The organism is Citrifermentans bremense (assembly GCF_014218275.1).
GTDB lineage: Bacteria > Desulfobacterota > Desulfuromonadia > Geobacterales > Geobacteraceae > Geomonas > Geomonas pelophila.
The window spans coordinates 2,801,953-2,915,276 of sequence record NZ_AP023213.1 but is presented as its reverse complement, the minus strand read 5'-3'; the positions used below and the strand labels follow the sequence as shown (position 1 = coordinate 2,915,276).

At 59.7% G+C, this 113,324-nt stretch carries 107 protein-coding genes and 1 tRNA gene (2 of these 108 only partly in view); 86 read left to right on the top strand and 22 right to left on the bottom strand.

Features of this window, described 5'->3' with window-relative positions; genetic code table 11:
• The 10 genes from GEOBRER4_RS12810 to GEOBRER4_RS12765 form a co-directional block, all read left to right on the top strand.
• Nucleotides 1–572 carry the 3' end of a nucleotide sugar dehydrogenase gene (locus tag GEOBRER4_RS12810; protein ID WP_185242628.1) on the top strand. Its footprint begins 715 nt before the window's first position, so only the last 572 of its 1,287 coding nucleotides appear in the window; its start codon lies beyond the left edge, outside the window; the stop codon is at nt 570–572.
• Nucleotides 573–662: 90 nt separating this feature from the next.
• Nucleotides 663–1,862 (top strand): GumC family protein, encoded by a 1,200-nt coding sequence (locus GEOBRER4_RS12805; RefSeq protein ID WP_185242627.1) that lies wholly within the window; start codon nt 663–665, stop codon nt 1,860–1,862.
• Nucleotides 1,863–1,902: 40 nt separating this feature from the next.
• The gene (locus GEOBRER4_RS12800; protein ID WP_185242626.1) at nt 1,903–3,366 is read left to right on the top strand and encodes a lipopolysaccharide biosynthesis protein; all 1,464 of its coding nucleotides are present in this window, start codon (nt 1,903–1,905) and stop codon (nt 3,364–3,366) included.
• A gap of 348 nt (nt 3,367–3,714) precedes the next feature.
• A complete protein-coding gene (locus GEOBRER4_RS12795; protein WP_185242625.1) occupies nt 3,715–4,863 on the top strand; it encodes a glycosyltransferase in 1,149 nt (382 codons plus the stop codon).
• A complete protein-coding gene (locus tag GEOBRER4_RS12790) occupies nt 4,856–6,160 on the top strand; it encodes an oligosaccharide repeat unit polymerase (RefSeq protein ID WP_185242624.1) in 1,305 nt (434 codons plus the stop codon). The genes GEOBRER4_RS12795 and GEOBRER4_RS12790 overlap by 8 nt, the downstream gene beginning before the upstream one ends.
• Nucleotide 6,161: 1 nt before the next feature.
• Complete coding sequence (locus GEOBRER4_RS12785) at nt 6,162–7,058, top strand: FkbM family methyltransferase (RefSeq protein WP_185242623.1); 897 nt, start codon at nt 6,162–6,164, stop codon at nt 7,056–7,058.
• 104 nt (nt 7,059–7,162) lie between these two features.
• The gene (locus GEOBRER4_RS12780) at nt 7,163–8,266 is read left to right on the top strand and encodes a glycosyltransferase (protein WP_185242622.1); all 1,104 of its coding nucleotides are present in this window, start codon (nt 7,163–7,165) and stop codon (nt 8,264–8,266) included.
• Nucleotides 8,267–8,292: 26 nt separating this feature from the next.
• Nucleotides 8,293–9,408 (top strand): glycosyltransferase family 4 protein, encoded by a 1,116-nt coding sequence (locus tag GEOBRER4_RS12775; protein ID WP_185242621.1) that lies wholly within the window; start codon nt 8,293–8,295, stop codon nt 9,406–9,408.
• 81 nt (nt 9,409–9,489) lie between these two features.
• Nucleotides 9,490–10,089 (top strand): sugar transferase, encoded by a 600-nt coding sequence (locus GEOBRER4_RS12770; protein ID WP_185242620.1) that lies wholly within the window; start codon nt 9,490–9,492, stop codon nt 10,087–10,089.
• A 34-nt stretch (nt 10,090–10,123) separates the two neighbouring features.
• A complete protein-coding gene (locus tag GEOBRER4_RS12765) occupies nt 10,124–11,299 on the top strand; it encodes a DegT/DnrJ/EryC1/StrS family aminotransferase (RefSeq protein WP_185242619.1) in 1,176 nt (391 codons plus the stop codon).
• A gap of 683 nt (nt 11,300–11,982) precedes the next feature.
• On the opposite strand, the gene GEOBRER4_RS12760 is transcribed toward GEOBRER4_RS12765, so the two are convergent.
• The gene (locus tag GEOBRER4_RS12760; RefSeq protein WP_185242618.1) at nt 11,983–12,660 is read right to left on the bottom strand and encodes a hypothetical protein; all 678 of its coding nucleotides are present in this window, start codon (nt 12,658–12,660) and stop codon (nt 11,983–11,985) included.
• Nucleotides 12,661–12,960: 300 nt separating this feature from the next.
• Between GEOBRER4_RS12760 and GEOBRER4_RS12755 the strand changes: the two genes are divergently transcribed.
• From GEOBRER4_RS12755 to GEOBRER4_RS12710, 10 genes are all read left to right on the top strand, one after another.
• On the top strand, nt 12,961–13,218 hold the full coding sequence (locus GEOBRER4_RS12755) for an AbrB/MazE/SpoVT family DNA-binding domain-containing protein (protein ID WP_085812255.1): 258 nt from the start codon (nt 12,961–12,963) through the stop codon (nt 13,216–13,218).
• Nucleotides 13,212–13,613 carry a type II toxin-antitoxin system PemK/MazF family toxin gene (locus tag GEOBRER4_RS12750; protein WP_185242617.1) on the top strand — a complete coding sequence of 134 codons (402 nt, stop codon included), beginning with the start codon at nt 13,212–13,214 and terminating at the stop codon, nt 13,611–13,613. The genes GEOBRER4_RS12755 and GEOBRER4_RS12750 overlap by 7 nt, the downstream gene beginning before the upstream one ends.
• Before the next feature lie 308 nt (nt 13,614–13,921).
• On the top strand, nt 13,922–15,865 hold the full coding sequence (locus GEOBRER4_RS12745) for a polysaccharide biosynthesis protein (RefSeq protein WP_185242616.1): 1,944 nt from the start codon (nt 13,922–13,924) through the stop codon (nt 15,863–15,865).
• Between the two features lie 189 nt (nt 15,866–16,054).
• Nucleotides 16,055–17,686, top strand: a complete 1,632-nt coding sequence (locus GEOBRER4_RS12740) for a capsule assembly Wzi family protein (protein WP_185242615.1) — start codon at nt 16,055–16,057, stop codon at nt 17,684–17,686.
• Between the two features lie 183 nt (nt 17,687–17,869).
• Nucleotides 17,870–18,121 carry a hypothetical protein gene (locus GEOBRER4_RS12735; protein ID WP_185242614.1) on the top strand — a complete coding sequence of 84 codons (252 nt, stop codon included), beginning with the start codon at nt 17,870–17,872 and terminating at the stop codon, nt 18,119–18,121.
• Between the two features lie 159 nt (nt 18,122–18,280).
• Nucleotides 18,281–19,156, top strand: a complete 876-nt coding sequence (locus tag GEOBRER4_RS12730) for an ExeA family protein (protein ID WP_185242613.1) — start codon at nt 18,281–18,283, stop codon at nt 19,154–19,156.
• Between the two features lie 24 nt (nt 19,157–19,180).
• On the top strand, nt 19,181–19,933 hold the full coding sequence (locus tag GEOBRER4_RS12725; RefSeq protein ID WP_185242612.1) for a hypothetical protein: 753 nt from the start codon (nt 19,181–19,183) through the stop codon (nt 19,931–19,933).
• 40 nt (nt 19,934–19,973) lie between these two features.
• Nucleotides 19,974–20,252: a YcgN family cysteine cluster protein gene (locus GEOBRER4_RS12720; protein ID WP_185242611.1), complete on the top strand. Its 279-nt coding sequence runs from the start codon at nt 19,974–19,976 to the stop codon at nt 20,250–20,252.
• 127 nt (nt 20,253–20,379) lie between these two features.
• Nucleotides 20,380–21,639 (top strand): DUF6178 family protein, encoded by a 1,260-nt coding sequence (locus tag GEOBRER4_RS12715; RefSeq protein ID WP_185242610.1) that lies wholly within the window; start codon nt 20,380–20,382, stop codon nt 21,637–21,639.
• A gap of 257 nt (nt 21,640–21,896) precedes the next feature.
• On the top strand, nt 21,897–23,117 hold the full coding sequence (locus GEOBRER4_RS12710; RefSeq protein ID WP_185242609.1) for a hybrid sensor histidine kinase/response regulator: 1,221 nt from the start codon (nt 21,897–21,899) through the stop codon (nt 23,115–23,117).
• Here the strand turns inward: GEOBRER4_RS12710 and mtaB are convergent.
• From mtaB to GEOBRER4_RS12690, 4 genes are all read right to left on the bottom strand, one after another.
• Nucleotides 23,114–24,403 (bottom strand): tRNA (N(6)-L-threonylcarbamoyladenosine(37)-C(2))-methylthiotransferase MtaB, encoded by a 1,290-nt coding sequence (gene mtaB / locus GEOBRER4_RS12705; protein ID WP_185242608.1) that lies wholly within the window; start codon nt 24,401–24,403, stop codon nt 23,114–23,116. The genes GEOBRER4_RS12710 and mtaB overlap by 4 nt on opposite strands.
• 171 nt (nt 24,404–24,574) lie before the next feature.
• On the bottom strand, nt 24,575–25,243 hold the full coding sequence (gene cysE / locus GEOBRER4_RS12700) for a serine O-acetyltransferase (protein WP_185242607.1): 669 nt from the start codon (nt 25,241–25,243) through the stop codon (nt 24,575–24,577).
• A 100-nt stretch (nt 25,244–25,343) separates the two neighbouring features.
• Nucleotides 25,344–26,267 carry a tRNA (adenosine(37)-N6)-dimethylallyltransferase MiaA gene (gene miaA, locus GEOBRER4_RS12695; protein ID WP_185242606.1) on the bottom strand — a complete coding sequence of 308 codons (924 nt, stop codon included), beginning with the start codon at nt 26,265–26,267 and terminating at the stop codon, nt 25,344–25,346.
• A complete protein-coding gene (locus GEOBRER4_RS12690; RefSeq protein ID WP_185242605.1) occupies nt 26,264–27,646 on the bottom strand; it encodes a S41 family peptidase in 1,383 nt (460 codons plus the stop codon). The genes miaA and GEOBRER4_RS12690 overlap by 4 nt, the downstream gene beginning before the upstream one ends.
• A 214-nt stretch (nt 27,647–27,860) precedes the next feature.
• Here GEOBRER4_RS12690 and GEOBRER4_RS12685 point away from each other — a divergent pair, with 214 nt between their 5' ends.
• From GEOBRER4_RS12685 to GEOBRER4_RS12665, 5 genes are all read left to right on the top strand, one after another.
• Nucleotides 27,861–28,451: a DUF502 domain-containing protein gene (locus tag GEOBRER4_RS12685; protein ID WP_185242604.1), complete on the top strand. Its 591-nt coding sequence runs from the start codon at nt 27,861–27,863 to the stop codon at nt 28,449–28,451.
• 11 nt (nt 28,452–28,462) lie between these two features.
• Nucleotides 28,463–29,428 carry a D-2-hydroxyacid dehydrogenase gene (locus tag GEOBRER4_RS12680; RefSeq protein ID WP_185242603.1) on the top strand — a complete coding sequence of 322 codons (966 nt, stop codon included), beginning with the start codon at nt 28,463–28,465 and terminating at the stop codon, nt 29,426–29,428.
• A 640-nt stretch (nt 29,429–30,068) separates the two neighbouring features.
• Nucleotides 30,069–31,718, top strand: a complete 1,650-nt coding sequence (locus tag GEOBRER4_RS12675; protein ID WP_185242602.1) for an AMP-binding protein — start codon at nt 30,069–30,071, stop codon at nt 31,716–31,718.
• A 122-nt stretch (nt 31,719–31,840) separates the two neighbouring features.
• The gene (locus GEOBRER4_RS12670; protein WP_185242601.1) at nt 31,841–33,031 is read left to right on the top strand and encodes a M24 family metallopeptidase; all 1,191 of its coding nucleotides are present in this window, start codon (nt 31,841–31,843) and stop codon (nt 33,029–33,031) included.
• A gap of 217 nt (nt 33,032–33,248) precedes the next feature.
• Nucleotides 33,249–34,574 (top strand): citrate (Si)-synthase, encoded by a 1,326-nt coding sequence (locus GEOBRER4_RS12665; RefSeq protein WP_085812273.1) that lies wholly within the window; start codon nt 33,249–33,251, stop codon nt 34,572–34,574.
• Nucleotides 34,575–34,754: 180 nt separating this feature from the next.
• Here the strand turns inward: GEOBRER4_RS12665 and amrA are convergent, their stop codons facing one another.
• Entirely contained in the window at nt 34,755–35,306 is a 552-nt protein-coding gene (gene amrA / locus GEOBRER4_RS12660) for an AmmeMemoRadiSam system protein A (protein ID WP_185242600.1), read from the bottom strand.
• A 460-nt stretch (nt 35,307–35,766) separates the two neighbouring features.
• On the opposite strand from amrA, the gene GEOBRER4_RS12655 reads away from it, so the two are divergent.
• The 15 genes from GEOBRER4_RS12655 (at nt 35,767) to coaBC (ending at nt 48,849) form a co-directional block, all read left to right on the top strand.
• A complete protein-coding gene (locus GEOBRER4_RS12655; RefSeq protein ID WP_012530088.1) occupies nt 35,767–35,970 on the top strand; it encodes a hypothetical protein in 204 nt (67 codons plus the stop codon).
• A 147-nt stretch (nt 35,971–36,117) separates the two neighbouring features.
• On the top strand, nt 36,118–36,531 hold the full coding sequence (gene ndk / locus GEOBRER4_RS12650; protein WP_085812276.1) for a nucleoside-diphosphate kinase: 414 nt from the start codon (nt 36,118–36,120) through the stop codon (nt 36,529–36,531).
• 66 nt (nt 36,532–36,597) lie between these two features.
• Nucleotides 36,598–37,653, top strand: coding sequence for a 23S rRNA (adenine(2503)-C(2))-methyltransferase RlmN (gene rlmN, locus GEOBRER4_RS12645; protein ID WP_185242599.1), 1,056 nt, complete (start codon nt 36,598–36,600; stop codon nt 37,651–37,653).
• Between the two features lie 34 nt (nt 37,654–37,687).
• Entirely contained in the window at nt 37,688–38,551 is an 864-nt protein-coding gene (mtnP, locus tag GEOBRER4_RS12640; protein WP_185242598.1) for an S-methyl-5'-thioadenosine phosphorylase, read from the top strand.
• 79 nt (nt 38,552–38,630) lie between these two features.
• Nucleotides 38,631–39,548, top strand: coding sequence for a PfkB family carbohydrate kinase (locus tag GEOBRER4_RS12635; RefSeq protein WP_085812279.1), 918 nt, complete (start codon nt 38,631–38,633; stop codon nt 39,546–39,548).
• A 103-nt stretch (nt 39,549–39,651) separates the two neighbouring features.
• Complete coding sequence (locus GEOBRER4_RS12630) at nt 39,652–40,404, top strand: tetratricopeptide repeat protein (protein WP_185242597.1); 753 nt, start codon at nt 39,652–39,654, stop codon at nt 40,402–40,404.
• A 1-nt stretch (nt 40,405) separates the two neighbouring features.
• Nucleotides 40,406–41,227 (top strand): helix-turn-helix domain-containing protein, encoded by an 822-nt coding sequence (locus GEOBRER4_RS12625; RefSeq protein ID WP_185242596.1) that lies wholly within the window; start codon nt 40,406–40,408, stop codon nt 41,225–41,227.
• Between the two features lie 264 nt (nt 41,228–41,491).
• Nucleotides 41,492–41,872 (top strand): response regulator, encoded by a 381-nt coding sequence (locus GEOBRER4_RS12620; protein WP_012530095.1) that lies wholly within the window; start codon nt 41,492–41,494, stop codon nt 41,870–41,872.
• 26 nt (nt 41,873–41,898) lie between these two features.
• Nucleotides 41,899–42,342: a universal stress protein gene (locus GEOBRER4_RS12615; RefSeq protein WP_085812282.1), complete on the top strand. Its 444-nt coding sequence runs from the start codon at nt 41,899–41,901 to the stop codon at nt 42,340–42,342.
• An 87-nt stretch (nt 42,343–42,429) separates the two neighbouring features.
• Nucleotides 42,430–43,620 carry a response regulator gene (locus GEOBRER4_RS12610; RefSeq protein ID WP_185242595.1) on the top strand — a complete coding sequence of 397 codons (1,191 nt, stop codon included), beginning with the start codon at nt 42,430–42,432 and terminating at the stop codon, nt 43,618–43,620.
• Nucleotides 43,621–43,693: 73 nt separating this feature from the next.
• Nucleotides 43,694–44,101 (top strand): response regulator, encoded by a 408-nt coding sequence (locus tag GEOBRER4_RS12605; protein WP_185242594.1) that lies wholly within the window; start codon nt 43,694–43,696, stop codon nt 44,099–44,101.
• A gap of 9 nt (nt 44,102–44,110) precedes the next feature.
• The gene (locus GEOBRER4_RS12600) at nt 44,111–45,694 is read left to right on the top strand and encodes an NAD(P)/FAD-dependent oxidoreductase (protein ID WP_185242593.1); all 1,584 of its coding nucleotides are present in this window, start codon (nt 44,111–44,113) and stop codon (nt 45,692–45,694) included.
• A 61-nt stretch (nt 45,695–45,755) separates the two neighbouring features.
• Nucleotides 45,756–46,916 (top strand): 3'-5' exoribonuclease YhaM family protein, encoded by a 1,161-nt coding sequence (locus GEOBRER4_RS12595; protein ID WP_185242592.1) that lies wholly within the window; start codon nt 45,756–45,758, stop codon nt 46,914–46,916.
• A gap of 67 nt (nt 46,917–46,983) precedes the next feature.
• Entirely contained in the window at nt 46,984–47,613 is a 630-nt protein-coding gene (locus GEOBRER4_RS12590; protein WP_185242591.1) for an MBL fold metallo-hydrolase, read from the top strand.
• 9 nt (nt 47,614–47,622) lie between these two features.
• Complete coding sequence (gene coaBC, locus GEOBRER4_RS12585; RefSeq protein WP_185242590.1) at nt 47,623–48,849, top strand: bifunctional phosphopantothenoylcysteine decarboxylase/phosphopantothenate--cysteine ligase CoaBC; 1,227 nt, start codon at nt 47,623–47,625, stop codon at nt 48,847–48,849.
• On the opposite strand, the gene GEOBRER4_RS12580 is transcribed toward coaBC, so the two are convergent.
• Nucleotides 48,838–49,758 (bottom strand): zinc dependent phospholipase C family protein, encoded by a 921-nt coding sequence (locus tag GEOBRER4_RS12580; RefSeq protein ID WP_085812289.1) that lies wholly within the window; start codon nt 49,756–49,758, stop codon nt 48,838–48,840. The two genes, coaBC and GEOBRER4_RS12580, sit on opposite strands and share 12 nt — an antisense overlap.
• Before the next feature lie 34 nt (nt 49,759–49,792).
• Between GEOBRER4_RS12580 and GEOBRER4_RS12575 the strand changes: the two genes are divergently transcribed.
• Complete coding sequence (locus GEOBRER4_RS12575) at nt 49,793–50,449, top strand: uracil-DNA glycosylase (protein ID WP_185242589.1); 657 nt, start codon at nt 49,793–49,795, stop codon at nt 50,447–50,449.
• Here the strand turns inward: GEOBRER4_RS12575 and GEOBRER4_RS12570 are convergent.
• Nucleotides 50,446–50,862 carry a hypothetical protein gene (locus GEOBRER4_RS12570; protein WP_185242588.1) on the bottom strand — a complete coding sequence of 139 codons (417 nt, stop codon included), beginning with the start codon at nt 50,860–50,862 and terminating at the stop codon, nt 50,446–50,448. The two genes, GEOBRER4_RS12575 and GEOBRER4_RS12570, sit on opposite strands and share 4 nt — an antisense overlap.
• Before the next feature lie 173 nt (nt 50,863–51,035).
• On the opposite strand from GEOBRER4_RS12570, the gene GEOBRER4_RS12565 reads away from it, so the two are divergent.
• On the top strand, nt 51,036–51,353 hold the full coding sequence (locus GEOBRER4_RS12565; RefSeq protein WP_085812292.1) for a BON domain-containing protein: 318 nt from the start codon (nt 51,036–51,038) through the stop codon (nt 51,351–51,353).
• Nucleotides 51,354–51,616: 263 nt separating this feature from the next.
• On the opposite strand, the gene GEOBRER4_RS12560 is transcribed toward GEOBRER4_RS12565, so the two are convergent.
• Both GEOBRER4_RS12560 and treZ read right to left on the bottom strand, forming a co-directional pair.
• The gene (locus tag GEOBRER4_RS12560; protein WP_185242587.1) at nt 51,617–53,656 is read right to left on the bottom strand and encodes an amylo-alpha-1,6-glucosidase; all 2,040 of its coding nucleotides are present in this window, start codon (nt 53,654–53,656) and stop codon (nt 51,617–51,619) included.
• On the bottom strand, nt 53,653–55,533 hold the full coding sequence (gene treZ / locus GEOBRER4_RS12555; RefSeq protein WP_185242586.1) for a malto-oligosyltrehalose trehalohydrolase: 1,881 nt from the start codon (nt 55,531–55,533) through the stop codon (nt 53,653–53,655). Before treZ ends, GEOBRER4_RS12560 begins: the two co-directional genes overlap by 4 nt.
• Nucleotides 55,534–55,888: 355 nt before the next feature.
• Between treZ and GEOBRER4_RS12550 the strand changes: the two genes are divergently transcribed.
• The 17 genes from GEOBRER4_RS12550 to GEOBRER4_RS12470 all read left to right on the top strand — a co-directional run bounded on the left by GEOBRER4_RS12550 (nt 55,889) and on the right by GEOBRER4_RS12470 (nt 73,587).
• A complete protein-coding gene (locus GEOBRER4_RS12550) occupies nt 55,889–57,010 on the top strand; it encodes an NAD-dependent epimerase/dehydratase family protein (protein WP_185242585.1) in 1,122 nt (373 codons plus the stop codon).
• Entirely contained in the window at nt 57,007–59,058 is a 2,052-nt protein-coding gene (locus tag GEOBRER4_RS12545) for an NAD-dependent epimerase/dehydratase family protein (protein WP_185242584.1), read from the top strand. Before GEOBRER4_RS12550 ends, GEOBRER4_RS12545 begins: the two co-directional genes overlap by 4 nt.
• Nucleotides 59,058–60,029, top strand: coding sequence for an MDR/zinc-dependent alcohol dehydrogenase-like family protein (locus tag GEOBRER4_RS12540; RefSeq protein ID WP_185242583.1), 972 nt, complete (start codon nt 59,058–59,060; stop codon nt 60,027–60,029). Before GEOBRER4_RS12545 ends, GEOBRER4_RS12540 begins: the two co-directional genes overlap by 1 nt.
• Nucleotides 60,030–60,042: 13 nt before the next feature.
• A complete protein-coding gene (locus GEOBRER4_RS12535; RefSeq protein ID WP_185242582.1) occupies nt 60,043–61,044 on the top strand; it encodes a Gfo/Idh/MocA family protein in 1,002 nt (333 codons plus the stop codon).
• 157 nt (nt 61,045–61,201) lie between these two features.
• Complete coding sequence (locus tag GEOBRER4_RS12530) at nt 61,202–62,329, top strand: glycosyltransferase family 4 protein (protein WP_185242581.1); 1,128 nt, start codon at nt 61,202–61,204, stop codon at nt 62,327–62,329.
• A gap of 59 nt (nt 62,330–62,388) precedes the next feature.
• Complete coding sequence (locus GEOBRER4_RS12525; protein ID WP_185242580.1) at nt 62,389–63,486, top strand: CgeB family protein; 1,098 nt, start codon at nt 62,389–62,391, stop codon at nt 63,484–63,486.
• A gap of 29 nt (nt 63,487–63,515) precedes the next feature.
• Nucleotides 63,516–64,625, top strand: a complete 1,110-nt coding sequence (locus GEOBRER4_RS12520; protein ID WP_185242579.1) for a CgeB family protein — start codon at nt 63,516–63,518, stop codon at nt 64,623–64,625.
• Complete coding sequence (locus tag GEOBRER4_RS12515; RefSeq protein ID WP_185242578.1) at nt 64,622–65,677, top strand: CgeB family protein; 1,056 nt, start codon at nt 64,622–64,624, stop codon at nt 65,675–65,677. The genes GEOBRER4_RS12520 and GEOBRER4_RS12515 overlap by 4 nt, the downstream gene beginning before the upstream one ends.
• 104 nt (nt 65,678–65,781) lie before the next feature.
• Complete coding sequence (locus GEOBRER4_RS12510; protein WP_226377782.1) at nt 65,782–66,555, top strand: TIGR04290 family methyltransferase; 774 nt, start codon at nt 65,782–65,784, stop codon at nt 66,553–66,555.
• Between the two features lie 242 nt (nt 66,556–66,797).
• Nucleotides 66,798–67,613, top strand: coding sequence for a TOBE domain-containing protein (locus tag GEOBRER4_RS12505; RefSeq protein WP_318842558.1), 816 nt, complete (start codon nt 66,798–66,800; stop codon nt 67,611–67,613).
• Nucleotides 67,614–67,990: 377 nt separating this feature from the next.
• Nucleotides 67,991–68,839 (top strand): substrate-binding domain-containing protein, encoded by an 849-nt coding sequence (locus GEOBRER4_RS12500; RefSeq protein WP_185242576.1) that lies wholly within the window; start codon nt 67,991–67,993, stop codon nt 68,837–68,839.
• Entirely contained in the window at nt 68,839–69,537 is a 699-nt protein-coding gene (locus tag GEOBRER4_RS12495) for an ABC transporter permease (RefSeq protein ID WP_085812308.1), read from the top strand. The genes GEOBRER4_RS12500 and GEOBRER4_RS12495 overlap by 1 nt, the downstream gene beginning before the upstream one ends.
• A 53-nt stretch (nt 69,538–69,590) precedes the next feature.
• A complete protein-coding gene (locus GEOBRER4_RS12490; RefSeq protein ID WP_226377781.1) occupies nt 69,591–70,634 on the top strand; it encodes an ABC transporter ATP-binding protein in 1,044 nt (347 codons plus the stop codon).
• Between the two features lie 310 nt (nt 70,635–70,944).
• Nucleotides 70,945–71,283, top strand: a complete 339-nt coding sequence (locus GEOBRER4_RS12485; RefSeq protein WP_085812310.1) for a zinc ribbon domain-containing protein YjdM — start codon at nt 70,945–70,947, stop codon at nt 71,281–71,283.
• A gap of 39 nt (nt 71,284–71,322) precedes the next feature.
• On the top strand, nt 71,323–72,597 hold the full coding sequence (locus GEOBRER4_RS12480; protein ID WP_185242574.1) for a B12-binding domain-containing radical SAM protein: 1,275 nt from the start codon (nt 71,323–71,325) through the stop codon (nt 72,595–72,597).
• Between the two features lie 90 nt (nt 72,598–72,687).
• A complete protein-coding gene (locus tag GEOBRER4_RS12475) occupies nt 72,688–73,254 on the top strand; it encodes a manganese efflux pump MntP (protein ID WP_185242573.1) in 567 nt (188 codons plus the stop codon).
• A 75-nt stretch (nt 73,255–73,329) separates the two neighbouring features.
• Complete coding sequence (locus GEOBRER4_RS12470; protein ID WP_226377780.1) at nt 73,330–73,587, top strand: EamA family transporter; 258 nt, start codon at nt 73,330–73,332, stop codon at nt 73,585–73,587.
• 3 nt (nt 73,588–73,590) lie between these two features.
• On the opposite strand, the gene GEOBRER4_RS12465 is transcribed toward GEOBRER4_RS12470, so the two are convergent.
• From GEOBRER4_RS12465 to GEOBRER4_RS12455, 3 genes are all read right to left on the bottom strand, one after another.
• Complete coding sequence (locus tag GEOBRER4_RS12465) at nt 73,591–73,860, bottom strand: DUF2917 domain-containing protein (protein WP_185242572.1); 270 nt, start codon at nt 73,858–73,860, stop codon at nt 73,591–73,593.
• 14 nt (nt 73,861–73,874) lie between these two features.
• Nucleotides 73,875–74,885: a GlxA family transcriptional regulator gene (locus tag GEOBRER4_RS12460; RefSeq protein ID WP_185242571.1), complete on the bottom strand. Its 1,011-nt coding sequence runs from the start codon at nt 74,883–74,885 to the stop codon at nt 73,875–73,877.
• 165 nt (nt 74,886–75,050) lie between these two features.
• Nucleotides 75,051–75,554: a ferritin-like domain-containing protein gene (locus GEOBRER4_RS12455; RefSeq protein ID WP_085812315.1), complete on the bottom strand. Its 504-nt coding sequence runs from the start codon at nt 75,552–75,554 to the stop codon at nt 75,051–75,053.
• A gap of 576 nt (nt 75,555–76,130) precedes the next feature.
• Here GEOBRER4_RS12455 and GEOBRER4_RS12450 point away from each other — a divergent pair.
• Nucleotides 76,131–77,750, top strand: coding sequence for an NADP-dependent glyceraldehyde-3-phosphate dehydrogenase (locus GEOBRER4_RS12450; protein WP_185242570.1), 1,620 nt, complete (start codon nt 76,131–76,133; stop codon nt 77,748–77,750).
• A gap of 11 nt (nt 77,751–77,761) precedes the next feature.
• On the opposite strand, the gene GEOBRER4_RS12445 is transcribed toward GEOBRER4_RS12450, so the two are convergent.
• Both GEOBRER4_RS12445 and GEOBRER4_RS12440 read right to left on the bottom strand, forming a co-directional pair.
• Complete coding sequence (locus GEOBRER4_RS12445; RefSeq protein WP_185242569.1) at nt 77,762–80,371, bottom strand: EAL domain-containing protein; 2,610 nt, start codon at nt 80,369–80,371, stop codon at nt 77,762–77,764.
• Nucleotides 80,372–80,540: 169 nt separating this feature from the next.
• The gene (locus GEOBRER4_RS12440; RefSeq protein ID WP_185242568.1) at nt 80,541–81,218 is read right to left on the bottom strand and encodes a response regulator; all 678 of its coding nucleotides are present in this window, start codon (nt 81,216–81,218) and stop codon (nt 80,541–80,543) included.
• A gap of 270 nt (nt 81,219–81,488) precedes the next feature.
• Here GEOBRER4_RS12440 and pstS point away from each other — a divergent pair, with 270 nt between their 5' ends.
• From pstS to GEOBRER4_RS12425, 3 genes are all read left to right on the top strand, one after another.
• Nucleotides 81,489–82,517 carry a phosphate ABC transporter substrate-binding protein PstS gene (gene pstS, locus GEOBRER4_RS12435; protein ID WP_185242567.1) on the top strand — a complete coding sequence of 343 codons (1,029 nt, stop codon included), beginning with the start codon at nt 81,489–81,491 and terminating at the stop codon, nt 82,515–82,517.
• Between the two features lie 198 nt (nt 82,518–82,715).
• On the top strand, nt 82,716–83,108 hold the full coding sequence (locus GEOBRER4_RS12430; RefSeq protein WP_185242566.1) for a RidA family protein: 393 nt from the start codon (nt 82,716–82,718) through the stop codon (nt 83,106–83,108).
• On the top strand, nt 83,105–83,407 hold the full coding sequence (locus GEOBRER4_RS12425) for a DUF167 domain-containing protein (protein ID WP_185242565.1): 303 nt from the start codon (nt 83,105–83,107) through the stop codon (nt 83,405–83,407). Before GEOBRER4_RS12430 ends, GEOBRER4_RS12425 begins: the two co-directional genes overlap by 4 nt.
• A 186-nt stretch (nt 83,408–83,593) precedes the next feature.
• On the opposite strand, the gene phoU is transcribed toward GEOBRER4_RS12425, so the two are convergent.
• From phoU to pstC, 4 genes are all read right to left on the bottom strand, one after another.
• Nucleotides 83,594–84,265: a phosphate signaling complex protein PhoU gene (gene phoU / locus GEOBRER4_RS12420; RefSeq protein ID WP_185242564.1), complete on the bottom strand. Its 672-nt coding sequence runs from the start codon at nt 84,263–84,265 to the stop codon at nt 83,594–83,596.
• 125 nt (nt 84,266–84,390) lie between these two features.
• Nucleotides 84,391–85,149, bottom strand: coding sequence for a phosphate ABC transporter ATP-binding protein PstB (gene pstB, locus GEOBRER4_RS12415; protein ID WP_185242563.1), 759 nt, complete (start codon nt 85,147–85,149; stop codon nt 84,391–84,393).
• Nucleotides 85,150–85,189: 40 nt separating this feature from the next.
• On the bottom strand, nt 85,190–86,032 hold the full coding sequence (gene pstA / locus GEOBRER4_RS12410) for a phosphate ABC transporter permease PstA (RefSeq protein ID WP_185242562.1): 843 nt from the start codon (nt 86,030–86,032) through the stop codon (nt 85,190–85,192).
• The gene (gene pstC, locus GEOBRER4_RS12405; protein WP_185242561.1) at nt 86,029–87,039 is read right to left on the bottom strand and encodes a phosphate ABC transporter permease subunit PstC; all 1,011 of its coding nucleotides are present in this window, start codon (nt 87,037–87,039) and stop codon (nt 86,029–86,031) included. Before pstC ends, pstA begins: the two co-directional genes overlap by 4 nt.
• A gap of 451 nt (nt 87,040–87,490) precedes the next feature.
• Here pstC and GEOBRER4_RS12400 point away from each other — a divergent pair, with 451 nt between their 5' ends.
• The 22 genes from GEOBRER4_RS12400 to GEOBRER4_RS12295 all read left to right on the top strand — a co-directional run bounded on the left by GEOBRER4_RS12400 (nt 87,491) and on the right by GEOBRER4_RS12295 (nt 109,202).
• Nucleotides 87,491–88,486, top strand: coding sequence for a sulfate ABC transporter substrate-binding protein (locus GEOBRER4_RS12400; RefSeq protein WP_185242560.1), 996 nt, complete (start codon nt 87,491–87,493; stop codon nt 88,484–88,486).
• A gap of 38 nt (nt 88,487–88,524) precedes the next feature.
• Nucleotides 88,525–88,680: a YezD family protein gene (locus GEOBRER4_RS12395; RefSeq protein ID WP_185242559.1), complete on the top strand. Its 156-nt coding sequence runs from the start codon at nt 88,525–88,527 to the stop codon at nt 88,678–88,680.
• Between the two features lie 114 nt (nt 88,681–88,794).
• Nucleotides 88,795–89,619 (top strand): nucleotide-binding protein, encoded by an 825-nt coding sequence (locus tag GEOBRER4_RS12390; RefSeq protein WP_185242558.1) that lies wholly within the window; start codon nt 88,795–88,797, stop codon nt 89,617–89,619.
• A gap of 30 nt (nt 89,620–89,649) precedes the next feature.
• The gene (gene nifH, locus GEOBRER4_RS12385; protein WP_185242557.1) at nt 89,650–90,528 is read left to right on the top strand and encodes a nitrogenase iron protein; all 879 of its coding nucleotides are present in this window, start codon (nt 89,650–89,652) and stop codon (nt 90,526–90,528) included.
• 27 nt (nt 90,529–90,555) lie between these two features.
• Nucleotides 90,556–91,404, top strand: a complete 849-nt coding sequence (locus GEOBRER4_RS12380; protein WP_185242556.1) for a radical SAM protein — start codon at nt 90,556–90,558, stop codon at nt 91,402–91,404.
• A complete protein-coding gene (locus GEOBRER4_RS12375) occupies nt 91,397–92,473 on the top strand; it encodes a uroporphyrinogen decarboxylase family protein (protein WP_185242555.1) in 1,077 nt (358 codons plus the stop codon). The genes GEOBRER4_RS12380 and GEOBRER4_RS12375 overlap by 8 nt, the downstream gene beginning before the upstream one ends.
• Nucleotides 92,474–92,594: 121 nt before the next feature.
• Nucleotides 92,595–93,425, top strand: coding sequence for a sulfate ABC transporter permease subunit CysT (gene cysT, locus GEOBRER4_RS12370; RefSeq protein ID WP_185242554.1), 831 nt, complete (start codon nt 92,595–92,597; stop codon nt 93,423–93,425).
• A gap of 25 nt (nt 93,426–93,450) precedes the next feature.
• The gene (gene cysW, locus GEOBRER4_RS12365; protein WP_185242553.1) at nt 93,451–94,332 is read left to right on the top strand and encodes a sulfate ABC transporter permease subunit CysW; all 882 of its coding nucleotides are present in this window, start codon (nt 93,451–93,453) and stop codon (nt 94,330–94,332) included.
• 4 nt (nt 94,333–94,336) lie between these two features.
• Entirely contained in the window at nt 94,337–95,404 is a 1,068-nt protein-coding gene (locus GEOBRER4_RS12360; protein WP_185242552.1) for a sulfate/molybdate ABC transporter ATP-binding protein, read from the top strand.
• 199 nt (nt 95,405–95,603) lie between these two features.
• Entirely contained in the window at nt 95,604–95,954 is a 351-nt protein-coding gene (locus GEOBRER4_RS12355; RefSeq protein WP_185242551.1) for a NifB/NifX family molybdenum-iron cluster-binding protein, read from the top strand.
• Between the two features lie 12 nt (nt 95,955–95,966).
• On the top strand, nt 95,967–96,896 hold the full coding sequence (cysK, locus tag GEOBRER4_RS12350; RefSeq protein ID WP_185242550.1) for a cysteine synthase A: 930 nt from the start codon (nt 95,967–95,969) through the stop codon (nt 96,894–96,896).
• A 32-nt stretch (nt 96,897–96,928) separates the two neighbouring features.
• On the top strand, nt 96,929–97,744 hold the full coding sequence (locus GEOBRER4_RS12345) for an ABC transporter ATP-binding protein (RefSeq protein ID WP_185242549.1): 816 nt from the start codon (nt 96,929–96,931) through the stop codon (nt 97,742–97,744).
• Nucleotides 97,745–97,746: 2 nt separating this feature from the next.
• Nucleotides 97,747–98,553 carry an ABC transporter substrate-binding protein gene (locus GEOBRER4_RS12340; RefSeq protein ID WP_185242548.1) on the top strand — a complete coding sequence of 269 codons (807 nt, stop codon included), beginning with the start codon at nt 97,747–97,749 and terminating at the stop codon, nt 98,551–98,553.
• The gene (locus GEOBRER4_RS12335) at nt 98,550–99,578 is read left to right on the top strand and encodes an ABC transporter substrate-binding protein (protein WP_185242547.1); all 1,029 of its coding nucleotides are present in this window, start codon (nt 98,550–98,552) and stop codon (nt 99,576–99,578) included. Before GEOBRER4_RS12340 ends, GEOBRER4_RS12335 begins: the two co-directional genes overlap by 4 nt.
• Nucleotides 99,579–99,617: 39 nt before the next feature.
• Complete coding sequence (locus GEOBRER4_RS12330; protein WP_185242546.1) at nt 99,618–100,667, top strand: ABC transporter substrate-binding protein; 1,050 nt, start codon at nt 99,618–99,620, stop codon at nt 100,665–100,667.
• A gap of 8 nt (nt 100,668–100,675) precedes the next feature.
• Nucleotides 100,676–101,632: an ABC transporter permease gene (locus tag GEOBRER4_RS12325; RefSeq protein WP_185242545.1), complete on the top strand. Its 957-nt coding sequence runs from the start codon at nt 100,676–100,678 to the stop codon at nt 101,630–101,632.
• A gap of 47 nt (nt 101,633–101,679) precedes the next feature.
• Nucleotides 101,680–103,212 carry a nitrogenase component 1 gene (locus tag GEOBRER4_RS12320; RefSeq protein WP_185242544.1) on the top strand — a complete coding sequence of 511 codons (1,533 nt, stop codon included), beginning with the start codon at nt 101,680–101,682 and terminating at the stop codon, nt 103,210–103,212.
• Nucleotides 103,205–104,548 carry a nitrogenase component 1 gene (locus tag GEOBRER4_RS12315; protein WP_185242543.1) on the top strand — a complete coding sequence of 448 codons (1,344 nt, stop codon included), beginning with the start codon at nt 103,205–103,207 and terminating at the stop codon, nt 104,546–104,548. The genes GEOBRER4_RS12320 and GEOBRER4_RS12315 overlap by 8 nt, the downstream gene beginning before the upstream one ends.
• A 126-nt stretch (nt 104,549–104,674) precedes the next feature.
• Nucleotides 104,675–105,340 carry a corrinoid protein gene (locus GEOBRER4_RS12310; protein WP_185242542.1) on the top strand — a complete coding sequence of 222 codons (666 nt, stop codon included), beginning with the start codon at nt 104,675–104,677 and terminating at the stop codon, nt 105,338–105,340.
• Entirely contained in the window at nt 105,340–106,374 is a 1,035-nt protein-coding gene (locus GEOBRER4_RS12305; RefSeq protein WP_185242541.1) for a uroporphyrinogen decarboxylase family protein, read from the top strand. Before GEOBRER4_RS12310 ends, GEOBRER4_RS12305 begins: the two co-directional genes overlap by 1 nt.
• Nucleotides 106,375–106,503: 129 nt before the next feature.
• Nucleotides 106,504–107,535 (top strand): uroporphyrinogen decarboxylase family protein, encoded by a 1,032-nt coding sequence (locus GEOBRER4_RS12300; protein WP_185242540.1) that lies wholly within the window; start codon nt 106,504–106,506, stop codon nt 107,533–107,535.
• Nucleotides 107,529–109,202, top strand: a complete 1,674-nt coding sequence (locus tag GEOBRER4_RS12295) for an ASKHA domain-containing protein (RefSeq protein ID WP_185242539.1) — start codon at nt 107,529–107,531, stop codon at nt 109,200–109,202. The genes GEOBRER4_RS12300 and GEOBRER4_RS12295 overlap by 7 nt, the downstream gene beginning before the upstream one ends.
• 85 nt (nt 109,203–109,287) lie before the next feature.
• On the opposite strand, the gene GEOBRER4_RS12290 is transcribed toward GEOBRER4_RS12295, so the two are convergent.
• Nucleotides 109,288–109,364 (bottom strand) — tRNA-Arg (locus tag GEOBRER4_RS12290).
• Nucleotides 109,365–109,430: 66 nt separating this feature from the next.
• Nucleotides 109,431–110,126: a DUF1573 domain-containing protein gene (locus GEOBRER4_RS12285; RefSeq protein WP_185242538.1), complete on the bottom strand. Its 696-nt coding sequence runs from the start codon at nt 110,124–110,126 to the stop codon at nt 109,431–109,433.
• 251 nt (nt 110,127–110,377) lie between these two features.
• On the opposite strand from GEOBRER4_RS12285, the gene GEOBRER4_RS12280 reads away from it, so the two are divergent.
• Nucleotides 110,378–112,408, top strand: coding sequence for a DUF3426 domain-containing protein (locus tag GEOBRER4_RS12280; protein ID WP_185242537.1), 2,031 nt, complete (start codon nt 110,378–110,380; stop codon nt 112,406–112,408).
• Between the two features lie 98 nt (nt 112,409–112,506).
• Here the strand turns inward: GEOBRER4_RS12280 and GEOBRER4_RS12275 are convergent, their stop codons facing one another.
• On the bottom strand, nt 112,507–113,324 hold the 3' portion of the coding sequence (locus GEOBRER4_RS12275) for an N-acetylmuramoyl-L-alanine amidase (RefSeq protein ID WP_185242536.1). Its footprint extends 424 nt past the window's final position; the window shows 818 of its 1,242 coding nt (coding positions 425–1,242); its start codon lies off the right edge, out of view — the gene reads right to left on this strand; it ends in the stop codon at nt 112,507–112,509.

The following is a 113,324-nucleotide window of genomic DNA, read 5'->3' as shown; positions in this document are numbered from 1 at the left end:
CTGCCGGTTCGAAGTGGAACTTCCTTAAGTTCAGCCCTGGTTTGGTCGGCGGGCACTGCATAGGGGTCGACCCCTATTACCTGACGCACAAGGCGGAGAAGATAGGCTACATTCCGCAGGTGATCCTGGCGGGGCGCCGCATCAACGACGGCATGGGAAGATTCATAGCTCAGAAAACGATAAAGGAAATGATTCTTGAAGGCCATTGTGTCCAGGATTCAACAATCACTATTCTAGGATTAACCTTCAAGGAAGAGTGCCCAGATCTCAGAAATTCAAAAGTAGTCGATATCATAAGAGAACTTAAAGATTACGACATAAATGTCCAAGTACATGACACACTTGCAGATCCGATAGCAGCTTATGAAGAGTACGGAATCGAACTTATACCGTTTAATGAGCTCAAAAAAGCCGAGGCGATAATTGTAGCAGTGGCTCACGAACAATATCGTGTCCTTACTATTCCCGAAATACGTGACCTATCAACTGGAAATCCTGTAGTGATAGATGTGAAAGGAGTATTTAACCGTCAATCTTTCGAACAATCTGGTATTAGGTTATGGAGACTTTGAAGCATTTAACTGAGTAATCCTGTAACCAGGATCGACGTGAAGAAATGAGCATTGTTGAGAACAGCGGGGCATTCTCAATGTGGAGTGGCAATGGAACTGTCAAATGAAAAAATAGAAAATTACAACGGCAATCAACCCGGATCATATTCTTTACATGACCTAGTTCAGTTTATTTTTATAATTCTTAAGTTTAAAAGGTTTATATTCCTTTTTTCTTTTTTTGTCGCATTTCTCGCAATAATCGCCACTCTTATAATGCCTGATGTTTACACGGCTAAAGCTCTTATTTTGCCCGCAGATGACGATAAGGGCATGATGGGGTCGATGCTTGCACAATTGGGCGGGTTTGCTGGGGTAGCTGGCGTGAATGGCCCGAGTAAGGCCGACCAGTATATAACTATGCTCAGTAGTGAGACTGTAAAAGACAACATAGTTGAAAAGTATAAATTGAAGCAGGTCTATGGTGTCAAGTTAAAAACAGATGCTTACAAGCTATTGGATAAAAACACCTCAATTTTTGTTGGTAAAAAAGATGGCATAATAACGATCGCCTTCGATGATGAAGATCCTAAACGTGCTTCAAGCGTTACAAACTCTTATGTTGAAGAACTTGACAAAATTACTGCTGGTCTTGGTATGAGCAGTGCTGCAAAAACTCGTTTTTTCCTGGAGGGGCAATTAGCCTTGGCGAAAGTTAAGCTTGCAAAGGCAGAAGAATTGATGAAAAACTTCCAGGCTAAAAACAAAACTTTTTCAGTACCCGATCAAGCGAAGGCCTCGATAGAAGGCATTGCAATTCTCAGGGCCCAATTAGCATCCCAAGAAATTCAATTGGGAGCATTACAACGTCAGTTTACTGATAGTAGTCAAGAGGTGAAGGGGGCGAAAGCTTCAATATCGAATATCAAAGCTCAAATTGCAATGCTTGAAGGCAAAGGTGGTACAAGTGCACTGCCTTCTGTAGGGTCTGTCCCCTTATTGGGTGAAGAGTATGCTAGGTTGTTTCGTGATTTGAAAATTCAAGAGACACTAGTTGAACTAATAACCAAGCAATATGAAATGGCGAAACTTAGTGAAGCAAAAGATGTATCTTCTTTTCAAGTTATACAAAGGGCTAGTGTTCCAGAAATCAAAAGTAGCCCAGAAAGAGCAAAAATAGTCCTTGTTTCAAGTTTAATAGCCTTTTTTACAAGTATTTTTATGGTCATGTTGATTAATTCATGGCAAAGGCTTGACTACACTTTGAAATGTGAGCTGATAAACGCATTTAAGCCTAATAGTCGTCCTTAAGTAGTGAACGATTGTTTTAGGATTTAAGGCTACCGAACATATGTCATCTATTACAGCTCAAGGGGCTAAAGGAATTGTTTGGACTTCATTCTCAGCTGTTGGAAGAGGAGGTGCCCAACTTCTTGTACTTAGCATTTTAAGCCGGTTGTTGACTCCAACGGATTTTGGTGTTGCATCAGCAGCTATGGTCATTGCAAATCTCTCTTTGATTTTTTCAGAGCTTGGAGTAAGTGCGGCTGTCGTGCAGCGCCAAAGCCTAGACACCGATTTTTTGGCAACAGCTCAATTTGTCGGACTTTTGCTGTCTGGTGCCCTCTATTTGGTCGTGGCTAATTTTTCAAGTACTTTTGCCGATTTGATGCGCATTCCGGCTCTTAGTGACGTCTTACCTATTCTTGGTATTGCTTTTTTGATACGTGGTCTTTCTCAGACTGCGGAAGGAATTCTTACCAGGAACATGAGATTCAAAGCGCTTTCTATAATCGAATTTATCAGTTACCTTGTAGGTTACGGCGTTGTAGGGACGGTAACCGCAGTGTCAGGATTCGGGTACTGGTCATTAGTATACTCGCATTTGTCGCAAAACATCATTCAAGCGGTATGTTTTATGGTTTTAGCTAAACCTCCCATTTCTATCACACCTAATTGGGGTGATGTCCGTGCTCTGTTTTTATTTGGTAATAGTATTTCGTTTGGGCAACTAGCGAGCCATATGGCTCTCAATGGAGATAACTTTGTTGTATCAAGGTGGCTTGGCGCCAGTTGCCTCGGTATTTACAGCAGGGCATATCAACTACTTGTAATGCCAGCCGCTTTGTTCGGACAAGTTGTAAGTAAAGTATTGTTTCCGTTGCTGTCGAGCATTCAAAACAATCCATCACGAGTAGGCTCCATTTATTCAAGAATCGTTGGTGTTGTTGCGCTTGCCGTGCTGCCTGTGCAGGTCTTTTTTTGGTGTTTAGCACCAGAAGTCGTTAATTTTCTGTTAGGTCCTAAATGGCACTCGGTAATTCAGCCGTTTAAAATCTTAGTGCTGGCATTATTTTTTCGCACTGCTTACAAAATAAGTGAGCCAGTCTTGAAATCCCTTGGCAAGGTGACAAGTCTCGCCATGGCACAGGTTTTTTATGCGGTAATCGTCGTTTTTGGTTGTCTTTTTTCATGGAGATACGGACTCAATGCAATTGCTCTTACAGTGAGTATTGCTGTTGCTGTTCATTTTTCTGTTTTGCAGTACCTTTGCTGGAAGTACACCAAGTACTCGCAACTCGTTTATTGGCGCGAATTGACACCAGGTGTTATGAACTCACTCATCGTTATTATCACCACTATCCCTTTATCTTCTCTACTTAGGAGTTTTGATAGTAACAGTTTTATAATATTGTTTCTGTGTTTTGGCTTGTGCTTGGTTAATTGTTCTATGATGATGAAATTAAACGCTTCTGTTTTCTCGGGTAATGCTGGGGGGCTAATTTATGACAAACTTAAAAATATGGTTGTTTAAGGCATAGGCATATTTTTAAACGGTTCACCATTGTCACAAAAATGACTCTGATGCTCAAAATCTACCGTAAAGTAATCAGCTTATAGAGTGAGATCAATTCAACGGCAATCTTTTAATTGATCAAGGTGTTCCCTGGCCCGCCGTTCACGTCTACTTAGCCTTCTTAATCACCTTACAGGGACAGATCACCACTCTAGAACAGGTTCCAGATAGATTAAGCAGAAAGAAGACATTAGGTGCTAAATTATTGTCTATGCCATTTTGATCAGTGCTGTCTGCACTTTATACGTCACCTTAACGTACTTTAGATATATAATATTTTTGAATTCTCAAGAGGAAGATTTTAATATGAAGTTGCTTGTCATCGGAGAAGTTTCTGTAGTTGACAATAGATCATGTAATAGCAGAAATGGATCTTTCGATGCTCGAATGCTTAAATATACTGAATTTTTTGATAGCCTTGTCTATTTTGGGCCCGGTCAAGAAAAAATTTTAGAACTAGATGATTCAAAGAAATTATCCTATTGTAGCACCGCTGGTTACAATAAGAGTATTATAGGCCGTTCAAAACTATTACATAGTAGCGAAGTCAAAGAAAATCTTCTGCACATCATTCATGAATTCTCTCCAGATTTGATCGAACTGAGAGTGCCAAGCATTTTTACCTTATATTGTTATCATGTAGTTAAAAATTTAAAGATCCCGCTGATGTGCTACGTAGCTGGAGAATGGTCATCTAGTTTTGCAGCCAATTATAAGTTTCCTTTCTCATCATGGCTCGGTAACAGGCTTGAGCGTACTCTAGAGCCGATTATCAAGCAGTGCATCACTGTAGTAACTGGACATGTGCTAAAAAATAAATATAGTGGATTGGCTGATTGTTATCCTTACTATTCTACTACGCACGATGAAGTTCATGTTCCTACTGCTGCCAGAAACAACACGCTTATATACTTAGGGCGTTTGGAAAAACTAAAAAGAGTAGACCTGGCCATTCACGTTCTAAAGCACATAAACGATCTGTGCCATATACCGTTTAGATTAAAGATCTACGGTAACGGTCCTGAAAAAAAGGGACTAGTGGAACTTTCTGCAAAACTAGGCGTCCGCGAGTACGTTGATTTTTCTTCATATGAAAGGGACCGTGCTAAGCTCAGAATAGAACTTCTATCTGCCAAATACTTATTGCTTCTATCCAAAAGCGAGGGTACCTCTAAAGTTTTGCCCGAAGCGATGGCTCATGGCGTTATACCGGTAGCTATTAGGGGGGTTGGCAGTAACGATTTTATTCTGAACGATAATAACGGCCTGCTGTGTGATTCTGATGCCCACTCAATCGCTGCATCAATAATGAGTGTTGAAAGCAATGCGAGTTGTTACAGCAATATGGTTTCTGCTTGTTATAAATATGCCAAAGCACATACTTTAGATAATGAGCAGATAAAAATGTGGGAATGGGTTTTTTGTAAGATGAAAGAGCTTGATATACATGAATGATAACACAGTCCTAGCTTTTGTAGTTGCACTTGGCGTTATCGTTAGTGCGATAATGATGTTATTTCAAGATACGGTTGTTTTACTGTTGGCCCCGTTGCTTTACATAATAGTATGCATTTGCATTGTAAAGCTGGACATCATGCACCCAGTAACTTGGTTTCTTCCATTTTTTTATCTGTACCATTTCAGTATTTTATTGTTGCAGTATTTTGGCGTAAAGGATTTTTTAAATTATAAAATCGTTGTAGAAATAACTTGGTACTCCATATTTTTGAATTCTTTGATTTTTATACTGTTCTGCCCGCGCGAGTACGTAAGGCATAAAATACAGGACGATGCTCTATGCCGTGTATATAATCTTCTTTACGTGGCATTTTTTTTATTCGTTGTTTATTTGAATTACAGTTTTTACGATATGGGGCTCGTGTCCAAGACAGACTCCTCTGAAACTAACATGAAAGGTGTCTACTCCTTCATGAATTGGATGCTTGTGTTCTATACACTGCTCCTGGGGTATAAGCTATCTAATAAGCACAAAATTAATACACTCATGATTAGTGCCGGATTGTTATCGCTGTTCACAGCACTGAATCTTGGTGAGCGAGATGTATTTTTTACTTTTTTACTTGTTACAATGTTAATTGTTGACTACTATCGGCCAATATCACGTTTCATGCTAGTTGCTATTGCAACAGCAAGTATGATTGCCATACCCATACTTGGAGCAATGAAAAATGTTTTTTATAAAGATAGTATCAATTTTTCCAATGCAAATTATTTGGTAGCCTTGGCCGATGGCGAGTTTAGATCCGCTGGTTTTAATCTCTCCTACATTATCGATAGCCAAAAAAGTTGGCATTTGCGATATGGAGGAACACTGATAGACGATCTAATGCGATCGCTAGTGCCGAGTTTTATCGCTAACTTCAAAAACCCTACAGGCTGGTATAACCAAACCTATTTCCCTGAGATAGTTGCTGCCGGTCGAGGTTATGGATTCTCGGTCCTAGCTGAGGGGTATATCAATGCAGGCGCAGTCGGAGCGATTTTGTGGTCCTTTCTTCTGGCTATGCTCATTGTCTTGTTATATAGGGGTAAATGTAGATCTTTTGCTGGCATGGTTATATATGTGATGTCGATACCTATTTGTATTTATGCAATTAGGGGCGATTTTTCGACCATACTTTCACCCTTATTTAAAAATATTTTGTGTCCCATTTTTATGTCTTATTGCTTATCCATATTTTTCGTGCGCGGCAAGCGTTCAAACAATTTTAGCATCAGAGGGAGGGTATGATATGTTGGTAGCTGAAAAATTGCCATTTCTTTATAGAGTATACAAGCCTATAGACATGTCTTTAATGTATATGGGAAATGTTCGGATTCTAGGAAAAAGTCCCCTGACTATTCTACGCAATTACATCAATAGGTTTTTGTTTAAGGTAGTTTTTGTTGAAAAAAAAGTCGTAATATCGGAACTATATGATAATAGTAAGATATTCGTAAAGCTTAATGACCAGGCCTCCGCCTCGCTGTTGTTCGAGGGGAGAAAAAATGACGCAGTTGCTGACCGTTTAGTCGCTTTGTCTGACAGCGCTCAATGCTTCATTGATGTAGGATCTAACTATGGTTACTTCACTGTGGTGATTGGCCGCCGACATCCTGAAATGTCGGTTATAGCTGTAGAACCGAACCCTCAACTTGTTCGTCTAATTCGAAAGTCAGTGTACATTAATTCTTTGTCAAAAGTACAAGTTGTCTCTGCCGCCTGCGGCGATTGCCATGGTGAAATTTTACTGAATGTCAATGAAAATTCGAGTGGAGTATCTTATGTTTCTACAATCAACAGCACCAATAAGAGTCAAGTCACTGTCGATACCCTTCCTGTTGATGATCTCTTCTTGAAAGCATATGATCCTACTGATGCGCGTCCTGTACTATTGAAGATAGATGTGGAAGGTTTTGAAGTGCCTGTTTTTAAAGGGGCCTCTAAGCTTTTGGCCTCCAAGCCTATTATAGTGTGTGAGTTGAACAAGCAGACATACAATGAAATCAACAACATTGTAAATGGCTTTGGTCTATCAATTTACAAAATAGATGGAACTCCTGTAGATCATAAATATTTAAATTCTCTAGGGAGGAAAAACGTAGACGTTTTAGTTTGTTCTCCGGAACTTTTAAAGTCCGTAACCTAATAAATATACAATCAGGTCCGATCGCAGAATAGTATTTAAACTACACACTTACAGTGTTGAGTTACCCGTTATTTTGTCAGTGGGTAATCTCGGAGCGGCCTTATTTGAGCTTTTTACTTATAATTAACAGTCTAGAATGTGGTGGTGCCGAAAGGGTATTGGCCAGTTTAGCTAACGAATTTTCCAGTCATCGTGATCAGAAGATTACTATAGTTTCACTTGACAGTGAGGAGTCTTTTTTTCCAGTATCACCTGACGTGCAGATTGTTAGTGTCACTGGTTCAAGATTTTTAAAAGGACCGTTAAAGTTACTAGCTATCCCATATCAATCTTTCTTTGTTAGTCGTATTATCAAAAAGACTAAGCCAGATTTTGTTCTCAGCTTCTTACACCGAGCGAATATCGTTAACTTCCTTGATGCACATTTTCTTTCACGTGGACGAGCCGTATTTGTTTCTGAGCGTAGTGTATTGAGCAAGTCTTATAGCGGTTTCAAGATGTTATTATTTAAAAAATTACTAAAGTGGGCTTATGGCCATGCTGACAAAATCATAGCCATTTCAAGGGTAGTGAAGGAGGAATTGCTAGCTTTAGGTGTCAACGACGATAAAATTGTCATTATACCTAATCCTGTTAATGTCACCACACATAAAGTCTACAGCCAGAATTTTCATGTCGGCCTTCCATTGAAAATAATTACTACGGGCCGCTTGGTTCCTAGTAAAAGATTTGAACAAATTCTATTTGCTATTGCCGCTATAAACAAAAGTTTTATGTGTACCCTTGATATAGCTGGTAATGGTCCAATGCACGATTACCTATCCGATCTTGCTGCAACTTTGCAAATTCAAGACAAAGTCAATTTCCTAGGGTACGTATCAAATGTTACAGAAATCTTACATCACTATGATCTCTTTGTATCTGCTTCGGAGTATGAGTCTTTTGGCAATTCATGCTTAGAGGCTTCCGCTGCAGGATTACCTGTTGTTGTGCCTTCAGGGACAGGAGGAATAGAGGATATTTATCACTTTTCTGGACAAGGCGCTGTATTTTATCCCGGAGGGGATGTTTCTGCACTTGTAAATGCTATTGTAGACATGTACGAAAACAATAGATTTCATGTTTATGGAGTCCAGGGACATGAGCATTCACGGAAGTTTGATATTAAACAGATAGCAGATAACTATATGCAAGCTGTTTCCGAATAACTTGATGATCTTAGGTGGACTTGCCCATGAGAATTCTTTTTGTTGTTAACGATTCCAGTTTTTTTATATCTCATCGGTTGCCAATTGCACAGGGGGCAAGCAAGGCAGGGTATGAGGTTCATGTCGCTGCCCCAGATAATATTAAACAAGATCTTATTCAGTCGGAGGGGTTTTGTTTTCATAAATTTTTTTTGAATAGAAAAGGTGTTTTTATTTTACAGGAATTTTTGTCCTTCCTAAGTATTGTTAAGCTTTTTCAAGATGTAAAACCGGACATAGTACATCTAATTACCATAAAGCCGATTGTTTACGGTGGTATAGCATCTTTTTTTCGCAAAATACCTTCTATGGTTTATGCTGTAACTGGTTTGGGTTATATTTTTTCATCAACCGATTTGAAAGCTAAGATCATACGCACTATAATGACGCCTCTTCTTCATGTTTGTTTCAAACACCCAAATATGAAAGTTATCTTTCAAAATCATGATGACATGGAGTTGATGGTTAATGTCGCTGGTCTCAAGAATACGGCTTTAATACGCGGTTCTGGCGTTGATATGGATTTATTTCAACCTAGACAGATCCCATCAGATATGCCTACCGTAGTTTTAGCTTCACGAATGTTGTTTGATAAAGGCGTAAAAGAATTTGTAGAAGCTGCTCATCTGCTTTTGCAAGCGGGTTTAAATGCAAAATTTATTCTAGTCGGCGATACTGATTTGGGAAATCCGAAAGCAGTTCCGCGGAAACAGTTATTGGAGTGGCAAAAAGAAAAAGGTGTCGAATGGTGGGGGTACTGCGACAATATGCCTGATGTACTCGCACAATGTAGCATTTTTTGTTTGCCCTCTTTTTACGGAGAGGGTGTCCCGAAGGCCTTGATTGAGGCTGCAGCCTCGGGCCTTCCCATCGTGACTACAAATTGGCCCGGTTGTAGAGACGTGGTTGAGGATGGCGTTAATGGAATATTGGTTCCTGTGCGTAATGTGGACGCCTTATCGCTTGCTTTGAGGAAGCTTATTGAAAATCCTCACCTACGGCGTCAGATGGGTAGTCGTGGAAGAGCGATCGCTGAAAGTCAATTTTCCGTTGAACGAGTAGTTAAAGAAACATTGTCTGTTTACGAGGGCCTCGTAAGCTGAAGCGGTGATAACAGTAGAAGTCATATCTGGTCCAGCTACTAAGAGGACGGATGCTGCACATTATTCTAAGGATCATAACCAATGACTCTTTTAGATAAATCACTTAAACGCAGTTTTGATATCTTTTTTTCAGCAATCGGATTGCTTTTTATGAGTCCTCTTATTTTTTTAGCTTTTATTGTAGCCTCTTTGGACACGAAATCATGCGGTTTTTTTTTGCAACCTAGGGTTGGGATGTGCGGGAAAACTTTTAAGGTTATAAAAATCAGAACCATGAAGCCGTGCTCAAGCTTAAACACTGTTGTCACTACTTCAAAGGATCCACGGATCACTTTTTGCGGTAGGTTTTTCAGAAAATCAAAAATAGACGAGTTGCCGCAACTGCTAAACATTTTTTTAGGACAGATGAGCTTTGTCGGGCCTCGACCGGATGTGCCGGGGTTCGCAGATTTACTAGAAAACGATGATCGGATTATCCTTTCTATTCGTCCCGGAATTACTGGACCAGCAACGTTGAAGTATCGTCATGAAGAAGACATCTTAGCAGCCCAATCTTGTCCCGAACAATATAATAATACAGTAATATTTCCGGACAAGGTTAGGATTAACAAAAAATACATAGAAGAATACAGCTTTTTTGCAGATTTACAGTACATATGGAAGACGATATTCGGTAGATAAAATACAATTTGACATTGTGTCCATAGGTTGAGTCATGATCACAACGAGTTTCGGCCCTTGGCCGAGTTTTTCATCTGATGAGGTCGATGCTGTCCGCGATGTGCTTCTATCCAACAAGGTCAACTACTGGACCGGAACGGAGGGGCGCCTCTTCGAGAAAGAATTCGCTGCCTATTGTTGCGCAAGGCATGCCATTGCCCTGGCGAACGGCACCGTGGCTTTGGAACTTGCGCTCTATGCCCTTGGCATAGGCCCCGGCGACCAAGTCATAACCACTAGCCGAACCTTTATCGCCTCGGCAAGCTGTGTCGTGATGAGGGGCGCTATTCCTGTGATAGCCGATGTGGATTCTCTCTCCCAGAACATCACTGCGGAAACAATCCGCGGCCTGATCACCCCCAGGACCAAGGCGATCATCGCGGTGCACCTCGCCGGTTGGCCCTGCGACATGGACGCGATCATGGATCTTGCGCGGGAGCATGGGCTCAAGGTCATTGAGGATTGCGCCCAATGCCACGGCGCCACCTACAAGGGGCGTCCGGTCGGCTCACTGGGAGACGTGGCGGCCTTCTCTTTTTGTCAGGATAAGATCATGACCACCGGTGGGGAAGGGGGGATGCTTACCACCAACGACGAAAGGATCTGGCGCAGGGCCTGGGAATTCAAGGACCATGGCAAGAGCTACGATGCGGTTTACAACAGGGAACATGCCCCTGGGTTCCGGTGGCTTCATGAATCTTTTGGCACGAATTGGCGGCTGACTGAGATGCAATCAGCAATAGGCAGAGTACAGTTGGTGAAGCTGCCGGATTGGACCCGCATCAGGCGGCGAAACGCCGCTATCTTGACGGAGGGGTTCACGAACATCCCTGGTCTCCGGGTCACCGTTCCTCCCGAGCACATCGGCCACGCCTACTACAAGTATTACGTCTTCGTACAGCAGGAAGAACTGCAGGACGGCTGGGACAGGGACCGCATCATGAATGCAGTTGTTTCGGTGGGTATTCCTTGCTTTAGTGGCAGTTGCAGTGAAATATACCTGGAGAAGGCCTTCGATGGGATGCGCCCGGAGCATCGGCTGCCGGTTGCCAAGACGCTGGGAGAGACGAGCCTGATGTTTCTGGTACATCCCACGCTGACGGAAAAGGACATGTCCGACACCGTAGCTGCGGTGCGCAGGGTCATGCGTCAAGCCGCGCGTATCAAGTGACTAATCGTACAGCGTAGTCAACGGCATCGCACACGGATTTAGCGGATAACGCGGATAACCGCAGGTTAATCTGGAGAGAAACAAAGTAGTTGATCTGACCTGACCCACGCCAATCCGCAAAGACGCAAAGAAAACCTCTAATCATTCACAGTGAAGGAAGTGGATACCAGATTCAGAAAAAGCTGCAACACTTGTTTCCAAAAGGAGCTCAGCTTCTCCATAAGTAGTGCCGGATCTTTCTAATGTTGGTCCAGATTAGAAAAAAGTTGCATCGCTTGGAGCAAAACCTGCACCATTTGTAAATAACAGGTCCGGGTTTCTCGAAACCAGTACTACTTTTAGCTAATCTGTCCCTGTCTCATTCTAATTTAGTTCTTTTCCCTTAAAGTCCGGTCCCGTTTTTTTGATACAAGGCCGACCTTTTTCTAATCCGGTTCTTTTTCATTCTAGTCGATGCTTGTTGTTGAGGCGAAGTTGGACCGGAATTTTCTAATCTGTTCCCGCCGTGGAAAACATCGTCACAGTTTTTGGGAAAACAGTTCGATTTTAAGGAAAGCCGGACAGAGATGATTTAAGTATTGCAGATTTCTGGCGGGCAGGGGGTAAGGCTAAAGCCGGGAAAGAAAAACGCGGCGCATCTATGGATGTCGCCGCGTTTGCCGTTTCATTGTAAGAGTCAAACTTTACAGAACGAGGATGTTCACAGCCTGGGACCACGGGCTGACGCCGCCTTCCTGGTGGTACCTGGCCTTGAAGTAGAGTCGCTTCTCCGATTGTTGTCCTTTGTACTCTATGCGCGATTTGGCATAGATCCCCTGGCTTTTCCAGGAGGATTCATCGGAAGGGTTGTCAGACATCTGCAGTTCCGTGGTCGCCTTGTTCTTCGCCCTGGTTATCACGACAGTAAATGCACCCGCTAAGGGTCCCGAAGCCGATTGCACGTACTTCAACGCGAGCCCCGGCGTCTCGGCCAACAAATCAGTGGAAGAGGCGGAGGTGGGCTTGCCGCTTTGCTTTTGCTTGAGGTTGAAACCGGTGTTGAGCAGGATGCTGGGGTCGTTGCGATGCAGTGAGAGCATGGTGATATGCTTGCCGTTCATGATTACGGCAAGTTTCGTCTCTTCCCAGGCGGCTACCTTCTCCGCCTTCTTTTCACGGTCGCCGTTGGCGGCTGCATCGCGAAGCTGCCCCAGTAGTGCCGCTTTCTCCCGAAGTTTCTCAGGGCTGGTGAAGTACTCAGGGTACTCCTTCAGGGCTGGGTGTGCCGCCGTTTTGTCGGCAATGATGTTTACAAAAACGATGAAGTCGTTGATGCTGTAGCCGTTTAGGTTTAGATCCAGCAGTTCGGGTAAGGTTGTCATCCGAGTGACCTCCTTTAGGTAGAAATTCGTAGCAGGCTGAATGTTAGCATAAGCTAATAGTATATACAGCGGCTGCAACAACTTTTTTCCTTTGACGCAGGCGGAGACCGGTATCACGGCCTCGCACGCGGATTTAACGGAAAAGACGGATAGCGGCGGATTAACCTGGGAGAGAAACGTAATCCGCGTGCGACCGATTTGCGCATTTGATTGAGCGCAGCGAACGGGCGCGACGGTTTCCTTGACTGATGCAAGGCAAGTGTTTAAACTGTTGTTTAAACATCCAACGAGGAGAACGCCATGAGGCAAGCGGAAGCGGTTCTCGATTTGAAGCAGTGGGGCAACAACCTGGGGGTGCGCCTGCCGATGCGTGTGGCGCGTGCAGCACATCTGCACCTGAACCAGAAGGTTCTGGTTGCGGTGGAGGATGGGCGCGTCGTCATCACTCCTGTAGAAGAACTGGAACCAACGCTTGAGCAGCGACTGTCGCTTTTCGATCCTGCCAAGCATGGCGGAGAAGCAATGGCAGTTGAGCCTGTCGGTGCGGAAAAATGGTGAAGCGGCCTGCGGAATCCAGCCCGAAGCGTCAGTGGGTCCCCGAACGGCAGGATGTAATCTGGATTAATTGCAGCCCTCACGCCGGCACGGAAATGAAAGATCTCCATCCGCTGTTGGTTCTATCCCCCGCTGCATTCAATGAGCGGACTTCCTTGGTCATAGGCCTTCCTATGACCACTGCCGAGTATAACGCGGACAACCCTTTTGCAGTGGCGGTCGGTGCTGCAAGTGGCAGGAAGTCCGGTAAAACCAGTTACGTCCTCTGTCACCAGCCGAAATCCTTCGATTGGCGCAGCCGCAGCGGCGCACCGCATCCGTTGAAGCGTTTGTCCGATGCTCTTTTTACCCAGTGCTGCGCCCGATTGAATCAGATCATCCAAATAAAAGGCTGCTGAATCAACGGCATCGCACACGGATTTAACGGAAAAGACGGATAACGGCGGATTAATCTGAGAAAACAAAATGGTGGACTGCAGTTATCGTTTTTTTATCCGCGTGATCCGCGTGCGACACGTTTATGCCTTTGCGCTTTGAGCGAGCGCAGCGAACGGAGTGAGGCGATCTTGGTTTGCCGTCTATTGCCCCCACTAACGAGATTAGCGTTTGCTTTTCGCAGAGTTGGTGCTATAGTCATCTGTCTGCTTTGGCTAATGTGCTGGAGTTTAGTTTGGCTTAACTTTTATTCCATGGGGATGGGGGGGGCATGTTTCGCGCTAGAAGGTTCCTGGTTTTTTTCCTCGACGTTTTTCTCATCGCAACAGCTATTTCCCTCGCTTTCCTGCTCCGAGGCGATTTCCAAATTCCCCCCCACCGGATGGACTCCTTTCTCCAGGGACTCATGGTCGTGATGGTGGTCAAGCCCGTGCTGTTCCTTGCCTCCGGCATGTACCGAAGCATCTGGCGCTACGCGTCGCTCCAGGACGCGTACGAGATCTTCAAGGTCGTCACTCTCTCTTCTATCCTATCTGCCTGCATTATCATCTTCAAAGACGGCCCTTTCGCCATGCCGCGCTCGATATATTTCCTGGACTGGTTCCTGCTCTTCTCGCTGGTCGCCGCAAGCCGGCTTCTATGGCGTGTGTACCGTGAAACGAATCTGACGCCCCGACTGAGCAAGGGGAAGAGGACGCTGATCGTAGGCGCCGGGGCGGCGGGGAACCTCTTGCTCCGCGAGATCCGTAAACACCCGGATGCAGCCTACAACGTCATAGGCTTCGTGGATGACGACCCGGAAAAGCGCGGGCTGCGCCTGTCGGGAGTGCAGGTGTTTGGGGGGACCGGCCATCTGCGCGGCCTGGTGCGAAAACATGCCATCGAGGAGGTCATCTTCGCCATCCCCTCCGGCAACAACGAGCTCATGCGCCGGGTTATCGCCAACTGCGAAAGGACCAAGGCCCGCTTCAAGACCCTTCCGGGGATCACCGCCATCGTCGACGGCAATGTCTCCATGAACCAGATCAAGGACGTGGAGATCGAGGATCTGCTGGGACGCGACCCGGTGCTCCTCGATCAGACCGCGTTACGCAACTACCTTACCGACAAGCGGGTCCTCGTGACCGGCGCGGCAGGTAGCATCGGCAGCGAGATCTGCCGCCAGGTGGCACGTTTCAAGCCCGCGAAGCTGGTGCTCTTCGACCACGCTGAGACCCCTCTTTTCTACATCGAGAAGGAGCTTGCCAAAGCCTTCCCGGACCTGCGCCTCATCCCTATGGTCGGGGACGTGAAGAACCAGGAGCGCGTGGAGGCGGTGTTCGACGAGTTCTCCCCCGACGTCGTTTTCCATGCCGCGGCCTACAAGCATGTCGCCATGATGGAGTACAACCCGGCCGAGGCCGTGCTGAACAACGTCCTCGGCTCCAAGATCGTGGCGGACGCGGCGCACAAGACCAAGGTGCGCAACTTCGTCATGGTCTCGACGGACAAGGCGGTAAACCCCACCAACGTCATGGGGGCTACGAAGCGCAGCGCGGAGATCTACGTGCAGGCCCTGGCGGCTAAGAGCCAGACCAAGTTCACCACGGTCCGCTTCGGCAACGTCCTGGGGAGTAACGGGAGCGTGATCCCCCTCTTCAAGGATCAGATCAGAAACGGTGGACCGGTGACCGTCACGCACAAGGATGTGGTGCGGTATTTCATGACCATACCTGAGGCGTCGCAGCTGGTGATGCAGGCCGGCTGCATCGGACGCGGCGGCGAGATCTTCGTTTTGGACATGGGAGAGCCGGTGCGGATCCTCTCGCTGGCCGAGGAGCTGATCAGGCTTTCCGGCTTCATCCCCTACAAGGACATCGACATCCAGTTCAACGGGCTGAAGCCTGGAGAAAAGCTGTTCGAGGAGCTTTTGATAGACGGGGAGGGGGTCAAGCCTACGAGTCACAAGAAGATACGGGTGATGGCTCCGGTGGAAACCGACCTGAGGAAGGTGAGCCGGGATCTGGAGGAGCTTTTCGGGTATGCCAGGAACCAGGACATCGGGGAACTGCTGAAATGTTTGCGGTGCATAGTGCCGGAGTTCGTGCCGCGTTACGACTTCGAGGTGGCGCCGCCTTTTGCTTTCCAAAGGGTCCGGCCCGACCTCTTCCCGCCGCAGAAGCTCACCCTGGTGAGGAACCTGCGGCTAAGCTCGAAAGAGGGCTCCGCAGCCTAAACAACCGAATCAACGGCGTAGCACACGGATTTAACGGATAAAGCGGATAACGGCAGATTAATCTCATTGCATAGTTTAATCAGACGTTACGGATTTTGTTTCCGCGTCATCCGCGTGCGATGGTTCTGACCTGCCGTTCAAGCCTCTATTTTTTTATCGCCTTTGCGGCTTTGCGTGAGATTGGATTTTATGAGATTTTTCCTGGCAGCACTCGTCGTCGGTATCACAAGCTTCGCTTCTTCCGCTTTTGCCCTTTCCTCTGCGAACATCCCCCTGGACAGCCCCATCTATCTGTACCTGGAAAAGCTCTCGGGTTATGGCCTTGTCTCTGGCGACGTCAAGGGGATCCGCCCCTTCTCCAAAGCCGAGGCGGTAAGGCTCACGAGGGAGGCGGAAGCGCGACTTGCCTCCGGCGACCACCCGCGCCTTGCGGTTGAAATGGTACAACGCTTGAATGAGCTCTTGCCGCGCGAGGCTGCTCTTTACGGCGACGAAGGAAAGGCGAATACTCTGGAGTACCAGCCCCTCGCCTCGGCACGCCTTCGCTACGTCCATCTGGATGGTAAGCCCAGGAGCTATTTCCGCGCGGTGCACGACGCCGGCAACGACGGCGTCTTCGGCATCGGCAGCGGCCTCAGGCCGGCGACACGTTATCCTCATCCGACCCAGCAGCGCGGCTCGGAGGGGACCCCGCTTTTCGAGAACAACGACGGCGTGGCCTACCACTCCGGCTCCAACCTCGATCTGCGCGGCAGCGGCGAGGCTTACTGGGGGGCGAAAGGGACCCTGCTCGTCGAGCCGATGCTCCTTTGGTCGGAAGAGACCGATGAGGCGACGCTGCGCCTGAACCGGGGCTATCTGAAGTTCGGCGGCAAGGGGCTGGAGCTTGAGGCCGGGAGGGACGAGAACTGGCTTGGACCGGGATACCGCGGCGCCATCACCTTTACCAACAACGCGCGCAACATGGATCTTGTGAAACTCTCGAGCCCTGAGCTTGTCTCCAGCAAGTACCTCTGGGACCTGAAATATACCCTGATCTTCTCCCAGCTGGACAAGACGGTGACCGACGGCAGGGAAAGGGAGCCGTACTTTTTGGCGGCGAAGCTGGCCATGAAGCCGACGCAGAATATCGAGTTCGGCATCAACCTGGGGCGCCAGGTGGGAGGCCCCGGGGTGAGAAACGGCCTCGGGGACAACGTGCGCGGCCTGATCGGCGGATTTAGCCAGGACAACTCCAACTCCGTGGCTGGGGCGGACCTCCGCTTCAGGCTCCCCTGGCTTAGAAACAGCGAGCTGTACGGCGAGTTCTCGGGGGAGGACGCCGCGGCGTTCTGGCCCATCGTCGAGAGCTACGTCGCCGGCTTCTTCATCCCTGCCCTGACCGAGAGCGGGCGGGACGACCTCCGCTTCGAATACTTCCGCGGCAACGAGATACTGTACGCCAACGGGACCTTCCCCGAGGGTTACCTGTACCACGGGCTCCCGATCGGGCACTCGCAGGGGGGGGCGGCCCAGGAGTGGTTCTTGCGCTACAGCCACTGGTTCTCGGTCAGGAACAACCTGGCTCTCGAAGGGATGCACGGCACGCGCGGAGACCATGGTCAGGTGACCGTCGATGCAACGGGTGCTTTCGATCCTGCCGGGGGCATGCAGGCTGTCGAGCGCAGGAATGCGCTGCGCGCCTTCTGGAGCTTTCCCGTGCAGGGGGAATGGAGCGCGCTTGTCATGTACGGGCACGAGTGGATCGACAACCTGGAACTGCGCCAGGGGGAGAGCCGCAAGAACCAGCTCGTACGCGCGGAGCTTTCCTACAAATACTGAGAAAACACGGCAAAGGCATAGCACGCGGATTACGCGGATTCAAAAAACGATAACTGCCGATCAAACTCTTCGTTCATTTTCGCAAGCAACCAAGGAGCGAAGGTAAGACGTCCGCGCCAGGCGCTCCTTGATTTCAGTAAGGCAGTGTGGCATAGTCCTTCAGGTGGTTTCTGGGGGCGATGCATGAAAAAAGAAAATCTTGAAGTCATTCTGGAACAGATGAACGGCAAGTTCGACTTGGTGCTGGAAGGGCATGCGGTGCTCCGCAATGAAATCCGGGAGTTGAGCCGCAAGACCGACGAGCGCTTTGATTTGGTTGATTTCAAGATCGATACTTTGAACAAGAAGATCGACGCCGTCGCCGCCGATCTATCAGCCCACAGGGCCGATACTGAAGCCCACCATCGCGTTTATCGGGTCATGGAGCGCGAGTAAGGATCCTCTTTCTCTTCTTATCGTTTCAATCTGCCAATATTCCCCTCCCAGCCCCCAGCCCCTAGTCCCTATCCCCCGGGTTTCCCCTTTATTTATCGAGAGATTCGCGCTATATTCACTGGCCTGAAAATCGAACCAGTCCAAAGGACGCGTGCCGCCATGTACTGCGAATTCTACGGCTTCCGGGAAAGCCCCTTCACTATCACCCCCAATCCCAGGTTCCTTTTCCTAAGCGACCACCACAGGGAGGCGCTTGCGCATCTCTTGTACGCGGTGGAAAGCCGGGTTGGGTTCGTGGAATTGACCGGCGAGGTCGGCACCGGCAAGACGACGGTGCTGCGGACCTTTTTGAACCGTCTGGACGGCAGGGGACACCGCACGGCGCTCATCTTCAACCCCTGCCTTTCCTCGCTGGAACTCCTCAAAAGCGTAAACCGCGAGTTCGGGCTTTCCTGCGACAGCGACAGCCGCGTCGACCTGCTGCAGGTATTGAACGAATTTCTCCTGGAGCAAAAGGCCGCCGGGCACAGCGTGGTGCTGGTCATGGATGAGGCTCAGAACCTCTCCCCGGAGGTGCTGGAACAGATCCGCCTCATCTCCAACCTGGAAACCGAGACGGACAAGCTGATCCAGATCGTCCTTTCCGGACAGCCCGAGCTGCTGGCGGTGCTGGCGCGCGAGGAACTGAGGCAGTTGAACCAGCGCATCACGGTACGCTACCACCTGCTCCCGATGGATTTCGACAGTACCCGCCGCTACATAGATCACCGCATGGAACTTGCCGGGTGCCACCGCGCCGCCGAGTTTTCCAACGCTGCCCTGAAAAGGATCTTCCGTTTCTCCGGCGGCGTCCCGAGGCTCGTGAACGTCGTCTGCGACCGGGCCCTTCTCATCGGCTTCACCCACGAAAGCCGCATCGTATCGGGCAGCATGGCGGCGCAGGCTGTTTCAGAGGTGGCCGGGCGCACTCCCTACGGCATAGCAGCCAGGGTTTTAACGCGCGTTTTCGGGCGTATGCCGGGCTGGTTCAACTAAGATCAGATCAACTGAGGGATCTCTATGAGTTCTATACTTAAGGCGCTGGAGAAGGTGGAGGACGCGCAAAACCAGAAGCGCAATACCGGCACCGCCGGATTGGGGAGAAAGCGCGAGCGCAGGCCGGCCTGGGTGATCCCGGCCTGGTCGCTGGGTGGCGCGGCAGTCGCCACGCTCATCACCTACACCATCATGGGGGGATTCGGGAAGTCGGCTCCCCTTCCCGCCCCGATCGTGGCAACGGCGCCGCAACCCGCTGCTAAACCGGTCGCCAAAGCTGCCGCCCCCGCCGCCAAAGCGGTTCCTTCACCGGCTTCTGCGGTCATCGCGGCGCCGGCGGCACCGGCGCCTGTAAAAGCGCCCGCAAAGCCGGCAGCGCTAAAGCCCGAACAAGCAAGGCATGAGGCACAGGCACCGGTGCGAAAACAGCAGGTTGCTGCCGCCCCTAAACAGTCTGCCAAACAGGCTGTCAGGGCGCCTATCTCTGTCAAGGTACCGGCGCCGCCGGTTCCAGTTCGTCCGGCTGCCGTGCCGGTTGCGCCGGTGGCGGGCCCGCCGCGCCAGGTGGCCGGGGACAAGTCCATCCAGGAGATCCGCGTGACCGGCATAGCCTGGCAAAACGACAGCCAGTCAAGCTTCGCCATGGTGAACGGCCGGCCGGTCCGTCAGGGTTTTGTGGTAGACGGCTACAAGGTGGAGCAGATACTTGAGAACAGCGTCAGGTTTTCCGGCGCGAAAGGGTCCGTCACCATCCCGCTGGGAGCATCCGAGCAGTAGGGCCCGCGGCTGGTCGCGTTAAGGGGAGGGGAGGAGAGCGATGTCAGGAGGCAAGCTTAGTAGGGAACAATGGGAGGGGCTTTGCGAGCAATGCGGCCTCTGCTGTTTTGAAAAGATCGAGGACGAGGATGGCAGGATCCTGTTCACCTCGACCCCCTGTCGCTACCTCGATATCGACACCAGGCGCTGCAAGATCTACCAGAAGCGTTTCAAGATCTTCCCGGAGTGCGTGGAGCTCACCCCCGAGCTGGTGAAAGATCTGAAATGGCTGCACAGAAGCTGCGGCTATAAGAAGGCGATGAAAAAGGGGATCATCTAGAAACCCCAGAGGCATCGCACGCGGATTTGACGGATGACGCGGATAACGGCAGATCAATCTGAACTTCGAACGTTGAACTTCAAACTTTGAACTTCGAACCGGGTTTTGAAAAAAAAGGAGTCGCATATTGGCAAGTGTTGAAAACAGAAAATTGGTTGCAGCAAGGCTTTCGCAGTCGGATTTCCAGGCGCTTCCGCTCGAGAAGAAGCGCGAGTACCTGAAGACGGTGCCGGCGCGGGAGAAGATGGACCTGATCATCGCCGACCCGAACGCCAAGAGGGTGGCCGCCACCCTTGAGCCCCAGGAATTTTTCTGGATGGTAAAGGAGGTGGGCGAGGCTGACGCGCTGGAACTTTTGCAGGCGGCTTCCGCGGAGCAGTGCGTCTTCATCCTCGACATGGAGACGTGGGACGGGTGGACTTTTTCCGAGGAGCAGGTGCACCACTGGCTGGAGAAGTTCATGGAAGGGGGAGAGCCGCGCGTTCACGAGCTGTTGCAGCAGCTGGACTTCGAACTGCTGCAGCTTTTCCTGAGCCGCGAGATCGAGGTCGGCGGGGGGGTCGGCGACCAGTCCAACGACCAGGAGCGCCTCTCCGAGTACGATCACACCTTCGACGGCGTCTTCATGATCAACTTCAAGAACCAAAAGCACAGCCAGCTGGTCGGTGACTTCCTCTCCATGCTGATCAAGCTGGACAACCCCCTTTACACCGCCCTGATGGAAGGGGCCAAGGGGGACGTCGACCTGGAGCTGGAGGAGCAGTGTCAGAGGTTCCGCACCGGAAGGCTCCAGGACCTGGGCTTCCCTCCGCTGGACGAGGCGCTCTCCGTCTATGCGCGGGTGAACCCGGACCAGTTCCAACTGGAAGGTGGTAAGGAATTGAGCCCGGCAGGTGAGGGGGGACAACTGGTGCCGGTTGGCGCCGACGAGGGGACCTTCTTTTCCCGCGCGCTCGCCCTGGCCGCCACGCCTACCCTGTTCCAGGAACTGAACTACCTGGTCAACAGCGCGCTAGTCGCGGAAGGAAAGGCGTTCCAAGAGCCCGAAGCGATGCTGGAGGTATTGCACAGGGTAAGCGGCTACCTGAACATTGCGCTGGAGAGGCTGGCGCCTGGAGACGAGCAGAAGGCCGCCGGGATACTGGCAAGCGAGCAGTTGAAGAGGCTTTTCCAACTGGGCTACAGCCTGGTGCTGCAGTTGAAGTTCAGGGCGCAGGAGCTAGAGACGGCAGACTACGCTACCGGAAAGCTCCTCGGGGGGCTCAAGGCCAAGCGCCCCCGGTTCTATCGCGGATTGGACCCGGACGGGGTCGACGGTTACCGCGAGTTCAGGGATCTTTCCGACCTTGAGCGCACAGCCGACATGCTGAACCAGCTGAAGCCGTAAACCCTCAAGCTTATTCCCCTGGCCCCTTTCCTTCGCATCCCGGAGGGAAGGGGGCCGCTTCCCCCGATGCATGCGCCCCCCTTTGGCGCCTCTTCAATTGCAAATCAATAACCCATTGGTATCATCTTTAACATTTGTTGATCGGCCGCGGCGCGGTATCTGCGCGGTTTTGTCACCTGCCGCTCCGGATGCCTCCAAAGCTTGCCTTGAGAGGACCGCTGACGGGTGGCCTGGACAGGGGGGTATCGGGGGTACGGATGAAGGTGCTAGTCGTCGACGATTCCCGCAACGATCGCAAGATCATCCGCTACAACTTCGAATGGCACGGCTGCCAGGTCGTGGAGGCCTCCAACGGCAAAAAAGGGCTGGAACTGGCTGCGGCGGAGAGGCCGGACCTGATCATCTCAGACTGCCTCATGCCTGTCATGGACGGGTTTCAATTCCTTCACGAGATCAAGGAGTTCCAGGATCTCAGGTCCATCCCCTTCATCTTCTATTCCGCCGTCTACACCGGGAGCCGCGAGGCGGAAATGGCGACTTCGCTCGGGGCCCGCGCCTTCCTGGTAAAGCCCATGCGTCCCGAGGAGCTTTGGGATGAGGTGGGAAGGCTCCTGGCGGCGGAGCCAGCCGAACCTGCCGAGGAGCAAAAGCCGTGGCGGGAGGAGGAATTCCTCAGGAACTACAGCCAGCTCGTGGCAGGGAAGCTTGAGGAGATGGTCCGTGAGCTTTCCGAAACCAACGAAAGCCTGCTCAGGCTGAACGGAGAACTTGAGCGCAGGGTGGTGGAACGTACTTCGCAACTGGAGGCCGCCAACCGGGAGCTCGACATGTTCAGCTACTCGATATCCCACGATTTGCGCGCCCCCTTGCGGCACTTGGAGGGGTTCAGCCAGGCGCTGATCGAGGAGTACGCCGCGAAGCTGAACCATACCGGGAAGGAGTACCTGGAGCGGCTCAGGAAGTCGGCCCTGCGTCTCACGGACATGATCGACGCGCTTTTGGAGCTGTCGCGTCACAGCAGGGGAAAGCTGGTCAAGGAGAGCATGGACCTGAGCTCACTGGCTGGAGAGGTTGCGGCACAGCTGGCACGGTCCCAGCCGGAGCGAAAGGTTTCCTTCGAGGTGGCGGAGGGGATGATGGTGCGCGGGGACGCGCGGTTATTGAAGGTGGTGCTGGAGCAGCTTATCGGCAACGCCTGGAAGTTCACCGAACCCCGCGGCGACGAGGCGCTGGTCGAGGTATTCGCCACCGAGCTCGACGGCCGTCCCGCCTGCGCGGTCAGGGACAACGGGGTCGGCTTCGAGATGGGTTATGCGGACAAGCTCTTCTCCCCCTTCCAGAGGCTGCACGCCCAGAACGAATTTCCGGGCCGGGGGATCGGCCTTGCCATAGCCAGGAGGATAATCACCCGTCACGGAGGGAAGATCGAGGCCAAGGCCGAACTGGGGAAGGGGGCTACCTTCACCTTCGCCGTCTAGCTTTCCTTGAACACCCGCCCCAAAAGCTCGCCCCCCTTGGCGCCGGTCACCCGTACCGTCACCTCGCGGTTCACCAGCCCCTGGCTTTCTTCGAGCAGCACCGTCAGGTAGTTCCTGGAAAGCCCCTTCTCCCCTTTTTGCACCAGCACCTTCAGCTCGCTACCGACAAACCCCGCGGCGTAGTCAGTTTTCTTTTGCTCCGACAGTGCCCTGAGCGCCTCGGCACGCTCCTTGATCACCCTGGGGTTTAGCTGCGGGGTCATGGTCGCAGCCGGGGTCCCCGGGCGCTGCGAGAAGGGGAAGACATGCAGGTAGGCAAGCGGCAGCGATTCGATGAAGCGGTAGGTCGCCTCGAACTCCTCCTCGCTCTCTCCGGGGAACCCGGCGATCACGTCGGAGCCGATGCAGACCTCAGGCAGCGCCGACACGAGCGACTGCACCACCTGCCGGAAGAGGGCGGTGTCGTAGCCGCGGTTCATGCGGGCGAGGACGCTGTCCGAGCCGCTTTGCAGCGGCAGGTGCAGGTGCGGGCAGACCATGGGGGAGCGGGCCATGAAGTCGATCATTGGCCGCGATACCTCGGTCGGCTCAACCGAGCCGATGCGCAAGCGCCGCACCAGCCCCTGTTCTTGCGCCTTTTCCATCAGCCCCAATAAGTCCGTCGGCGGGGCGAGGTCGAGGCCGTAGGCCCCCAGGTGGATGCCGGTCAGGACCACCTCCTGGAAACCCTGGGCGGCGAAGGCGGCCATGCCGTCGAGTGCTTCCTTGACGGCGACGCTCCTGCTGGCCCCCCTGGCGTAAGGGACGATGCAGTAGGCACAGCGTGCGTCGCAGCCGTTTTGAACCTGCAAAAAGGCTCGCGTGTGCTCGGCGAAGCTTTCCAGGGGGGCGGTCTCCCCGGTCTTTTCAAGCGAGATGTCGCTCACCACGGCCCGCGGTTCCCCGTCGAGCCCTTCGAGGAAGGAGACGATCCCCTTCTTCTCGCTGTTGCCGAGGATCAGGTTCACCCCGGCCAGCTTCAGCAGTTCCTCGCCGTTCATCTGCGCGTAGCAGCCGGTGACGACCACGCGCGCCTGCGGGTTCATTCGGGTGGCCCGCCTGATCAGCCGGCGCGATTCGGCATCGGTCTTCGCCGTCACGGTGCAGCTGTTGATGACGTAGATTTCCGCCTTCTCAGAGAAGGGGACCATGCTGTAGCCGTTTTGCTCCAGCGCCTGGGTCATGGCGGCCGATTCGAACTGGTTGATCTTGCAGCCGAGGGTGGTGATGGCGATTGTCTTACTCATAAATCCTTTGTCTCACGCAAAGACGCCAAGGCGCAAAGAAAAGATGGAAACAGAGACGGTTTCCATCCTCTTTATCGCCTTGGCCGTTGTTGACATGCTCTGCGTTATCTTTTGGTGTGTGCTGTTTGCGGCTTTGCGTCTTCAAGTGAGCGCAGCGAACGGTGAGTTGCTTTACCCCAGCTTCTTCTTGAGCTGCTCGTGCTCGGCGGCGAGCGCCGCGTATTTCCTTTCCAGCTCGCGGATCTGGTCGAAGAGGCAGGAGATGGCTTTGGCCTCCGGGTCGGGCATCTTGCCGTGTTCCAGGTCCAGGCGCTCCTGCGGCTTCTCGGTGGCCATCACCACGCGGCCGGGGATACCCACCACGGTGGAGTTCGGGGGGACTTCCTTCACCACCACCGAGTTCGACCCCACCTTGCTGTCTTTCCCGACGGTGAAGGGACCGAGGATCTTGGCGCCTGAGCCGATCACCACGTTGTCCATCAATGTCGGGTGCCTCTTCACCTTCTCCCAGCTGACCCCCCCCAGGGTGACGCCGTGGTACAGGGTGACGTTGTCCCCTATCTCGGCGGTCTCCCCGATCACCACCCCCATGCCGTGGTCGATGAAGAAACCTTTGCCTATCGTCGCGCCCGGGTGTATCTCGACGCCGGTCAGGAAGCGGCCGATGTGGGAGGTGAAGCGTCCCAGGAACCAGAGCTCGTGCTTCCAGAACCAGTGCGAGATCCTGTGGAACCAGATCGCGTGGAGCCCGGGGTAACAGAAGATCACCTCCAGCACGCTTCTTGCCGCCGGATCTCTGTCAAATACTGCCTGTATGTCCGATTTGATCCTTGAAAACATCGGTACCCCCCTGGGCTTCAGTACGGAGGAGAACAACTACAACTCCGTCCGCTTTTTGTCGTAGCATACCACACTGTTTACGTCAATAATTATGTGTCAGCTAGAGTCCCGCCCTCCTGATCAGCTCCAGTGCCTCTGCCAAAGGATCGCCGCCACCTTCGACCCAGTTGATGACGGTCCCCTTTGTCTGCATCTTCCTGAACCAGTTCTCCTGCTTCTTGGCAAAGTCGTGTATGGCGCTGTTGAGCTTATGGAACATGTCGTTTCTGGGGAGTTCGCCCTTCAGGTAGCGCGCGAGGTAGCGGTACTCGAGCCCGTAGAACTCGAGCTGTTCCCAGGTGACGCCAAGGGCGTGCAGCCTTGCCACCTCCTCGACCATCCCTTGCTCCAGCCGCTCTTGGAGCCTTTGCGTGATCCGCTTTCTCAACTCTCCTCGCTCCCACCTGATCCCCACGGTTAAGGGGGTGAGCACGGGCCAGTCGTCGCTTCCCCCGCCTTGGTGCTCGGCTATCTCTATCGCCCTTATCAGGCGGGCGCGTTCGGTGAGGTCGGTGCTGTTGTGGAGCCTTGGGTTGGAGCGGACCAGCCGCGCGGCGAGCTCTTCCATGGTGAGGGACGCCAGCTCCTCCCTTAATGCCGGGTCCTGCGGCACTTCGGGGAGGCGGTAGCCGCGCAGCACGCAGTCGAGGTACATGCCGCTCCCACCCACGAGGATGGGGAAGGCGCCGCGGCTTTTGACGTCGGTGAAGGCTGTGAGGAAGAGCCGCTGGAACCGGAAGAGGTTGAATTCCTCCCCCGCCTGGGCCACGTCGATCAAGTGGTAGGGGATTCCCTGGTACTCGTGCAGGTCCTTCCCGGTGCCAAGGTCCATGCCGCAATAGACCTGGCGCGAATCGGCGGAGATGATCTCGCCGTTCAGCACCCCTGCCAGCTGCACCCCGAGCCTGGTCTTGCCGGAGGCGGTGGCGCCCAGGATGACGAGCAGGTCCGGGGTCCGGCCCGCCAGGTCGAGATCGGCCGTCAACGCCGGCCGCTCGCTTTGATGAGGTTCACTCCCCTGAGGAGGTCTAGCGCCCGGGCCAGCTGGTTGTCCCCCTTCAAGAGATCCTGCTCCTTCACCTCCTTGCCGCTTTGCTTTTGCTGCGGAGCGGCAGGTATGCCGTGGTGCGGGTTGGCGGGGGGCTGCTTCGCCGGGCGCGCCGGTGCCTCGCCCATGTGCCCCTCAAGGTTCTCCTCGCGGATCTCCGGCTCCTTCCCGGCGCCCTTTTCCTTCTCTTTATCTTTGGAGGCAGGCTTCGCGAACTCCACCACGATGTCCGGCGTGATCCCCTTGGCCTGGATGGAGCGCCCGCTGGGGGTGTAGTAGCGTGCCGTGGTGAGTTTGAGGCCGTCCCCGTTCTCCAGGGTCATCACCGACTGCACGCTTCCCTTGCCGAAGCTCTGGGTTCCCATGATCACGGCCCTCTTGTGGTCCTGCAGCGCGCCGGCGACGATCTCCGAGGCGCTGGCACTGCCGCCGTTTATGAGCACGACCATGGGGTAGCCGGGTTCCTTGTCGCCGATGGTCGCGGTGAGGCTTCTCTCCATCGAGGGGTCGCGCCCCTTGGTGGTGACGATGACCCCCGAGGAGAGCCCTTCGCCGATGAAGCGGTTGGCGACGCGGTAGGCCTGGTCCACGAGCCCTCCCGGGTTGAAGCGCAGGTCCAGCACGAGACCGGAGAGCGGGCCTCCATTGTCGGCTGCAAGCGTCTTCAAGGCCCTCTCGAAGTCTTCGCCGGTACGCTCCTGGAACTCTGCGATCCGGATGTAGCCGTAGCCGGGCTCTAAAAGCCTCCCTTTCAGGCTCTTTGTCTTGATGACGGCGCGCACCAGGCGGAAAGTGAGCGGGGCAGGGTTTCCCTCGCGCAGGATGCCGAGGGTGACCGAGGTTCCCGGAGTCCCGCGCATCCGGCTCACGCACTGGTTGATGTTAAGGTCCGCGGTGGGCTTGCCGTCGATGGTCCATATATGGTCGCCGGACTGGATCCCGGCCCGGAAGGCGGGGGTATCCTCGATGGGGGCGTTCACCATGAGCTTGCCGTTGCGCATCTCGAGCTCGATGCCGAGGCCGCCGAAGGCGCCTGCCATGTGCACCTTCATCTCGGTGTAGTCGGTGGCGGGGAGGTAGAGGCTGTGGGGGTCGAGCGCCGCCAGCATGCCGTTGATGGCGCCGGCCATGAGCTTCTTGTCGTCGACCTTGTCCACGTAGCTTTGCTTGACGATGCCGACCACCTCGCGGAACATCTCGAGGTATTCCGCCTCGCTTCTTTTGGCCCGCTCCTCCCGGTCCAAAAGGGGGAGCATCAAGACGAGCGAAAGGAGGAGGAAGAGTGCTGCAAATGCGGCGAAGACCTTTTTTGACATCGGTAGAGCCTTTATCTGTAAAATCGCGCGGATAGTGGGGAGCCTGATACTGTAATTTCTGCCGAGGGAGATGTCAACTGCTATTGGGGGGAAGGGGAGTCGAGCCGGAGCAAAGCCTTCGCCTCACCTGGAGGAGCCGGTTGGGAAACCCATTGACATTGCGTCTGCTTTTGATGCATAACCCAAACGCAAACCCGAAGCTTTGGAGGCGGTAATGGAGAAAATAATCAGGCACTTCAAGGGGCGGTTCATCACCGGGCTCTTCGTCGTGGTTCCGCTCGGCATCACCATATTCATACTGAAGTTCCTCTTCAACTTCGCCGACGGCATACTCGGCACCTATCTCGACTCGCTTTTGTCGGTCTTTCTGGACAACCCGTACCACATCCCGGGTCTGGGGATGCTGACCGGCGCCATCGTCATCTACTTTTCCGGGGCGCTCGCCACGAACGTCATGGGGACCAGGATCATCAGGTGGTGGGACCAGCTCCTCTCCAGGATCCCCGTGGTTAAGTCCATCTACGGCTCCAGCAAGCAGTTGACGCAGGTGTTCAAGGAGGGGAAATCATCCTACCGGCGCGCGGTGTTCGTGGAATGGCCCAGACCCGGGGTCCGCGCGGTGGGGTTCGTGACCGCAGAGGTGGAGCGCCAGGGGGAGAAGCTCGTGGTGGTGTACGTCCCGACCATGCCCAACCCGACCTCGGGTTTCGCCCTCTTTTTCAAGGAAGCCGAGGTGCACGACTGCGGCATGACGGTTGAGGATGCCGTCAAGTTCGTGGTTTCTGGCGGTGCCGTGGTGCAGTGAGGGAGGAGCCCATGAAGATAGTGGTCCTGGACGGATACACGCTGAACCCGGGCGACAACCCCTGGGACGAGGTGGCGGCCTTAGGCGAGCTGACGCTCTACGACCGCACCCCTTCGGAGCTCGTAGTGGAGCGCTCCCGCGGGGCGCAGATACTGCTCACCAACAAGACGCGGCTTACCGCGGCCTCCCTGGAGGCGCTGCCGGAACTGAGGCTCATCTGCGTCCTGGCTACCGGGTACAACGTGGTGGACCTGGAAAAAAGCGCACAGCTCGGTATCCCGGTGGTCAACGTCCCTGAGTACGGCAGCGATTCGGTGGCCCAGCACGCCATCGCCCTCCTTTTGGAGCTCACCAACAAGGTGGCCAGCTATCATGAGGCGGTGGCGCGCGGCGAGTGGTCCTCCTCCCCGGATTTCACCCTGGTGGGCGAGCCTTTGACGGAACTTAGCGGCAGGAAGATCGGTATCGTAGGGCTGGGGAGGATCGGGGGAAGGGTGGCGCAGATCGCCAATGCGCTGGGGATGGAGGTGCTCGCCCACAACCCGAGGCGCCGGGTGGCGCCCGAGGGGGTCTCTTTGCGCTGGCTCGGCCTTGAGGAGCTTTTCAAAGAGGCAGACGTGGTGAGCCTGCACTGCCCGCTGAGCGCCGAGAACGAAGGGATGGTGAACCAAAGGATGCTCGCGCTGATGCAGCCGCACGCGCTTTTTCTCAACACCTCGCGCGGCGGGCTCGTCGTCGAGCGGGACCTGGCAGAGGCCCTGAACAGCGGGAGCATCGCCGGCGCCGCGGTCGACGTCGCCGCGAGCGAACCGATACCTGCGGACAGCCCGCTCCTTACCGCAAGAAACTGCATCATCACCCCGCATGTAGCCTGGGCCACTTTATCCGCCCGGCGCAGGCTCATGGCGGTGACCGCCGCCAACATAGCCTCCTTCCTCTCGGGCAAACCGCAGAACGTGGTGAACGGGGTGCTGTAAAAACTCCCTCCCCCCGCTTCTCCAGGCGCAGTCCCGCGCGTTTTTCCCCACCCTGGGATTTTGTGGCCGTGAGTATCCGGACCTCACCGAAATGAACTCCCGCAGGTTATCAGAGTACCCTTCCTTAACGACCCGCCGGTCGCACTGCCGGGGCGGGGTTTCGAACACCGTATACGTCATGGTCCCCTGCCGCGGGAGCGCCGGCAGCGCCCTTTTTTGATCCAAGTCGCCGGTTTGACTGCAAGAAAGTGGGTGAGCCGCCTGGCGTCCACATCGTTTGTGGATAGCGCTGTGGAAAAGGGGTGGAGAGACGGGAAAAATGTTTTCAAATTGCCAGCATCTGCAGATTGCCTAAAAAATAGACAGCGAAAATGTAACGCTGTTGCAAACACTGCCTTAATGATTTCAGCTGCTTAGCGTAAAGTGGGTCGTGGCCGCGGGAAATTCTGTCAAGCTTTTTCTGCGGCTCGCGGATAAAGGGTCCCGGCCTGGCCGGAGATGGCGCCCGCCTTTCCGCGGGGGCTGCCCCCATTCTATGTCTTGACATGCCGTAGACGCTGTGTTAATTGGTAAAACCTTTTTATTACAGGAACTTGATTTCCTGATGAGGTGTGCCGCAAGGTTACAAGGAGGGTTTCCCATGTCGCAACAGATAGAGTTGACGGTCGGGGCGTTGCTGGACGACATTGCGGGGAAGTTCCCCGACAATGAGGCGCTGATCTACGTGGAAAGGGGATTGCGCTACAGCTATCGCGAGTTCAACGAGCGCTGCCGGCAGATTGCCAAGGGGCTTTTGCGCATGGGGGTGAAGAAGGGGGACCATCTCGCCATCTGGGCCTACAACGTTCCCGAATGGATCCTTTTGCAGTTCGCCAGCGCGAAGATCGGGGCCGTCCTCGTCACCGTCAACACGAGCTACAAGTCGGCGGAGCTCGAGTACATCATGAAGCAGTCCGATTCCAGCTTCCTGTTCCTGGTGCAGGGGTTCAAGGACACCGACTACATCCAGACCCTGGCCGACGTGGTGCCGGAGCTTGCCCAAAGCGAGCCGGGAAAGCTCAAAAGCGCGGCGCTGCCGTTTTTGAAGCACGTGGTCTTCCTGGAGGAAGGCGCCCCCGCCGGGACCATCAACTTCGAGAGCATCGTGGAACTAGGCCGCGAGGTCCCGGACGCGGAGCTTGCCGCGGTGGAAAAGACCCTCTCGGTGCACGACGTGATCAACATGCAGTACACCTCCGGCACCACCGGCTTCCCGAAAGGGGTGATGCTGACCCACCACAACATCGTGAACAACGGCTTCAACATCGGCGAGTGCATGCGCTTCACCGAGAAGGACCGGCTCTGCATCCCGGTTCCCTTCTTCCACTGCTTCGGCTGCGTCTTAGCCGTCATGGCCTGCGTCACCCACGGCTCCACCATGGTCCCCGTCGAGATCTTCGATCCTTTGAAGGTGCTCCAGGCGGTGGAAAAGGAGCGCTGCACCGCGCTGCACGGGGTTCCCACCATGTTCATCGCCGAGCTCGAACACCCCCGCTTCTCCGAGTTCGACCTCACCTCGCTTCGGACCGGGATCATGGCCGGCTCCAACTGCCCCATCGAGGTGATGCGCCGGGTGATCCGGGACATGCACGCCAGCGAGATCACCATCGCCTACGGCCAGACCGAGTCCTCGCCGGTCATCACCCAGACCCGCACCGACGACCCCATCGAGCTCAAGGTCTCCACCGTGGGTAGGGTGCTCCCCAACGTGGAACTGAAGATCGTGGATATCGAAAGCGGGCAGGAGCTCCCGCCGGGGAAGCAGGGGGAGCTTTGCACCCGCGGCTACCTGGTGATGAAGGGGTACTACAAGATGCCCGAGGAGACCTCCAAGGCGATCGACGCCGACGGCTGGCTGCACACAGGCGACCTGGCCGTCATGGACGAAAACGGCTACTGCAAGATCACCGGCAGGATCAAGAACATGATCATCCGCGGCGGCGAGAACATCTACCCGCGCGAGATCGAGGAATTCCTCTACACCCACCCGAAGATCTCGGACGTCCAGGTCTACGGGGTGCCGGACCGCAAGTACGGCGAGCAGGTGATGGCGGCCATCGTCCTGAAACAGGGGAGCGAGATGACCGAGGCGGAGGTAAAGGAGTTCTGCCGCGGCCGGATCGCCAACTACAAGATCCCGAAGTACGTCCGCTTCGTCGATTCCTACCCGATGACCGCCAGCGGCAAGATCCAGAAGTTCAAGCTGCGGGAAATGGCGATACGGGAACTGCAACTTGAGGAAAACCAGTGAAAAACGGGGCGTCGAACCAATAACCTCCCGGTATCACTGGCCATCTGTTGACGGCGGGGGCTTTGTGAGTTATCTTTCCTTCTCCTTTTCATGAACATCATGGAAAGGAGAAGGAGGAAGTGATGCGGCTGACGCCAAAAAACGAGCTGGAGTACCGCTACAGAAAGCTGCAAAGCGAGATGGCCGGCGCGGGACTCGACGCGGTCATCATGGTCCAGAATGCGGACCTCTTCTATTTCACCGGCACGGCGCAGGCGGGGAACCTCTACGTTCCCGTCTCCGGCCGCCCCTTGTACCTTGTACGCAGGAACTACCTCCGGGCCCGCATGGAAAGCGCGCTGGCCGAAGTGTTTCCTGCACCCTCCCTGAACGACCTCCCAGGCCTGGTATCGGACCACGGTCACAAAGCCCCGAAAAGGCTCGGACTCGAGCTCGACGTCCTCCCGGTCAACCTCTACCTGAAATACCGCGCCCTCTACCCCGAGGCCGAACTGGTCGACGCCTCGCCCCTGATCCGCCGGGTGCGCATGGTGAAGTCGCATTACGAGATCCATATCATGCAGGACGCCGGCAACCAGGCGGACAAGGTGTACAAGAAGGCGGCCGAGTACATCCGCGAGGGGATCTGCGAGGTGGAGCTTGCCGCGGAACTTGAGCGCTTTTCGCGCCTGGAGGGGCACCAGGGGTACGTGCGCATGCGGGCCTTCAACGGCGAGGTGGGCGGTTTCCAGGTCTTGGCCGGTCCTGATGCCGCGGCGCCCGCCGCGAGCAACACCCCCCTTGGGGGTATGGGACTTACCCCCGCCTTCGGCCACGGGGCAAGCTACAACAGGATCCGGCGCGGCGAGCCGGTCGTGGTCGACTTCGCCAGCTGCTTCGACGGTTACCTGGTGGACCAGACCAGGGTCTTCGCCCTGGGCTCCGTCTCCGACCGGATGCGGCGCGGGTATGAAGACATGCTGCGCATAGAGGAACTGATGGTGCAGATGGCCGAGGTTGGAGGGAGCTGGGGGGGGATCTACCACGCCTGCCTCGATCTTGCCCGCGAAATGGGGTACGCGGACAACTTCATGGGGACACCCGGAAGCCAGGTCCCCTTCATCGGCCACGGGCTCGGCGTAGAGATCGACGAGTACCCCTTCATCGCCCGCGGCTTCGAAGCGGAGACGCTCCAGGTCGGGATGGCGTTTGCCTTCGAGCCGAAACTGGTGTTTCCCGGGGAAGGGGCCGTCGGCATAGAAAACTCCTTTTATCTCTCGGAACAGGGACTTAAGAGGCTGACCTTCTCCAGACAGGAGCTGGTGCTGCTCTGACTTCAATTAAAATGTATGCAAAATAGTAAAACAGGATTTTTTGTATTGAAATTGGCGGTTGGCTTTGGTATACATTTGAAAACTCTTTGTATACAGTATACCTTCCGAGCGCATCCGGCCGAGGTTTCATTCGACCGGCACGGTGTCAGCGGGCGATTCGATCGTTTTAATTCAAAGATTGTGTACCTCAACCCCAACAGAAAAGGAGATCTGGCACATGACGCAATTAAAAGAGAAATTGTTTGAGAAGATCCAAGCCCACCGTCCCCGTATCACCCGCCTGACCAAAGAGTTCGGCTCGGTGGTCATCGACAAGGTGGACATCGGTCAGTGCATCGGCGGCGCCCGCGACATCAGGTCGCTGGTCACCGACATCTCCTACCTCGACCCGCAGGAAGGTATCCGTTTCCGCGGCAAGACCATCCCGGAGACCTTCGAAGCGCTGCCCAAAGCTGCCGGCTCCGAGTATCCGACCGTCGAGTCTTTCTGGTACTTCCTTTTGACCGGCGAAGTCCCGACCCCGGCTCAGGTCGCAGCAGTTGAGGCCGAGTTCAAGACCCGTCAGGTCGTTCCCGAGTACGTCTACGCCGCAGTCCGCGCGCTGCCGAAAGAGAGCCACCCGATGGTCATGCTCTCCGTCGGTATCATGGCGATGCAGAAAGACTCCAAGTTCGCTGCGTTCTACAGCGGCGGCAAGTTCAACAAGATGGACGCCTGGGAGTACGTCTACGAGGACGCAAGCGACATCGTCGCCCGTATCCCGGTTCTCGCCGCATTCATCTACAACCTCAAATACCGCGGCGACAAGCAGATCAGCATCGATCCGAAGCTCGACATGGGCGCTAACTTCGCCCACATGATCGGCCAGAGCGAGCAGTACAAGGACGTGGCAAGGATGTACTTCATCCTCCACTCCGACCACGAGTCCGGCAACGTCTCGGCTCACACCACTCACCTGGTGCACTCCGCTCTCTCCGACCCGTACTACGCTTACTCCGCAGGCCTCAACGGCCTGGCAGGCCCGCTGCACGGCCTGGCCAACCAGGAAGTTCTCGGCTGGATCATGGAGTTCCAGAAGAAGCTCAACGGCGCAGAGCCGACCAAAGAGAACGTCACCAAGGCTCTCTGGGATACCCTCAACGCAGGCCAGGTCGTTCCGGGCTACGGCCACGCCGTTCTCAGGAAGACCGACCCGCGCTACACCGCGCAGCGCGAGTTCTGCCTCAAGACCCCGGGCCTCAAGGACGATCCGCTGTTCAAGCTGGTCGCAATGATCTTCGAGACCGCACCGGGCGTCCTCACCGAGCACGGCAAGACCAAGAACCCCTGGCCGAACGTCGACGCGCAGTCCGGCGTCATCCAGTGGTACTACGGCCTCAAGGAGTGGGACTTCTACACCGTTCTCTTCGGTGTGGGGCGCGCCCTGGGCTGCATGGCGAACATCACCTGGGACCGCGGCTTGGGCTACGCCATCGAGCGTCCGAAGTCCGTCACCACCGACATGCTCGAGAAGTGGGCTGCCGAGGGCGGCAGGAAGATGTAAGCAGGAAGCTGCAGAAACAAAAAAGGGGGCGCTCATGGCGCCCCCTTTTTTTGTATCTAATATAGTAATGACAAGGATGCCCCGCCTTGGAAAGGCTCTTCCCGGGTTTTAGCCCCCTCCGGTGATGGCGCCTTCTCCCACCCGCTTCCCCCCTCCCGCTGGGGGAGGGGGGACTTGCCTTTAGTGACGCTCCGCGAGGATCTGCGCGGTGAAGACGTAGAGATCCGCCCCCTCTTTCCAATCCTCCTTCTTAAGCCCCGCCTTGAGCGCTGTCTGGCTCAGGAAGGTCTCCCGGTCCCAGCCGTGCTCGACTGCCACCTGCGGCAGCAGCACGCCGCGCGAGAAGTTTTTCTCCAGGTACAGGCCATGTCTTCCCACTACGACCTCCTCGGGGGTCTCGATCTTTTGCAGCGGCGAGAGCACCGATATCTCCAGCTCGAAGTCGGCCAGGTCCTCTTGCTTCATGGGGTAGAAGCGTGGGTCCCTGGTGGCGGCCGATGCTGCCATCTCCTGCACCAGCAGGTAGAGCGGCTGCTCCGAGTTGAAGTTGCCGATGCACCCCCTGAGCGCCCCCTGCCGCTTGATGGTGACGAAGCACCCTTTGGGTTCCTGCAGGTGCGCCTCGGTCACCTGCTGGACTTTCACCTTCCCGGTTTCGACGGCGGAAGTCACGGCTTCCCTGGCTAGGTGCAAAAGGAGTTTTTTATCTGCGGAATTGAGCATTTCGTTCACGAGCCCCCCTTAACGGCGCTGGCTACCCGGTGCCGGAAATTAATTTGCCTAAAATAATATATTTACCCGTAGTTTACAAGCATTAACCTTGCTCTCCGGGACTCTCCGGCGGCTGCGCCGCGAACCGGGGGGGAAGCGGCGGGTACTGCATATGTCGTTCGGCCTGTGGCGCGGGATCCGGCCTGCGCCACCATCGTTTTTCCCCCGCCAGCCGCATCCTGCAACGCGGAGAGTCCCGGCGGCGCCGGCCTCCGGGGTGACGCTAAAAGCACGGCGGTTCGCATACTTTCGCCGCCATGAGCCGGGACAGAGTCCTTTAATAATTTTTTGCGTTTCTTTCCTTTAAAAAGTATTGACTTTTGCGGGAATGCTAGTATATTCGCCCTTTGTTGTGACACAAAAAACCAGTGCGCTTCGCGCAGTAATGGTAAATCTAAAAAGAAAAGAGGTGATATCGTCAATGAAAAAACTGATCTCCTTGGCACTTTGCCTGGCTCTGGCTCTGTCCTTTGCTGCTGGCTGCAAGAAGAAGGAAGAGGCTCCGGCTCCGGCTGCTGAGCAGGCTGCACCGGCTGCACCGGCTGCACCGGCACAGGCTCCGATGTCCTCCGCCACCGCTCCGGCTGCTCCGGCAGCTCCGGCCGCACCGGCTGAGCACAAGTAATTCGGAACAGGGCCGCCCTGTTTCACGAAGCCCACAGAGTCATCTGTGGGCTTTTTTTGTATTTGCTCCCGCCTATTTGCCTTGACAACGGGGAGGCGGGAATGCTAATTAGAACGGTCGTCTACTACAATGAATCCGGAGGAAGCAATGGAAAGAACATTTGCCATCATAAAGCCTGATGCAGTCGAGAGGAACGTCACCGGGAAGGTCCTGGCGATGATAGAAGAGGGCGGGTTCAAGATCGTTGGCATGAAGAAGATCCGCCTCTCCAAGTGCCAGGCTGAGGGTTTCTACTACGTGCACAAAGAGCGTCCCTTCTTCGGCGACCTCTGCGCCTTCATGTCCCGCGGCCCGGTGATCGCACTGGTGCTGGAGAAAGAGAACGCCATCGCCGACTGGCGTGGCCTGATGGGCGCCACCAACCCGGCAAACGCCGAGGAAGGGACCATCCGCAAGGCGCTGGGCGTCAGCATCGAGGAGAACACGGTGCACGGCTCCGACTCCCCGGAGTCCGCTTCCTACGAGATCCCTTATTTCTTCAACCAGCTCGAGCTGGTCTAAGCCGCAACTGGTCGAGGCAGATCAAGAGCCCTTCGCTAGAAGGGCTTTTTTATATCCAAAAAGGCAATGCTGAAAACAGACATCAAGAATTTGACCCTGCAGGGGCTCGAGTCGTACATATCAGGACTTGGCAAGGAGCGCTTCCGCGCCAAGCAGATCTTCAAGTGGCTCTACCAGATGGACGCCGGAAGCTTCGAGGAGATGACCAACGTCTCCAAGGAGTTCCGGGTGATGCTGGGTGAGATCGCCCAGATCAGCAACTTGACGCCCGAGGTGGTGGAGGCGAGCGAGGACGGGACCAGGAAGTACCTATTCCGCCTCTCGGACGGCAGCGCCGTGGAAAGCGTCCTCATCCCCGACGAAGGGCGCAACACGCTCTGCATCTCGAGCCAGGTCGGCTGCGCCATGGGGTGCGCCTTCTGCCTTACCGGCAGCTTCGGGCTTTCCCGCAACCTTACTACGGCCGAGATCGTGAACCAGGTCTGCGCTGTGAAGCGCGACCAGCCGGTGAGCAACATCGTCTTCATGGGTATGGGGGAGCCTTTGGCGAACCTGAAGGCCGTGATCCCGGCGGTGCAGATCCTCACCGACCCGGACGGCTTCCAGTTCTCCACCAGGAAGGTCACCGTCTCCACCTCGGGGCTGGTACCGGAGATGGCGGAGCTTGGGCGCGGCTGCACCGTGAACTTAGCCGTGTCGCTGAACGCCACCACTGACGAGGTGAGGAACCGGATCATGCCGGTTAACCGCCGCTACCCGCTGGCCGAGCTCCTTGCCGCCTGCAAGGCGTTCCCGCTGCCGTCCCGGCGCTGGATCACCATGGAGTACGTGATGATCCGGGATCTGAACGATTCGCTTGACGACGCGAAGAGGTTGGTGCGTCTGATCAGCAACATCCCGTCGAAGGTGAACCTGATCCCGTTCAACGAGCACGAGGGGTGCGATTTCAAATGCCCCACCCAGGAATCGATCGACCGCTTCCACAAGTACCTGTTGGACAAAAACGTCACCGTGATCACCCGCTCTTCCCGCGGCAGCGACATCTCCGCCGCCTGCGGCCAGCTCAAGGGAAGGCTGGATCAGGCGGGCGCCGCGCCCAAGGAATGCGGCTGCGAAGGGTAACGCAAGAACTGAAATTCAATCGCTGGAGGTAGAGATGGCAAACGAGGTAATCGGTGTTATCGGAGGCAGCGGGCTCTACGAGATGGAGGGGATGACCGACGTCGCCCAGGTGACGGTGGATACCCCCTTCGGCAGGCCGAGCGACGAGTACGTGACCGGGACGCTGGACGGCGTCCGCATGGTGTTCCTGCCGCGGCACGGCAAGGGGCACCGCTTCACCCCCAGCGAGGTGAACTACCGCGCCAACATCTACGGCATGAAGAAGCTGGGGGTCACCCGCATCATCTCGGTGTCGGCGGTGGGAAGCCTCAGGGAGGAGATCGTCCCGGGGCACATCGTGATCCCCGACCAGTTCATCGACCGCACCCGCGGCTTCCGAAAGGACACCTTCTTCGGCAACGGCGTGGTTGGTCACGTGCAGTTCGCCGACCCGGTCTGCGGCGAACTCTCCGGGCTTTTGCACGCAGCCGCAGTCGAGGTGGGCGCAGTCGTCCACCGCGGCGGGTGCTACGTCTGCATGGAGGGACCGGCCTTCTCCACCCGCGCCGAGAGCCACCTGTACCGCTCCTTCGGGGCGTCGGTGATCGGCATGACCAACCTGACCGAGGCGAAGCTCGCGCGCGAGGCGGAGATCTGCTACGGCGTCATAGCGCTTTCCACCGACTACGACTGCTGGCACGACGCCCATGCCGACGTCTCGGTGGAGGCCATCATCGCCATCATCAAGTCGAACGTCGCCAGCGCGAAGAAGATCATCCGCCAGGCCGTCTCCAGGGTGGCCGCTGGACGCGCCTGCGCCTGCGGCGAGGCGCTTAAGTACGCCATCATCAGCGACACCTCCGTGATCCCGGTGGAGACCCGCGAGAACCTGGAGCTTATCATGGGGAAATACCTCTAGACGGCTGTCCGCGCTGCCGGCAGACCAGAAACAGATGGACCCTGCCGTACCTCATCCCTTATCGCTTCCAGGAGGTTTTATGAGCATACTCGTTGTCGGTTCCGTGGCCCTTGATTCCGTCGAGACCCCTTTCGGAGAGAGGGAGCGCGTTCTCGGCGGTTCCGCCACCTACTTTTCCACCTCCGCCAGCTTCTTCACCGACGTCAACCTCGTGGCGGTGGTGGGCGAGGACTTCCCCGAGGAGCACACCACGTTCCTCGCCTCCAGGAACATCGATCTCACCGGCCTCTCCAGGGTCCCGGGAAAGACCTTCCACTGGAAAGGGCGCTACGGCTACGACCTGAACGAGGCGCAGACCCTGGAGACGCACCTGAATGTCTTCGAGAGCTTCAAGCCGGTGATCCCCCCCTCCTATGCCGACGCCGACTACCTGATACTCGCCAACATCGACCCGGAACTGCAGATGGAGGTGCTGAACCAAGTGCCGAACCCCAAGGTGGTGGCGCTGGACACCATGAACTTCTGGATCTCCTCGAAGCCCGAGGCGCTCAAGAAGGTGATCAGCCGGGTCGACTTCCTCATCATCAACGAGGGTGAGGCGCGCCAGCTTTCCGGGGAGGCTAACCTGGTGCGGGCGGCACGGGCCATCATCGGCATGGGGGTGAAGAACCTGATCGTGAAGCGCGGGGAGTACGGCGTGCTCATGTTCAACGGGCACTCGGTGTTCGCGGCGCCGGCCTTTCCGCTTGAGGAGGTCTTCGACCCCACGGGCGCGGGCGACACCTTCGCCGGCGGCTTCATGGGGTACCTGGCCAACACCGGCGACGTCTCCGAGCAGGGGGTGCGCCAGGCGGTGATCTTCGGCTCGGTGATGGCCTCCTTCAACGTCGAGGCCTTCAGCCTCGACCGCCTGAAGACGCTCTCCTACGCCGAGATCGAGTCCCGTTACCGCAGCTTCAAGAAGATGACGCATTTTCAGGGGGTAGGGGAGCTCTGACCGGGGCGCAGGCACCCCGTCGGCTGAAGGGCTCCTCATTGACAACCACTCGCTAATCTGCTAATTTCCCCCGGTACCTACCGGCAGCCAAGAAGTGAGGCTTATGTCCCGTCAGATTCCGATCATGCTGTCCCTAGCCCTTTTGCTCACCACGGGATGCGCCCTGAGCCAGGGGGACAAGAACCGATCCATCTACCACTACCAGATGGGGCAGTCCTTTTACGCCGAGAACAACTACACCGGCGCCCTCCTGGAGCTGAGCGAAGCCGAGAAGCTCACCCCGAAGGACCCGGATCTGCTGAACCTTCTGGGGCTCACCTGTTACCGCAAGGGGCGCTACGACCTTGCCGAAGAGAAGTACCTGAAGGCGATCGCCAACAAGGAGCGCTTCTCCGACGCCCGCAACAACCTTGGGGTCAACTACCTGGAGATGAAGCGCTGGGACGACGCCATCGAGCAGTTCAAGCTGGTGCAGGACGACATCTTCTACCAGGGGCAGGACGGCGTCGCCATCAACCTGGGGCTTGCCTATCTGGGCAAAGGGGAGTACCAGCAGGCCCTGACCGTCTTGCGCAACGCCGCCGCCAAAAACGGCAGCGACCCCCGCATCCGGCTCAACCTGGGCCGGGTCTATTTCGCCCTCGAAAAGACCGAACTCGCGGTCGAAGAGTACCAAAAGGCCCTGCAGCTGAACCGCTCCTACGCGACCGCCCATTACTACCTGGGGCTCGCGCAGATGAAGCTCAAGGACGCCGAGGCGGCCAAGAGCGCCTTCCAGGACGTGGTTCGTCTGGCCCCCGATTCCGATATCGGGCAGCTCTCCAGGGAGTACCTGGACCTGCTCAAGGTGAGGTGACGTGTCTGATCCAGAGCAGAACATGGACGCGGAGGTGCCGGTAGGGAGGTACCTGAAGGGGGTGCGAGAAGCGCGCGGGCTCAAGCTCGAAGACGCCTCCCAGGTAACGAAGATCGGCAAGAACTACCTGGTGGCGATCGAGGAGGGGCAGTTCGAAAAGCTCCCCAACGTCGCCTACATCAAGGGATTTTTGAGGCTCTACGCCGGCTACCTCTCCCTTTCCGGAGACGAGGTGGTGGCAAGGTATGAGCGCGAACTGGCCCCGGCAGCGAAGCCGCAGGCGGAGCCCGCGCAGCCGCGCCCGGGTATGAAGACTGTCGAAAAGGCGAAGCTTGCCGGCCCCGGGCGCTGGATCATCCCCGCCTTTTTGCTGGTCCTGGTCGTCATCACTGCGCTTTTTTACTCCGACGCCGACGAGCCTCCCCCCTTGCCGCGGCCGGCGCCCCCGGCTCCGCTCCCCGCCCCGGTTCTGGCTCCCATGACCTCCCCGGTGCAAAAGCAGCTCAGTTCGGCGCGCCCCGCACCTTTGGCGGAGCCTGCGGCCGAGCCTTCCCTGGACGCCGCCCCCGCCGGGAGACAGAAGGGTGTGGTCCTTAAGCTGCGTTTCAACCGGGACAGCTGGCTCAGCATCACCATAGACGACAGCATATCCCAGCGCTACGACCTGAAGGCCGGCGACATCATCGAGTGGAAGGGGCAGCGCTCCTTCTCGCTTGAGCTTGGCGACGGCGGCGCCGTCGAAGGCGAATTCAACGGCCGGCCGCTGCAGGCGCTTGGGCAGGCCGGACAGCCTGCGCACGTGGAGCTGAAGGCGGAACAATAGTTCAAGCTGGCGCAAGACTTCCATGGCAGAAACTTGGGGCCGAGGCTTTGGGAAGGGGCGAAGGTCATTAAAAGCCCCGGCATTTCAATGAGGAGCTTTTTCCCTGTGCTGAAAGCAGACCCGTCTCCCCGGGCGCAGAGTGATGCCGACTTCCGGTAAGCTGCGTAAAAGATTACCTCTTGGGGAAAGAAGGGGCGGCTTGACACCCCGGGGGGCGGTGCTAGAATCAAAGCTGCATTTTTAATAAACGAATCGGAGCCGATCTTGCCAAAGCAGCCCAAGCGAATATTGGTGGTAGATGACGAGGAGAACGCGCGCATCGGTCTCTCCCGGTTGCTGGCGAAGGAAGGGTTCCTGGTTGACAGCGTTGCCAACGGTTTCGAGGCTCTGAACTACCTGCGCGAGCAGGAAGTGAACCTGATCGTGACCGACATCAACATGCCGGAGATGAATGGCATCACCTTCTTGAAGGAACTCAACCGGAGCTATCCCTCCAGCAACGTGATCATGATTACCGCCTACGGCGGTGTCGAGTCCTATATCGAGGCGATGAACCTTGGCGCCTTCGAATACATCAACAAGCCGGTGAAGATAGACGAGCTCAAATCGATCCTGAAAAAGATCTTCAAGGAAACCAGCCACTGACTCAGAACAGTTCACGGGGAGGCGGGATGAGAAGCTTCGACAAGATTCTGTTTGCCACCGATTTTTCCGAGAGCTCGGACCACGCGTTCGAGTACGCGCTCACCCTGGCCAAGCAGTTCGACAGCCAGCTGACCATCCTGCACGTCATCAACGAACCGGTGGACCTGCGCGGCTTCTACGTGCCGCACATCTCCTTCGAGAACCTGGAAAAGGAGATCGAAGAGGGGGCCGAGAAGATGATGGGGAAGTTCTGTGAGAGCCGCCTCTCCGGCTTTGCCAACTACCAGTGCTCCATCGTCACCGGCGTCCCCTGGGAGGAGATCCTGAAGCGGGCCGAGAGCGACCATTCTTCCTGCATCGTCATGGGGACCCAGGGGAGAAGCGGGATTGACCACCTGCTGTTCGGCAGCACCGCCGAGCGCGTGGTTAGAAAGGCGCTCTGCCCGGTTGTAACCGTACGGCTCGCCTGATTGCGGCGCCATAAGACTTCTGCGGGGCAGCGTTTGCTGCCCCTTTTTTTTGAAGAGCACAATCCCTAAAGAACAGGAACGCCCGTCATGTCCCAACAGGATAAAGAGCCGCGCGGCCGCGTGCTGATAGTCGACGACGAGAAGGTCATCCTCGACCTTACCGCCATCATCCTCAAAAACCGAGGCTACCAGGTGTTCACCGCCCTTTCCGCCCAGGAGGGGCTCGACTGCATCGAGAAGCAAAGCCCGGAGCTCGTGCTTCTGGACTACATGATGCCGAACATGGACGGCCTCACCGCGCTCAAGGAGATCAAGCGGAGCTACCCCGACACCTACGTGATCATGTTCACCGGCAAGGGGAGCGAGGAGATCGCCGTCGAGTTGATGAAGGCGGGGGCCTCCGACTACATCCTGAAGCCTTTCAACAACCAGGACCTGGTCGACAGGATCGAGAGCGTCCTGAAGCTGCGGGGGATCGAGCTGCAAAACCGCGCCCTTTTGAGCGAACGGGAGCGGCTTCTGGCCGAGATCGCGGACTGGAACCGCGAACTGGAGCGCCGGGTGCAGGAAAAAAGCGAGGCGCTGCGCCGGGCCCAGGTGGAGGTGGTGCAGTCCGAGAAGCTCGCCTCGCTCGGCTACCTTTCCGCCGGGATGGCGCACGAGATCAGGAACCCGCTGAACTCCATCGCGCTTTTCGTGCAGCTCATCAAAAGCGGCCTCGACGAGCACGAGCGCCTGGACTACGTGGAGAAGATCCTCAAGGAGGTGGACCGGATCGACAACATCCTGGGGAAGCTTCTGGACGCCTCCAAACGCCCCAAGTTCGAGATCAGCGAGGTGCGGGTCGACCGGGTCCTGGAGCACACCCTGGACGCCTTCACCCCGCAGCTGCGCCAGAAGAAGATCCGCGCCGTCACCGACTTCAAGAACATCCCCCCCGCCATCAAGGCGGACCCGATGGAGATCGAGCAGATCTTCACCAACCTCTTTTTGAACTCCATCCACGTGATGCCGGAAGAGGGGACCCTGACCGTAGAGCTGGAAGGGGACGAGCAGTGGCTCACGGTGCGGGTCTCCGATACCGGCCCGGGGATCCCGCCCGAGAACCTCCCCAACATCTTCGACCCGTTCTTCACCACCAACAGCCGCGGCACCGGGCTCGGGCTCTCCGTGGTCCTGCGCATCGTGAAGACTTACAAGGGGAAGATCGAGGTGGAGAAAAGCGACAACTCGGGGACCACCTTCCTGGTGCGCCTGCCGCTTGCCGCGCCGAGGTAGCGGGAGGATTCTCCCTTCCCTTTTGGGGCGCATTTTTGTATGATGGCGCATCCCATCGCGCTTTGAGGTTGAAATGACAGCAGAAAACCGGAGAAAGATCCTCCTGGTGGACGACGACAAGTTCTTCCAGAAGGTGATGTCGGACGCCTTTGAGAGCGCCGGCTTCGCTGTGGTCACCGCCGATGACGGCCAGGCCGGCGTGGAGGCCTACGGCCAGGGGGAATTCGACGCCGTCATTTTGGACCTCGTCATGCCCAGGATGGGGGGGGTGAGCGCCTCTCTCGAGATCATCCGGCTCTCGGAAGACCCGGACCCCGTCATCATCCTCCTGACCTCCATGTTCCAGGGCGCCCCGCACGAACACCCGATCGCCGAGATGGGCGCCAAGGTGCACATACCGAAATCAACCCCACCGCTGGACATCGTCATCATCGTCGAGCAGCTTCTGGAAAGAAAGAGGCGCGGCTCCAGCGCCGCCTGACGGAACCCCATGCCATTTCTGCTAAGAAACCTCGCCCTTTCTCCCGGAGAAGAGGAGCGCCTTTTGCGTCCTATGGCCGCGGCCAAGCTAGGCGTCCCCGAGAGCTCCATCACCTCCATCTCGCTGGTGCGAAAGGGGGTCGACGCCCGCAAGAAGGGTAAGATCAAGCTGGTCTATACAGTGCAGGTGACGCTTTCCGACGAGACCCGGGTCAAGGAGGGGGGGGACGTTTCCCGGGTCGAGCCGGCTCGAAAGGAGCAGTTTCCCAGGATCGCGTCGAAGGAGCGTATCGTCATCGTCGGCATGGGGCCGGCCGGGCTCTTCGCGGCGCTGAGGCTCGCCGAGTACGGGCTCAGCGCCCTGGTCCTCGAGCGCGGGCGGGAGGTGGAGCGACGCGGCACAGACGTCGCCCGCTTCTGGCGCGCGGGGGAGCTCCTCCCCGAGAGCAACGTCCAGTTCGGCGAGGGTGGGGCGGGGACCTTCTCCGACGGCAAGCTGACCACGCGGGTGAAGGACGAGAACTGCGGCTGGGTGCTGAGGCAGCTGGTCCAGTTCGGGGCCCCGCCGGAGATCCTCTACCTGGCGAAGCCGCACATAGGGACCGACCGGCTGCGCGCCGTGGTGAAGGGGATCAGGGAGCGGCTCATCGAGGCGGGTTTCGAGATCCGCTTCGAGAGCAGGGTGAGCGGGATCGGGCTCTCCGGCGTACGGGTGAACGCCGTGGTAGTGAACGAGACCTCGGAGCACCCCTGCGATGCGCTGATCCTGGCGCCAGGGCACAGCGCGCGCGACACCTACGCCATGCTGCACCGGGCAAAGGTATCGCTGGAGGCGAAGCCTTTCGCGGTGGGGCTCAGGGTGGAGCACCCGCAGGCCCTGATCGACGAGATCCAGTACGGCAGGAACCCGCACCCGGAGCTCCCGCCTGCCGAGTACGCGCAGGCCTACAACAACGAGAAGACGGGTCGCTCCGCCTATTCCTTCTGCATGTGCCCCGGCGGGGTGGTGGTCGCCGCCGCCTCCGAGGCGGGCGGGGTAGTGGTGAACGGCATGAGCGGCTACCGCCGCAACGGCCCCGGCGCCAACAGCGCGCTCGTCGCCACCGTTGGGCCTGCGGACTTTCCGGGGGAGTCGCCTCTTTCCGGGATCGAGTTTCAGCGCGACCTGGAGCGGAGCGCCTATGCGGCCGGGGGAGGGGGATACCTGGCGCCGGCGCAGAGCCTACTCGCCTTTCTGGGGGAGGGGAAGGGGAGGGTCGCTTCCAGCTACCGCCCCGGCGTGGTCGAGTGCGAGCTGACCCCACTTCTACCCGCGGCCGTCGCCGCGACGCTTAAGGAGGGGATCCGCCATTTCGACAGGAAGATGCGCGGCTTCGTGAGCGCCGAGGCGACCCTCACCGCGGTCGAGACCAGGACCTCGGCCCCCCTGCGCATCCTGCGGGGCCCCGACCTGCAGTCGGTCTCCCACCCGGGACTCTACCCGACCGGCGAGGGGGCGGGGTACGCCGGCGGCATCATGAGCGCCGCCCTCGACGGGATTCGCGTCGCCGACGCCATCGCGGCGCGGCTCGGTGCCGGGAAACCAGAGGTGTAACAACAAACGGTTCAACGCCGCGGCGCCCCTAAGGGGAGGCGCGGCCTACAAGGAGCTTCAAGTGAAAAAGAAATGCGTTGCCGAGATAAAGGACCGCGACCTGGTGGAGGCGGTCTTCCTGGTCAAGGAGAAGATCGTGGCCATGGCGAAGAACGGCAAGCCGTACCTCACCCTGAAGCTTATGGACAAAAGCGGCGAGGTCGACGCCAAGGTCTGGGACAACGCGGACCAGGTGGGCGCGCTCTTCGACCGCAACGACTTTCTCTCCGTGCGCGCCAAGGCGAGCGTCTACCTGGGCAAGATGCAGTTGATCGTCTCGGAGCTGAAGAAGGTTCCCGAGGAGACGGTGGATCTGGCCGACTTCCTTCCGGAAACGAACCGGGACATAAACTCCATGGTCGAGGAGCTGCACGCTCTCATCGCCGGGGTGAAGGACCCGGACCTTTCCAGGCTTTTGTCCTCCTTCTTCCACGACCCCGAACTCCTGGCCCAGTACCGCGTAGCGCCGGCGGCCAAGGGGATGCACCACGTCTACCTGGGGGGGCTTTTGGAGCACTCGCTTGCCGTGGCGAAGCTGGTCGACGCCATGGTCCCGCTCTACCCTGGGCTGAACCGCGACCTCCTGATCGCGGGCGCGCTTTTGCACGACGTGGGGAAGGTGCGCGAGATGACCTACCTGCGCTGCTTCGACTACTCCGACGAGGGGAAGCTGATCGGCCACATCACCATCGGGGCCGAGATGCTGCACGAGCGGATCACGGCGCTCCCGGGCTTTCCCGCCGAGCTCGCCATGCTCTTGAAGCACATGATCCTGTCGCACCACGGCCAGTACGAATACGGCTCCCCCAAGCGCCCTAAAACGCTGGAGGCGACCATCCTCAACTACCTGGACGACCTTGACTCCAAGATCAACGGCATCAGGACCCACATCCGCAAGGAGCCGGACAACCCCTCGCGCTGGACCTCGTACCACCGCCTCTACGACCGCTACTTCTTCAAGGAGAACGGCCTCTTCGAGGAGGAGCAGGATCTCGCCCCCGAGGCGTGCCTGGAGCCGTCCGAGCTTTTGCCGCAGACGGTGGCGGCCCCGGCGCCGCCACTGGCGGGCGCGCCGGAGCAGGGGGCGCCGCGCCGTGAACGCACGGACGCTCCCCGGGGCGGCCAGGAGCGCAAGAGCTTCAGCAACAACCCCTTCGCCGCGCTGAAAAACGGCAGGGAATAACTTTCGATGCATCGAAGCGGGTTCCCGGCCGCAGCCTAGGCGCCCGGCACCGCAGGGAGGAAATGGCATGTTGTTCGAGACCATAGTGGTCGGCGCGCTAGGCGTCAACTGCTTCATACTGGGAGACAAGCAGAGCAACGAAGGGGTGGTGGTGGATCCGGGCGCAGACTGCGACCTGATCCTCGACGCCGTCACGCGCTTCGGGATCAAGATCAAGTACATCGTCAACACCCACGGCCACTTCGACCACGTCGGCTGCAACCGCAGCCTCAAGGAGAAGACCGGCGCCGAGCTTTTGATCCACCAGGGAGACCAGAAGCTTCTGGAGCTGGCCGCCAAAAGCGCGCAGAAGTACGGCCTGAGCGTCGAGGACTCCCCGGCCCCGACGAGGTTCCTTGAGGACGGCATGAAGCTCGAGTTCGGCAGGCGCTCCATCGAGGTGCTGCACACCCCTGGGCACACCCAGGGGGGGTGCTGCCTGCTTCTGGCCCACGAGAAGCTGGTGATCACGGGCGACACCCTTTTCGCCGATTCGGTAGGGCGCACCGACCTGCCCGGCGGCTCCCACGAGCAGCTGATGGCCTCCATCAAGGCGAAACTGATGCCGCTTCCCGACGACACCACCGTCTGGCCCGGCCACGGCCCCTCCAGCACCATCGGGCGCGAGAGGCGCAGCAACCCCTACATCAACGAATAGGAGGAGGCGATGCTGAAAGGGAAGGAGATCGTTCTAGGGGTAACCGGCGGGATCGCGGTATACAAGGCCGTCGAGCTGTTGCGCCTTCTGGTCAAGGCCGGGGCGACGGTCCACGTGGTGATGACTAAAGGAGCGAAGCAGTTCGTCACGCCGCTCACCTTCCAGACCCTTTCGGGGAACCCGGTGCACAGCGAGCTCTTCAACCTGATCTCGGAGCAGGAGATTGGGCACATCTCGCTGGCCGAGCGGGCCGACCTCTTCATCGTCGCCCCCGCCACGGCCAACTGCATCGGGAAGCTCGCCTGCGGCATCGCCGACGATCTTCTGACCACCACCGTGATGGCCACCAGGGCGCCGGTCCTGATCGCCCCGGCCATGAACGTCAACATGTACCACAACCCCATCTACCGCGAGAACGAAGAGCGCCTGAAGAAACACGGCTACCTCTTCGTGGCGCCTGCCTGCGGCATGCTCGCCTGCGGCTACGAGGGTGAGGGGAAACTGCAGGCCCCCGAGGTGATCCTGGAGGAGGCGGTGGCGGCCTTGACCCCCAAGAGGCTCAAGGGGGAGCGGGTCCTGGTGACGGCGGGCCCGACCCTGGAGGAGATCGACCCGGTGCGCTTCATCAGCAACCACTCCTCCGGCAAGATGGGGTACGCCATCGCGAGGCAGGCGCGCTTGAGGGGAGCGGAGGTCACCCTGGTGACAGGGCCTGCCGCGCTTTCTGCGCCGCACGGGGTGAAGCTGGTCCGGGTGCAGAGCGCGACCGAGATGCGGGACGCCGTGCTGGATGCCCTGGAGCGAACCGATATCGTGATCAAGGCGGCGGCTGTGGCCGATTACCGCCCGAGGTCCCGCAGCGGCCAGAAGATGAAGAAGAGCGAGGCGGAGCTTTGCATCGAGCTCGAGAAAAACCCGGACATCCTGGCCGAGATAGGGGCCATGAAGGGTGGACGGCTCCTGGTGGGGTTCGCGGCCGAGACCCAGGAACTGGTGAAAAATGCCGGCGCCAAGCTCAAGGCGAAGAACCTCGACCTGGTGGTGGCGAACGACGTCTCCCAGGAGGGGGCCGGGTTCAACGTCGACACCAACATCGTCAAGCTCCTGTACCGGGATGGCCGGGTAGAGGAGCTCCCCATGATGGGGAAGGATGAATTGGCAGGGGAGATACTGGAGCGCGTGGAAGTTCTGCGCGGGGCCACGGCAGGGAAGGGGGACGCCTCGTCAAGCCGATAGGATCTCCAAGAGGAGCTCGGGGCGGCAGATGGCTTCCTTCAGCTTCGGCTTCAGCTCTTCCAGCTCGGCTATCGCCTGGGGCTTGGTGAGCTTTCCGGTCCGGTACAAAAGCCTCAGGTTCTTGCGCACCGCTTCCGCTGCGGCCAGAGCCCGCTCCCCGGTGGGGTCGGCGAAGTAGTAGCGGGACTCCTCGTCGTTGTTCAGGAAGTCGAACACCGCCTCCTGGGCGAGCTGCATGTACTCCTCCCGGTCGTCCTCCTCCAGCACGTAGCGGGAGGATTCAGAGAGCGTCTGCAAAAGGCTTTGCCATTTCTCCAGGCGGCTCACCAGCAGGATCGAGTTGAAGATCCGCTTGTTGGTGCCGAAGGAGAAGATGGTGTCGGAAAGGACCTTGCGCAAAAGCTGGTCGTTGGAGCTGAAGTGTTCCAGGGACACCTTCTTCGCCGTCTCCCAGATCTCCTTTTCCACGAAGTTCTCGAAGCGCATCTCCCAGTAGGCGTGCTTCAAGGTGAGGGAGGAGAAGCTCCTCATCACCTTGTAGGGGACGTAATAGTTGTGTGCGATGCAGTCCGCGGCGAGATGGCTCAGGTAGCCGTAGGCGCAGGCCTGTTGCGCGGCGTCCCCCGCCTTGTCCAGCACCCGGTGGCCGATGCGCCAGCGGTGGCAGTGCTGCAGGTAGTGGGTGAACTTCTTGCCGAGGGTGATGTCCGCCGCGATGGTGCCGTAGAGAAAGTCGTAGGGGTGCGCCGAGATGACGGCCGCAACGGCAGGTTTCAGCGCGTCGAGGTTGGCGAGGACGTTCATGCCGAGCTGAAGATGGATTCCGGCGCCCCAGGCGTAGGCCTGTTCGGGTACCGCTATGACCAGGAAGAGTGTTGCTGCAGCTAGTATCCACATGTGGTCGAGCATAGTTAATGAGGCTGAAAAAGTAAAGGGGTTTGGGATGGTCGAGATGGACGAAAGGGAAACCGTGCTTGGCTCGCTGAAAGGTTACCTGGCCGAGCTTTTGGAGAGCGGCGTGGACGAACTCCCCCTCACGGCTCAGCCGGTTGCCGCAGAGAGGGCTAGGAGCGTCGCCCCTCGGTCCCAGGAGGCTCGCGCGGAAGCGCCGCCGCCCCCTCGCCCGGAGACTGTTCCGGCGCCCCCCGCTCCAGAAGAAAGGGAAGGCGTCACAGCACCGGAGGAGCCCTGCCGCATCGAGGGGGACCCGCAAGCCCGGCTTCTCTTCGTCATGCACGGATCAGGATTCAGCGGTGAGGCGGGAGGTCTCCTGGAGAAGATCGTCGCCGCCATGGGGTTCAGCAAGGAAGAGGTCTGCCTCTTCAGCCTTCCCCCAGGCGGGGTTTCGCGCGCCGCCCTCGCCGGCCGGATCGCATCCCTGGCCCCGGAGGTGGTGGTAAGCATGGGGGAGGAGGCTACCTCCCTGCTGCTCCAAAGCGAGGCCCCATTGCAGCGGCTGCGCGGCAGGTTCCACGACCTGGCTGGAATACCGCTCATGCCGACGCACCACCCCGAGGCGATGCTGGAAAACCAGGGGCTGAAACGGGACGCATGGAACGACATGCAAAAGGTCATGGGGCGTCTGGGGAAAGGGCGTTAGTGCGGAGCGCTGCAGGCCTTGAGCCTCCCGTTCTCGAAGAGCTCGATGGGCTGCAGCTCGACGCAGACCTTGCCGTCGACCTCGACCCGGGTGGCGAGGACGCATCCCTGTAGTTTGCCGGAGACATAGAAGCTGATGGTGCTGTACTCGTTGCAGGTCAGCTCTTCATAGTAGAAGAAATCCCTGGTGATGCAGCTTTTCAGTGTTCCCAGTTCGTAGAATTCCGCCTCAGCGTACATGTTGCATCTCACGCCGCTCAAAAGGGTGATGTCCTTCAGCGGACAGGACTTAAGCTCGCCGTTGGGGTAATAAATCACCGTCCCACCGGGGTTGCAGATCGATGCGTCGACACCGAGAGCTGTCCCGGTCCAGATGGTGAGAAACAGGCTTAAGGCGAGCAGTATGAGCTTCATTGACCCCTCCCCGCTGCAACTTGTTGCTGGCTGGAAACACCCGCCAAGTATAGTGGTAAAATGAGTCCTTTCAAATTTTATACGCTCTTCCCCCCGGTCTTGACACATAAATAGTATTGGATACCATTAATGCGCTTCAGGCAGCTACATCCTCAAAGGAAAAGGAGATGGATATGGCAAAGTTTCGACGGATGGCAATGGTTATCCTTTGTGCCTGCATGATGGCCTCCTTCACCACGGGCTGCAGGACCACGCCCAAACACGACAGCGCTGGGGAGTACGTCGACGACACCGTGATTACCACCCGCGTGAAAGCGGCTATCTTCGACGAGTTGGCGCTGAAGACCTTCCAGATCAACGTCACTACCTTCCAGGGCGTGGTGCAATTGAGCGGGTTCGTGGACTCGGCCGAGAACGCCAGGCGGGCAGGGGAGATCGCCCGCGGCGTCAAGGGGGTAAAAGAGGTGAGAAACGACCTGATCGCCAAGTAGCCCACCACCTGCACCCACAAAAAAACCCGCTTCGGCGGGTTTTTTCGTTTCAGGTGAAAACCCCCTCCCTTGGGAGGGGGCTAAGCGCCATAGGGTCATCACGTCGACCTCAAGACGCATGGAAAAGGCGAGCAGCAGTGAAAAGAGCAGGCTCTGCAGCATGAGCCCCACCGTCATCCGGGAGCTTCAGGTAACGGTAATTTATATAGGCGAAGGTGGCGGTGAGCGTGGTGAGGAACGCCGTGATCTCGAAATAACCCATGTCAGGGCGCGGTCTTCAGCCAGCACCTGAGCATCTCCGCCACGCTCCAGGCCTGGGCGATGCACCCCTTGGGAAGGTAGGGCTTTTCGGCGTCGAAGATCTCGCTGATGGAGCCCATGCACTGCTGGCTCATCTGGCTTGCCAGCCCGTCCAGGAAGCTGTGCGCAGTCGGGACCTGGTCGGGGTAGAGCTTCAACCATGAGTCGATGAAGGTGCCGATCAGCCAGGGCCAGACGGTCCCCTGATGGTAGGCCGCGTCACGGGCCCTTAGGTCGCCGTGGTAGGTCGGCTTGTAGTCGGGGTGCCCGTGGGCGAGCGTGCGCAGACCGACCGGGGTGAGCAGGCGCTTGCGCACCGTCTCCAGCACCGGGGACCACTTCTCCCGATCCAGCACCGGGTGCTCCAGGGAGATGGCGAAGAGCTGGTTCGGGCGGCAGGCGTCGTCGTCCCCCTGCTCGCCGTCCACCAGGTCGTAAAGATAGCCCCCTTCCTGGTACCAGAAACGGCTGTTGAAGGAGCGGCAGGTCTGCTCGGCGAAGGATCCCAGCTGGCGCGAATAGGCGGGGTCGTCCTTTTCGGTCCACTGCTGCATCAGCCTGAGCGCGTTGTACCACAGGGCGTTCAGCTCCACCGCCTTCCCGCGGCGCGGGGTCACCACCCAGTCGCCGACTTTCGCGTCCATCCAGGTGAGCTGGTACCCCTCGGCCCCCTGCCGGAGCAGGCCGTCGCCTGGATCCACCCCGATGCCGAAGCTGGTGCCGGAGAGGTGCTTGTCGATGATCTGCCGCAGCTGGGGCATGATCATCTGCAGCGTCGCGTCGTCGCCGGTATGGTTCAGGTAGCGGTTGACGGCATGGAAGAACCAGAGGCTCGCGTCCGCGGTGTGGTAGAGACCGTCGTTGTGACCTTCCGGGAAGAGGTTCGGTATCAGCCCGTTTCTCACGTAGTGGGCGAAGGTGCGCAGGATCCAGCCGGCCTCCATGTGGCGGCCGGTGGCGAGGGTCAGCCCCTCCAGCGAGATCATGGTGTCGCGCCCCCAGTCGGTGAACCAGTGGTAGCCGGCGATCACGGTGCAGACCTCGTCCCCCATGGCGTGGGCGCGCACGCTGTCCTTGTGCCTGCCGGCCGGGGTAATGATGAACTGGTCCGTGGCGAGTACGAGCTCTGCCGCGAGCCCCTGTCTGGCTTTCGGGTCTGCAGCTGCCAGAAGGAGCCTGCGCCGCTCGCGCTCCATGGCGAGCGCCGCCTCGGGGGGGAGCGCGGCCAGGGTCTCCCAGCTCTCCGTGGAAGCGGTGAGCGCCGCGTCCTGGTCCGCCGCGAGGTCGACCGCGAAGTACCCGGCGGTCCAAAGCGTCCCCAGGGCGTCGTAGCCGCGGGCGTTTTCAACGTCGTAGAAGATGTCTGTGCTCTGCTTCTCCTCCAGGGTGAAGTTGCCGCGTCCCCCGTTGATGACGAGCCTCAACTGCGGCGAATGGCTCCCGATGGAGATCTGGTAGCGGTTTTGCACCGCGGTGAACATGTACGGGTCGTCCACCACCTGGTCCACCGAGGCGTCGTGGGGGCGGAACTGCAGGTAGGGCTGCAGCTTGAGCCTCACCTTCTGCTCGCCAGAGATAAGGCGGTAGATCAGGTGCACCGTGTTCTGCTTGTGCACCATCACCAGCTGCTTCTCGATCACGCTTCCCATGATCTCGTAGCGCCAGACCGGTAGCCCGTCTTCCAGGCGGAACCCGGTCAGGTAGTCGATCCCCTCGAAGTCGAGCCGCCCACCCTCCCTTTGGTCGCCGCCGAAGCGGACCGTGCTTCCATCGGGGAAGCGGATCGCCTCGGTGAGTCGGTTCAGCATCACCATGCGCCCAAGCGGCGAGGGGAAGGCCGCGATGAGGAGCCCGTGATAGCGGCGGGTGAGGGCGCCGCAGACGGTGCCGGAGGCGTAGCCTCCCAGCCCGTTGGTGAGAAGCCACTCCTGTTCCAGGAGCTGCCGGGTCTTCGCCTTTTCGTCATGGCGGTCGAAATGGAAGTCTCGTGTCACTGTGGTCATGGCTCTTCTCCCTGGCGGACCGGAATCAGCACCACCGCCGCGTTCCCCTGTATGCGCCAGAACTTCTCCGTGTCGAGCTTGGGCGTTCCGGAACCGCCGAACTCAAGTTTCTCGCTGGTCCAAAGGATCTCCCAGTTGCACCCCTCAGGCGGCGCCAGCATCGGCTCGGGGATGGGGACCAGGTGCAGTTCGCGCCCAAGGTTGATCAGGAGCAGGCGCTGGTCACCCTCCAGGAAGTAGCGGAGCAGGAAGGCGTTCGTCCCAAGCACCGCCCCCTCTACGTGGCAGGCATAGGCACGGCTGAAGACCGGGTCCTCGCGCCGCAGCCGGATCAGATCGCGGTAGAGGGCGTAGGTCTTTGCGTGGCGCTCGCGCTCTTTCAGGTGGAGCCGCGACTGTTCGAAGGTCTCCACCTCGTAGGGCTTGTCTATTGAGTCGATGATCTCGGGGGCGTCTATGTTGGTGAACTGCTTCAGGTACTCTATGCGGCCGGAATGCACCGCCTGCGATATCTCCTGGCTCAGGTCCGCGAAGTAGAGAAAAGGTGAGCTGGCGGAGAACTCCTGCCCCTGGAAGATCATCGGGGTCTGCGGAGAGAGCATCAGGAGCGCGGTCATGGTCCTGAGCGCCGCCGGGTTGGTGAGCCTGTCGATCCTCATCCCCCAGGCCGAGTTGCCTATCTGGTCGTGGTTTTGGATGTAGTTGATGAAGCAGGAGGGGCTCACGCCGATGGTGGGGGAGCCGCGCCTTTTCCCCTGCCAGAAGTAGAACTGCCCCTGGTACAGGTAGCCCCACTTGGCCGTCGAGATCAGCTCCTGCGGAGTGCCGAAGTACTCGGAATAGTAGGCGTCGTGGTAGCCGGTGAGCGCCACGTAGGCGCTGTGGTGGAAGTCGTCGTTCCAGACGGCGTCCATGCCGAAGCCGCCAGATTCCTTCGGGCGCAGGCAGCGGGCGTCCTGGTTCTCGTTCTCCGCCACCAGGAGGATGCTGCGCTTGCCGGAGGCCGCCCGCGCCATTTCGGTGATCTCCCCAAGGACATGGACGGGGGAGTCGTCGTGAATCGCGTGGGTGGCGTCGAAGCGCAGGCCGTCCAGGTGGAACTCGTCGATCCAATACCCTGCGTTGGCGGCGAAGAACTCCCGTACCGGGCGGCTGCGCCTGCCGTCGAAGTTCATCGCCTTGCCCCACTCGCCCTCCTCCTCGGCGTAATAGTACTGAGAGAACTGGGCCAGGTAGTTCCCTTCCGGGCCGAAGTGGTTGTAGACCACGTCCAGCAACACCCCAAGTCCCAGGCGGTGCGCCTGGTCCACGAAACTGCGCATGTCGTCGGGCTCGCCGTAGAGCCTCGAAGGGGCGAAGTGGTTCACCCCGTCGTACCCCCAGCCGAACCTGCCGGGAAAGTCCGCCACCGGCATCACCTCTACCAGCGTGATCCCCAAGTCTTTCAGTTCCTGGAGCTGTTCCGCCGCGGCCCGCCAACTCCCCTCCCTGGTGTAGGTCCCCAGGTGCATTTCGTAGATCACGTGCCCCTCGCGCAGGATGCCGGGCCAGTCGCCGTCGCTCCACCTGTACCTGGAGGGGTCGACCACCCGGGAAGGGCCGTGCGGGCCGTCGGGCTGGAAGCGCGAGGCTGGGTCGGGGTGCAGGTTTTCCCCCTGGTCCAGCCGGAAGCGGTACAAGGACCCCACCCGCGCCTGGCTTGCGACCCCGGCGAAGAAGCCTTCCTCCTCCGATTCCAGCTCCACGGAGCTTCCCTGGCCGACTCCCCCCTCCAGCACTACCTCCACCTTCCGGTGCGCCGGTGCCCAGACACGGAAGTGGACACCATCCGGGACAATCTCCGCTCCGATGGGTAGTCGTCTTTGCAGCTCGGTCATCGCCACCTCCGTTCGGCTCTCCTTCAGTAAAATTAACAGGCTCTAAAAATAACATAGTTCGTCCGTTTTAAAACTGCGGCAGCAGCTTCATGCCGAGGTTCATCTGAGACTTAAGCATGAGCCTCATGGGGGGGCCTCGACTCATTGGCGGCGAAGTGGAAAACCGGGACCGGAAAGAGGGGGGCAGCGCGGATGTCTGCCAAGTTACAGGGTGATTTTCCATTAACAGCTGCAAAAAACGTTTGACATGAAAAATGGCACTGCTAGTATTGACATTTGTTAATTTAAAAGGATTAACTTTGTGTTAATTAGATAATCGCGCAGCAGCAGATCTCGTCAACCCAAGGAGGGCCTTATGGCAGGGAGCGTTCTAATCACAGGGGGAGCCGGATTCATTGGATCTCACTTGGCGGATGAGCTTCTTCGTCACGGTTACCGCGTCCGGGTTCTGGACAGCCTGGTGCCGCAAGTGCACGGGCCGGAGGGAAACCGTCCGAGGTACCTGGATCCTGAGGTTGAGCTGATCAAAGGGGACGTGCGGGACCAGGCCGCGGTGCAAAGGGCGCTTTCGGGGACAGAAGCGGTATTCCACCTGGCCGCCATGGTCGGGGTCGGGCAGAGCATGTATGAGATCGAGCAGTACACCTCGGTCAACAACTGCGGCACCGCCGTGCTCCTTGAAGCGATGGCCCACGCCAAGGGGCACCGCAAGCTGATTGTCGCCTCCAGCATGAGTATCTACGGCGAAGGGCGCTACCGCGACGCCGACGGCCTTTGCTACGACGACGTGAGTCGCCCCCTGGAGCAGTTGCAGCGGGGGCGCTGGGAGCCTTTCAACCGCAGGAGCGAGCCGCTGCGCCCGGTCGCGACGCCCGAGGACAAGTCGCCGTCGCTGGCATCGGTCTACGCGCTTTCCAAGTACGACCAGGAGCGGATGGCGCTGATCGTGGGGAGCTGCTACCACATACCGGTGATCGCCCTGCGCTTTTTCAACGTCTACGGTACCAGGCAGGCGCTCTCCAACCCCTACACCGGTGTGCTCGCCATCTTCGCCTCCAGGCTCATGAACGGGAACCCGCCGCGCATCTACGAGGACGGGCTGCAGCAGCGGGACTTCGTCAGCGTGCACGACGTGGTGACGGCCTGCCGGCTCGCGCTCCAGGTGGACCAGCAGCAGGAGCAGCTCTTCAACATAGGGAGCGGGGCCAACATCAGCGTCCTCGAGGTGCTCAAGCGTTTCCGCCGGGTGCTCAACTGCGAGGAGATCGAGCCGGAGATCACCGGCAGCTACCGGGCCGGAGACATCCGGCACTGCTTCGCGGACATAAGTTCCGCCCGCTCCGCACTCGGCTACGCCCCGAGGGTCTCCTTCGACGAGGGGCTCGCCGAGCTGGCGGGGTGGCTGGAAGGGGAGGTCGCCATCGACCGGGTTTCCGAGGCGCATGCCGAGCTCACCCAGCGGGGGTTGACGCTATGAAAAGGGCCAGCAGCGAATCAGTTCCGGGATCCTTCGGCATCGTGGAGTGGTTCCGGCCGGGCGAGCGGGAACGGGTGGAGAGGGTCCTCTCCGACATGAAGGCCGTCGGCGCCAAGAGCCTGAGGACCGGGATCTCCTGGGCGGACTGGTACACCAGCGAGGGGAAGAAGTGGTACGACTGGCTCATCCCGCGGCTGGCGCAGGAGGTGGAGCTCCTCCCTTGCGTGCTGTACACCCCCCCCTCGATCGGGATCGAGGCCAAAACCTCGTCACCGCCGCGTCATCCCAAGGATTACGCCGACTTCATCGATCTCTTCATCACCTCCTTCGGTGAGCACTTCGAGTACCTAGAGCTCTGGAACGAGCCGAACAACCTGAGCGAGTGGGACTGGACCCTGGACCCACACTGGACCTCCTTCGGCGAGATGATCGGGGGGGCGGCCTACTGGGCCAGAAAGCGCGGCAAGAAGACCGTCCTGGGCGGGATGAGCCCCATCGACGGACACTGGCTCTGCCGGATGTTCGAGCTGGGGGTGATGGATTACATCGACGTGGTGGGGATCCACGGCTTTCCGGACATCTTCGACTACACCTGGAAGGGGTGGCATCGCAACATCGCCATGGTGCGGGAGATCCTCGACAAGAGGCACTGCGCCTGCGAGATCTGGGTCACCGAGGCGGGTTTCTCCACCTGGCAGCACGACGAGTTCAAGCAGGCCAGGGTGTTCCTCGACTTCCTAGGCGCCCCGGCGCAGCGGGTCTACTGGTACGGCGTCGACGACCTCGATCCTTCGCTCTCCGCGGTGGACCGCTACCACCTGGACGAGCGCGAGTACTTCTTCGGCCTGAGGAAGGCGGACGGTACGCCCAAGCTCCTCTACCGCCTGCTCCAGGAGAAGACGCTCTCCTCGCTGAAGCGGGTGGTCGGCGCCGGGAGCGCCGCCAGGGTCGAAAGGGGCGGCACGGAAAAGGCGGTGCTCGTCACCGGCGGGGCCGGCTTCATCGGGACCAACCTGGTGCAGCACCTGGTGGCGCAGGGGGAGAGGGTGATCCTGTATGACAACCTCTCCCGGGCAGGGGTGGAGAAGAACCTCCTCTGGCTCATGGACAACTGCGGCGAGAGGCTGCAGGTGGTGATAGGGGACACCCGCAACCAGTTCCTATTGGAGCAGGCGGTAGGGGAGGCGAAGCAGGTCTTCCACTTCGCGGCCCAGGTCGCCGTCACAACCAGCATCGACAACCCTGCCAACGATTTCGCCATTAACGCCCAGGGGACCTTCACGCTCCTTGAGGCGATCCGCAAGGCGAAGAACCCTCCCTCGCTCCTCTACACCTCCACCAACAAGGTGTACGGGGCCATCGAGGGGTGCGGCGTCCGGAAAAACGGGGTGCGTTACGAGCCGCTCGACCCGCAGCTCCGCTCCCACGGCCTGGGGGAAGGAACCCCGCTCGACTTCCTGAGCCCCTACGGCTGCTCCAAGGGTTCAGCCGACCAGTACGTCCTCGATTACGCCCGCAGCTACGGCATCGCGGCCGCGGTCTTCCGGATGAGCTGCATCTACGGCCCGCACCAGTACGGCACCGAGGACCAGGGGTGGGTGGCGCACTTCGCCATCCAGACCCTCAAGGGGGAGCCGATCACCCTCTACGGTGACGGCTGCCAGATCAGGGACCTCCTCTTCGTTGAGGACCTGGTTGACGCTATGTGCCGGGCGCGTGACATCATGCCGCGCATAGCGGGAGAGGCGTTCAACATCGGCGGCGGTCCTGCCCGCACCATCAGTCTCCTGGAGCTTTTGGAGCTCCTGCGCGAGCTGCACGGCGACCTCCCCTCCATCCTGCGCGACGACTGGCGCACCGGCGACCAGAGGTATTACGTCTCCGACACCAGGAAGTTCTGCAAGGCGACCGGATGGACGCCGCGGCACTCGGTGGCCGAGGGGGTGCGCAGGCTGTACGACTGGCTCACTGAAACCATGCAATACCCGGCGCGCGCCGGGAGCTTCAAAAAGCAAAGGTACCCGGCAACGGGGGTGGAGGCGATCTGATGAGCGATGTGATGAAGGCTGCGGTGATCACCGGTCCGGGGAAAGCGTGGGTGGAAGAGGTGGCGCGTCCGGAGGCGGGTAGGGGGGAAGTCGTGGTGCGGGTTGAGGGTTGCGGCGTCTGCGCCTCGAACCTCCCGCTTTGGCAGGGAAGATCCTGGTTCGACTACCCGGCCAAGCCCGGTTCTCCCGGGCACGAGGGGTGGGGGAGGGTGCACCAGCTGGGCGAGGGGGTGGAGGGGCTGCGTGTCGGTGACCGGGTGACCTTTCTCTCCTACAACGCCTTCGCCCAGTACGACAAGGTGCAGGCACAGGCGCTGGTGCCGATTCCCTCGTCTTTGGACGGATTCCCCTTTCCGGGCGAGCCGCTCGGCTGCGCCATGAACGTCTTTCGGCGCAGCTCCATCGAGCCGGGGCAGACGGTTGCGGTGATCGGCGTCGGGTTCCTGGGGGCCATCTTCATTTCGCTGGCCGCGGCACGGGGGGCGAGGGTGCTGGCGCTGTCGCGCCGCGGATACGCGCTGGAGCTGGCCAGGCGCTGCGGCGCCTCTGAGGTCGTGCCGCTGGACGATCACCAGAAGGTCCTGGAGCGGGTACGGGAGCTGACTGCAGGAAAGGGGTGCGACCGGGTCATGGAGGCGACCGGGCACCAGTGGCCCCTCGACGTGGCCGGCGAACTGGTGCGCGAGCGGGGGAAGATCATCATCGCGGGGTTCCACCAGGATGGTCTGCGCCAGGTGAACGTGCAGCTATGGAACTGGAAGGGGGTGGACGTCATCAACGCCCATGAGCGGGACCCGAAGGTGTACCTGGAGGGGATGCTGGCCGGGATCGAGGCCGTCGATGCCGGCCTTTTTGCCCTCGAAGAGCTGATCACGCACACCTATGCGCTGGAGCATCTGGGGGAGGCGTACCGGGCGCTGGACCAGCGGCCGGACGGCTTCCTGAAGGGAATCATCCGCATCGATCACTGAAAAAGGGGAAGCGATGAAGAAAAAGCAAGCACTGCCAAGGATCGGGTTTTTGGGGACCGGCTGGATCGGTCGCCATCGTCTGCAGGCGATACTGGACAGCAAAGAGGCCGAGGTGGCCGCCATAGCCGACGTCTGCCGGGAAAACGCCGCCGAGGCGGCAAAGCTCGCTCCCGGCGCCGCGGTGGTCGAATCGCTGGACGCGCTACTGGAGCTTGGGCTCGACGCGGTGGTCATAGCCACCCCCAGCGCCGGGCACTGCTCGCAGGCGGTACGGGCACTGGAGGCGGGTCTCTCCGTCTTTTGCCAGAAACCCCTGGGCAGAAGCGCCTATGAAGCTCAGATGGTGGTGAACACCGCCCGGGCCGCCAACCGCCTTTTGGGCGTCGACTTCTCCTACCGCTTTACCGACGCCATACAGAAGATGTATCAGCTGGTCAGCTCGGGAGAACTGGGCGAAGTCTACGCCGCCGACCTCGTCTTCCATAACGCCTACGGCCCGGACAAGGCCTGGTTCTACGACGCCGAACTCTCGGGGGGCGGGTGCCTCATGGACCTTGGGAGCCACCTGGTCGATCTTGCCCTCTGGTTCTTCGGGTACCCGCAGGTGCGCAGCGTCTCCAGCTCGATCTTCTCCGGGGGGCAGAGGCTCAAGGGGGGATCGGGCAAGGTTGAGGACTACGCCGTCGTCTCGCTCGTATTGGGAAACGGGCACGCTGTGCGGGTGGCCTGCTCCTGGAACGTCTCCGCGGGGAGGGACGCGGTGATCGAGTCGAGCTTCTACGGGACCCAGGGTGGGGTCGCCTTCAGGAACGTCCAGGGTTCCTTCTACGACTTCGTCGCCGAGCGCTTCCACGGCACCCACACCGAAACCATCGCCACCCCGCCGGACGACTGGGGGGGGAGGTGCGCCGTAGAGTGGGTGCGGCAGTTGAGGGCCGGGTCGGGGAGCTATGACCCGCAAGCGGAGAACCTGATCCAGGTGGCGGCGGTCTTGGACGCGGCCTATGGCAGGTAACAGGCTGGAGCGGTGGCGATGGCGCCAAGGTCTTCGCTGGTGAAAAAATGAAGTCTGCAGCTTGAGTTCCCGCCCCCGGAGGGGGAGGGTCGGGAGGGGGACCGCCCATGCCCGTCCCCCCTCCGGGTGGAGGAGAAGTAGGAGGAAAGCAGTAGCCATGACCGATTCGGATTGCAGCAAGGGGTGTGACGAGGCCGCTGCCTCGGTTCCGCCGCGACTGGTCCTGATGACCGCCGATCCCATCGGCGGCGTCTGGACCTACGTGCTGGAGCTTGCGCGCGGCCTTTCCGTCTTCGGGGTGGAAGTGGCCCTGGCCACCATGGGGCAGCCCCTTTCCCAGGAGCAGCGCCGCGAGGTGGCGGACGAAGGGAACGTCACCCTGTATGAAAGCCGTTACCGGCTGGAGTGGATGGACGACCCCTGGGCCGACGTGGAGCAAAGCGGCGCCTGGCTCCTGGAGCTGGAAAACCGACTGCGCCCGGACCTGGTGCACCTGAACGGATACGCGCACGCCGCGCTCCCCTGGCAAAGCCCCTGCCTCGTGGTCGCGCACTCCTGTCTCCTTTCCTGGTGGCAGGCGGTGCGGCGGGAGGAACTCCCGTCCCGGTACCATAAGTACCGGGAGCGCGTGGCTCAGGGGCTCGCCGCCGCCGACCTCGTTGCGGCCCCGTCGGCCGCCATGCTCCAAAACATCCAGAAGCTGTACCTCCCCCTTCCCGAGGGGAGGGTGGTCCACAACGCCCGCAGCCGCACCAGGTTCCGCCCCGGACACAAGCAGGACTTCATCCTGTCGGTTGGGCGGGTGTGGGACGAGGCGAAGAACATCGGCGCACTGGTGCGCAACGCCTACGACCTCCCCTGGCCGGTGTACGTGGCGGGGGAGATCAACCATCCCGGCGGGGGGAGCGTGACCATGGAGGGGGTGAACCGACTCGGTTTCCTTTCCTCGGACGAACTTGCCCCCTGGTACGCGGCGGCGTCCGTGTACGCGCTGCCCGCGCGCTACGAGCCCTTCGGGCTTACCGTCCTGGAGGCGGCGCTCTCCGGATGCGCCCTGGTGCTGGGCGACATCCCCAGCCTGCGCGAACTCTGGGACGGCGCCGCCATCTTCGTCGACCCGAACTCCCCGGACCGGCTCCAGGAGGAACTCTGCCGGCTCTGCACGGACCGCCCGAGGCAGGAGAGCCTGGGAAACAAGGCGCTGGCGCAAAGCCGCAAATTCACGGCGGCCAAGATGGTGGCGGGATACCTGGCGCTGTACCGCCAGTTGTGCCGGGAGAGCTGAACCGTTCCCCCATCCCGACCCTCCCCCGCTGGGGAGTGGGACAACCAGAGGATTGCCCGATGCGTGTAGTCATGTTTTATCACTCCCTGGTTTCGGACTGGAACCACGGCAACGCCCACTTCCTGCGCGGCGTCGCGACCGAGCTGCGCCACAGGGGGCACGAGGTCCGCGTCTACGAGCCGAAGAACGGCTGGAGCTACGAGAACCTTCTGCGTGAAAAACGGGTAGATGCCCTGCGGCGCTTCAAGGAGGTGTATCCGGGTCTTTCGGGGATACCTTACGAGCTCAAGCAGCTGTACCTCGACCAGGCGCTCTCCGGGGCGGACCTGGTCATCGTGCACGAATGGAACGAGCACGAGCTGGTGCAAAGGGTCGGGGAGCACCGAAAATCCAAGGGGAACTACCGCCTGCTCTTTCACGACACCCATCACCGCAGCGTCACCAACACGAAGGCCATGGACGCCTACGATCTCTCCGGGTTCGACGGGGTCCTGGCCTACGGCGGCAAGATCAGGGAGATATACCTGCAAAACAGCTGGGCGGAGCGGGTCTGGATCTGGCACGAGGCCGCGGACGTCAGGGTCTTCAAACCTGTGGGGGCCGCGCAGAAGTCGGGGGACGTGGTGTGGATCGGCAACTGGGGGGACGACGAGAGGAGCAAGGAGATCCGCGAGTTCTTGGTGGAACCGGTGCGGCGGCTGGGGCTGAAGGCGACGGTCTACGGCGTCCGCTATCCTAAACACGCTTTGAAACTGCTGCAGGAGGCGGGGATCACCTACGGCGGCTGGCTCCCCAACTTCGAGGTTCCCAGGGTCTTCAGCCGCTTCCGGCTCACCGTCCACATCCCGCGCCGCCCTTACGTCACCGCGCTCCCGGGAATTCCGACCATCCGCCCCTTCGAGGCACTGGCCTGCGGCATCCCCCTCATCTCGGCACCCTGGGACGACTGCGACGAGCTCTTTTCCCCCGACGACGACTTCATCTTCGCCGACAGCGGAGAGCAGATGCAGCGGCAGATGCGCCTTCTTCTGGATGACCCCGCCCGCGCCGGACGCCTGGCCAGCCACGGCCGTGGCACCATCCTGGCGCGGCACACCTGCGGCCACCGTATAGATGAGCTTTTGCAGATCTGCAGCGAGTTGGGGCTTAACGCTTGAACGGACCACGAACCAGAAAAGGAACGACCATGGGCGCACCTCTTTCCATCGCCTTTTTCGCCTCGAGCCTCGTTTCAGCCTACTGGAACGGCGCCGCCACCTATTACCGCGGCATGGTCCGGGCCCTGGCGGGCCTGGGGCACCGCATCGTCTTCTACGAACCGGACGCCTACGAGCGGCAGTCGCACCGGGATATGGATGACCCCGACTGGGCGAAGGTGGTGGTCTACCCGGCTACCGAGTCAGGGGTGATGCGTTCGCTGGAGGCTGCCAAGGGATCAGACCTGGTCATCAAGGCAAGCGGCGTCGGCGTCTTCGATGAACTGCTGGAGCGCGAGGTGCTGCGGCTCAAGAACGAGGGGACCCAGGTGATCTTCTGGGACGTCGACGCCCCTGCCACCCTGGAGCGTATCGCCGCCAACACCAATGATCCCTTCCGCGCGCTGATCCCCCAGTACGACCTCGTCCTCACCTATGGCGGTGGCGACCCCATCGTCCGCCGCTACACAAGCTTCGGCGCGCGCACCTGCATCCCCATCTACAACGCGCTCGATCCCGAAACCCATTACCCGGTGCATTCCGAGCCGCGACTGGAGGCGGACCTTTCGTTTCTGGGGAACCGGCTCCCGGACCGGGAGCGGCGGGTGGAGGAATTCTTCCTCGCCGTGGCCAAGCGCCTGCCGGAGCGCAGCTTCCTTCTTGCCGGAAGCGGCTGGGACGACAAGGAGAGGTCCGGCAACGTGAAGTACCTGGGGCACCTGGGGACCTGCGACCACAACGCCTTCAACTGCAGCCCGATGGCGGTGCTCAACGTGAGCCGCGACGGCATGGCGAGAAACGGCTTCTCGCCAGCGACCCGCGTCTTCGAGGCCGCCGGCGCCGGGGCCTGCATGATCACGGACCAGTGGGAAGGGGTGGAGCAGTTCTTCGAGCCGGAGCGCGAGATCTACGTCGCGGCAAGCGGCGAGGAGGTCGCCGAGATCATGGACCGGCTCACCCCGTCGCTCGCCGCGGCGGTCGGGTCGCGGGCCCTCACCCGGGTGCGGGCGCAGCACACCTACGCCCACCGCGCCCGGCAGTTCCAGGAGATCTTCTCTGCCGGAGCCAAGGGAAAGCCATCTACGGGGGGGACGTTATGAAGATCGTGATCTTCGGCCTTTCGATCACCTCGTCCTGGGGCAACGGTCATGCCACCACCTACCGCGGGCTTCTGCGCGAGATGGACCGGCGCGGCCATGAGGTGCTGTTTCTGGAGCGCGACGCGAAGTGGTACGCCTCCAACCGCGACCTCCCCGAGCCCTCCTTCTGCAGCACGATAATCTACGACTCCCTGGAAAGGCTCTTGGGCGAGTACGGGCCGGAAATCTGCGATGCCGACTGCGTCATCGTCGGCTCCTACGTGCACCAGGGGATCGAGGTGGGTAAGTGGGTGACGAAGAACGCCAAGGGGATCACCGCGTTCTACGACATCGACACCCCGGTCACCCTCGCGTCCCTGGCCAGGGGTGAGTGCAAGTACCTGAACCGGGAGCTGGTCCCGCACTACGACCTCTACCTCTCCTTCACCGGCGGCCCAACCTTGGACCAGATCGAACGCGAGTACGGCTCCCCGGCCGCCCGCGCCCTATACTGCTCGGTCGACCCTCTGGTGCACTACCCGATGCCGGTCACGCCGCGCTGGGACCTGGGGTATCTGGGGACCTACAGCCCGGACCGGCAGCCCGGCCTGGAGGAGCTCTTGATCAGGCCGGCGCGCTCCTGGAAAAAAGGGCGCTTCGCGGTCGCCGGCGCGCAGTACCCCGCCGACGTCGCCTGGACCGAAAACACGCACCGCATCGAGCACCTCCCTCCCGAGTGCCACAGCGAGTTTTACAGCTCCCAGCGCTTCACCCTGAACCTCACCCGGAAGCAGATGCTCCTGGCAGGCTATTCGCCGAGCGTCAGGCTTTTCGAGGCCGCATCCTGCGCGGTGCCGGTGGTGAGCGACCATTGGCCCGGCCTGGATCAGTTCTTCCTACCGGGCGAAGAGATCCTGCTCGCTTTCGACTATCAGCAGATGCTCCGCATCCTGCAGCGCTTCCCCGAGGATGAGCGCCGGGCCATCGGCGAGCGCGCCCGCCAAAGGGTGCTCCGCTCCCATTCCGCCGCCTGCCGCGCCGAGGAACTCGAGGAGTATCTGACCTCCAGGTGATCTGTTGAGGCGCGAAGGGAAACTGGGCAGCAAGGCGGCGAAGTGAACATGTCAGCTGCATCATTTGATGAAATGGACGGTGCCAAGGTATGCCCGAGACCAAAATGAGATCCATTGACGATGAAATAAGGGAGCTTTCCCCCTGGTTCCACAACCTGCACCTCCCCGATGGGAGGGAAACCGCGCCCGACCACTTCCTGGGGGATTTCCCCAGCTTCAAGTGGCGCGAGATCGCTCCCAGCATCCCCGACGACCTTTCCGGCTGGAGCGCGCTCGACATCGGCTGCAACGCCGGTTTCTACAGCTTCGAGCTGGCGCGCCGTGGGGCGCGGGTCTTGGGCATCGACTGCGACTCGCACTACCTGGACCAGGCGCGCTGGGCGGCAGGGCAGTACGGGCTGGAGGGGCTGGTCGATTTCCGCCAGATGCAGGTCTACGACCTGGCGCGCCTCACCGGGAAATTCGACCTGGTGCTCTTCATGGGGGTCTTCTACCACCTGCGCTACCCCATGCTGGCGCTCGACATCGTGGCCCAGAAGACGGCGGGGATGATGCTCTTCCAGACCGTCACCATGCCAGGACGCGAGGTGGCGGGGCAGTCCGACTTCTGGATCAACGAGCGCGATGCCTTGCTTGAGAAGGGATGGCCGAAGCTGGCCTTCATAGAAGAGCGATTTGCAGGAGATCCCACCAACTGGTGGATCGCAAACCATGCCGCGGTCGAAGCGATGCTCCGCTCGGCCGGCATGCGCATCACCGGACACCCCGGCGACGAGATCTACCTCTGCGAGCCCGACCCGGAGAAACCTTCCTGCATGACCACCTGGAATCGGTCAGAATACCTCTCCGCCGTACAGGCACAAAAAGACGACCTCTGACAGAACCAGCAAATTTTCTGTCTCAAAAATTTCCGCTTTAATTATTCCCCAATCGGTTATACTCAATATCAGGTTTTATGCCCGGCATGACCGTTATTCGATGCTCCAATGATGATTGCGTATACAAGCTGTTCAACGCTATATATGTTGTGCTATAACGACGTTGTATACGTTGGCCGGCGCGAGTCGAACGGCCTCAATAACCGCTTCTACCAGAGTGCGACTGCACGACGAGGTGAGATTTGAGCCGTAAAAAGCAGGGGGGCATGGAACTCGACGGTTCCCTTTGGTTTCAAAAGGACGAGCAGAAATTCCTGGGCGGTGACCGGATCGCGCTTCTTAAGAGTATCGACGAGGTCGGTTCAATCACCAAGGCGGCCAAGGCGGTCGGCATCAGCTACAAGAACGCCTGGGACCTGGTCAACATGATCAACAACCTCGCCGATCAGCCGCTGGTAGAGCGGGTGACCGGGGGGAAGGGTGGGGGTGGCACTACCCTCACCGGATATGGCAAAGAGGTGGTTAGGCAGTACGGCGTACTCCAGGAAGAACACAGGAAATTCCTGGAGAATCTTGAGGTGAGGCTGGGGGACACCCAAAGCCTCTACCAGCTTTTGAGGAGGATATCCATGAAAGTAAGTGCCCGTAACGTCCTGGCAGGAACCGTAACGAAGATCACCAAGGGTGCCGTCAACTCTGAGGTCGCCCTTTCACTTACCGGCGGCGGCGCCCCGCTTATTGCGGTGGTCACCAACGCAGCCGTCGAGAACCTTGCCCTCAAAGAGGGCGCAAGCGCCTACGCCATCATCAAGGCCAGCTCGGTGATGGTGGGGAGCGACCTGCACGACGCGAAGATCAGCGCCCGCAACGTCATGTGCGGCACGGTCGCCAAAATCATCGAGGGGCCTGTCTCCACCGAGGTCGATGTCGAAGTGGGGGGCGGCAACACCATCAGCGCCGTCATCACGCACGGAAGCTCCCAAAACCTGGGTCTCAAGGTTGGGGGGCATGCCTGCACACTCTTCAAGGCCTCCAGTGTCATCTTGGGCGTGAGCTAGTCGCGCGAAGAAGGGAACGGCCCGGCTGTTCCCTTTTTCGCGGCCATTCGTTATATCTGATTCGCTATAGCGCGGGCAATGTGCTGACAAAGGCAAATCCCCCCTGTCCCCCCTTCGCAAAGGGGGGAACTTCAGTTCTCGTGCAGCGCTTGGTGGCAACATACTCCAGGTATCCCGGAATCCTTCGATGAACCTTCACAAAGTGGGGAACGTAATGACCTCACTCTCAAGGGGGGACAAATAGCCTCTTTCGCTAGGGTAGCAATAGCCTCGCCAGGTCCTTCGAGGGAACACGGGGGCTGGCCGCCCGTTGAACCAAGCAGTGACTGAAGATTTCGCCAACAGGTATCAGTAAATATGATCAAAGGAGAAAGTTTATGAAGCGTTTCGCCAAGATGATGTCCCTTTTCGCCGCACTCTTCGTGCTCACCGCCGTAGCCTCCGTCCCCTCCGGGTGGGCGGCCGAGAAAGCGGTGATCCTCGCCACCACCACCAGCACCCAGGATTCCGGGCTTCTGGACGTGCTCATTCCCATGTTCGAGAAGCAGACCGGCTACTTCGTGAAAACCATTTCCGTGGGGAGCGGCCAGGCCATGAAGATGGGTGAGAAGGGGGAGGCCGACGTGCTGCTGGTTCACTCTCCTGAGGCTGAAAAGACGTTCATGGCGGGTGGGTTTGGCGTGAACAGGAAGCTCGTTATGCACAACGACTTCATCCTCCTCGGACCTGCCGGCGACCCTGCGAAGATCCGCGGCGCCAAGACCGCAGCGGACGCGCTCAAGGCGATCGCAGCTTCCAACTCCCTCTTCCTCTCCAGGGGCGACAACTCCGGGACCCACGCCAAAGAGAAAGGGCTTTTCAAGGCGGCGGGGATGAACCCCGAGGGGCAGAAATGGTTCCAGCAGACCGGCCTTGGCATGGGTGAGACCCTGAACGTGGCCGCCGAGAAGAAGGGGTACCTCCTGGCCGACCGCGGCACCTACTTGGCGCTCAACAAGAAGGCGCACCTGGGCCTCGAGATCATGGTGCAGGGCGAGCCGAAGCTCCTCAACATCTACCACGTCATCGAAGTGAACCCCGCCAAGTGGCCCAAGGTGAACAGCGCAGGGGCGAAGGCCTTCTCCGACTTCATCGTCTCCAAGAAAGCGCAGCAGGTCATCAGCACCTTCGGCAAGAAGGAGTTCGGCTCCCCGCTCTTCTTCGCCGATGCCGGCAAGCCTGAGTAATGGACATCATTCTTGAAGGGGTAATCAAGGCGTTCCAGCTCCTCGTCTCGCTCGATGGCGAGGTGCTGGATATCGCCCTGCTCTCGCTCAAGGTTTCGGGGCTGGCGACGCTGATAAGCCTGGTGCTCGGCATCTCGATCGGCACCCTCGTCGCCCTGACCCGCTTCCCGGGGAAGAAGATCCTGGTCAGCGTGGTCAACACCGGCATGGGGCTTCCCCCGGTCGTCGTCGGCCTGTTCGTCTCCATCCTCCTCTGGAGAAACGGGCCGCTGGGGTTCCTGGAGCTCCTGTACACGCCGACGGCGATCGTCATCGCCCAGTCGGTGATCGCCACCCCCATCGTCATGGGGATCACCATCGGCGCCATGCAGAACCTCCCGGCCAACCTCAGGCTGCAGATCCTCGCCCTCGGGGCGACGAGGGTCCAGATGGTCTGGATGCTGGTCAAGGAGGCGAGGCTCCCGCTTATGGCGGGTGTGATGGCCGGTTTCGGCGGGGTCATCTCCGAGGTCGGCGCCTCGATCATGGTGGGGGGCAACGTCAGGGGGTACACCAGGGTCCTCACCACGGCGACTGTGATGGAAACCGGGAGGGGCAATTTCGACATAGCGATTGCCCTCTCCGTCATTCTTCTGCTATTCTGCTTCGCGATCAACATCGTCCTGACCTACATCCAGCAGCGGGAAAGACCTAGATGACACAGCAGCAAGTAGTGCTTGAACAAAAAGACTTGAGGGTAGATCGAGGTGGTGTGCAGATACTCGACATACCCTCTTTTTGTTTGTACAAAAACGAGTTCGTCTCTCTCATCGGGCCAAACGGCGCTGGTAAGTCGACTCTGCTTCTTTCCCTGATGGGGCTGATGCCGCGCAAAAGCGGCAGACTCAGTTTTCAAGGGGAGGAGATCGTAAGCGATGCCGATTTCCTTCAACTGCGCCGCAAGATGGCCATGGTGCTCCAGGAACCGCTTCTGTTCGACAGCACCATCTACGACAACGTTGCGAGCGGGCTGAAGCTTAGGGGAATGGGGCGGGGCGATATCCGCAGCCGGGTGATGACCTACCTGGAGCGCTTCAACCTGGCCGACATGGCCCAGCGCTCCGCCCGCAAGCTCTCAGGCGGCGAGGCCCGCCGCGTCAGCCTCGCCCGCGCCTTCGCCGTCGAGCCCGAACTCATCTTCTTCGACGAGCCGTTCGCCAACCTCGACCCTCCCACCAGGCAGGCGCTCACCGAGGACATGGACCGGATCATCCGGGAAAACGGGATCTCCGCCGTGCTGGTCACCCACGACCAGTCCGAGGCGCTCAGGATGTCGGACCGGATCGTGGTCATGAACAGCGGCAGGCTGGTGCAGCAAGGTACCCCGGCCGCGGTGATGAACCACCCTGTCAACGAGTTTGTAGCCAACTTCGTGGGGATGGAGACCATCCTGGAAGGGGAAGTGGTAAGCAACCGTTATCAGCAGGTGGCGGTGGCGGTGTGCGGGCAAGAGATCGACACGGTGGGGGATGCAGAACCGGGCGAAAACGTGTATTGCTGCATCAGGCCCGAGAATGTCAGCGTCAGCATCAATTCCGCTCCGGAAAAGACCAGCGTCAGGAACCTCTTTCCGGGGACCATCACCGAGATCTCCTCGATGGGGCCCTTCCTAAAGCTCCAGCTCGACTGCGGTTTCCACTTGACCTCTTATGTAACCCGCGAATCCTTCACCGAACTTGCCCTCTACGAGGGGAGACCGGTTTTTGCCTCCTTCAAAGCGACTTCAGTTCACTTGATCCGCAGGCGCGCCGCCTAACCCAAAACCCAAAGCACTCACCACAGAGGACACAGAGGTACACAGAGGAAAATCTGAGGAAAGCAAAAACAACGGCCTTTTGGGGTTCACCCCGAAAGTCTTTTGCTTCTCTTAGTGACCTCAGTGTTCCTCTGCGACCTCTGTGGTAAAGCTTTTGACTTGTGTTTTTCCTGCTTCTGTTTTTCCTCTGTGACCCTCTGTGTCCTCTGTGGTTAAAGCTTCTGCCTCTGTTTTTGAGGTTTGCAAAAACGGCCTCGGGGTTATATATTGCTGCCCTGCTGTAAAAACCATGGAAGAAAGAGGAATACCAATGTCCAACCTGCCGCAATGCCCTTCCTGCAAGTCCGAATACACCTACGAGGATGGGAGCCTGTACGTCTGCCCCGAGTGCGGCAACGAGTGGCCGCAGATAGCCGCGGAGAGCGAAGCCTCCGACAGCGTCGTGCGCGACGCGTTCGGCAACGTCCTAAACGACGGCGATTCCGTAACCGTGATCAAGGACCTGAAGATAAAAGGCTCCTCCTCGGTGGTGAAGGTCGGCACCAAGGTAAGAAACATCCGCATAGTCTCCGGGGACCACGACATCGACTGCAAAATCGACGGCATAGGCGCCATGCAGCTGAAATCCGAGTTCGTGAAGAAGGCTTGATCCTGAACTAAAAAGCGAAGGTATTGGAGGAGCAGCGAGATGCGTGTGCTGTTAATTTCCGCGAATACTGAAACCATCAACATGGTGCCGCTACCTTTGGGGCTCAACTGCGTCGCAGTCGCCACCCGCAACGCCGGCCACGAGGTGCGCCTGCTCGACCTGATGGGGGGAAGCGACCACCAGTCGCTCATCCGGGACGCCATCGCCAGCTTCAACCCTGAGGTTATCGGCATCTCGGTCAGGAACGTCGACAACCAGAGCATGGCGGATCCGAAGTTCCTCCTCGAGCCGGTTCGGGAAACGGTTGCGCTTTGCAGGTCCCTCTCCGATGCGCCAACGGTCGTGGGGGGCGCCGCCTTCAGCATCTTCCCCGAGGCGATGCTCGGCTACCTCGGCGCCGACATGGGAATCTGCGGCGAGGGCGAACTTGCCTTCACGGCGCTTCTCGACGCACTCAAAGCGGGAGCCGACCTCTCCGGCATCGCAGGCCTGTGTCTCCCAGGGAAGCCGGTGCAGATGGGCTCCGCCGTGAGGGGCGGGTTGGAAGAGCTTCCCTTTCCCGATCCTTCCCTTTGGTCGGTTCCGGCGGGGCGGGCGGACGAGCTCTGGATCCCGCTGCAGACCAGGCGCGGCTGCCCGATGAAATGCAGCTACTGCTCGACGCCGGCACTGGAGGGGACCGCAATCAGGACGCATCCCGTCGAGACGGTGCTGGAAGCGCTCTCCCGCCATGTCGCCGCCGGGTTCAAGAACTTCTATTTCGTCGACAACACCTTCAACTTCCCCCCCGAATACGCGAAGAGCCTGTGCGACGCCATCTTCTCGGCGGGTCTCGGCATACGCTGGCGCTGCATCCTCTACCCTGGATTCGTCGACGAGGAGATGGTCTCCAGGATGGCCCGCGCCGGCTGCGTCGAGGTGAGCCTCGGCTTCGAGAGCGGGTCGCCCGGCATCCTGAAAAGCCTCAACAAGAAGTACAACCTGGACCAGGTCCGCCAGGCTTCCGAGCTGCTCCGGCGCCACGGCATCGCCAGGATGGGCTTCCTCATGTTCGGCGCCCCCGGAGAAACAAGGGAGACGGTGCAGGAGAGCCTAGATTTCGCCGAATCCCTGCAGCTCGACATGCTGAAGCTTTCCACAGGGATCCGCATCTACCCTGAGACGCCTCTTGCGGAGGTGGCCAGGAGGGAAGGAGTGATTGCCGAAGGCGACGACCTGCTCCTTCCCCGCTTCTACCAGACCCCCGGGTTGGAGGAGTGGCTCGGGCCCCTGCTTGCCGACTGGATGAAAACCCGCCCGTACTGCATCGGCTAGCGGGCTTGCGGTAGAAAATGCTTGGGCGGAAACGATTAGTTGGCTATACTGCTTAGCTCTCCTACCGCTATTGATTGAAAAGGGACTTGGATGGATTGGTTGACCATATTGGGTATCTCCGTGGCCTTGGCCATGGATGCTTTCGCCGTAGCCTTGGCCGCAGGGGCAGTAATCAGCCCTATCACGGGGCGCCACCTGTTCCGCCTTGGCTTTCATTTCGGGCTGTTCCAGGCGTTGATGCCCGTTGGAGGCTGGCTCCTCGGCTTGACGGTACAAAAATGGATCTCCGCCTATGACCACTGGATCGCTTTCGGCCTCCTGGCCTACGTCGGCGGTAGGATGGTGCACGAGGCGTTCGAAGAGGACGACGAGGAGAAGCCCCCCTCCGACCCGACGAAGGGGATGACCATGGTGATGCTGTCTGTCGCCACCAGCATCGACGCCTTCGCCGTCGGGTTGAGTATCGCGATGCTGGGGGTAAGCGTCTGGCTCCCCGCCGCGGTCATCGGCCTTGTGGCCGGTGTTCTCACCGTGGTCGGGATGCTTTTGGGGCGGCGCCTGGGAGAAAGCTGGGGCAAGCGCGTGGAGATCTGCGGCGGGTTGGTGCTCTGCGCCATAGGCCTCAAGATCCTGCTGGAACATACCCTATTCAAATAGGGAGCTAAACAAGAGACATTTTGAAGGCACGCAACAGAGCGTGCCTTTTCTTTTTCCTGCGTCGTCTGTTTATGATTGGGCAAAAGACAATGGAACTCGGATCCGTCCTCTTCCAGCGCCAACGCCGGCTATGCGTTGGCTATCATCGGATGCCAATCCGCCCTGGTGTTGCTCTTGGCCTACTGGTTTCTGGGGGACGAGATTCGCTGGTTCAGGCTTTTGGGGATAGCGGTCTGCATCCTGGGCGTGGTTATCATCAGCTGGCCGCTTAAGAGAAGCAATCCCGACCCCGATCTCGCCTCGAAGGGAGGGGGAGCTACTTCGCTTCGGTGACCCTTATGCCGGTACCTCGCGCGGGCAGGCGAGGGTGATGCGGATGTTGCCACGGGATTTCCTGAGAAGGAGAGTGAGTTCGGTCTGCTGCAGCGCTTCCACCACGACCCTCTGCCCCTTGCCCACCGCCAGCCTGTCGCCTTGCTGCAGGCAGTGGTCCTGCGTGTCCTCAGCATTGGTAACCCATGCCTCTCCCGAGGTGACTATAAGCGCCTCGACGGCGGCGCCTGCCTTGAATGCCAGCAGTTCTCCCTTGCAGAGCAGGTACTTCATGTGACCTCCTCCTCTCAAAACCTCGTCCGGTAGGCGAGTGGGGTGACCCCCATCTCGCGGATAAAGACGCGCCTCATCTGTTCGGCACAGGTGAACCCGCTCTCTGCGGCGACCCGGTCCAGGGATAGCGCGTTATCCTCCATCAGGCTTATCGAGCGCTCCAGGCGCAGTTGATCCAGGTACTTGGCCGGTGTCTTCCCCGTTTCCCGCAGGAATACCCTGGCGAAATTGCGCGGGCTCATGGCAGCGCGCCCGGCCAGCTCTTCCACAGTCACCTTCCCGCAGTGGTTCTCCCTGAGCCAGGTGAGCAGGGGGCCGAGCTGTCCCCCTTCCACCATCTGGGCGCGTAACTGGGTGCTGAACTGGGCCTGCCCCCCCGGCCGCTTCAGGAACATGACCATACGCCGGGCCACCGTCAGCGCCATCTTCCTGCCGAAATCCTCCTCGACCAGAGCCAGCGCGAGGTCCATTCCCGCGGTGACCCCGGCCGAGGTGGCGATGTGTGCATCCCTCGTGTAGATGGCATCCTGTTCTACCACGACCTGCGGGTATTCCCTGGCCAGCCGCTCCAGGTCCATCCAGTGGGTGGTGGCGCGACGGCCATCGAGCAATCCAGCCTCGGCGAGGAGAAAGGCGCCGGTGCAGACCGATGCCACGCGCCTGGAGAAGGTTGGCGTTGATCGCAGCCATTCCAGCAGAGTTTCATTTTCGAGTGCCGCCGCCAGGGCTCCATCCGGGCTCCCCGGCACAAAGACCGTGTCCGTCTCAGCCTGAAGCTCCTGCCAGGCGAGGTCCGCCACCATCGTTATCCCCGCAGAGGTAGAAAAAGGACCCGCATGTTCCGCCAGCAGCAGCACCTCGTAGCCGCACTTCCGGCCCTCTTCCTCTCCGACGCAGCGGTTCAGCAGGTTAAAGACCTCAATGGGGCCGGTGACATCGAGAAGTTCGGCACCCTGGTATGCCGCTATCGCGATCCTGCGCCGCCGGGTACTCTCTGCGCCCGATATGTTGGTTGGCTTTTTCATGGGGGGATAATTGCACAAGGTCAGTTGAGGTTCAAGGACAATGGACCAGCAGATCCTGCCATACTGATGTCGCCGCCGTTTCAGTCAATCCGCCCGGAGCTCAAACAAAAAAGGCCCGGAGCGCAGGCGGTCGCTTCCGGGCCTTCAGTAGTTGTGCTTTCGGCGTTATCCCTTCAGCGCGTTCACCAGAAGTTCGTAATCCTCCAGCAGCGCCTGCAGGTCCTCTTCATGCTCGACCTCCTGCTGCAGGATGGTGAGCACCATGTTGTAGGTCACCGGGTCCTTCTCCCGGGTGAGGTCCAAGAGCCTCTTGTAGACCCCGATCGCGCACTGCTCTCCCTTGATGTTCTGCTCCAGCAGGGTCTTTACGAACGGGTCGTCGGGGGCGTCGTAGCCGCAGTTGGTGAACTTGTACCAGTCTTCCGGGCGGGTCACCGGCGTGCCGCCGAGCTGGATGATGCGCATCGCCACGAGGTCCGCGTGCGCCAGCTCCTCGGTGGCATGGACCAGGAGTTCCGCGCCCACCGCGTCCTTCATCGGCCCCTTCACCACCTTGGCGCCGAGCCAGTACTGGTAATAGGCTAACCACTCGTCACTGTAGGCGCGCTGCAAAAGGCCCAGCAGTTCCTCCACGTCCATTCCGACAATTTCGCGTCCCTTTGATCCCATCTTCTGTCTCCTGTTATGGTCTTAGTTCACCTGAAATACAGGCATAGCAAGCAAGAATGGTAGCAGTATACAAGGTGTAACTGGATGCGCAAATGCAGCAGCAGGCAAAGCTTGGGGCCGATACTGGAGTACGTGTTTTCTATGTCGCTGACGGATTAGGCATGACAGAACCCGCTTTTTGTCACAGTATCAAAATCCAGAATGGGTGGCTTGAAATCCCCCTCCCTGACCCTCCCCCTCCGGGGGCGGGAACGTGCGATGACCTTTGCCCCCCCTCCGGGGGCAGGAACCGTCGGGCGCATATCTTTGCATCGGACCGCTTTTGCTCCTCCCCCTGGAGGGGGGAACTCAACCGCTGCAGATCCCGATCACCTCCCCCTGAAGGGAGGAGGCTGGGAGGGGGGATTACCTGGAGCAACCACTCGCTGCTGTACTTGTTCATTAACAGGTTGACGCTCGGCTCGTGTTGGCGTATAGCTTCAAAGTTATCCCACCCAATGTGAAGCCTGCGCCGAACTGCGGTAGTGAGCAAAACCGCGTCGTTGCGCCGGATCGCTGCCAGTAAGGAAGAAAAACGTGAAGAACAAGATCGCCTGCTTTTCCCCGTCGCATGAAGAGATTCCCGCTCCCTACCGCATCGATCCCCCTAACCGCCAGGACTTCTACCTGATCAACGGCGAACTGAGACGCTGGGACGGGCCGCTGCAGGAGGTGGTCTCGCCGGTCCAGGTGAAATACGCCGGAAAGCTTGAGAACGAGCGGGTAGGGGAGGCGCCCCTCTTATCGGTCGAGGCGGCGATGGAAGCGTTAGATGTCGCGGTCAGCGCCTACCATAACGGCAGGGGCACCTGGCCCACCATGTCGGTCGGAGAGAGGATCCAGTGCATCACCCGCTTCAGCCGCTGCGTGCAGGAAAAGCGCGACGAGGTGGTGAAGCTCTTGATGTGGGAGATAGGGAAGTCGCTCAAGGAGGCGCAGGCGGAGTTCGACCGCGCCATAGCCTACATCCGCGACACCGTCGAGGCGCTCAAGGAGCTGGACCGTGTCTCCTCTCGCTTCGTCATCCAGCAGGGGATCATAGGGCAGATCCGCCGCGCCCCGCTCGGGGTGGTGCTCTGCATGGGGCCCTACAACTTCCCGCTCTACGAGACCTTCACTACCCTAATCCCCGCGCTGGTCATGGGGAACACCATCCTGCTGAAGCCGCCGCGCTTCGGCATCCTGCTTTTCGCGCCGCTTCTGGAGGCTTTCCGCGACTGCTTCCCCCCCGGAGTGGTGAACACGGTGTACGGCGACGGCGAAGAAGTATTGCCGCCGTTGATGGCGTCGGGGCGTGTCGACGTGCTCGGCTTCATCGGCACCCACAAGGTTGCCGACGCGCTGCGCGCCATCCACCCGCGCCCGCACCGGCTCCGCTGCGTGCTGGGGCTCGACGCCAAGAATCCCGCCATAATCCTTCCCGATGCGGACCTGGAACTTGCTGTCGAAGAATGCCTGTCGGGGGCGCTGAGCTTCAACGGCCAGCGCTGCACCGCGCTGAAGATCATCTTCGTGCACAGGAGCATAGCGGATGACTTCATCAGGGGGATGGCGGCCGGAATAGCGGCTCTTCCCTGTGGGGTCCCCTGGCAGGAAGGGGTGGCGATCACGGCGCTCCCCGAGCCGGAAAAGCCGGAATACCTGGAAGGTCTTTTGACCGATGCCAAGGCGCACGGGGCGCAGGTGGTCAACGAAGGGGGGGGCGCCAGGTGCGGTTCCTTCTTCTTCCCGGCGCTCTTGTACCCGGTGACGCCCGAGATGCGGGTCTATCACGAGGAGCAGTTCGGCCCGGTGGTCCCTGTGGTGGTCTATGACGACATCAAGGAGACCATCGACTACGTGGTCAATTCCAACTACGGGCAGCAGGCGAGTATCTTCGGGCAGGACGACGAACTCCTGGCGCAGTTGATCGATGCACTGGTTAACCAGGTCTGCCGCATCAACATCAACAGCAAGTGCCAGAGAAGCCCGGACAGCTTCCCCTTCAACGGCAGGAAGAATTCGGCCGAGGGGACGCAGTCGGTGGCAGATGCGCTGAGGGTCTTCTCCATCAGGATCGTGGTGGCGGCGCGGGAGACTGACGCCAACCGCGAGATCATCACCAGCATCGTCAGGGAGAGGAAGTCGCATTTCCTCTCCACCGACTACATGCTCTAAAACCCAGGGGATCAGTTCATCAAGGTGGGGGGGCGCCGGTTCGCAGCGAGGTAGGAGGCGATGCCGGCGGCGGAGAGTGGCTTGCTGAAGAAGTAACCCTGCAGGATGTCGCACTGCTGCCCCTCAAGGAACCTGCACTGCGCTTCCGTTTCCACCCCTTCCGCGACCACCTCCTTTCCCAGGTTGTGGGCCAGGGCGATGGTGGCGGCTGCAATCTCGGCGTCTTCGGAGTCGGTGTCGATGCCGCGCACGAAGGAACGGTCGATCTTCAGCCTGTTTACCGGGAAGAGCTTCAAGTAGCTAAGGGAAGAATAGCCGGTCCCGAAATCGTCGATGGCAAGCTCCACCCCCATCTCCCTCAGCGTGCGCAGATGCAAAATGGCGGAGTTAGGATCGTCCATGGCCGAGCTCTCGGTGATCTCCAGTTCCAAAAGGTGCGCGGCGACGCCGGTCACCGCGAGGATGTCGGCGAGAAGGCTCGGGAGGTTGCTCTGCTTGAACTGCCGCGCCGAGAGGTTCACCGCCATCCGCAGCGGTGGAAGCCCCTGCGAGATCCACAGGGCAAGCTGCTCACAGGCGCTTTTTAGGGCGAATTCGCCGATGGAGAGGATGAGCCCGGTATCCTCGGCAACCGGAATGAAGACGTCCGGCGCCACCTGTCCTCGCACCGGATGCCTCCAGCGCAACAGTGCCTCGACCCCGACCACATTCCCACTCTTCAAATCGATCTGCGGCTGGTAATGCAGCGTCAATTCATCCCGCTCCAGCGCCGTCCTCAAATCGCTTTCCAACACCAGCCTCGCCTGCACAGTCAGATTCATCTCCTGGGTAAAAAACTGGTAGCTGTTGCGCCCCGCCGACTTGGCGTGGTACATGGCCAGGTCCGCGTTTTTCATCAGTTCCTGGACTGTCTCCCCGTCGTTGGGATAAACGCTGATGCCTATGCTCGGCGTGATGTTCAGCTCGTGGGACTCGACCGTGTACCCCTGCGACAGCGTCTGCTGGATCTTGCGCACGGCGTGCGCGGCGGAGACGTTTGAGTTGATCAGCGGCAGCACCACCACGAACTCGTCGCCACCGAGCCTCGCCACGATGTCGGCGCTGCGGATGGTGTCCTGGAGGCGCCCTGCCACCTGGAACAGCAGACGGTCGCCGATGTGGTGCCCGAGGGAATCGTTGATGTTCTTGAAGCGGTCCAGGTCGATGAAGATGACGGCGAGCCGGCTCGAGAACCTTTTGGCGAGCTCCAGGGCCTGCCCCAGCCGGGCCATCAGGCTGAAGCGGTTGGGAAGCTTCGTCACCGTGTCGTAATGTGCCAGGTACTCGATGCGCTGCTCGTGCATTTCCTGTTCGTTCATCCTCTGGGTCGTTTCCTCCAGTAACGCCCGCTCCACCTCCAGGCGCCTTTCCTCGCGCGCCATGTTCCCCAAGGCAAACGAGATGTCCGCACCCATCTGTCGCAAAAGCTCGATTTGGGGCTGGTCGAAGTAGTCCTTCTTGTCGGCGTAAAGGGTGAGTGCCCCGATGACGTGCCCCTCCTGCTTGAGCGCTATGCTCGCGGAGGCGCGGAAGCCGTAGGTCTCGCCGCGCTCATGCCAGGGTCGCGTGACGGAGTCGCCCAGGAAGTCGTTGCAGATGTAGTGGGTTCCCTGCCGTATCGCTATACCGGTAGGGCCGTTTCCCGAAGGTCCCTCGTCAAGGCACACGGTCAGGTCCTCCAGGTAGTCCGTCGTTCCCCTGGCGGCTGCTACCGCAACTATTCCGGTAGGCGCATCCAATATGCCAACCCAGGCGAGCTTGAAACAGCCATGGTCTACCGCGATGCTGCAGAAATCATGGAACAGGGAGCCGCGGTCCCGTGTGTGGGCCACCGCCTTGCTGGTTTCGGACAAAACCGAGTGGAGCCTGTTCAGGCGCCGCACGCACTCTTCCGCGTTTTCCCGTTCGGCGATCTCCTGGCGCAGTTCGCAAATGGTGTTGTGGAGTTTCGCGGTCCGCTCGGCAACCCTGTTTTCCAGCTCCTCGTTCAGCTTCCTCAGGGCTTCCTGTGCCGCCTCGTTTTCCTGGTTCTTCTCCGACGCGAGCTCATACGTCGCGAGCAGCAGGTCGATGACATGGGCCTTCGACGCCTTTATCTCGTAGTTGCTGCCGTAATAGTTGCAGACCACCTCCCCGTTTTCATGGATCTGGCAGCACCCTTCTCCGCGGTGCAGAAGTGCAGCGACTCGTGACAGTAGCAACTCCGTTTTGTAGGGCTTGGTGATGAAGTAGTTGGCGCCCGCCTCTAGGCTGTGCAGCACGTGGGTCGGGTCGTTCAGGTAGGTCAGCAGGATGACCGGCAGCGAGCCCATCTGGTCCAGCGCGCGTATTTGCCGGCAGAGCTCGAAACCGTCAATCCCGGGCATGAGGATGTCGCTTATCACCAGGTCCGGGGAGAGTTCGGTGATTCTCTCCAGGGCTTCTTCTGCGCTCTGCGCGATCAGCACGCCGTACCCTTGTGCCACAAGTACCTGTTTCAAGAACATCGTCTGGGTGGGGCTGTCGTCGACTATGAGTATTCTGCGACCAACCACCACTAGATCTCTCTCTTGTGCCGGTGGCGGGTTCGAGTTGGTGGACATGATCTTCGGCCTCCATGAAAACAGCTCCTGGCACGGCAACTGCCAGATGTCTGGTCGGCGGACGAGAGACTGGGCGCTCTCTACTCATGGGGTGGATCGTTAAAAGGAAATTATTATAAAGGATTTTTTCCCGGTGTCGCGTTGTCCGCATTGAGGCAGCCGTCAACCGTCACACCTCAATCTTGTAGCCGAAGCCTCGAACCGTTTTTATCAGGTCGCCAGCCTTGCCCAGCTTGGTGCGCAGGCGGGTTATGTGGGTGTCGACGGTCCGGCTGTCATCCACGAAGTTGTACCCCCAGACGTCCCGCAGCAGCACGTCCCTGCTCTGGACCCTTCCCGTCCTTTGCGCCAGGGTGTGCAGGAGCTTGAATTCCGTGCCGGTGAAGCTGATCTCCTCGCCGTCAACCAGGACGCAGTGCCGTTCTACATCTATGGCGATGGGACCTGCCTGCAACACCGCCGCCGCGCCGGGACGGCTCTTCGACCGCCTCAGTACTGCCTTCACGCGCAGTAGCAGCTCCCTTGTAGAAAACGGCTTCACCACGTAGTCGTCGGCTCCCACCTCGAACCCGACCACTTTGTCTATCTCTTCCCCTTTGGCTGTAAGCATGATTACCGGTATGCCGGCGGTCTTCTCCGACTTCCTTATGTTCTTGCACAGCTCCGTTCCAAGCATCCCGGGGAGCATGAGGTCCAGAAGGATCAGGTCTGGCCGGCTCGTCGCTGCCTGCTCCAACCCTTCGAATCCGTTCGTTGCTACAATGGCCTGGTATCCTTCTCTCTCAAGATTGAAGGCGATGAGGTCGGCCAGGTCTTTTTCGTCTTCGATGATCAATACGGTCTGCATGGCACCTCTGTTGTTCTTTGGTAAAAAAAGTGGGACTGGCTACTGTTTCGTTTCAGAAAGTTCGCTCTTTCTTTTACATATGGTTTGTGAAGGAATCGTTACAGACCGGTTAAATGTGGCGCAGGGAGGCTTATCTGACCGGATGAGCTGAGGGGGGGCGGGCGAACCGATCGCATCGGAGGGATCATTTTCACAAATTCTTCTGGCGGTTGTAACCCTACTGCAACATTACGGGCTTATAGTCGCTTCAAAACCGAAAAGGAGGAAGAAATGATTCAGAAGATAAAAAAAGCATTCATGGCTCTGGCCCTCGTGGCGACTGTTGGCGCCGCCGGTCAGGCATCCGCGGAAACCCTGGTTAACGGTGCGGGCGCAACGTTCCCGTATCCCCTCTACTCCAAGTGGTTCAGCGAGTACGCCAAAGTGGACAGAAGCGTTAAGTTCAACTACCAATCCATCGGCAGCGGCGGCGGCATCAAGCAGATCACGGCGCAGACCGTCGACTTCGGCGCCAGCGACAAGTTCCTCTCCGATCAGGAACTGAGCGCGGCCCCGGGCAAGCTGCTTCACATCCCGACCGTCATGGGCGCTGTCGTGGTCACCTACAACCTCCCCGGGGTCCCCTCCGGTATCAAGCTCAACTCCGAGGACGTGGCCAACATCTACCTCGGTAAAATCACCAAATGGAACGATCCCAGGATCGCCGACGACAACAAAGGGATCAACCTCCCGGCCAAGCCGATCATCGTCGTGCACCGCTCTGACGGCAGCGGCACCACCAGCATCTTCACGGACTACCTGAGCGGCGTGAATGCCGAATGGGCGAAACGGGTCGGCAAGGGCGCATCGGTCAAGTGGCCGATAGGGCTCGGCGGCAAGGGTAACGAAGGCGTTGCCGGACAGATCAAGACCACTCCTTACTCCATTGGCTACGTCGAACTCGCCTACGCCTTCGAAAACAAGCTTCCCTTCGCCTCCCTGAAAAACGGCGCCGGCGTCTTCGTAGCCCCGTCCATCAAGTCCACGAGCGCTGCTGCGGCAGCAGCGCTCAAGAAGATGCCCGCCGACTACCGCATCTCGCTGGTGAACCAGCCGGGCAAAGACGCCTACCCGGTTGTCGGCTTCACCTGGCTGCTCGTCTACGAGAAGCAGAAGGATCCGGTCAAAGGGAAGAAACTGGTAGAGTTCCTGAACTGGAGCATGACCAAAGGTCAGAAGATGGCGGCCCCGATGCTGTACGCGCCGCTTCCGGACAGCGTGGTGAAGATGGTTCAGAAGACCATCAAGACCATCAAATAACGCTTAAGACATAGAAGGATCTGGAAACGTCCGGGTGCATCGGCTCTAAGCCTGCACCCGGATTTTTTTGTCTGCGCCACTCGTACCGTCCCTTCGACAAGCTTTAGCTTCACCTTTGACAAGGGCAGTAGTTGTCTCTATAGTGCGAAACTCATTGTCTGCTCGCAAAATACGCTGTTCAACGGAAGGGGAAGTAGTATGTCACGAAAAGCAATAACCGCCGAAAATGCCGTGACCGTAGGCCCTTATTCGCATGCCGTGGAAGACGGCGACACGATCTACCTGTCCGGTCAGACGCCGATAGATTCCGCCACTGGCGAGCTTGTGGATGGAGGCGTTGCGATTCAGGCAGAGCAGTGCTTCAAGAACCTCTTTGCCGTACTTAGAGCAGCCGGCCTCGATGAAGGGAACGTCATCAAGGTGAACGTTTTCCTCGTCGACATGGACGATTTTTCAGCCATGAACGCAGTCTACGAAAAGCGGTTCCAACGGCCTTATCCTGCACGAACGACCATTGGAGTCGCGTCGCTGCCTCTGCGAGCAAGAATCGAGATTGAAATGGTAGCCAGCAGGAAAAGGATGTCAGAGTGAAGAAGCCGTTTTACTTCTGGGAAGGCGACACGCTGGTGCTCAACGTTCTCGGTACGCCGAACGCCAAAAAGGACGCGATTGGAAAGCCGAAGGGGCACCAGCTCTGCATCAGCGTCACCGCAGTTCCCCGCGCGGGGCGGGCCACCGACCACATGGTGCGGTTTCTGGCGGAGGAATTCGAGGTGTCGGTTTCCGACATCGAGGTGGTCTTTGGCCGCATGAACGTCAACAAGCAGTTGCGTATCAAGGCCCCGAAGCGGTTGCCTTCGGTCATCGGGCAACAGGGTCTTCTTTTTTGAGATTGAGCGTCGATTTGCGCTGCCAGGGAGTTATCTGATGAGTCCCCGCCCCCGGAGGGGGAGGGCTAGGGAGGGGAGCTTTGGGTGCGTTCCCAAGGCTGACCTTAGGACCTCAACCGCGAACGAAAAAGACAGGGACCGAAGCGGCGTCCCTGTCTTTTTTTGTGTGAATGGGCAAGTGCAGGCTCAGGCGATGGTGTGACGGATGTCCTTTCCCTTGACCATGAAGATCACCATTTCGGCGATGTTCGTGGCGTGGTCGGCGATGCGCTCCAGGCACTTGGAGACCTGGATGATCTTCATGGCGCGGCTGATGGTCTTGGGATCCCCCATCATGAAGGTCAAAAGCTCGCGCTGGATCTGTTCGTTCAGTTCGTCGACGCACTGGTCGTCTTCGCATACCTTGATCGCCAGGTCGTCATCGCCGCGGACGAAGGCATCCAGCGCCTTGGTGACCATGTTGGAGGCGGCCTGCGCCATGCGCGGCAGGTCGATGTAGGGCTTGAGCGACGGCTCCTGGTTCAGTTCCCGTGCCCGCTTGCAGATGTTGGCGCACTGGTCTCCGATCCGCTCCAGGTCGGTGACGATTTTAAGCGCCAGCGTGATGAAGCGCAGGTCGCGCGCCGCAGGCTGCCTGCGCGCCAGCACCTCCAGGCACTTCTCGTCGATCACCATCTCCAGCGCGTTTATCTCGTGGTCGAAGGCGATGGTCCGCTCGGCTAGCTCCGTGTCCCTCTCCACCAGGGACTGCATGGCGTTGCCGATCATAACCTCTACCTTGCCCCCCATCTCAAGAAGCCTTTCCCTTATCTCGTTCAGCTCGGTGTCAAACTGCTTGCTGAAGTGCTCTCTCTCCATATATTTCTCCGGTACTCAATTAAGTTATTTCCAATACTGTCGCGGTGATAACACTGTCTCCCTCACCCCAACCCCCTCCCCAAATCCTCTCAAAGTGGGAGAGGGGGCGCAGGTTCTGGCAGCTGTTAACCGAAGCGGCCGGTGATGTAGTCTTCGGTCCGCTTTTCCTCGGGGGTGGTGAAGATCTTCTTGGTCTCGCCGCACTCGACGAGGTCCCCCATGTACAGAAACGCCGTGTAGTCGGATACGCGGGCCGCCTGCTGCATGTTGTGGGTGACGATGATGATGGTGTAGCGCTCCTTCAGCTCCTCGATCAGTTCCTCGATTTTCAGCGTCGAGATGGGGTCCAGGGCGGAGGCGGGCTCGTCCATCAGGATCACCTCCGGCTTAACCGCGACGGTGCGGGCGATGCACAGGCGCTGCTGCTGGCCGCCGGAGAGCATCATGGCGTTGCTTTTCAGCCGGTCCTTAACCTCGTCCCACAGGGCCACACGTTTCAGGCAGCTTTCCACGATCTCGTCGGCCTCTTCGCGGGGGAGGCGGCCGTTCAACTTGTACCCCGCGATGACGTTGTCGTAGATCGACATGGCAGGGAACGGGTTCGGCTTCTGGAACACCATCCCCACTCGGCGCCTCACGGCTACCGGGTCCACGCCCCTGTCGTAGATGTCGCCGTTGTCGACGAGGATCTTGCCGGTCACCCGCGCCGAAGGGACCAGGTCGTGCATCCTGTTCATCGATCTAAGCAGTGTGGATTTCCCGCAGCCGGACGGTCCGATGATGGCCGTGACGCTGTTCTGGGGGAAGTTCATGCTGATATCCCGCACCGCGTGGGTCTTGCCGAAATGTATGTTGACCTGTTCGAGTTGTACCTTGTTGTTCATCGTTCCCTCTTTTTTAAATCTCTAGTTCCAGTAAGTTAACCTATCTAGCGTGCCTGCTCCTGCCGAAATAGCGGGCGGTGAGGCTCAGGGCGAACATGACGGTGACGAGCACCAGAGCCCCGGCCCAGGCGAGCTTGTGCCAGTCCTCGTAGGGCGCGATCGCGAAGCTGAAGATCTGCAGGGGCAGGGCGGCCATCGGCTGAAGCACGTTCTTGCTCCAGAACTGGTTACCCAGCGCGGTGAAGAGAAGCGGCGCTGTCTCCCCGGCGATCCTCGCGACCGCCAGGAGGATCCCGGTGAGGACGCCGGACATGGCGCTTCTCAGGGTCACCTTGAGGCTCGTGCGCCAGAAGGGGACACCCAGCGCGAGAGAAGCCTCCCGCAGCGACCCCGGGACCATCTTCAGTTGCTCTTCCGTGGTGCGCAGCACTATCGGGATCATGATCATGGCCAGAGCCACCGAGCCTGCCAAACCGGAGAACCCCTTCATCGGCACTACCAAAAGCGTGTAGGCGACCATGCCGGTGATGATGGACGGGGTGCCGGAGAGGACGTCGGCCGCGAACCTGATCACCGTGGAGACCTTGGAGCCGCCGAATTCGGAAAGGTAAATTGCCCCCAGGATGCCGATGGGAAGGCCGATAAGGGAGGCACCGCCGATCATCACCAGCGAGCCGAACATGCCGTTGGCCATCCCCCCGCCCGGTTCGCCGGTCGGCGCCGGGATGTGGGTGAAGAAGTCGAGCGAGAGCGAGCTGATTCCCATTTTCACGATGTGGAAGAAGATGAGCCCGAGCGGGATGAGCACGGCCAGCGTGCAGGCGAGCATGACGAAGCTCATCAGGTGGTTCTTGGCTTTGCGGAACACCATGCCGTGCATCATGCCGCACCTCCCTTGGCGCTTCTGGATACGCTCCAGATCAAGAGCCTCGCCAGCGCGTTCACCACCAGGGTTACCACCATCAGGATCAGGCCGATTTCCATCAGCGCCGAGGCGTGCAGCTTCGAGGTGGTCTCTGCGAACTCGTTGGCGATTACGCTCGGCATGGTGTAGGCGGGGGAGAGGAGCGACAGCGAGATGTTGGGGGCGTTTCCGATCACCATGGTGACCGCCATGGTCTCGCCGATGGCCCGACCGAGGCCGAGGATGGAGGCGCCAAGGATGCCGGATTTGCCGTAGGGGAGGATGGCGATCTTGATCGTTTCCCAGCGGGTAGCGCCGAGCGCTATCGCCGCCTCCTTCTGGCTCTGCGGCACGGCCAGGAGCACCTCGCGGGTAATGGAGGTGATGATCGGCACCACCATGATCATCAGGATGAAGATCGCGGCCAGCATGCTGACCCCGTAGGGCGCTCCTTCAAAGAGCGGGATGAATCCGAAATGCTCGATGAGGAAGGGCTGGACCGTGGACTGGAGCCAGGGCGCCATGACCAGCACCCCCCAAAGCCCGTAGATGACCGACGGTATCGCCGCCAACAGTTCCACCAGGGGCGCAACGAGGGCGCCTAAGCGCGACGGCGCTATCTCGGTGATGAAGAGGGCCGCGCCGATGCTCAAGGGGGTTGCGAGGGCGAGCGCCAGGACCGACGACAGCACGGAGCCGTAGAGGTAGGGGAGCGCCCCGAAAATTCCCTGGACCGCGTCCCACTCGGTCGAGGTCACGAACTTCCAGCCGAACGCCTTGAGGGCGGGCATGCTCTCGCCGGCCATCTCGTAGAGCATGAGGGCCAGGATCACGATGATGCTGAAAGCGAAACTGGTGGTCAGGTAACGAAAGACCGAGTCCCCGTTCAGCGTTTTGGCCTGTGCCGGTTCCTGTTTTTTTTCTGCCGATTCCAAAGTCGTCTCCGTTGCGCCTGGGTAACAGGGGCTGGGTAATTCGGTTTCCAAGCTTAGCCTCCGGGAGCGGACCGACGAGCAACATCGATGGGAAGTTCGCCGGGCTAACAACAGGCGGAGGAGAGCCGCCTTACTGTTTGCTCGTATTTGTCATGGGCCTTACCATGCGCCACGAATGTTACAGCGCCGTTACAGTTTGCCTAAATCTACCTGAACCGGTGATACACGCTGACGAAAAGGCGTAGATGGCTGGCAGCTTCGGCTGCTACGCGTGTGACAGACAGAGGATTTTTTGGGGGGGAGGGAGAGAAAGAATTTCTCAAACACCATCATTTTGGTGCACAATTTTTTGGTATGAAATAAAAACTGTTGACAGTGCGGGTAGGGTATATTAGTCTACCGACACCGTAGAGTTAAGCCGGCGGCGTCACTTGACAATGCCGCTTGTTTTTAACTCATTAGTCTATGAAGTTGGTAGATTTAACATTAAAAGGAGGAGCACATGAAACAGACAATTCGCACCGCATTACTCACCCTGTTGGTGGCTGCATTGCCGCTGACGGCCTTCGCAGCCCAGGAATTCCTCAACGTTTCCTACGACCCGACCCGGGAGCTGTACCAGGACTTCAACAAGGCTTTCGCCAGGAAGTCGGGGCAAAAGGTCACCTTCAAACAGTCCCACGGCGGCTCTGGAAAACAGGCGCGAGCGGTCATCGACGGCCTGGAAGCCGACGTCGTCACCCTGGCCCTTGCCTACGACATCGACGAGATCAGCGACAAGGCAAAACTGATCCCGGCCAACTGGCAGAAAAGACTCCCCAACAACAGCTCTCCCTACACCTCGACCATCGTATTCCTGGTGCGCAAAGGAAACCCGAAGCATATCAAGGACTGGAATGATTTGATCAAGCCTGGCGTTTCCGTCATAACTCCCAACCCGAAAACCTCCGGTGGCGCGCGCTGGAACTACCTGGCCGCCTGGGGCTACGCACTGAAGCAAAAAGGAGGCAATGAAGCGAAAGCCAAGGCGTTCGTGTCCGAGTTGTTCAAGCATGTGCCGATTCTGGATTCCGGCGCCCGCGGTTCCACCACGACGTTCGTGCAGCGCGGGCAGGGGGATGTGCTCCTGGCCTGGGAAAATGAGGCTTTTCTTGCGGTGAACGAGTTGGGGAGAGACAAATTCGAGATCGTAGTCCCTTCGCTCAGTATCCTCGCCGAGCCGCCCGTGACCTTGGTCGACAAGGTGGTCGACAGGAAAGGGACCCGCAAGCTTGCCGAGGAATACCTGAAATACCTCTACTCTCCGGAAGGCCAGGAGATCGCTGCGAGGCATTATTACCGCCCGCGCGACAAGAAGGTAGCCGCCAAGTACGCCAAGGTGTTCCCGAAAGTGAAGCTGTTGACCATCGATGACACCTTCGGAGGCTGGCGCAAGGCCCAGAAGACGCACTTTGCCGATGGCGGCGTCTTCGACCAGATCTACTCGGGCGGCAAGTAACCGGGATCACCCGGTTCATGCAGGTTCCTGGAGGGGGCATGGCGACGACACCAGAACCAAGTGGAAAGTGGAACACCGATCTCGAGCAAAAGATCCGCCTGGCGCTCAGGGACATCCGTTTCGGGACGGTGACCCTGGTCATACAGGATGGCAAGGTCATACAGCTGGACAAAAGCGAGAAGATCAGGATCTAGCACCACATCCAAAAATTACCTGTCGAGCTGACCAGACAAACTGGAGGCCAGGCTGTAACCAATTACCGCGGTTATGCCTGGCCTTTTTTATGCGCTATTGAAAGGAGGTGCGCCGTGGCTGTGGAACATCTGGTAATCGCGGGTAAAAGCGGGGTCGGCAAGTCGACTACCGCGGCCAACCTGAGCGCCGCTTTGGCTGAGACCGGGAAGCGGGTGCTTCTGGTCGGATACGACAGCCACTGGAGTTCGACCAGCGTCCTGCGCGGTGGAAACGATCTCATCCCACTGCCGGGATGGCTGGGGGAGGAGGCGCCGCTTTACGCGCTTGGGCACGCGGGGGCACTCTGCCTGGAGCTGGGGACGGCCTTGAAGTCCGGAGCAGCCACGGAAAACGACATCCTCACCCATCCGCTGATCGCCGGCTACGACCCGGAGTACGTATTGCACGATACCGCAGGTGAGCCGGCAGGAAGCTTCAAGCTCCCGGCCGGAATCGAGGGGCTGTCACGCCTTCTGGCCGTGACCTCGGCGGACATGTGCGCGCTGCAGGCGGTGAACGATCTCTTCGCCTGGTTCAATACCATTGCCGCAGCCGAGTGCCGCTTCGGCGGGGTGGTGGCGAACAACCTCTCCGGGCCCCTGTACGAGGCGATCGTCTCCGACTTCGCCAGCCAGACCGCAGCCGTCATTTCTGCCACCGTCCCCCGCTCCATCATGGTTTCGGTGAGCGACTTCTACAGCCAGACGCTCCTGCAGTCCGCGCCCTTTTCCCATGTTTCCTTCGCCTACCGCAAACTGGCCCGGAGCCTGGTGAGAGGGATGGAGTCGCGCCGCCCGAGACCGCTTAGCCGCGAGGCGCTGTCGAGCTGGGCGCAGAAGTGGGGGGACATCATCTCGGAACTGGAAACCGGCGTTGTCAACGGCGGCTTGGGAATCTAGCAGCAGCAAACTATCGACAAGGAGCTTCGAATGTCTCGCAAGAAGGTAAAAACAATCGCCATCTACGGAAAAGGCGGCATCGGCAAGTCCACCACCACCTCGAACCTAACGGCAGCGCTTTCCACCATGGGGCTCAAGGTGATGCAGATAGGGTGCGATCCCAAGAGCGACTCTACCACCACGCTGCGCGGCGGCGGCTACATCCCCACCATTCTCGACACGCTGCGCGAGAAGAAGAACGTGAAAGCGAACGAAGTCATCTTCGAGGGGTTCAACGGGATCTATTGCGTGGAGGCGGGGGGGCCCGCCCCAGGGGTCGGCTGCGCCGGGCGCGGCATCATCACTTCGGTGGAGCTGTTGAAGCAGCTCAGGGTGTTCGAGGAACTCGACCTGGACGTGGTGGTGTACGACGTTCTGGGCGACGTGGTCTGCGGCGGGTTCGCGGTCCCGGTCAGGGAGGGGATCGCGGAGCACGTCTTCACCGTCTCCTCCTCCGACTTCATGGCCATCTACGCGGCCAACAACCTCTTCAAGGGGATCAAGAAATACTCGGACAACGGCGGCGCTTTGCTGGGCGGGGTGATCGCCAACTCCATCAACACGGAGTACGCAAAGGAGATCGTCGACGACTTCGTAGAGCAGACGAAGACCAGGGTGATCGAGTACGTCCCCCGCTCGGTGACCGTGACGCAGGCGGAGCTGCAGGGAAAGACGACCATCGAGGCTTTCATCGATTCCGAGCAGGCCAAGGTGTACCAGGGGCTCGCGCAGAAGATCTACGAGCACACCGAATCCAGGGTCCCCGAGCCGCTGGAGGAAAAGGCGCTGCATGCCTGGGCCTTCAAGTGGGCCGACGCGCTACTCGCCATGCAGACCGGTGAGGTCAGGGGGCGGGCCGCGAACATCTAAGGATGACGGACCGCAAGGAGAAAAAAGATGAGAGCAGGCAACAGGGAGCGGGTGGTCCACGGTCATCCCTGCTTCGGAGCAAACCGCCACAGAAACGGGCGCATCCATCTCGCGGTCGCTGCGCGCTGCAACATCGCCTGCCGCTATTGCGACAGAAGGCACGACTGTGCCAACGAATCGCGTCCCGGCGTCGCCAGCCGGCTGCTGACGCCCAAGGAGGGGCTTGAACAGGTGCGCAGCGCCATGGCGGACCCCGCGCTCTCGTCGGTTATCAAGGTGGTCGGTATCGCCGGCCCGGGAGACCCGCTCGCCAACGAAGAGAGCTTCGAGACCTTCAGGCTGGTCAAGGCAGAATTTCCAGAACTGATCTTTTGCCTGAGCACCAACGGGCTCGTACTCCGGGACCGGATAGCCGACCTCGCCACGGTCGACCTGCACAGCATCACCATCACGATTAACGCGGTCGACGCAGAGGTAGGCGCGAAAATCTACAAAGAAGTCAGGTACCGTGGCCAGCGCTATTGCGGAGAGGAGGGAGCCGCCATCCTGATCCACAACCAGTTCGAGGGGGTCCGCCTCGCCGCCGAACAGGGACTCCTGGTAAAGGTGAACACGGTGCTGATCCCGGGGATCAACGACTCGCAGATTTCCCCTATCGCTGAGAAGGTGCGCGAGAGCGGGGGCTACGTCATGAACGTCATGCCGATCATCCCGCAGGCTGAGCTTGCCGGCGTCGACCGCCCGACCCAGCAGTACCTGGAGAGTGTCCGCTCGGCCCATGAAGGGATCATCGCGCAGTTCCGCGGTTGCCAGCAGTGCCGGGCCGACGCCATCGGACTCATCGGCGGCTGCACGGTGGAGGCAGGCAATGGATGATTCCAGCTTCAAGGAGAGCATGTCTTCGCGCGAGCGCACCATAGCCGCCTTGACGGGGCAGCCGTACGACCGGATTCCGGTCAACCTCCTGATCAGCGACCATGCCGCGCGGCTCATCGGGGTCACCGTTGGGGAGTACAACAACTCAGCGCAGCTTGTCGCCAAGGGGCAGATCGCGGCGTGGCGCCGGTACGGCGCGGACAACGTGAACACCGGCCCGGGATTGACCGGGGTGGCGGAGGCGATAGGGAGCAGGGTTGCCTTTCCCGACAGTACCCCGTACATCGTGGAGAATGTGGTGACCGGGGAGAAGGAGCTCGATGCCCTGAAGGTCGCCGACCCCGAGCGGGACGGGCGGCTGCCGCTCTTTCTGGAGGCGGCGGAGCTGGTGCTGAAGGAGGTGGGGGACCTGGTGCCGCTCGGCATGACCTGTGCCGGCCCATTCACTACGGCGGCGGGCATCCGGGGGACCGAGCTTTTCCTGCGCGATCTGCGCAAGAACCAGGCATTCGCGCACCGACTTTTGCGGCTGTCGACCGACAGCATCATCCGTTTCGCCAGGGCGGCGCTGCAGCGGGGGGCGAGGATCGTGCTCGCCGACCCGACCGCCTCGGGGACGCTGATCTCCCCGGCGCTCTTCAGGCAATTCGCGCTTCCCTATCTCACGGAGGTCTGCGCTGCGGTCAAGGCCGGCTGCGGCGCCGCGCCGGCGCTGCATATCTGCGGCAACACTACCAGGATCTGGCCGGAGATGGTCGAAACCGGCGCTTCGGTGCTGAGTCTGGACGATGCTGTCGACCTGGCTGACGCGAAAGCCGAGGTGGGGGACCGGGTTGCGCTTCTGGGGAACATCCGTCCCACCGCCTCCATGTATCTCGGCACCCCCGACGACGTCACCGCCAACGCCATGGAATGTCTTGACAAAGGGCGGGGCAACCCGAGGGGGTACATCCTCGGTCTTGGCTGCGGACTTCCCATCGATACGCCCCCCGCCAACATAGACGCCCTGATCTCGGCTGCCCGTTGCTTCGGACGTTTCAGTGAACTACAGCGAAGTGGTGTAAATTGAAAAAAGGATTTCTTTACCAAAAAAGTTTGTTTTGTGTTGACATGGTGGCGACTATGGTGGTAAAGAACATCCTACAAAACCGATGGACTAAAAAGTTTGTTGTGCAGGCGTAGGAGGGGACATGTCCTGGTCAAGCGGGAAAAATAACGTACTACCCGGTTTCACCCCGGCGCTCGGGTACACCGTCTTCTACCTGAGCCTCATCGTCCTCATTCCTCTTTCCGCACTCCTCTTCAAGACCGCAACCCTTTCGTGGGCAGACTTCGTAGCTGCCGTGAGCGGGCCGCGCGTGCTTGCTTCCTATCGCGTCACCTTCGGGGCTTCGCTCGCTGCCGCTGTCGTCAACGCATTTTTCGGGGTGCTGGTCGCCTGGGTGCTGGTGCGCTACCGTTTCCCCGGCAAGAAGCTGATCGACGCACTGGTCGATCTTCCCTTCGCCCTTCCCACGGCGGTCGCAGGCATCACCCTGGCGAGCATCTACTCGTCCAACGGCTGGCTCGGGCGCTACCTGGAGCCGCGCGGCATCAAGATAGCCTTCACCCCGCTGGGCATCGTCGTTGCCATGATCTTCATCGGGCTTCCCTTTGTGGTCCGCACGGTCCAGCCGGTCCTGGAAGAGCTGGATCAGGAGATAGAGGAGGCGGCCTCCTGCCTGGGAGCCAGCCGCTGGCAGACCTTCCGCAGGGTGCTGTTGCCGACCATGCTTCCGGCCATCCTTACCGGGTTCGCCCTTTCCTTTGCCCGTGCCGTGGGGGAGTACGGCTCCATCATCTTCATTGCCGGCAACATGCCGATGGTCTCCGAGATCACGCCGCTGCTCATCATCACCAAGCTGGAGCAGTACGATTACACCGGCGCTACCGCCATCGCGACCGTGATGCTCGTGGTGTCGTTTCTGATGCTTCTTTGCATCAACCTTTTGCAGAAGTGGAGCAGACGTTTCGCCGAATAGGGGCTTTGCCTCGGGAGGGAAGAAGATGCAGGTGGGCAGGGTAGTGAAAAAACAAAAAGAAAGGGGAGGAAGGAGCACCGATGAGCCGGCGTGGGTGCGCTACTTGCTGGTGACGGTGGCCCTTGGCTTCCTCGCCCTTTTCCTGCTGCTCCCTTTGGCGGCGGTCTTCGCTCAGGCACTGGAAAAGGGGTGGCAGGCTTATTTCGAAGCGCTCAAGGAGCCGGATACGCTGTCGGCGATCCGCCTCACCCTGATTACCGCCGCCTTCTGCGTTCCGTTGAACCTCTTCTTCGGGATTGTCGCCTCCTGGGCCATCGCCAAGTTCAACTTCCGCGGCAAGAGTTTCCTGATCACGCTGATAGACCTGCCGTTCTCGGTCTCCCCGGTGGTTTCGGGTCTGATCTACGTCCTGATCTTCGGGCTGCAGGGGTGGCTCGGCCCCTGGCTGCAGGACCACAACATCAAGATCATCTTCGCCGTCCCGGGGATCATCCTCGCCACCGTCTTCGTCACCTTCCCCTTCGTCGCGCGTGAGCTGATCCCTCTCATGGAGGCGCAGGGGCGCGAGGAGGAAGAGGCGGCGCTGACCCTTGGCGCGAGCGGGCTGCAGACCTTCTTCCGGGTCACCTTCCCCAACATCAGGTGGGGCATCCTGTATGGCGTGATCCTCTGCAACGCGAGGGCCATGGGAGAGTTCGGCGCGGTCTCTGTCGTATCCGGGCACGTGCGAGGATCGACCAACACCATCCCGCTCCAGGTGGAGATCCTCTACAACGAGTACAGCTATGCGGCGGCCTTTGCCGTCGCCTCGCTCCTTGCGCTTTTGGCGCTGGTGACCCTTGCCGTGAAAACCGCGGCCGAGTGGAAAATGCAACAGACCGTAACGGTCTCGGAACAGGAAAGGTAGTCCCATGAGCATCGATATCGAGGCGGTCAGCAAGAAATTCGGCAACTTTAGCGCACTTTCCGACGTGAACCTGAAGGTTCCCTCCGGGGAACTGGTGGCGCTTTTAGGCCCTTCCGGATCGGGGAAGACCTCGCTTTTGCGCATCATCGCCGGGCTGGAGACACCAGACAGCGGCAGGATCCTGTTCGACGGGGTGGAGGCCACCAACCGGCAGGTAAAGGAACGGAATGTAGGCTTCGTCTTCCAGCACTACGCCCTTTTCCGGCACATGACGGTGTTCGACAACATCGCTTTCGGCCTCACCGTGAAGCCCAAGAAGGTGCGTCCGGGAAAGCAGGAGATAAGAGACAAGGTCCACTCCCTGCTGAAGCTGATCCAACTGGAGCAGCTCGCCGACCGCTATCCGGGCCAGCTCTCGGGGGGGCAGCGGCAGCGCGTGGCGCTGGCCCGGGCCCTTGCTGTGGAGCCGCAGGTGCTGCTTCTGGACGAGCCCTTCGGCGCGCTCGATGCCAAGGTCAGGGTGGAGCTGCGGCGGTGGCTTAGGCGCCTGCACGACGAGATCCACGTCACCAGCGTCTTCGTGACCCACGACCAGGAGGAGGCGCTCGAGGTCGCCGACCGGATCGTGGTCATGAACCAGGGGAAGATCGAGCAGCAGGGGACCCCCTCCGAGGTCTACGACCACCCGACCACGCCGTTCGTCTACGACTTCCTCGGCAACGTCAACCTCTTTAGGGGAAGGGTGCACGAGGGGACCGCCCAGATGGGGGGGATCAAGCTCTCCTCTCCGGAAAACGCCTCGGCCAACGATGCGCCTGCCGTAGGGTACGTACGCTCGCACGACATTTCCATCGAAAGGGAGTTGAGCGAGGGCGCGCTCAAGGCTGAGGTGCGCTACCTCCTTTCGGTGGGGCCGCTGGTCCGGGTCGACCTCTCCTTGCCGGAAGGCGACCGGAGCATCGAGGTCGACCTGCCGCGCGACGAGGCGGACAAGCTGGCGCTTAAGGTCGGGGACCAAGTCTTCGCGCGCCCCCGAAAGATGAGGGTCTTCGTGGACGACTACCAGATCTAGGAGAGGTTCCTCTGCCCGCTGGCCGGGTGCTTCTCCAGGCACAGGCGCGTTTCCGCCCCAACATCAGCGGGAGCCCATCGGGGCGCGCTCTAACTCAATGACATTGGTTGACCAGACAAACTGGAGGCCAAGGTTTGCAACTTCCATCACCGGAGTTGCCACCTTGGCCTTTTTTATTTTTGCAGTTCAAGGGGGAGTGATGGAGCTCAGGGTTGCCGTGGCCAGCAGTGACGGGATTGTGGTCGACCAGCATTTCGGGCGGGCAGAAAGGTTCGGCATCTACCGCTTCACCGGGGGGAACTGGCAGCACCTGGAGGACCGTTTCAGCCGGCCGGCCTGCGCCGGGCAGGAGCACGACGACGGGCCGCTGGAACGGACCGCCGACCTTATTTCTGACTGCCGCGGGGTTGCCGTCTCGCGGTTGGGCTCCGGCGCCATCGACCTCCTGATCTCGCGGCGCATATTCCCGTTCGTTTTGGAACTCCCGGTGCCGGAGGCCCTGGCCGTTCTGCAGAACTCGAAGCTCTTAACCAGATTCATCAACCAATAAGGAGGCTGTCAGATGTCCAAAATCGCCAACAGTGTCACCGACCTGATAGGGAGAACCCCTCTCGTCCGCCTTTCCCAGCGCCAGTCCGGTGGCAACGCCGATCTGGTAGCGAAACTCGAATCCTTCAACCCCGGGGGCTCGGTAAAAGACCGCATTGGCTTTGCCATGATCACGGCGGCCGAGGAGCAGGGGCTCATCGACAAGGATACGGTGATCATCGAGCCGACCAGCGGCAACACCGGGATCGCGCTGGCCTTCGTTGCCGCGGCCAAGGGGTACCGCCTCATCCTGACCATGCCCGACACCATGAGCATCGAGCGACGCAACCTCTTGAAGGCCTACGGCGCCGAGCTGGTCCTCACCCCAGGCGCAAAGGGGATGAAGGGGGCCATCGAGAAAGCGACCGAGCTTGCCGCAGCCACCCCAAACTCCTTCGTGCCGCAGCAATTCAATAACGGCGCCAACCCCGCCATCCACCGCGCCACTACGGCCGAGGAGATATGGGAGGACACCGCGGGCAAGGTCGACATCGTCATCGCAGGCGTCGGCACCGGGGGGACCATCACCGGCGTGGGAGAGGTGCTGAAGGAGAAAAAGCCGAGCGTACAGGTCATCGCCGTGGAGCCGCTCGATTCGCCGGTTCTCTCCGGCGGGACTGCGGCGCCGCACAAACTCCAGGGGATAGGCGCGGGATTCGTCCCCGGGGTCCTAAACACTTCCGTCTACGACGAGATCTACAAGGTGAAGAACGAGGAGGCTTTCGAGACGGCGCGGGCGCTCGCCAGGGAAGAAGGGCTCCTGGTCGGGATCTCGGCGGGAGCCGCCGCCTTCGCCGCGCGCCAGGTCGCGAGGCGCCCGGAGAACAAGGGAAAGCTGATCGTGGTGGTGCTCCCGGACACCGGCGAGCGCTACCTCTCCACCGCGCTCTTCGAGGATGCCTGACCAGGTCACAACAGTTGAGCCGGAGATAGAACATGCACGAGATCGCCCTACACGACGTCGCTTTTTCCTACGGAAGCCAGACCATCTTCGAAGACATCAACTTCACCGCCTATGCCGGTGAGTTCGTCTGCCTGCTGGGTCCCTCCGGTTGTGGCAAGAGCACGCTTTTGAGGCTCCTGGCTGGGCTCGGGCAGCCGTCGTCGGGCCGCCTGACCCTGGACGGCAGCCCTATAACCGGCCCCGGACTCGACCGCGGCGTCGTTTTCCAGGACTACAGCCTGTTCCCCTGGATGACCACAGGGCAGAACGTGGTCCTGGCGCTGAACCAGGCCTTTCCGGGGAATTCCAAGGCGGAGCAGGCCGAGACCGCGCAGGCCTACCTGGAGATGGTGGGGCTGACCGACGTCTTCCATAAGCTCCCCGGCGCCCTCTCCGGGGGGATGCGGCAGCGCGCCGCCATCGCCCGGGCTTTCGCCATCAACTCGCCGGTTTTGCTCATGGACGAGCCTTTCGGGGCACTCGACGCCATCACCCGCGCGCGGCTGCAGGACCTGCTCTTGCAGCTTTGGCAGCACAACTCCGCCGAGCGCAAGACCGTCTTCTTCGTCACTCACGACGTGGAGGAAGCGATCCTGCTCGCCGACCGGGTGGTGGTCATGGGGGTGAACCCCGGCTCGGTCAGGAGCGTGTTGGAAGTAGACATCCCGCGCCCGCGGCGGCGCCAGGAACTCTACAGCGACCCTGCCTTCGCCGAACTGAGGCATAAGCTGATACGCGAGCTGAACGCCGACGTGCTGGAAAAGCTCAACCACGGGCGCACCGTGCAAAGCGCCGGCGAGGCGATTTGACCATGCGCCCCTTTGCCTTAGCCAGCATCGTCGCGGTCTTACTGGCAATTTGCCTTGCGGCTCGGCCCGGCATAGCAGAAGCCGCGTCCCCGGTCCGCTTCGGCTACCTGGACCAGCCAGGGAGCGCGCTCTTCCTGCTGGCCGACGCGGCCTCGCTCTTCAAACGCGAGGGGGTCGATGTCGTGCCGGTGCGCTTTGCCGACAGCGCGAGCGGGCTCGCGGCCCTCGGCAAGGGGAAGCTCGACGCGGGCTGCTTCGCGGCGGACCAGGCGCTGCAGGCCATTGCCAGGGGCGCTGCCATCCGCATCATCGCCGGAGGGGGTACCGACCATTCCGCATCGGTTCTCGACGAGGTTGACGCCTCGGCCAGGCTAGAGCGCGAAGGAAGCGGCATCTTGGTGGCGGCTGCGGAAGGCGCCGGGGCCCCGGACCGGGAGACGCTGGGAAAGGTGGTAACTGCGCTCATCAAGGCCCACGTCCTGCTGCAGAATAACCCCGCCGACGCCTGGGGGCGGATCCCCCACAGACGTCCCGGCAAAGGGGAGGAGTTTCGCTTCGACCCCGACCCGGACTACTGGCGCCTCGCCCAGATCTGGAAACGCCTCGACCTGCAGCAGCCCGCCATGCCGCGGGGCTTTCTGGCCGACCACGTCTACGACGAGATTTACTGCGACGCGCTTGGCGACCTGAACGACGGGGAAGGGGAGCCGGACCCGGTACTGAAGCAACTGGCAGGGAAAGCGGTCTGTCCCCCCGACTGCTGCCCGACCGGCAAAAAGAAACGCACTGACAAAGGAGGAACACCATGAAAAGGATTTTCGCGCTGGCACTGACCATCGCCATGCTGGCCGGCAGCGCCTATGGCGCTTCGCTTCCCAAACTGAGGGTCGGGTACGTCCCCGAACCGGCACACGGTCTCTATTTCGTAGCCAAGGAAAAAGGGTTCTTCAAAGAGGAAGGGGTAGACGTCGACCTCTACCAGTTCGGCAGCGCAGCGGAAGGGATGGCGGCGCTCAAGGCGGACAAGCTCGACGTCGGCACCTTCGGCACCACGGCGCCGCTTCTCTTCATCAGCAAGGGGAGCGAGTTCACCTTCATCGGCGGCATGATGATCGGCGGCCAGGCCATCATCACCCGCCCCGAGCGGCTGACGGAACTCTCCGGCAAGGACCTGAAGGTCTACAAGGGGAAGAAGATCGGCCTGGTCAAGCTCTCCACCGGCGACGTCATCTTCAAGGGTGCGCTCAAAAAGGCCGGGATCGACTACAAGAAGGACCTCTCCTTCGTCGAGTTCGGCAGCGTGGCCGCGGTGGTCGAGGCGGTCAAGAAGGGGGCGGTCGATGCCGGGCTCGTCTACCCGCCGCACTTCTCGCTGGCCGAGAAGAACCACGGCCTCAAGGTCGCCCACTACATCGAGGAGTTCTACCCCGACTACACCTGCTGCCGCATAGTCGCTCCGACCAAACTGGTGAATGCGAACCCCGACACCTACCGGCGTTTCTTAGCCGCCTTGATCCGGGCCTACCGTTTCTACAAGACCAACCCGGACGAGACGGTGAAGATCTACACCCGCGCGCTGAAGATCGACGAGGACATCATCCGCAACGAGACCTACGTGAAGCGTGTCGCCGACTCCCATCCGGACCCGCTGAGAAAGGGGATCCTGGACTTCTGGCAGCACGTCCGCGATGCCGGGTACATCACCCAGGACTACCCGATCGACCGTCACATCAACACGACGCTCTACAAGCAGGCGCTCGACTCGGTGCTGAAGCGCGAGCCCAAAGACAAGGTCTACCAGCAGATGCTGGCCTTCTACAAGAAGAACAACTAGAACCCATTTCGCGCCCACCGGCGCACAAGGAGCCAAGCCATGAAACGCATCATCTCCCTCGTCCTCGCCCTGGCGTTGCTCGCGCTTTCGGGGCTCTCCGCCCAAGCGGCGGAACTGCACAAGCTCAAGGTGGGACACCTCCCCACTTCGGGTCACCTTCTTTACTTCGTCGCCCAGGAAAAGGGGTTCTTCAAGCAGGAAGGGCTCGATGTCCAGCTTTACCGCTTCACCAACTCCGGCGAGGGGCTGACCGCCATCAAGACCGGGAAGCTCGACATCGGCTCATTCGGCACCTCCGCGCCGCTCTCCTTCATCGCCAACGGCGCCGACTTCACCCTCTTCGGCGGCCAGATGGGGGAGGGGCATGCCCTCATCGCCAAGCCCGAGAACGCCGCACGCTTCAAGGACCTGAAGAACTACCGCGGGGCGACCATCGGCGCCATACGGCTCGCCACAGGTGACGTGGTTTTCCGCGCGGCACTCCACGAGGCGGGGCTCGACTGGCGCAAGGACCTGACCATCAAGGAGTTCGACTCCCCGGCGGCGGTGCAGGAGGCGGTCAAGAAGGGGGCGGTCGACGCCGGACTCACCTGGATTCCCTACTACACCATGGCTGAGAAGCAGGGGCTCGTGGCGGTGAAATACTCGGGGGACGTCATCAAGAGCCACACCTGCTGCCGCCAGGTGGCGCTCACCTCCACGGTAAAGGCGCGCCAGGCCGATTTCGACAAATTCATGGTGGCGCTTTTGAAGGCGTACCGCTTCTACCAGGGGAACCGCAAGGAGACCGTCGACATCGTCTCCAAGTACGTGCAGATCGACAAGGCGGATCTCAACAGGGACATCTACGGCGGCCACCTGCTGGTGAGCCCGGACCCGCACAAGAAGTCGATCGTGCAGTTCTGGGACTTCATGAAGAAGGCCGATTACGTGAAATCCAAGGAGCCGATCGAGCCGCACGTGAACACGGACGTCTATGCCCGCGCGCTGGCGACCCTGGTCAAGCGCGAACCCAAGGAGAAACTCTGGGTGGCGCTCAACAAGGACTTCCTCGCCCCGGACCCGTCGCTGCACATAAACAAGCACTGAGGTAAGCCATGGAAGCTGTCCTGTCGGCGAGCGCCCGGGTGGAGCGGGTCGGTTTCGCCAAGCGATTGATCATATCCGCAGCTAACGTCGTTTTCCTGCTGCTATTGGCGGAGCTGCTCCTGCCGGTGCCGGGGGAGGAGGTTCCTGTCTACCTGCTGATTGTGGCAGGCGCGCTGGAGTTCGCCTATCTGCTGCGGGTGAGCCTTGCCGGCCCGGGGAAGGGGAGTATTGCCGCCGGCGACGTCGCCGCCATCGTCTTCGGGGTCCTTGTCGCCTGGCACCTGGCTACGACCCGGTTCGTCCTTTTGGACCAGATGCTCTTCCCCAAGCCGGAACCGGTGCTGCGGCTCTTTGTGACCGAACTCCCGGACATGTTGAAGGGGCTCGTCAACTCGCTGATTCTCCTGGTGAGCGGCTACCTGATCGCGCTCGCAACGGGTATTCCGCTGGGGCTCGTGGTCGGCTGGCGCACCAGGCTCTTCAACGCGGTGCACCCCTTCACCAAGGTGCTCGGGCCGATCCCGCCCATCGTGTACATACCGTACGCCATCGCGCTCCTGCCGAGCTTTCGGGCCGCGTCCATCTTCGTCATCTTCATCGGCGCCTTCTGGCCGGTCTTCATCAACACGGTGAACGGGGTCTTCAACATCCCCAAGGGGCTGATCGACTCGGCGCGCGTGCTGAACCTCCCGGAGCGGACCCTGCTATTCAGGGTTATCCTCCCCGGGGCCATGCCGTACATCTGCACCGGGGCCACGCTGGGGCTGGTCTTCTCGCTGGTGCTTTTGACCGCGGCTGAGCTTATCGGCGCCAACTCCGGCATCGGCTGGTACGTGAAGAACTTCGCCGACTTCGCCGATTACCAGCGCGTGGTGGTGGGGATCATCTTCATCAGCATCGTGGTGACCATAATCACCTGGGGCACCGAACGCGTGGAACGCAGGCTTTTGCGCTGGCGCAACTAGATAAACATCAAGAAGGGGTGGAACGCCGCAGCCCCACTGGAGGCACCATGAGTTATTTCGACAACAAGGTCCCGCCCAAGCGCGAGGACCGTCTCAAAGCCGTGATCGCCCACAACGACAGCATCTGCGGGCTGGCCCTGAAGGCCAGGGGGGGCAAGGGCTGCCTGATCGACGACGGCGACCGCGGCTTCACCCAGGGGACCATCTGCCTGCTCCTTCCCGCCCTCGCCATGCTCAACTCGCTCCCGGACAACGTGGTCCTCTTGCATAGCGCGCTTGGCTGCGGCTCCTGCACCCACTCGCAAAACGCCAACGTCCGCATGGGAAGCAACGCGCGCTGGGGCAAGGCCAAGGACGGCGTCTGGCTCTCCACCGCTCTCGACGAAACCGACGTCATCAGCGGCGGCGAGGACAAGCTGGCCCGCGCCATCATCGAGGCGGACCGGCGCTACCGCCCGGCCAGCATCACCATCGTGGCGGGGTGCGTCCCCGGGATCATCGGCGACGACATCGACGGCGTGGCGCAGCGGTTGCAGCCGCAGGTGAGCGCCAAGCTGCTGCCGGTGCACTGCGAGGGGTTCAAGACCAAGATCTGGGCCACCGCCTACGACGCGGTCTACCACACCATCGGCCGCAATCTCCTGGAGGAGAAAGGGGTGACCGATTACGCGCCGCAGGACGAGTTCGAGGTGTTGAGGGAGCAGGAGCGCCTGGCTAAGACCGTCAACCTGATGAACGTCTCCTCCATGGGGCGGGTGGACGAGCAGGAGCTGGAGCGGCTTCTGGAGAGCCTCGGGCTGGAGGTGAACGTCTTCCCGGTCTTCGCCCATCCCGACTCCTTCGTCAAGGCGACCCGGGCCGCGCTCTCCATCAGCACCTGCCCGACCCACGACGACTACTTCCTGGGGTATCTGGAGGAGCGCTTCGGCGTCCCCTCCATCATAAAGCACATGCCCATCGGCATCGAGAACACGAGCCTGTGGATCCGCGACGTCGCCAGGGTTTTCGGTTTCGAGGAGCAGGCCGAGCGCCTGATCGCCTCCGAGGAGGCGGAGCTTAAAGCGTCGCTTGAGGAGTTCCGGCCGCTCTTCGAGGGGCAGAAGGTCTTCGTCAGCGCCGGCGAGTTCCGGGCGCTGGCGACTGCGCGACTGCTCCAGGAGATCGGTCTGGAGGTGGTAGGGATCCGCTCCTTCCACCACGACCACTTCGCCGAGGTGGAATACGACAAGCTGGCCCGAGAGGCCAAAAGCGACTACGTGGTCGACATCGCCAACGTGCAGCCCTTCGAGGAGGCGAACCTTTTGAACCGCCTGAAGCCGGATCTCTTTCTGGGGCACGCCAACGGCAATATGACTGCGGCAAAACTGGGGATACCCACCCACGTCATCTATAACACCGGGCTTGCCTACATCGGCTACCGGGGCGTCTACGAGATAGCGCGCCGCCTGCACCGCCAGCTCTCCAACCCGGCCTACAACCGGAACCTGGCGGAGAACCTGAAGCTTCCCTACCGCGACTCCTGGTACCAGGCCGAGCCGTTTTCCTATCTCAACACCCGCGGGAGGAGCGTCAATGAGTGAGAATTTCGTAGAAAGGGCACGCTATCTCTGCTCACTGGGAGGGGCGGCCGCAACGGTCACCGCGCTGCCGGGGGGAGTCCCCATCCTCCATTCCGCCTCGGGGTGCGCCGGCAACTTCGCCTGGACCCAGAACGGCGGCAGCGGGCTGCAGGTGGGAGGGTACTGCGGCTCCCTCACTGTGCCGAGCTCCAACATCGGTGAGACCGAAGTCGTCTTCGGCGGCGAGGAGCGTCTGCGCGAGCAGATCGCCTCGACGCTCAAGGTGATGCACGGCGGGCTGTACGTCGTTGTCACCGGCTGCGTCCCCGAGGTGATCGGCGACGACATCTTCGCCGTGGTGAACGATTTTCGCAGCGAAGGGGTTTCAATCATCGGGGCCGCCACCGGCGGCTTCCGCGGCGATTCCTACTGGGGGTACGACCTGGTGCTCCAGGCGCTGGTCAAGGACTACCTGGCCAAGGGAATCGAGAAGGCGAAGGGGAGGGTGAACCTCTGGGGTGTGGTGCCGTACATGGATCCCTTCTGGCGTGGGAACCTGGAGGGTGCCCGGCGCCTGCTGGAGCTGATCGGCCTGGAGGTGAACTCCTTCTTCACCCCCGCCGACACGCTGGAGGGGATTCAAGCCGCCGCCTCGGCGGAGCTGAACATCGTCGCCTCCGACCTCTATGGGCAGGGCGCCGCCCGGCTCTTCGAAGAGAAGCACGGCACCCCTTTCGTCACCGCGCCGCTTCCCATCGGAGTCTCGGCGTCGGAAGAGTTCCTGCGCCAGGTGGGGGCAGCGCTTTCGCTCGATGAGGGCCTCGTGGAGCGGGTGATCGCGCGTGAGAAGAAGGAGTATTACCAAATCCTTGATCCGCTCACCGACTGCTACAACGACCTTGACCTGCAGCGCTATGCCGTCGTGGTAGGCGACGCCAACTACGCCGTGGCGCTGACCCGGTTCCTGGCTGATGACTTGGGCTGGCTACCCGCGCTCACCGTGGTGACCGACCGGGTCCAGGAGAGCGAGCAGTCTGCGATCGCAGGGCGCGTGGGGCAGCTTGCCAGCGGCTTTGCCACCAACGTTGTCTTCGAATCGGATGGCTCCCAGGTGCTGGGGCACCTGAACCGGGTCTGGCCGCAACCCGCCGGGCAGAAATACTACAACTCCTTCAGCCCCGCCTTCGTCGTGGGTAGCTCCCTTGAGCGCGAGCTGGCGCTGCAGATCGGCGCGCCGCATCTCTCGGTTTCCTTCCCCGTCGCCAATCGCGCCGTGCTCGACCGCGGCTACACAGGGTTCCGCGGAGGGTTGAGGCTTGCCGAGGACCTCTTCGGCGCGATCGTCGTCAACAGGTAAGGGGAAAAGGTTCACTCGGGGGGGTCCGGGGAACCTGAAGCAGGTTTGCAACGAAGCGCTGCACGAGAACTCGCGTTCCCCCCTTTGCGAAGGGGGGACAGGGGGGATTTATAAAGGAGAAAGGAAATGGGTGAAATCGAGAAGGAGCTCTTCAAAAGGCTCTCGGATGCCGTCGTAGATATGGACGAGGAAGAGGCGGTCGCCGCCGCCCATGAAGTGGTCGACCGCGAGGTGAATGCCTACCAGGCTATCGAGCAGGGGCTTTCAGCCGGGATGGAGCGGGCGGGGGAGCTCTTCGACGAGGAGGAGTACTTCATACCCGAGCTCCTCATGTGCTCCGATGCCATGTATGCAGGGGTGGACGTGCTGAAGCCGCACCTGCGCGCGGACGGCGCCGCGGAGAAGCACAAGGTGGTGATCGGCGTGGTCGAGGGGGACACCCACGATATCGGCAAAAACCTGGTGAAGATCATGCTGGAGACCTCCGGCTTCGAGGTGACCGACTTGGGTCGCGACATCCCGCCGGCCAGGTTCGTGGCGACGGCGAAGGAAATCGGTGCCAACATCATCGCCCTCTCCACCCTGATGACCACCACCATGGACGGCATGGGGGCCGTGGTGCGGCAGCTGAAAGAAGAGGGAATCCGGGACCGCTTCAAGGTCATCGTGGGGGGCGGCCCCATCTCGCAGGGCTTTGCCGACCGCATCGGCGCCGACGGCTACGCGGTGAACGCCGCTGACGCCATACGCCTGGCCAAATCGCTCGTCGGCAGCACATCGTCGGCGGCCTGATGCGACGCGACACGATGACACCGCTTGAGCGTCTCGCGGCCTACGGCGCCGGTGCCCCTGTCGATCGTCTCCCCTGCGTCCCGATCGTGGGTAACACGGCGGCGCGGGTGATCGGCGTCAAGGTGGGGGAATTCCGCGGCAACGGCGAATTGATCGCCAAGGCGCAGGTCTCGGCCTACAGGCTGTTCGGCTACGACATCATAAGGATCTTCACCGACCTCTACACTCAGGCCGAGGCGATGGGAGCCAAGGTGAGCTACCCCGAGGACGAAACCGCATTCCTCGCCGCCCCGGCCATAAGCGACATGGCCGAACTGGACCGGCTCGCGCCTGCCGACCCCAACCGCGACGGCTACCTGCCGCAGCACCTGGAGGCGATGCGGCGCGCGGTGGACGCCGTCGGGAACGAGGTTGCGGTAACAGGTGCGGTCACCTGCCCCTTCACCAATGCGTCGTTCCTGGTGGGGGCGGACAGGCTCGCGCGTCTCATGATGCGCTCGCCGGAGTCGGTGCATCGCCTGTGCGAGATATCGCTTCAGACCAATCTCGCCTATGCCGGCGCCATCATCGATGCCGGCTGCACCCCGAGCCTCACCGACGCCATGTCGTCCATGTCAGTCATCAGTCCCCGCCAGTTCCGGGAGTTCTCCTTACCCTACCTGAAGCGGCTCATCGACTACATCCACGGTCGCGGCAAGGGGGTCACCCTGCACATTTGCGGCAAGACCTCCGGCATCTGGAAGGACATGGTCGAGGCCGGCGCCGACTGTCTCAGCATCGACAACGACGCCGACCTGTCCGAGGCGCGCACTGCCGTGGGCGACCGGGTGCGCCTGATGGGGAACGTGCACCCCTCCGAGGTCATGCTGCAGGGGACCCCCGAGGCGGTGCGCCGGGCAACCCTATCCTGCATCACCCAGGCGAAGGACAACCCGAAGGGATTCATCGTCGCCTCCGGCTGCAGCCTCCCCACCGAAACCCCCTTTGCCAACATCCACGCCATGCTGGACACGGTAAGGGCCTTCGCGCCTTGAGGCGCTGCGGCCCTCAAGCTTCCAAGCGCTTTGAGGCGCTTCGGTCCGCGAGCAGGGCACCCCTCCCCCCGGAGGGGGGAGGGGACCTAAGAACCATTTATTTACCGCACAAAACAGGAGCACCAACCTATGAGCCTCAGCCCTAAACAACGGCTGCTCGACACACTGGCCCGGAAGAGGGTCGACCGTCCGCCGGTCATCTGCACCGGGGGGATGATGAACGCGGCCATCGTGGACGTGATGAACCGCACCGGCCACACACTCCCGGAAGGGCACTTCCGCTCGGACCTGATGGCCGAACTGGCCACGGACGTTAAGCACGATACCGGCTTTGAAAACTTCGGCATCCCGTTCTGTATGACTGTGGAGGCCGAGGTGCTCGGAAGCGACATCGACTTCGGCACCCTCGCCTGCGAACCGAAGATCGCCCGGGAACCCTTCGCGTCTAACGCGGAGGTAGAGTTCCGCAGCGTCACCAAGATGCTCGACGCAGGGCGCATCCGGCAGGTGGCAGAGGCGGGCGCGCTTCTGAGCTGCAAGAACCCCGACGTCCCGGTCATCGGCAGCATCACCGGGCCGGTCAGCACCGCCGCGTCCATAGTCGATCCGATGACCTTCCTGAAGGAGCTGCACAAAAAGCGGGAGGATTCCCACCGCGTGCTAGATTATGTGAGCGATTTCCTGATCGCGTTCGCCCGGCTTTTGGTCGACGGCGGAGCAACCGCCATCTGCATCGGCGACCCCACCGCCACAGGAGAGATCCTCGGCCCGCGCCTGTTCCAGGATTACGCGGTCACCTACTTGAACAAAGTCATCGACGGGATCCACGCCGCCGGCGTCCCGGTGCTGGTGCACATCTGCGGCGAGATGAAGGCGGTGAAGCCTTCCATCCCCAAGCTGCACTGCGACGCCATCAGCACCGACGCTTTGGTGAACCTGAAGCTCCTAAAGCAGGAATACCCGCAACTCACCACCATGGGCAACCTGAGCACTTTCCTTCTGGAGCTGGGGGAGCCGGAAAAGGTGTCGCGCCAGACTGCGAGCCTCGTGCGCGACGGAATCGACATCATCTCTCCCGCCTGCGGCCTGAGCACCTCGTCTTCGATTCACAACATTCAGGCGATGACCCAGACGGTGAAGGAAGGAGGCGCGGCATGGTGACGGTTCTATTTCTCCCGGAGGGGACCTCGGTGCGTGTCGCTGCAGGCACGACCATTCTGGAGGCCGCGCGCGCAGCCGGGATCACCATCGACTCCCCCTGCAACGGTGCGGTCGTCTGCGGCAAGTGCGCGGTGACGCTTCCGCCGCAGGACCTGGAAAGGGTAGTCGAGAAGGGAGCGCACCAACTGTCGCCGGAGGAGCGCGGGCGCGGACAAGTGCTGGCCTGCGCGGCAGAGGTGCATGGCGACATCGCGGTCCTGGTTGCCGAGGGGCAGTCGCTTAGGGACCTCAAGATCGCGAGCCAGGGGGAGTCCGCCACCGTCCAGCTCGCCCCTCACATAACCAAGGAATACATGCCGGAGCGCGGCGTGACCCGGGTCTACGGGGGTGGATACCTCCTCTCGGAGGAGGATGGGGACACGGCAAAGGAGAGCTTCGGGGTGGTGGTGGACATCGGCACCACGACGCTGGTGGTTTCCCTGGTCGATCTCGCCAAGGGATCGGAACTCGCCGCGGCCTCCGCACTCAACCCGCAGAGCCGACACGCGCAGGACGTACTGTCGCGCATCAAGATCGGCTCGGAACCACGCGGACTGGAGAAGCTGAGAAGCGGGGTCATCGGCGAGATAAACCGGCTCATCGACCAAGTGGCCAGCGCTGCAGAGATCGGGAGGAACCGGGTCTACGAGGTGATCTTCAGCGGCAACACCTGCATGCTGCATTTGGCCGCAGGGGTGGATCCCGCTTCACTGGGGAAATACCCCTACCTCTCGACGCTCGCCTGTGCCGCCTGGATACCTGCGGCAGGGACCGGAATCGACATCGCGCCGGAGGGACTGATCTACCTCCCGCCGATCATCTCCGGCTACATCGGTGCCGACATCACGGCGGGGCTGCAGGCGGTAAGGCTGCACGAGAGTGAGGAGACCGTCCTCTTCGTCGACATCGGCACCAACGGCGAGATGGCGCTTTGCCGGAACGGGAAGATCTGGGCTACCTCTACCGCGGCGGGGCCGGCCTTCGAGGGGATGAACATACGCTACGGGATGAGGGCGGGGGAGGGGGCGATCGAGCGCTGCAGCGTGAGCGCCGACGGTTCCCTGGAGCTCAGGACCATCGCCGGCACCGAGGCCGTCGGCATCTGCGGCTCCGGGCTTATGGACATAGTCGCCGAGTTGGTCGCCCACAAGGTGATCGGCAGGAACGGCAAATTCGTCGAACCCGATCACCCGGCCCTGTCCCCCAAGCTGGCGGAACGCCTGGTGGAACGTGACGGCAGGCCCGTGTTCCTCCTCACTGACAACGTCTGGTTGAGCCAGAAAGATGTGCGCCAGGTGCAGCTCGCCAAGGGGGCGATACGGGCGGGGGTGGAATTCCTGCTGCGGGAGGCGGCTGTCCCTGCCTCGGAACTCAAGCAGGTGCTCATAGCAGGCTCGTTCGGCTTTCACCTGACGGCTGAGAGCCTCACCACCATAGGGCTCCTCCCCGCGGCCACCGCCGGACGGATACGGTTCGTCGGCAACACCGCCAAAAGCGGAGGGGAGGCTTTCCTGCTGAACCACGAGGTCCGGCGCGAGATGAGCGAACTGGTCGAGCAGGTGCAGGTCGTTGAGTTGGCCAATTGCACCGATTTCGACAGGGTCTTCGTCGAGGCGCTTTCGTTCTAGCCTGTTTCACAAAGAAAAAACCGCTGCGTTTCTGTGAGTCCCTTTAAAAGAATCAGCAGAATCGCAACGGTTTTTTATGAAGAGTTGGTGGGCGAGATGGGATTCGAACCCATGACCCCTGGCTTCGGAGGCCAGTACTCTATCCAACTGAGCTACCCGCCCGGCAAAGAACTACTTATTACACCATTTCCTGTAGCAACTCAAGGCTTAAGTGAAAAAAATATCAGGTTACTTGGCCAATGTGCCATAAACCGGAACGGTGATCTCTTTTTTTCTGGCACTGCTGGTCACGATGTGCACGTACCCGCTCAGTATCTTCGATTCCGACCGTCCCTGAATGCTCAAATTCACTTGGCCTGTTTCCCCCGGCTTCAACTCTCTCTTCCCGATGGTTGACTTTATCTGCAGCGTGTTGGAATTCACGTTGACGGCGATGAGCCTGATGCTGTTATTCCCGTTATTGGTGACATTGATGGTGACGAGTTTCGCAACGCCCGGCGTCACCGGTCCCAGGCTCAACTGTCGCGGCGTTACCTGAAGCTCTTCGGATACGGTTCCCTCCAGGTTGAAGGTGTAGGAGGGGGTCTTGCCGGCATTGGTGATCATGGTGACGCTCTTGACTACCTTGCCACCGAATTCGGTCGAGTCGAAAACGACGTCTATCTCCGCACCCTTTCCAGGCTGAATGACGGAAGTGGAGGGTTTGGCCGCGGTGCAACCGCAGGAGACCTCGATCTTCTTTATCTGCAGCGGGGCGTCGCCGCTGTTTTTGATTTTGAAGCTATGCTGTACCTTCTTGCCTTGCGCGACGGTGCCGAATCTGTAGGTTCCCTGTTCCACAAAAAGTTCCGGGGCTGCCCAGGCCACATTGGCGATCAGAAGCAGGCTCGGCAGGAGCGATATTTTAGTGAGGTGTTTTTTCATGTCCGGACCTCTTTTAGACGGAGTTGATTTAGTATTTCGGGGTATTTATACCACAAAGGCGGGTGCTGGGCCAGAATGAATTGACACTGGAAAATCCATCTGCTATAGGAAATCGGGAGAAAATTAATGGAGCGTCCCACCGGCATTTAATTACACCGGCTACACTTCATCCGCGGCGCCACAAGACCTCTGCTCGTACAGGTCAGCGGCATCACGCGCCGGATTTTTTCAAAACGAATCGGAGGGGCTGAATGATTCTCCAATGTGATCAATGCAACACCAAGTTCCGCCTGGACGACTCCAAGCTCAAGCCGGGTGGAGTGAAGGTACGTTGCTCCAAGTGTCGCCATGTCTTTGTGGCTGGCGCCGAGCAAAAGCAGGAGGAATCGGAGTTCGATGCCCTGCTCTCGGGGCTGGGCGCTCCCGCCGCTGCCGCCGCTCCGGAGGCGCCGGCTCCTGCAGCAGGAGAGGCTGGAAACGAACTCGCTGCACTGGAGGTTGGTGCCAAACTTAAGCAGGAAGCTGAGGCTGGTGGCTTTGACTTAGGCGATTTAGATTTCGCTTCCGAGGCGGGCGCAGAATCTCCTGCCCAGACGCAAGACACGTTTGTGCCCGAGAAAGCTGCAGCCGCCGCGGGCGGCGGTCTCGATTTTGGTGATCTCAGTTTCGACAGTGGGACTGCTGCTGAAGGGCCTACTGCGCCAGCCGCGCCGGCAGAGTTCGGGGAGTTCGGGGACTTCGAGTTCAATGATGAAACTGCAGCTGCTCCGGCAAAAGAGGAGGCTGCGGGCGGTGACCTGGACTTCGGCGAGGTGAGTTTCGCTGAGGAACCTGCGTCGGCCAAAAAAGAACAGGCATCGTCTGCCGCGGCAGATGCCTTTGATTTCGGAGAATTTTCCTTCGACGAGGAGACGCCACTTGTCAAGGAGAATACCCCGGCTGCACCCGCAGCAGCGGATGCGTTCGACTTCGGCGAGTTCTCCTTCGACGATTCGGCCTCTGCCGCCAAGGAAGAACCCCAGGCTCCTGCAGCGGCGGAATCGCTAGACTTCGGCGAGTTCTCTTTTGATGAGACACCCGGCGCCGTCAAAGAAGAAGCAGCGGAAACCGCTGCGCCCTCGCATGATTTCGGAGACTTCTCCTTTGAGGAGCAGGCCCCCGCCCTTGAGGAAGGAAAAGGCGCTGCCGCTGCGGAAAGCACACTCGACTTCGGCGACTTCTCCTTCGAAGAGGAAGCCGCTTTGCCGCAGCAACAGACGCCGGCATCTGTTGCCACTCCCGGCTTCGGCGAATTGTCGTTTCAAGAGGAAGCCCTCGCCGAAGAAAAGCCTGCAGTTGCTGCCGCCACCATGGATTTCGGCGAACTATCCTTCGAGGAAACCGCGGCCCCGGTTGCACCCCAGCACCCTTCCGCTGCAGAGGCGGATGAGGAATTCAGCTTCGGCGAACTCTCCTTCGATGAAGACGCTGAGCCCGAACCCGCTCCCAAGCCGGCAGCCGCTCCTCTAGCCGGAGCTGCATTGGCGGGTGTCGCCGGTTCAGCCGCCGTCGGGCAGGCAAAAGCTGCGACAACTTCCGCTCCCGCAGCAGTCCCGGGACAAGCCCCAAAGGCGGCTGCTTCGCCGCTTGACTTCAGCTTTGGTGAGGCCCCCCCCGATGTGGCGCCCGATGAGTTTCCTGAGGATGAGCTCCCTCCGCTCTCCATCATTTCACGCCGTAAAGGGCGCTCCGCGTTCACCATCGCGATCGTCGCCATCTCGGTCATCGTGGTGCTGGCCTTGAGTGCTGCCGGTCTTTACGTGCTGCAAAGCGGCCCCGCCGCGCTTCAGAAACTGGACAAGATGGGAATCGGATTCGTGGCTAAGTGGTTCGGTATGGAGGTCCCCGAGGAAGGGCGAATCACCATCAGGAACCCGCAGGCATCCTTCTACCAGAACCCACAGGCTGGGGAGCTGTTCGTTGTGACCGGCGAGGCAGTCAATTCCTTCCGCAAGTCAAGAGCCTCGATACAGGTACGGGTGAGCCTTTATGACAAAAGCGGCAAGATGCTGATGCAGAAAACTGCGTACTGCGGCAACAGGCTTTCTAAGGAGCAACTGACGACGCTTCCTTTGGATAAGCTCGAGTCGATCATGAACAACCAGTTCGGTGATTCCCTCTCCAATCTCGGCGTCAAGCCGGGACAGCCCATCGGGTTCGTGGTGGCTATCGCCAACGTACCCAAGGAAGCTGCGGATTTCGGGGTCGAGGTGGTGGGTTCTACGGTGGCCGCCGCTCAGTAAGGACCCTGGCATTTCTGAAATAAAAAGGCCGGCTAAATGCCGGCCTTTTTGCGTTTGCAGTGCTGCCGCCTTCTGCTGATTAAGGCGGGGTGGGTGCTTTACCCGGCGTGGATCTTGTTAAGCGAGGTGATGTACCCTTTGATGCCGGAGAGGATCCCGTCGGCGGTGAGGTCTTGATACTGGGGCTCCTTGAGCTTTTGCTCGTCGCGGTCGTTGCTGAGGAACGCGGTTTCCACCAGGATGCTCGGCATGGTGGCCCCGACAAGGACGTAGAAGGGGCCTTGTTTCACTCCCAGGTTTTTCACCGTCGCGTACCCTGTCTGCGCCTTTTTGAAAAGCGCCTTCTGCACTTCGTCGGCCAGGTGCGCGGAGTCGTTCAACTTGTAGTTCGCCATCAGGTCGAAGAGCACCGCCTGCAGCATGCTAACCTTTTCCAGTGAGGTTCCGTTTTCCTTGGCCGCCAGTTGCGCCGCCTTCTCTGTCTTGGCCAGGTTGAGGTAATAGGTTTCGATGCCGTTCGCGCCGCGGTTGAGCGACGCGTTGGCATGGACGGAGACGAAGAGGTCCGCTCCCACCTTGTTGGCGATTGCCGTTCTCTCCTGCAACTCAAGGAAGACGTCCGTCGACCTGGTCATCACCGCATCGATGCCAAGTTCCTCCCGCACCTTTTGCGCCAGTTTCAGTCCGATCTGGAGCACTATGTCCTTCTCGCGGGTGCCTGAGGGGCTGACGGCGCCCGGGTCGTGCCCTCCGTGACCCGGATCGATGACGATTCTCCTGATCTTTCCCGGCTTGAACTTTCCGGAAGATTTCGGCTTCTCGACAGGCTTGGGCTCGGGCTGGGCGGTCTCGATGACCTCTTTGGAAGAGGAGATCTCCTGCCGTCGGTCGCCCTTCACGTCGATGATGATGCGGA

Excerpts from the sequence above, each read along its gene's own strand:
- GEOBRER4_RS12805 (WP_185242627.1), top strand. The coding sequence starts at position 663 with ATGGAACTGTCAAATGAAAAAATAGAAAATTACAACGGCAATCAACCC.
- GEOBRER4_RS12800 (WP_185242626.1), top strand. The coding sequence starts at position 1,903 with ATGTCATCTATTACAGCTCAAGGGGCTAAAGGAATTGTTTGGACTTCA.
- GEOBRER4_RS12795 (WP_185242625.1), top strand. The coding sequence starts at position 3,715 with ATGAAGTTGCTTGTCATCGGAGAAGTTTCTGTAGTTGACAATAGATCA.
- GEOBRER4_RS12790 (WP_185242624.1), top strand. The coding sequence starts at position 4,856 with ATGAATGATAACACAGTCCTAGCTTTTGTAGTTGCACTTGGCGTTATC.
- GEOBRER4_RS12785 (WP_185242623.1), top strand. The coding sequence starts at position 6,162 with ATGTTGGTAGCTGAAAAATTGCCATTTCTTTATAGAGTATACAAGCCT.
- GEOBRER4_RS12775 (WP_185242621.1), top strand. The coding sequence starts at position 8,293 with ATGAGAATTCTTTTTGTTGTTAACGATTCCAGTTTTTTTATATCTCAT.
- GEOBRER4_RS12770 (WP_185242620.1), top strand. The coding sequence starts at position 9,490 with ATGACTCTTTTAGATAAATCACTTAAACGCAGTTTTGATATCTTTTTT.
- GEOBRER4_RS12765 (WP_185242619.1), top strand. The coding sequence starts at position 10,124 with ATGATCACAACGAGTTTCGGCCCTTGGCCGAGTTTTTCATCTGATGAG.
- GEOBRER4_RS12760 (WP_185242618.1), bottom strand. The coding sequence starts at position 12,660 with ATGACAACCTTACCCGAACTGCTGGATCTAAACCTAAACGGCTACAGC.
- GEOBRER4_RS12755 (WP_085812255.1), top strand. The coding sequence starts at position 12,961 with ATGAGGCAAGCGGAAGCGGTTCTCGATTTGAAGCAGTGGGGCAACAAC.
- GEOBRER4_RS12750 (WP_185242617.1), top strand. The coding sequence starts at position 13,212 with ATGGTGAAGCGGCCTGCGGAATCCAGCCCGAAGCGTCAGTGGGTCCCC.
- GEOBRER4_RS12745 (WP_185242616.1), top strand. The coding sequence starts at position 13,922 with ATGTTTCGCGCTAGAAGGTTCCTGGTTTTTTTCCTCGACGTTTTTCTC.
- GEOBRER4_RS12740 (WP_185242615.1), top strand. The coding sequence starts at position 16,055 with ATGAGATTTTTCCTGGCAGCACTCGTCGTCGGTATCACAAGCTTCGCT.
- GEOBRER4_RS12735 (WP_185242614.1), top strand. The coding sequence starts at position 17,870 with ATGAAAAAAGAAAATCTTGAAGTCATTCTGGAACAGATGAACGGCAAG.
- GEOBRER4_RS12730 (WP_185242613.1), top strand. The coding sequence starts at position 18,281 with ATGTACTGCGAATTCTACGGCTTCCGGGAAAGCCCCTTCACTATCACC.
- GEOBRER4_RS12725 (WP_185242612.1), top strand. The coding sequence starts at position 19,181 with ATGAGTTCTATACTTAAGGCGCTGGAGAAGGTGGAGGACGCGCAAAAC.
- GEOBRER4_RS12720 (WP_185242611.1), top strand. The coding sequence starts at position 19,974 with ATGTCAGGAGGCAAGCTTAGTAGGGAACAATGGGAGGGGCTTTGCGAG.
- GEOBRER4_RS12710 (WP_185242609.1), top strand. The coding sequence starts at position 21,897 with ATGAAGGTGCTAGTCGTCGACGATTCCCGCAACGATCGCAAGATCATC.
- mtaB (WP_185242608.1), bottom strand. The coding sequence starts at position 24,403 with ATGAGTAAGACAATCGCCATCACCACCCTCGGCTGCAAGATCAACCAG.
- cysE (WP_185242607.1), bottom strand. The coding sequence starts at position 25,243 with ATGTTTTCAAGGATCAAATCGGACATACAGGCAGTATTTGACAGAGAT.
- GEOBRER4_RS12690 (WP_185242605.1), bottom strand. The coding sequence starts at position 27,646 with ATGTCAAAAAAGGTCTTCGCCGCATTTGCAGCACTCTTCCTCCTCCTT.
- GEOBRER4_RS12685 (WP_185242604.1), top strand. The coding sequence starts at position 27,861 with ATGGAGAAAATAATCAGGCACTTCAAGGGGCGGTTCATCACCGGGCTC.
- GEOBRER4_RS12680 (WP_185242603.1), top strand. The coding sequence starts at position 28,463 with ATGAAGATAGTGGTCCTGGACGGATACACGCTGAACCCGGGCGACAAC.
- GEOBRER4_RS12675 (WP_185242602.1), top strand. The coding sequence starts at position 30,069 with ATGTCGCAACAGATAGAGTTGACGGTCGGGGCGTTGCTGGACGACATT.
- GEOBRER4_RS12670 (WP_185242601.1), top strand. The coding sequence starts at position 31,841 with ATGCGGCTGACGCCAAAAAACGAGCTGGAGTACCGCTACAGAAAGCTG.
- GEOBRER4_RS12665 (WP_085812273.1), top strand. The coding sequence starts at position 33,249 with ATGACGCAATTAAAAGAGAAATTGTTTGAGAAGATCCAAGCCCACCGT.
- GEOBRER4_RS12655 (WP_012530088.1), top strand. The coding sequence starts at position 35,767 with ATGAAAAAACTGATCTCCTTGGCACTTTGCCTGGCTCTGGCTCTGTCC.
- ndk (WP_085812276.1), top strand. The coding sequence starts at position 36,118 with ATGGAAAGAACATTTGCCATCATAAAGCCTGATGCAGTCGAGAGGAAC.
- rlmN (WP_185242599.1), top strand. The coding sequence starts at position 36,598 with ATGCTGAAAACAGACATCAAGAATTTGACCCTGCAGGGGCTCGAGTCG.
- mtnP (WP_185242598.1), top strand. The coding sequence starts at position 37,688 with ATGGCAAACGAGGTAATCGGTGTTATCGGAGGCAGCGGGCTCTACGAG.
- GEOBRER4_RS12635 (WP_085812279.1), top strand. The coding sequence starts at position 38,631 with ATGAGCATACTCGTTGTCGGTTCCGTGGCCCTTGATTCCGTCGAGACC.
- GEOBRER4_RS12630 (WP_185242597.1), top strand. The coding sequence starts at position 39,652 with ATGTCCCGTCAGATTCCGATCATGCTGTCCCTAGCCCTTTTGCTCACC.
- GEOBRER4_RS12615 (WP_085812282.1), top strand. The coding sequence starts at position 41,899 with ATGAGAAGCTTCGACAAGATTCTGTTTGCCACCGATTTTTCCGAGAGC.
- GEOBRER4_RS12610 (WP_185242595.1), top strand. The coding sequence starts at position 42,430 with ATGTCCCAACAGGATAAAGAGCCGCGCGGCCGCGTGCTGATAGTCGAC.
- GEOBRER4_RS12605 (WP_185242594.1), top strand. The coding sequence starts at position 43,694 with ATGACAGCAGAAAACCGGAGAAAGATCCTCCTGGTGGACGACGACAAG.
- GEOBRER4_RS12600 (WP_185242593.1), top strand. The coding sequence starts at position 44,111 with ATGCCATTTCTGCTAAGAAACCTCGCCCTTTCTCCCGGAGAAGAGGAG.
- GEOBRER4_RS12590 (WP_185242591.1), top strand. The coding sequence starts at position 46,984 with ATGTTGTTCGAGACCATAGTGGTCGGCGCGCTAGGCGTCAACTGCTTC.
- coaBC (WP_185242590.1), top strand. The coding sequence starts at position 47,623 with ATGCTGAAAGGGAAGGAGATCGTTCTAGGGGTAACCGGCGGGATCGCG.
- GEOBRER4_RS12580 (WP_085812289.1), bottom strand. The coding sequence starts at position 49,758 with ATGCTCGACCACATGTGGATACTAGCTGCAGCAACACTCTTCCTGGTC.
- GEOBRER4_RS12575 (WP_185242589.1), top strand. The coding sequence starts at position 49,793 with ATGGTCGAGATGGACGAAAGGGAAACCGTGCTTGGCTCGCTGAAAGGT.
- GEOBRER4_RS12570 (WP_185242588.1), bottom strand. The coding sequence starts at position 50,862 with ATGAAGCTCATACTGCTCGCCTTAAGCCTGTTTCTCACCATCTGGACC.
- GEOBRER4_RS12565 (WP_085812292.1), top strand. The coding sequence starts at position 51,036 with ATGGCAAAGTTTCGACGGATGGCAATGGTTATCCTTTGTGCCTGCATG.
- GEOBRER4_RS12560 (WP_185242587.1), bottom strand. The coding sequence starts at position 53,656 with ATGACCACAGTGACACGAGACTTCCATTTCGACCGCCATGACGAAAAG.
- treZ (WP_185242586.1), bottom strand. The coding sequence starts at position 55,533 with ATGACCGAGCTGCAAAGACGACTACCCATCGGAGCGGAGATTGTCCCG.
- GEOBRER4_RS12550 (WP_185242585.1), top strand. The coding sequence starts at position 55,889 with ATGGCAGGGAGCGTTCTAATCACAGGGGGAGCCGGATTCATTGGATCT.
- GEOBRER4_RS12545 (WP_185242584.1), top strand. The coding sequence starts at position 57,007 with ATGAAAAGGGCCAGCAGCGAATCAGTTCCGGGATCCTTCGGCATCGTG.
- GEOBRER4_RS12540 (WP_185242583.1), top strand. The coding sequence starts at position 59,058 with ATGAGCGATGTGATGAAGGCTGCGGTGATCACCGGTCCGGGGAAAGCG.
- GEOBRER4_RS12535 (WP_185242582.1), top strand. The coding sequence starts at position 60,043 with ATGAAGAAAAAGCAAGCACTGCCAAGGATCGGGTTTTTGGGGACCGGC.
- GEOBRER4_RS12530 (WP_185242581.1), top strand. The coding sequence starts at position 61,202 with ATGACCGATTCGGATTGCAGCAAGGGGTGTGACGAGGCCGCTGCCTCG.
- GEOBRER4_RS12525 (WP_185242580.1), top strand. The coding sequence starts at position 62,389 with ATGCGTGTAGTCATGTTTTATCACTCCCTGGTTTCGGACTGGAACCAC.
- GEOBRER4_RS12520 (WP_185242579.1), top strand. The coding sequence starts at position 63,516 with ATGGGCGCACCTCTTTCCATCGCCTTTTTCGCCTCGAGCCTCGTTTCA.
- GEOBRER4_RS12515 (WP_185242578.1), top strand. The coding sequence starts at position 64,622 with ATGAAGATCGTGATCTTCGGCCTTTCGATCACCTCGTCCTGGGGCAAC.
- GEOBRER4_RS12510 (WP_226377782.1), top strand. The coding sequence starts at position 65,782 with ATGAGATCCATTGACGATGAAATAAGGGAGCTTTCCCCCTGGTTCCAC.
- GEOBRER4_RS12500 (WP_185242576.1), top strand. The coding sequence starts at position 67,991 with ATGAAGCGTTTCGCCAAGATGATGTCCCTTTTCGCCGCACTCTTCGTG.
- GEOBRER4_RS12495 (WP_085812308.1), top strand. The coding sequence starts at position 68,839 with ATGGACATCATTCTTGAAGGGGTAATCAAGGCGTTCCAGCTCCTCGTC.
- GEOBRER4_RS12485 (WP_085812310.1), top strand. The coding sequence starts at position 70,945 with ATGTCCAACCTGCCGCAATGCCCTTCCTGCAAGTCCGAATACACCTAC.
- GEOBRER4_RS12480 (WP_185242574.1), top strand. The coding sequence starts at position 71,323 with ATGCGTGTGCTGTTAATTTCCGCGAATACTGAAACCATCAACATGGTG.
- GEOBRER4_RS12475 (WP_185242573.1), top strand. The coding sequence starts at position 72,688 with ATGGATTGGTTGACCATATTGGGTATCTCCGTGGCCTTGGCCATGGAT.
- GEOBRER4_RS12465 (WP_185242572.1), bottom strand. The coding sequence starts at position 73,860 with ATGAAGTACCTGCTCTGCAAGGGAGAACTGCTGGCATTCAAGGCAGGC.
- GEOBRER4_RS12460 (WP_185242571.1), bottom strand. The coding sequence starts at position 74,885 with ATGAAAAAGCCAACCAACATATCGGGCGCAGAGAGTACCCGGCGGCGC.
- GEOBRER4_RS12455 (WP_085812315.1), bottom strand. The coding sequence starts at position 75,554 with ATGGGATCAAAGGGACGCGAAATTGTCGGAATGGACGTGGAGGAACTG.
- GEOBRER4_RS12445 (WP_185242569.1), bottom strand. The coding sequence starts at position 80,371 with ATGTCCACCAACTCGAACCCGCCACCGGCACAAGAGAGAGATCTAGTG.
- GEOBRER4_RS12440 (WP_185242568.1), bottom strand. The coding sequence starts at position 81,218 with ATGCAGACCGTATTGATCATCGAAGACGAAAAAGACCTGGCCGACCTC.
- pstS (WP_185242567.1), top strand. The coding sequence starts at position 81,489 with ATGATTCAGAAGATAAAAAAAGCATTCATGGCTCTGGCCCTCGTGGCG.
- GEOBRER4_RS12430 (WP_185242566.1), top strand. The coding sequence starts at position 82,716 with ATGTCACGAAAAGCAATAACCGCCGAAAATGCCGTGACCGTAGGCCCT.
- phoU (WP_185242564.1), bottom strand. The coding sequence starts at position 84,265 with ATGGAGAGAGAGCACTTCAGCAAGCAGTTTGACACCGAGCTGAACGAG.
- pstB (WP_185242563.1), bottom strand. The coding sequence starts at position 85,149 with ATGAACAACAAGGTACAACTCGAACAGGTCAACATACATTTCGGCAAG.
- pstA (WP_185242562.1), bottom strand. The coding sequence starts at position 86,032 with ATGATGCACGGCATGGTGTTCCGCAAAGCCAAGAACCACCTGATGAGC.
- GEOBRER4_RS12400 (WP_185242560.1), top strand. The coding sequence starts at position 87,491 with ATGAAACAGACAATTCGCACCGCATTACTCACCCTGTTGGTGGCTGCA.
- GEOBRER4_RS12395 (WP_185242559.1), top strand. The coding sequence starts at position 88,525 with ATGGCGACGACACCAGAACCAAGTGGAAAGTGGAACACCGATCTCGAG.
- nifH (WP_185242557.1), top strand. The coding sequence starts at position 89,650 with ATGTCTCGCAAGAAGGTAAAAACAATCGCCATCTACGGAAAAGGCGGC.
- GEOBRER4_RS12380 (WP_185242556.1), top strand. The coding sequence starts at position 90,556 with ATGAGAGCAGGCAACAGGGAGCGGGTGGTCCACGGTCATCCCTGCTTC.
- GEOBRER4_RS12375 (WP_185242555.1), top strand. The coding sequence starts at position 91,397 with ATGGATGATTCCAGCTTCAAGGAGAGCATGTCTTCGCGCGAGCGCACC.
- cysT (WP_185242554.1), top strand. The coding sequence starts at position 92,595 with ATGTCCTGGTCAAGCGGGAAAAATAACGTACTACCCGGTTTCACCCCG.
- cysW (WP_185242553.1), top strand. The coding sequence starts at position 93,451 with ATGCAGGTGGGCAGGGTAGTGAAAAAACAAAAAGAAAGGGGAGGAAGG.
- GEOBRER4_RS12360 (WP_185242552.1), top strand. The coding sequence starts at position 94,337 with ATGAGCATCGATATCGAGGCGGTCAGCAAGAAATTCGGCAACTTTAGC.
- GEOBRER4_RS12355 (WP_185242551.1), top strand. The coding sequence starts at position 95,604 with ATGGAGCTCAGGGTTGCCGTGGCCAGCAGTGACGGGATTGTGGTCGAC.
- cysK (WP_185242550.1), top strand. The coding sequence starts at position 95,967 with ATGTCCAAAATCGCCAACAGTGTCACCGACCTGATAGGGAGAACCCCT.
- GEOBRER4_RS12345 (WP_185242549.1), top strand. The coding sequence starts at position 96,929 with ATGCACGAGATCGCCCTACACGACGTCGCTTTTTCCTACGGAAGCCAG.
- GEOBRER4_RS12340 (WP_185242548.1), top strand. The coding sequence starts at position 97,747 with ATGCGCCCCTTTGCCTTAGCCAGCATCGTCGCGGTCTTACTGGCAATT.
- GEOBRER4_RS12335 (WP_185242547.1), top strand. The coding sequence starts at position 98,550 with ATGAAAAGGATTTTCGCGCTGGCACTGACCATCGCCATGCTGGCCGGC.
- GEOBRER4_RS12330 (WP_185242546.1), top strand. The coding sequence starts at position 99,618 with ATGAAACGCATCATCTCCCTCGTCCTCGCCCTGGCGTTGCTCGCGCTT.
- GEOBRER4_RS12325 (WP_185242545.1), top strand. The coding sequence starts at position 100,676 with ATGGAAGCTGTCCTGTCGGCGAGCGCCCGGGTGGAGCGGGTCGGTTTC.
- GEOBRER4_RS12320 (WP_185242544.1), top strand. The coding sequence starts at position 101,680 with ATGAGTTATTTCGACAACAAGGTCCCGCCCAAGCGCGAGGACCGTCTC.
- GEOBRER4_RS12315 (WP_185242543.1), top strand. The coding sequence starts at position 103,205 with ATGAGTGAGAATTTCGTAGAAAGGGCACGCTATCTCTGCTCACTGGGA.
- GEOBRER4_RS12310 (WP_185242542.1), top strand. The coding sequence starts at position 104,675 with ATGGGTGAAATCGAGAAGGAGCTCTTCAAAAGGCTCTCGGATGCCGTC.
- GEOBRER4_RS12305 (WP_185242541.1), top strand. The coding sequence starts at position 105,340 with ATGCGACGCGACACGATGACACCGCTTGAGCGTCTCGCGGCCTACGGC.
- GEOBRER4_RS12300 (WP_185242540.1), top strand. The coding sequence starts at position 106,504 with ATGAGCCTCAGCCCTAAACAACGGCTGCTCGACACACTGGCCCGGAAG.
- GEOBRER4_RS12295 (WP_185242539.1), top strand. The coding sequence starts at position 107,529 with ATGGTGACGGTTCTATTTCTCCCGGAGGGGACCTCGGTGCGTGTCGCT.
- GEOBRER4_RS12285 (WP_185242538.1), bottom strand. The coding sequence starts at position 110,126 with ATGAAAAAACACCTCACTAAAATATCGCTCCTGCCGAGCCTGCTTCTG.
- GEOBRER4_RS12280 (WP_185242537.1), top strand. The coding sequence starts at position 110,378 with ATGATTCTCCAATGTGATCAATGCAACACCAAGTTCCGCCTGGACGAC.